Source organism: Pseudomonas sp. RIT-562, from assembly GCF_026241895.1.
GTDB lineage: Bacteria > Pseudomonadota > Gammaproteobacteria > Pseudomonadales > Pseudomonadaceae > Aquipseudomonas > Aquipseudomonas mandelii_F.
Genome location: NZ_JAPJIV010000007.1, coordinates 111126 through 225902, shown reverse-complemented (window position 1 = coordinate 225902; position 114777 = coordinate 111126). Strand labels below are relative to the sequence as shown.

General features: G+C 60.8%; 100 protein-coding genes and 1 pseudogene (2 of these 101 running past the window's edge). 53 read left to right on the top strand and 48 right to left on the bottom strand.

Annotation, left to right across the window (positions count from 1 at the left end; translation table 11 throughout):
- The 4 genes from flgH to ORL50_RS11965 all read right to left on the bottom strand — a co-directional run.
- Positions 1-214 carry the 5' end (the start) of a flagellar basal body L-ring protein FlgH gene (flgH, locus tag ORL50_RS11980; RefSeq protein WP_266014659.1) on the bottom strand. The gene continues 482 nt to the left of window position 1, outside the view, so 214 of the gene's 696 nt are visible here — the first part of the coding sequence; its start codon is at positions 212-214; its stop codon lies beyond the left edge, outside the window.
- 52 nt (positions 215-266) lie between these two features.
- A complete protein-coding gene (flgG, locus tag ORL50_RS11975; RefSeq protein WP_045058874.1) occupies positions 267-1052 on the bottom strand; it encodes a flagellar basal-body rod protein FlgG in 786 nt (261 codons plus the stop codon).
- A 45-nt stretch (positions 1053-1097) separates the two neighbouring features.
- The gene (locus tag ORL50_RS11970; RefSeq protein WP_266014655.1) at positions 1098-1838 is read right to left on the bottom strand and encodes a flagellar basal body rod protein FlgF; all 741 of its coding nucleotides are present in this window, start codon (positions 1836-1838) and stop codon (positions 1098-1100) included.
- A 246-nt stretch (positions 1839-2084) separates the two neighbouring features.
- Positions 2085-3650, bottom strand: a complete 1566-nt coding sequence (locus ORL50_RS11965; protein ID WP_266014652.1) for a sigma-54-dependent transcriptional regulator — start codon at positions 3648-3650, stop codon at positions 2085-2087.
- Between the two features lie 381 nt (positions 3651-4031).
- Between ORL50_RS11965 and phhA the strand changes: the two genes are divergently transcribed.
- The 6 genes from phhA (at position 4032) to ORL50_RS11935 (ending at position 8415) form a co-directional block, all read left to right on the top strand.
- The gene (gene phhA / locus ORL50_RS11960; protein ID WP_122837927.1) at positions 4032-4823 is read left to right on the top strand and encodes a phenylalanine 4-monooxygenase; all 792 of its coding nucleotides are present in this window, start codon (positions 4032-4034) and stop codon (positions 4821-4823) included.
- Between the two features lie 69 nt (positions 4824-4892).
- On the top strand, positions 4893-5249 hold the full coding sequence (locus ORL50_RS11955) for a 4a-hydroxytetrahydrobiopterin dehydratase (RefSeq protein ID WP_045058870.1): 357 nt from the start codon (positions 4893-4895) through the stop codon (positions 5247-5249).
- Entirely contained in the window at positions 5249-6442 is a 1194-nt protein-coding gene (locus ORL50_RS11950; protein WP_416236020.1) for an amino acid aminotransferase, read from the top strand. The genes ORL50_RS11955 and ORL50_RS11950 overlap by 1 nt, the downstream gene beginning before the upstream one ends.
- A gap of 282 nt (positions 6443-6724) precedes the next feature.
- Positions 6725-6856 (top strand): hypothetical protein, encoded by a 132-nt coding sequence (locus tag ORL50_RS11945; protein WP_266014646.1) that lies wholly within the window; start codon positions 6725-6727, stop codon positions 6854-6856.
- Positions 6857-6930: 74 nt separating this feature from the next.
- On the top strand, positions 6931-7116 hold the full coding sequence (locus ORL50_RS11940; protein ID WP_266014643.1) for a hypothetical protein: 186 nt from the start codon (positions 6931-6933) through the stop codon (positions 7114-7116).
- Positions 7117-7215: 99 nt separating this feature from the next.
- Positions 7216-8415, top strand: a complete 1200-nt coding sequence (locus ORL50_RS11935) for an MFS transporter (RefSeq protein WP_266014640.1) — start codon at positions 7216-7218, stop codon at positions 8413-8415.
- Here the strand turns inward: ORL50_RS11935 and arfB are convergent.
- From arfB to ORL50_RS11895, 8 genes are all read right to left on the bottom strand, one after another.
- The gene (gene arfB / locus ORL50_RS11930) at positions 8412-8825 is read right to left on the bottom strand and encodes an alternative ribosome rescue aminoacyl-tRNA hydrolase ArfB (protein ID WP_266014637.1); all 414 of its coding nucleotides are present in this window, start codon (positions 8823-8825) and stop codon (positions 8412-8414) included. The two genes, ORL50_RS11935 and arfB, sit on opposite strands and share 4 nt — an antisense overlap.
- A gap of 256 nt (positions 8826-9081) precedes the next feature.
- Positions 9082-10494 (bottom strand): amino acid permease, encoded by a 1413-nt coding sequence (locus tag ORL50_RS11925; protein WP_266014634.1) that lies wholly within the window; start codon positions 10492-10494, stop codon positions 9082-9084.
- Positions 10495-11364: 870 nt separating this feature from the next.
- Positions 11365-12633, bottom strand: a complete 1269-nt coding sequence (rluB, locus tag ORL50_RS11920; protein ID WP_266014632.1) for a 23S rRNA pseudouridine(2605) synthase RluB — start codon at positions 12631-12633, stop codon at positions 11365-11367.
- 155 nt (positions 12634-12788) lie between these two features.
- A complete protein-coding gene (locus tag ORL50_RS11915; protein ID WP_266014629.1) occupies positions 12789-12980 on the bottom strand; it encodes a DUF1289 domain-containing protein in 192 nt (63 codons plus the stop codon).
- Positions 12981-13103: 123 nt separating this feature from the next.
- A complete protein-coding gene (gene scpB / locus ORL50_RS11910) occupies positions 13104-14063 on the bottom strand; it encodes an SMC-Scp complex subunit ScpB (protein ID WP_266014626.1) in 960 nt (319 codons plus the stop codon).
- Between the two features lie 11 nt (positions 14064-14074).
- Positions 14075-14893 (bottom strand): segregation and condensation protein A, encoded by an 819-nt coding sequence (locus ORL50_RS11905; RefSeq protein WP_490722693.1) that lies wholly within the window; start codon positions 14891-14893, stop codon positions 14075-14077.
- Positions 14894-15523 carry an L-threonylcarbamoyladenylate synthase gene (locus tag ORL50_RS11900; protein WP_247289436.1) on the bottom strand — a complete coding sequence of 210 codons (630 nt, stop codon included), beginning with the start codon at positions 15521-15523 and terminating at the stop codon, positions 14894-14896.
- A gap of 13 nt (positions 15524-15536) precedes the next feature.
- Positions 15537-16400, bottom strand: a complete 864-nt coding sequence (locus ORL50_RS11895; RefSeq protein ID WP_266014621.1) for a PHP domain-containing protein — start codon at positions 16398-16400, stop codon at positions 15537-15539.
- An 87-nt stretch (positions 16401-16487) separates the two neighbouring features.
- Here ORL50_RS11895 and ORL50_RS11890 point away from each other — a divergent pair, with 87 nt between their 5' ends.
- From ORL50_RS11890 to ORL50_RS11865, 6 genes are all read left to right on the top strand, one after another.
- Positions 16488-17084: a septation protein A gene (locus ORL50_RS11890; protein WP_266014618.1), complete on the top strand. Its 597-nt coding sequence runs from the start codon at positions 16488-16490 to the stop codon at positions 17082-17084.
- Position 17085: 1 nt separating this feature from the next.
- Positions 17086-17385 carry a YciI family protein gene (locus tag ORL50_RS11885; RefSeq protein ID WP_266014615.1) on the top strand — a complete coding sequence of 100 codons (300 nt, stop codon included), beginning with the start codon at positions 17086-17088 and terminating at the stop codon, positions 17383-17385.
- A 108-nt stretch (positions 17386-17493) separates the two neighbouring features.
- On the top strand, positions 17494-17874 hold the full coding sequence (locus ORL50_RS11880; protein ID WP_266014612.1) for an SH3 domain-containing protein: 381 nt from the start codon (positions 17494-17496) through the stop codon (positions 17872-17874).
- Positions 17875-17881: 7 nt separating this feature from the next.
- On the top strand, positions 17882-18559 hold the full coding sequence (locus ORL50_RS11875; RefSeq protein WP_266014609.1) for a response regulator transcription factor: 678 nt from the start codon (positions 17882-17884) through the stop codon (positions 18557-18559).
- A 164-nt stretch (positions 18560-18723) separates the two neighbouring features.
- Entirely contained in the window at positions 18724-19173 is a 450-nt protein-coding gene (locus tag ORL50_RS11870; RefSeq protein WP_266014607.1) for a Spy/CpxP family protein refolding chaperone, read from the top strand.
- 173 nt (positions 19174-19346) lie between these two features.
- The gene (locus ORL50_RS11865; protein WP_266014604.1) at positions 19347-20687 is read left to right on the top strand and encodes a sensor histidine kinase; all 1341 of its coding nucleotides are present in this window, start codon (positions 19347-19349) and stop codon (positions 20685-20687) included.
- Positions 20688-20795: 108 nt separating this feature from the next.
- Here the strand turns inward: ORL50_RS11865 and ORL50_RS11860 are convergent, their stop codons facing one another.
- Positions 20796-21362: an NAD(P)H nitroreductase gene (locus tag ORL50_RS11860; protein ID WP_266014601.1), complete on the bottom strand. Its 567-nt coding sequence runs from the start codon at positions 21360-21362 to the stop codon at positions 20796-20798.
- Between the two features lie 122 nt (positions 21363-21484).
- On the opposite strand from ORL50_RS11860, the gene ORL50_RS11855 reads away from it, so the two are divergent.
- Complete coding sequence (locus tag ORL50_RS11855) at positions 21485-22939, top strand: TrkH family potassium uptake protein (RefSeq protein ID WP_266014598.1); 1455 nt, start codon at positions 21485-21487, stop codon at positions 22937-22939.
- Here the strand turns inward: ORL50_RS11855 and ORL50_RS11850 are convergent.
- Entirely contained in the window at positions 22896-23957 is a 1062-nt protein-coding gene (locus ORL50_RS11850; RefSeq protein WP_266014596.1) for an AraC family transcriptional regulator, read from the bottom strand. The two genes, ORL50_RS11855 and ORL50_RS11850, sit on opposite strands and share 44 nt — an antisense overlap.
- A gap of 161 nt (positions 23958-24118) precedes the next feature.
- Between ORL50_RS11850 and ORL50_RS11845 the strand changes: the two genes are divergently transcribed.
- On the top strand, positions 24119-24430 hold the full coding sequence (locus ORL50_RS11845; RefSeq protein ID WP_266014593.1) for an Mpo1-like protein: 312 nt from the start codon (positions 24119-24121) through the stop codon (positions 24428-24430).
- Positions 24431-24457: 27 nt separating this feature from the next.
- Entirely contained in the window at positions 24458-25048 is a 591-nt protein-coding gene (locus ORL50_RS11840; protein WP_266014590.1) for an HD domain-containing protein, read from the top strand.
- 28 nt (positions 25049-25076) lie between these two features.
- On the opposite strand, the gene ORL50_RS11835 is transcribed toward ORL50_RS11840, so the two are convergent.
- The gene (locus ORL50_RS11835) at positions 25077-25886 is read right to left on the bottom strand and encodes a UDP-2,3-diacylglucosamine diphosphatase (RefSeq protein WP_266014588.1); all 810 of its coding nucleotides are present in this window, start codon (positions 25884-25886) and stop codon (positions 25077-25079) included.
- Between the two features lie 135 nt (positions 25887-26021).
- Here ORL50_RS11835 and ORL50_RS11830 point away from each other — a divergent pair, with 135 nt between their 5' ends.
- A complete protein-coding gene (locus ORL50_RS11830; RefSeq protein ID WP_266014586.1) occupies positions 26022-26786 on the top strand; it encodes a helix-turn-helix transcriptional regulator in 765 nt (254 codons plus the stop codon).
- Positions 26787-26893: 107 nt separating this feature from the next.
- Entirely contained in the window at positions 26894-27787 is an 894-nt protein-coding gene (locus ORL50_RS11825) for a DMT family transporter (protein WP_266014583.1), read from the top strand.
- On the opposite strand, the gene ORL50_RS11820 is transcribed toward ORL50_RS11825, so the two are convergent.
- Complete coding sequence (locus ORL50_RS11820; protein ID WP_045058847.1) at positions 27781-28068, bottom strand: Rdx family protein; 288 nt, start codon at positions 28066-28068, stop codon at positions 27781-27783. The genes ORL50_RS11825 and ORL50_RS11820 overlap by 7 nt on opposite strands.
- A 71-nt stretch (positions 28069-28139) precedes the next feature.
- Between ORL50_RS11820 and ORL50_RS11815 the strand changes: the two genes are divergently transcribed.
- Entirely contained in the window at positions 28140-30329 is a 2190-nt protein-coding gene (locus ORL50_RS11815) for a patatin-like phospholipase family protein (protein ID WP_266014579.1), read from the top strand.
- A gap of 139 nt (positions 30330-30468) precedes the next feature.
- Here the strand turns inward: ORL50_RS11815 and ORL50_RS11810 are convergent, their stop codons facing one another.
- The 3 genes from ORL50_RS11810 to recQ form a co-directional block, all read right to left on the bottom strand.
- The gene (locus ORL50_RS11810) at positions 30469-32217 is read right to left on the bottom strand and encodes a motility hub landmark protein FimV (RefSeq protein WP_266014576.1); all 1749 of its coding nucleotides are present in this window, start codon (positions 32215-32217) and stop codon (positions 30469-30471) included.
- Positions 32218-32345: 128 nt separating this feature from the next.
- Positions 32346-32780 (bottom strand): MarR family transcriptional regulator, encoded by a 435-nt coding sequence (locus tag ORL50_RS11805; RefSeq protein ID WP_266014573.1) that lies wholly within the window; start codon positions 32778-32780, stop codon positions 32346-32348.
- 119 nt (positions 32781-32899) lie between these two features.
- Entirely contained in the window at positions 32900-35026 is a 2127-nt protein-coding gene (gene recQ / locus ORL50_RS11800; protein ID WP_266014570.1) for a DNA helicase RecQ, read from the bottom strand.
- 1426 nt (positions 35027-36452) lie between these two features.
- On the opposite strand from recQ, the gene ORL50_RS11795 reads away from it, so the two are divergent.
- The 4 genes from ORL50_RS11795 to lapD all read left to right on the top strand — a co-directional run bounded on the left by ORL50_RS11795 (position 36453) and on the right by lapD (position 40209).
- Entirely contained in the window at positions 36453-37040 is a 588-nt protein-coding gene (locus ORL50_RS11795) for a UPF0149 family protein (RefSeq protein ID WP_266014567.1), read from the top strand.
- Positions 37041-37050: 10 nt separating this feature from the next.
- Positions 37051-37446 (top strand): YbaN family protein, encoded by a 396-nt coding sequence (locus tag ORL50_RS11790; protein ID WP_266014564.1) that lies wholly within the window; start codon positions 37051-37053, stop codon positions 37444-37446.
- A gap of 82 nt (positions 37447-37528) precedes the next feature.
- The gene (gene lapG, locus ORL50_RS11785; RefSeq protein WP_266014561.1) at positions 37529-38236 is read left to right on the top strand and encodes a cysteine protease LapG; all 708 of its coding nucleotides are present in this window, start codon (positions 37529-37531) and stop codon (positions 38234-38236) included.
- A 32-nt stretch (positions 38237-38268) separates the two neighbouring features.
- Positions 38269-40209, top strand: a complete 1941-nt coding sequence (gene lapD / locus ORL50_RS11780; RefSeq protein ID WP_266014558.1) for a cyclic di-GMP receptor LapD — start codon at positions 38269-38271, stop codon at positions 40207-40209.
- Positions 40210-40307: 98 nt separating this feature from the next.
- On the opposite strand, the gene ORL50_RS11775 is transcribed toward lapD, so the two are convergent.
- Positions 40308-48233 carry a retention module-containing protein gene (locus ORL50_RS11775; protein WP_266014555.1) on the bottom strand — a complete coding sequence of 2642 codons (7926 nt, stop codon included), beginning with the start codon at positions 48231-48233 and terminating at the stop codon, positions 40308-40310.
- 604 nt (positions 48234-48837) lie between these two features.
- Between ORL50_RS11775 and ORL50_RS11770 the strand changes: the two genes are divergently transcribed.
- Genes ORL50_RS11770 through ORL50_RS11760 form a run of 3 tightly spaced genes read left to right on the top strand, consistent with a single transcriptional unit; the run spans position 48838 to position 53791 of the window.
- Positions 48838-50196: a TolC family outer membrane protein gene (locus ORL50_RS11770; RefSeq protein WP_266014552.1), complete on the top strand. Its 1359-nt coding sequence runs from the start codon at positions 48838-48840 to the stop codon at positions 50194-50196.
- Between the two features lie 52 nt (positions 50197-50248).
- Positions 50249-52408, top strand: coding sequence for a type I secretion system permease/ATPase (locus tag ORL50_RS11765; protein WP_266014549.1), 2160 nt, complete (start codon positions 50249-50251; stop codon positions 52406-52408).
- Between the two features lie 9 nt (positions 52409-52417).
- Complete coding sequence (locus ORL50_RS11760) at positions 52418-53791, top strand: HlyD family type I secretion periplasmic adaptor subunit (protein WP_266014546.1); 1374 nt, start codon at positions 52418-52420, stop codon at positions 53789-53791.
- A 99-nt stretch (positions 53792-53890) separates the two neighbouring features.
- Here the strand turns inward: ORL50_RS11760 and ORL50_RS11755 are convergent, their stop codons facing one another.
- Entirely contained in the window at positions 53891-54487 is a 597-nt protein-coding gene (locus ORL50_RS11755) for a tRNA-uridine aminocarboxypropyltransferase (protein WP_266014543.1), read from the bottom strand.
- A gap of 4 nt (positions 54488-54491) precedes the next feature.
- Positions 54492-55385, bottom strand: a complete 894-nt coding sequence (locus ORL50_RS11750; protein ID WP_266014540.1) for a LysR family transcriptional regulator — start codon at positions 55383-55385, stop codon at positions 54492-54494.
- A 278-nt stretch (positions 55386-55663) separates the two neighbouring features.
- Between ORL50_RS11750 and speB the strand changes: the two genes are divergently transcribed.
- The 4 genes from speB to ORL50_RS11730 all read left to right on the top strand — a co-directional run bounded on the left by speB (position 55664) and on the right by ORL50_RS11730 (position 60136).
- Complete coding sequence (gene speB, locus ORL50_RS11745) at positions 55664-56614, top strand: agmatinase (RefSeq protein WP_045058686.1); 951 nt, start codon at positions 55664-55666, stop codon at positions 56612-56614.
- A gap of 9 nt (positions 56615-56623) precedes the next feature.
- Positions 56624-57046, top strand: a complete 423-nt coding sequence (locus ORL50_RS11740; protein ID WP_266014537.1) for a YybH family protein — start codon at positions 56624-56626, stop codon at positions 57044-57046.
- A 54-nt stretch (positions 57047-57100) separates the two neighbouring features.
- On the top strand, positions 57101-58603 hold the full coding sequence (locus ORL50_RS11735) for a purine-cytosine permease family protein (RefSeq protein ID WP_266014533.1): 1503 nt from the start codon (positions 57101-57103) through the stop codon (positions 58601-58603).
- 153 nt (positions 58604-58756) lie between these two features.
- Complete coding sequence (locus ORL50_RS11730) at positions 58757-60136, top strand: sodium:solute symporter family protein (protein WP_266014530.1); 1380 nt, start codon at positions 58757-58759, stop codon at positions 60134-60136.
- Between the two features lie 342 nt (positions 60137-60478).
- On the opposite strand, the gene ORL50_RS11725 is transcribed toward ORL50_RS11730, so the two are convergent.
- Positions 60479-60607: a PA1414 family protein gene (locus ORL50_RS11725; RefSeq protein ID WP_003184145.1), complete on the bottom strand. Its 129-nt coding sequence runs from the start codon at positions 60605-60607 to the stop codon at positions 60479-60481.
- A 139-nt stretch (positions 60608-60746) separates the two neighbouring features.
- Positions 60747-61640 (bottom strand): putrescine utilization regulator PtrR, encoded by an 894-nt coding sequence (gene ptrR / locus ORL50_RS11720; protein ID WP_266014500.1) that lies wholly within the window; start codon positions 61638-61640, stop codon positions 60747-60749.
- Between the two features lie 101 nt (positions 61641-61741).
- Here ptrR and ORL50_RS11715 point away from each other — a divergent pair, with 101 nt between their 5' ends.
- Entirely contained in the window at positions 61742-62923 is a 1182-nt protein-coding gene (locus ORL50_RS11715) for an MFS transporter (protein ID WP_266014497.1), read from the top strand.
- A gap of 11 nt (positions 62924-62934) precedes the next feature.
- On the opposite strand, the gene ORL50_RS11710 is transcribed toward ORL50_RS11715, so the two are convergent.
- Positions 62935-63327 (bottom strand): DUF2177 family protein, encoded by a 393-nt coding sequence (locus tag ORL50_RS11710; protein WP_266014494.1) that lies wholly within the window; start codon positions 63325-63327, stop codon positions 62935-62937.
- 43 nt (positions 63328-63370) lie between these two features.
- Positions 63371-64207 (bottom strand): CvfB family protein, encoded by an 837-nt coding sequence (locus tag ORL50_RS11705; RefSeq protein WP_266014491.1) that lies wholly within the window; start codon positions 64205-64207, stop codon positions 63371-63373.
- Between the two features lie 351 nt (positions 64208-64558).
- On the opposite strand from ORL50_RS11705, the gene ORL50_RS11700 reads away from it, so the two are divergent.
- From ORL50_RS11700 to ORL50_RS11690, 3 genes are all read left to right on the top strand, one after another.
- Complete coding sequence (locus ORL50_RS11700) at positions 64559-64747, top strand: PFL_1563 family small protein (protein WP_017337097.1); 189 nt, start codon at positions 64559-64561, stop codon at positions 64745-64747.
- A gap of 219 nt (positions 64748-64966) precedes the next feature.
- Positions 64967-65683 carry a TorF family putative porin gene (locus ORL50_RS11695; protein WP_266014480.1) on the top strand — a complete coding sequence of 239 codons (717 nt, stop codon included), beginning with the start codon at positions 64967-64969 and terminating at the stop codon, positions 65681-65683.
- Between the two features lie 77 nt (positions 65684-65760).
- A complete protein-coding gene (locus ORL50_RS11690; RefSeq protein WP_266014477.1) occupies positions 65761-66624 on the top strand; it encodes a DUF6279 family lipoprotein in 864 nt (287 codons plus the stop codon).
- Between the two features lie 113 nt (positions 66625-66737).
- Here ORL50_RS11690 and ORL50_RS11685 read toward each other — a convergent pair whose 3' ends face one another.
- Positions 66738-67127 (bottom strand): transcriptional regulator, encoded by a 390-nt coding sequence (locus tag ORL50_RS11685; RefSeq protein WP_266014474.1) that lies wholly within the window; start codon positions 67125-67127, stop codon positions 66738-66740.
- A 177-nt stretch (positions 67128-67304) separates the two neighbouring features.
- Here ORL50_RS11685 and ORL50_RS11680 point away from each other — a divergent pair, with 177 nt between their 5' ends.
- Both ORL50_RS11680 and ORL50_RS11675 read left to right on the top strand, forming a co-directional pair.
- Positions 67305-68036, top strand: coding sequence for a DUF899 domain-containing protein (locus tag ORL50_RS11680; protein ID WP_266014471.1), 732 nt, complete (start codon positions 67305-67307; stop codon positions 68034-68036).
- A gap of 85 nt (positions 68037-68121) precedes the next feature.
- Positions 68122-68397, top strand: a complete 276-nt coding sequence (locus ORL50_RS11675; protein ID WP_266014468.1) for a hypothetical protein — start codon at positions 68122-68124, stop codon at positions 68395-68397.
- Positions 68398-68547: 150 nt separating this feature from the next.
- On the opposite strand, the gene ORL50_RS11670 is transcribed toward ORL50_RS11675, so the two are convergent.
- Positions 68548-69894, bottom strand: coding sequence for a DEAD/DEAH box helicase (locus tag ORL50_RS11670; RefSeq protein ID WP_266014465.1), 1347 nt, complete (start codon positions 69892-69894; stop codon positions 68548-68550).
- A gap of 193 nt (positions 69895-70087) precedes the next feature.
- Between ORL50_RS11670 and ORL50_RS11665 the strand changes: the two genes are divergently transcribed.
- Complete coding sequence (locus ORL50_RS11665) at positions 70088-71386, top strand: mechanosensitive ion channel family protein (RefSeq protein ID WP_266014462.1); 1299 nt, start codon at positions 70088-70090, stop codon at positions 71384-71386.
- Between the two features lie 102 nt (positions 71387-71488).
- Here ORL50_RS11665 and ORL50_RS11660 read toward each other — a convergent pair whose 3' ends face one another.
- The 3 genes from ORL50_RS11660 to ORL50_RS11650 form a co-directional block, all read right to left on the bottom strand.
- Positions 71489-72355, bottom strand: a complete 867-nt coding sequence (locus tag ORL50_RS11660; protein ID WP_266014459.1) for a carboxylate/amino acid/amine transporter — start codon at positions 72353-72355, stop codon at positions 71489-71491.
- 1175 nt (positions 72356-73530) lie between these two features.
- Positions 73531-74130, bottom strand: a complete 600-nt coding sequence (locus ORL50_RS11655) for an FMN-dependent NADH-azoreductase (protein ID WP_266014456.1) — start codon at positions 74128-74130, stop codon at positions 73531-73533.
- Positions 74131-74281: 151 nt separating this feature from the next.
- On the bottom strand, positions 74282-74596 hold the full coding sequence (locus tag ORL50_RS11650) for a 3-phosphoglycerate kinase (RefSeq protein WP_266014453.1): 315 nt from the start codon (positions 74594-74596) through the stop codon (positions 74282-74284).
- Positions 74597-74645: 49 nt separating this feature from the next.
- Between ORL50_RS11650 and ORL50_RS11645 the strand changes: the two genes are divergently transcribed.
- The 5 genes and pseudogenes from ORL50_RS11645 to aqpZ all read left to right on the top strand — a co-directional run bounded on the left by ORL50_RS11645 (position 74646) and on the right by aqpZ (position 79835).
- The gene (locus ORL50_RS11645; protein ID WP_266014449.1) at positions 74646-75569 is read left to right on the top strand and encodes a PA3225 family LysR-type transcriptional regulator; all 924 of its coding nucleotides are present in this window, start codon (positions 74646-74648) and stop codon (positions 75567-75569) included.
- Positions 75570-75583: 14 nt separating this feature from the next.
- Positions 75584-76389, top strand: a pseudogene (locus ORL50_RS11640) (alpha/beta fold hydrolase).
- Positions 76390-76392: 3 nt separating this feature from the next.
- Entirely contained in the window at positions 76393-76950 is a 558-nt protein-coding gene (locus ORL50_RS11635) for a peptidylprolyl isomerase (RefSeq protein ID WP_266014443.1), read from the top strand.
- A gap of 82 nt (positions 76951-77032) precedes the next feature.
- The gene (locus ORL50_RS11630) at positions 77033-78865 is read left to right on the top strand and encodes an ABC transporter ATP-binding protein (RefSeq protein WP_266014440.1); all 1833 of its coding nucleotides are present in this window, start codon (positions 77033-77035) and stop codon (positions 78863-78865) included.
- Positions 78866-79139: 274 nt separating this feature from the next.
- Positions 79140-79835 carry an aquaporin Z gene (aqpZ, locus tag ORL50_RS11625; RefSeq protein WP_266014437.1) on the top strand — a complete coding sequence of 232 codons (696 nt, stop codon included), beginning with the start codon at positions 79140-79142 and terminating at the stop codon, positions 79833-79835.
- Positions 79836-79850: 15 nt separating this feature from the next.
- Here the strand turns inward: aqpZ and ORL50_RS11620 are convergent, their stop codons facing one another.
- A complete protein-coding gene (locus ORL50_RS11620) occupies positions 79851-80975 on the bottom strand; it encodes a GNAT family N-acetyltransferase (protein WP_266014435.1) in 1125 nt (374 codons plus the stop codon).
- A 279-nt stretch (positions 80976-81254) separates the two neighbouring features.
- Here ORL50_RS11620 and ORL50_RS11615 point away from each other — a divergent pair, with 279 nt between their 5' ends.
- Positions 81255-82571: a putative porin gene (locus ORL50_RS11615; protein WP_266014432.1), complete on the top strand. Its 1317-nt coding sequence runs from the start codon at positions 81255-81257 to the stop codon at positions 82569-82571.
- Positions 82572-82988: 417 nt separating this feature from the next.
- On the opposite strand, the gene ORL50_RS11610 is transcribed toward ORL50_RS11615, so the two are convergent.
- The 3 genes from ORL50_RS11610 to aceK form a co-directional block, all read right to left on the bottom strand.
- Positions 82989-84110: a beta-ketoacyl-ACP synthase III gene (locus ORL50_RS11610; protein ID WP_266014429.1), complete on the bottom strand. Its 1122-nt coding sequence runs from the start codon at positions 84108-84110 to the stop codon at positions 82989-82991.
- Between the two features lie 369 nt (positions 84111-84479).
- The gene (gene hrpA / locus ORL50_RS11605; RefSeq protein WP_266014426.1) at positions 84480-88391 is read right to left on the bottom strand and encodes an ATP-dependent RNA helicase HrpA; all 3912 of its coding nucleotides are present in this window, start codon (positions 88389-88391) and stop codon (positions 84480-84482) included.
- A gap of 192 nt (positions 88392-88583) precedes the next feature.
- A complete protein-coding gene (gene aceK / locus ORL50_RS11600) occupies positions 88584-90305 on the bottom strand; it encodes a bifunctional isocitrate dehydrogenase kinase/phosphatase (protein WP_266014423.1) in 1722 nt (573 codons plus the stop codon).
- A 129-nt stretch (positions 90306-90434) separates the two neighbouring features.
- Here aceK and ORL50_RS11595 point away from each other — a divergent pair, with 129 nt between their 5' ends.
- The gene (locus ORL50_RS11595) at positions 90435-91331 is read left to right on the top strand and encodes a DMT family transporter (protein ID WP_266014420.1); all 897 of its coding nucleotides are present in this window, start codon (positions 90435-90437) and stop codon (positions 91329-91331) included.
- Positions 91332-91422: 91 nt separating this feature from the next.
- Here the strand turns inward: ORL50_RS11595 and ORL50_RS11590 are convergent, their stop codons facing one another.
- The 4 genes from ORL50_RS11590 to ORL50_RS11575 all read right to left on the bottom strand — a co-directional run bounded on the left by ORL50_RS11590 (position 91423) and on the right by ORL50_RS11575 (position 96701).
- On the bottom strand, positions 91423-93003 hold the full coding sequence (locus ORL50_RS11590) for an aldehyde dehydrogenase (NADP(+)) (protein WP_266014417.1): 1581 nt from the start codon (positions 93001-93003) through the stop codon (positions 91423-91425).
- 42 nt (positions 93004-93045) lie between these two features.
- Positions 93046-94041: an AraD1 family protein gene (gene araD1, locus ORL50_RS11585; protein WP_266014414.1), complete on the bottom strand. Its 996-nt coding sequence runs from the start codon at positions 94039-94041 to the stop codon at positions 93046-93048.
- Between the two features lie 51 nt (positions 94042-94092).
- On the bottom strand, positions 94093-95268 hold the full coding sequence (locus ORL50_RS11580) for an L-rhamnonate dehydratase (RefSeq protein WP_122476260.1): 1176 nt from the start codon (positions 95266-95268) through the stop codon (positions 94093-94095).
- Between the two features lie 428 nt (positions 95269-95696).
- Positions 95697-96701, bottom strand: a complete 1005-nt coding sequence (locus tag ORL50_RS11575; RefSeq protein WP_266014409.1) for a 4-hydroxythreonine-4-phosphate dehydrogenase PdxA — start codon at positions 96699-96701, stop codon at positions 95697-95699.
- A gap of 354 nt (positions 96702-97055) precedes the next feature.
- On the opposite strand from ORL50_RS11575, the gene ORL50_RS11570 reads away from it, so the two are divergent.
- From ORL50_RS11570 to ORL50_RS11555, 4 genes are all read left to right on the top strand, one after another.
- Positions 97056-98072 (top strand): Bug family tripartite tricarboxylate transporter substrate binding protein, encoded by a 1017-nt coding sequence (locus tag ORL50_RS11570; protein WP_266014406.1) that lies wholly within the window; start codon positions 97056-97058, stop codon positions 98070-98072.
- A 52-nt stretch (positions 98073-98124) separates the two neighbouring features.
- Positions 98125-98658, top strand: coding sequence for a tripartite tricarboxylate transporter TctB family protein (locus tag ORL50_RS11565; RefSeq protein WP_266014403.1), 534 nt, complete (start codon positions 98125-98127; stop codon positions 98656-98658).
- Entirely contained in the window at positions 98655-100184 is a 1530-nt protein-coding gene (locus ORL50_RS11560) for a tripartite tricarboxylate transporter permease (protein WP_266014401.1), read from the top strand. Before ORL50_RS11565 ends, ORL50_RS11560 begins: the two co-directional genes overlap by 4 nt.
- A 69-nt stretch (positions 100185-100253) precedes the next feature.
- Positions 100254-101195 (top strand): LysR family transcriptional regulator, encoded by a 942-nt coding sequence (locus ORL50_RS11555; RefSeq protein ID WP_266014398.1) that lies wholly within the window; start codon positions 100254-100256, stop codon positions 101193-101195.
- A gap of 40 nt (positions 101196-101235) precedes the next feature.
- Here the strand turns inward: ORL50_RS11555 and ORL50_RS11550 are convergent, their stop codons facing one another.
- Positions 101236-102174 (bottom strand): aspartyl/asparaginyl beta-hydroxylase domain-containing protein, encoded by a 939-nt coding sequence (locus ORL50_RS11550; RefSeq protein WP_266014395.1) that lies wholly within the window; start codon positions 102172-102174, stop codon positions 101236-101238.
- Between the two features lie 265 nt (positions 102175-102439).
- Complete coding sequence (gene cysK, locus ORL50_RS11545) at positions 102440-103414, bottom strand: cysteine synthase A (RefSeq protein WP_266014392.1); 975 nt, start codon at positions 103412-103414, stop codon at positions 102440-102442.
- 127 nt (positions 103415-103541) lie between these two features.
- Between cysK and ORL50_RS11540 the strand changes: the two genes are divergently transcribed.
- From ORL50_RS11540 to ORL50_RS11530, 3 genes are all read left to right on the top strand, one after another.
- A complete protein-coding gene (locus tag ORL50_RS11540) occupies positions 103542-104618 on the top strand; it encodes a DUF748 domain-containing protein (RefSeq protein ID WP_266014389.1) in 1077 nt (358 codons plus the stop codon).
- Positions 104619-104765: 147 nt separating this feature from the next.
- Complete coding sequence (locus ORL50_RS11535) at positions 104766-105611, top strand: AAA family ATPase (protein WP_045058724.1); 846 nt, start codon at positions 104766-104768, stop codon at positions 105609-105611.
- A gap of 32 nt (positions 105612-105643) precedes the next feature.
- Entirely contained in the window at positions 105644-106822 is a 1179-nt protein-coding gene (locus ORL50_RS11530; protein ID WP_122837858.1) for a vWA domain-containing protein, read from the top strand.
- An 83-nt stretch (positions 106823-106905) separates the two neighbouring features.
- Here ORL50_RS11530 and ORL50_RS11525 read toward each other — a convergent pair whose 3' ends face one another.
- From ORL50_RS11525 to ORL50_RS11500, 6 genes are read right to left on the bottom strand one after another with little or no spacing between them, the layout of a single operon-like run.
- Complete coding sequence (locus tag ORL50_RS11525; RefSeq protein ID WP_266014381.1) at positions 106906-107832, bottom strand: 5-oxoprolinase subunit C family protein; 927 nt, start codon at positions 107830-107832, stop codon at positions 106906-106908.
- The gene (locus ORL50_RS11520) at positions 107829-108533 is read right to left on the bottom strand and encodes a 5-oxoprolinase subunit B family protein (protein WP_266014378.1); all 705 of its coding nucleotides are present in this window, start codon (positions 108531-108533) and stop codon (positions 107829-107831) included. Before ORL50_RS11520 ends, ORL50_RS11525 begins: the two co-directional genes overlap by 4 nt.
- The gene (locus tag ORL50_RS11515; protein ID WP_266014375.1) at positions 108530-109282 is read right to left on the bottom strand and encodes a 5-oxoprolinase subunit PxpA; all 753 of its coding nucleotides are present in this window, start codon (positions 109280-109282) and stop codon (positions 108530-108532) included. The genes ORL50_RS11520 and ORL50_RS11515 overlap by 4 nt, the downstream gene beginning before the upstream one ends.
- 58 nt (positions 109283-109340) lie before the next feature.
- The gene (locus ORL50_RS11510; RefSeq protein WP_266014372.1) at positions 109341-109883 is read right to left on the bottom strand and encodes a DUF2937 family protein; all 543 of its coding nucleotides are present in this window, start codon (positions 109881-109883) and stop codon (positions 109341-109343) included.
- A gap of 11 nt (positions 109884-109894) precedes the next feature.
- On the bottom strand, positions 109895-110671 hold the full coding sequence (locus ORL50_RS11505) for a class II glutamine amidotransferase (RefSeq protein WP_247289309.1): 777 nt from the start codon (positions 110669-110671) through the stop codon (positions 109895-109897).
- A gap of 32 nt (positions 110672-110703) precedes the next feature.
- Positions 110704-111201: an MFS transporter gene (locus ORL50_RS11500; protein WP_266014364.1), complete on the bottom strand. Its 498-nt coding sequence runs from the start codon at positions 111199-111201 to the stop codon at positions 110704-110706.
- A gap of 221 nt (positions 111202-111422) precedes the next feature.
- Between ORL50_RS11500 and ORL50_RS11495 the strand changes: the two genes are divergently transcribed.
- Positions 111423-113477: a S9 family peptidase gene (locus ORL50_RS11495; protein ID WP_266014361.1), complete on the top strand. Its 2055-nt coding sequence runs from the start codon at positions 111423-111425 to the stop codon at positions 113475-113477.
- Positions 113478-113525: 48 nt separating this feature from the next.
- Here the strand turns inward: ORL50_RS11495 and ORL50_RS11490 are convergent, their stop codons facing one another.
- Entirely contained in the window at positions 113526-113816 is a 291-nt protein-coding gene (locus ORL50_RS11490; protein ID WP_266014356.1) for a hypothetical protein, read from the bottom strand.
- A gap of 120 nt (positions 113817-113936) precedes the next feature.
- On the opposite strand from ORL50_RS11490, the gene ORL50_RS11485 reads away from it, so the two are divergent.
- Both ORL50_RS11485 and ORL50_RS11480 read left to right on the top strand, forming a co-directional pair.
- Entirely contained in the window at positions 113937-114623 is a 687-nt protein-coding gene (locus ORL50_RS11485; RefSeq protein WP_266014353.1) for a spermidine synthase, read from the top strand.
- A gap of 50 nt (positions 114624-114673) precedes the next feature.
- Positions 114674-114777: the 5' portion of a YajD family HNH nuclease gene (locus ORL50_RS11480; RefSeq protein ID WP_266014350.1), read on the top strand. It continues 271 nt past the right edge of the window; the window shows 104 of its 375 coding nt (coding positions 1-104); the start codon lies at positions 114674-114676; its stop codon lies beyond the right edge, outside the window.

Sequence of the window (114777 nt, the reverse complement as noted above, 5' to 3'; positions counted from 1 at the left end):
TGATGATGTCACCCACGCGAAACGCCTTGCGGTCGCTGTACAGGTTCTGTTCGAAGCCCGCCTGGTAGATCGAGCCATTGTTGGCGGCAGCCGGCAGCGGCGTGCGCGGCAACACCGGGGCGTAGTACGGGTCGTTGGGCCGGGGCGCGGGCGCGACACAGCCCGCGAGCGCGGTGATCCCACTCAGTGCCAGAACAGATACGAAGCGATTCATGACCCTACCTCACGGTGTTGCCGGCGACCGCGTGGCCGCCCCATAGACTTGATTACAGATTCTGCGTTACGAACGAGAGCATCTGGTCGGCGGTGGAGATCACCTTGGAGTTCATCTCGTAAGCGCGCTGGGTGGTGATCATGTTGACCATCTCCTCAACGGTGCTGACGTTGGAGGTTTCCAGGGTGTTCTGCAGCGTGGTACCAAAACCGGCGAGACCCGGGGTGCCGACTTGCGGCGCGCCGCTGGCGGCGGTTTCCAGGAACAGGTTGTTGCCCACGGCTTGCAGGCCGGCCGGGTTGATGAAGTCGGCCGTCTGCAGGTTGCCGATCACCTGGGAAGCGGCGTTGCCCGGAACGGTAACGGAAACGGTGCCGTCGCGGCCGACCGTGAAGGTCTGGGCGTCGTTCGGGATGACAATGGCCGGTTCCAAAGCGAAGCCACTGGCATTGACGATCTGGCCGTTGGAGTCCAGGTGGAAAGTACCGTCACGGGTATAGGACGTGGTGCCATCCGGCTGCAGGATCTGGAAGAAACCGCGACCATCGATGGCCATGTCCAGCGGCTGCTCGGTGGTTTGCAAGCTGCCGGCGGTGAAGTTTTTCTGCGTGCCGACAATGCGCACACCGGTACCCACCTGCAGACCCGACGGCAGTTCGCTGTCCTGGGTCGACTGGGCGCCAGGCTGACGCTTGATCTGATAGAGCAGGTCCTGGAACTCGGCGCGATCACGTTTGAAACCCGTGGTCGAGACGTTCGCCAGGTTGTTGGAAATGGTGGTCAGGTTGGTGTCCTGGGCGGACAGACCGGTTTTGGCAACCCATAGAGCCGGAAGCATTCGATTCTCCTCGTGCGCCTGTTTTACGGCGCGACGTTCTGGTAATTAGCTGATCTGCAAGACCCGAGCCATGGCCTGGTCGTCTTCTTTGGCGGTGTTCATCATCTTGACGTGCAATTCGAACTGCTTGGCCAGCGCCAGCACCGAGGTCATTTCTTCCACGGCATTGACGTTGCTCGATTCGAGGAAACCCGACACCAGCTTGACGTTGGCATCCGCCTGCGCCGGTTGGCCGTCCTTGGTGTGGATCGAACCGTCGAGGCCTTTGGTCATGTTCTTGAAGTCCGGGTTGACCAGCTTGATGCGGTCGACTTCAGCCATCACGCGCGGGCCTTCGCCCATCGCGCGGATGCTGATGGTGCCGTCCTCGCCCACTTCGATCTGTTGCTCGGGCGGCACGGCAATCGGCCCGCCATTGCCCATTACCGGCATGCCGTTGCCGGCGCGCAATACGCCAAGGGCATCGACGTTGAGGCTGCCGGTGCGCACGTAGCTTTCACCGCCATCGGGGTTCTGCACGGCGATCCAGCCATTGCCCTGCACGGCGACGTCGAGGTCACGCCCGGTTTCCACCAGTGCGCCTGCGGAAAAGTCGGTGGCCGGCCGCTCGGCCATGGCAAACGCCCGCGCCGGAAAGCTGTCACCAAACACCGGCATCGAGCGGGCCTGCTCCAGGTCTTTCTGAAAACCGTTGGTGGAGATGTTCGCGAGGTTGTTCGCATGAGCCTTCTGCGCCAGTGCATTCTGGCTGGCGCCGGTCATAGCTACATAAAGGTACTTATCCACACTCTTTCCTCTGCATGCCGGACGTTTGCCGCCCACCGCTGTACTGCTGAGCCATAAGCAATTTGCAGACCAACTATTTTCTGGCGGCGCGAAGCCGGGCAAACAGGGGACTTGAGGGATTTGGAGGGGATTGGAGGATTGGGGTAAAGACGAAAAACCGGCGGTGTAGTGCCGCTTCGCGGCAAGTGCCAATTACTTCGAATCGACACCGTCTCCGTAGCAGCTGCCGAGCCTGCTACAGGGGATCTAGGCGCTGCCGGGTTCTTTGCCCACCTCATACTCACGCAACTTGTTGGCAATGGTGGTATGCGATACCCCCAAGCGCTTGCCCAACTGCCGGCTGCTCGGGTGCTCGGAATACAGGCGTTCCAGCACCGCCTTTTCGAAGCGCCCGACTATCTCGTCCAGCCCGCCCTCCAGCGAGAAATCGCCAAGCGGCTGACGCACTCCGTAATCCGGCAGGCGAATATGCTCGGCCTTGACGGTGCCGCCTTCGCACAGGGAGACCGCCTGGAACAATACGTTTTCCAGCTGCCGGACATTACCCGGCCAATGGTAGTGACTGAGCCGCTCCATCGCCGCCGGCGCCAGTTTTGGCAGCGGGCAACCGATCTGCCGGCTGGCCTGATCGAGGAAGTGCTCGACCAGCGGCGTCAAGCCATCCAGGCATTCGCGCAGCGGCGGGATGTGCAACGACAACACGTTCAGGCGGTGGTACAGATCCTGGCGGAACTCCCCGCGCGCGCACAGCTCGGACAGATCCACCTGGGTCGCGCAGATCACTCGCACATCGAGGTAAACCTCTTCATCGCTGCCTACCCGACGAAAGCAGCCGTCCTGCAGGAAGCGCAGCAGTTTCACCTGCAACCGCGGGCTCATTTCGCCGACCCCATCCAGAAACAGCGTACCGCCAGCAGTGAGCTCCAGCAGCCCGAGCTTGCCTTCAGCCCGCGCGCCCTCGAAGGCACCTGGGCCGTAGCCGAACAGTTCGGTCTCGGCCATGGACTCCGGCAGCCCCGCACAGTTGAGCGCCATCAATGGCGACTGGCCGCGAGGACTCGCTAGGTGGCAGGCACGCGCCAACAACTCCTTACCGGTGCCGGTTTCGCCTTCGATCAACAGCGGTGCGTCCAGGGGCGCCATGCGCCGGGCTTCGCGGACCACCGCGGCCATTACTTTCGAGCTCTGGAAGATGCTGTCAAACCCGCGCAGTTCCTGTTTGCGCACGTTGTAGATGCGCTCGCCGACCCGATCCGCGCGGTGCAGGGTCAACACCGCGCCGGCCATGGCCTCGCTGTCGTCATGTTCCGATTGCAGCGGCGCGATATCGGCAAGGAACACGTCGCCCTTGACCTTGACCCGCAGCCCGTTGATCCGCGACTTGTTGGCACGCACCAGTTCCGGCAGGTCGAAATCCTCAGCGTAACGGGACAACGGAATCCCCGGCACTTCGTCCACCCGCACTCCGAGCAGCTGTGCCGCCGCCCGGTTGGCCGCGACGATCGAGCCGCCCATGTCGATCGACAGCACCGGAAACTCCAGCGCGCCGAGTAGCGCATTGAGTTCCATATGCCGACGTTCGCTGGGCATTAGTCCTACGCGCTTGACGCCGAACACCCCGGGTATCGACTCGAATTTCGCCCGCAGTGCCTGGAACTGCAGGTTGATCAGGTTAGGACAGTGCAGGTAGATCGCATTGCCGTGCTCGCCCCCGACTTCACCTCGCGCGACGTTGATCCCGTATTCCACCAGCAGGTTGAGGATGTCACGCAGGATGCCGATGCGGTTTTGGCAATGGACTTTGATACGCATAAAAAAGGCCTGAGAAAGCGGTGGATGGGCTTGGCACCTGGTAGGAGTGAGCCTGCTCGCGATGGCGGTGGGTCAGCCAGACTGATGGCAACTGACCCACCGCCATCGCGAGCAGGCTCACTCCTACCGGGGGAAACTCCAGCAATTTCTGCTGAGATGCTGAAATAGCCGTCAAGATTATGTGACACCTAGAGCGCTTTTCAAACCCGAAAAACTCAACGTCCGCGCTACAACCGCCAATCCGTAACGAAAACTTTACGATATTCGGTAACTTTTCCCACTCGTACGTCGCACACGACGCTGCACTCCTCCACTTCCTGGGGTATTTCTAAGTCCATAGCTGGACATAACAAGAACGAATTCCCCTAGCAGGAGAGCAGCATGAAGCAGACGCAATACGTGGCTCGCGAGCCCGATGCGCAAGGTTTTATCGACTACCCCGCCGAAGAACACGCGGTGTGGAACACGCTGATCACTCGCCAACTGAAAGTGATCGAGGGTCGTGCGTGCCAGGAATACCTGGACGGTATCGAAAAACTCGGTCTGCCCCACGACCGCATCCCGCAACTTGGCGAAATCAACAAGGTCCTCGGTGAAACCACCGGCTGGCAAGTGGCCCGGGTTCCGGCGCTGATTCCCTTCCAGACCTTTTTCGAATTGCTCGCCAACAAACAATTCCCGGTGGCCACCTTTATTCGCACCCGCGAAGAACTGGACTACCTGCAAGAGCCGGATATTTTCCACGAGATTTTTGGCCACTGCCCGCTGCTGACCAACCCCTGGTTCGCCGAATTCACCCACACCTACGGCAAGCTTGGCCTGCAGGCGACCAAGGAAGAACGGGTGTACCTGGCGCGCCTTTACTGGATGACCATCGAATTCGGCCTGGTCGACACTCCCCAAGGCCAACGCATCTACGGCGGCGGCATTCTTTCTTCGCCTAAAGAAACTGTCTACTGCCTGTCCGACGAGCCTGAACATCAAGCCTTCGACCCGCTGGAATGCATGCGCACGCCTTATCGCATCGACATCCTGCAGCCGTTGTATTTTGTCCTGCCCAACCTCAAGCGTCTGTTCGACCTGGCCCACGAAGACATCATGGGCATGGTCAAGCAAGGCATGCAGCTGGGCTTGCACGCACCGAAATTTCCGCCCAAGCCAAAAGCGGCCTGAGCAGATCCCGCTCGCGACTTGCGCGCAAAGATAGTAATTTCCAACAAGAATCGAATTCAGGAATACACCATGAACGCTCTGAACCAAGCCCATTGCGAAGCCTGCCAAGCCGGCGCACCTCAGGTCAGCGACGAAGAACTGCCGGTATTGCTCAAGCAGATCCCGGACTGGAACATCGAAGTTCGCGACAGCATCATGCAGCTGGAAAAAGTCTTCCTGTTCAAGAATTTCAAGCACGCCCTGGCGTTCACCAACGCGGTCGGTGAAATCTCCGAGGCCGAGGGTCACCACCCGGGCCTGCTGACCGAGTGGGGCAAAGTCACCGTGACCTGGTGGAGCCATTCCATCAAGGGCCTGCACCGCAACGACTTCATCATGGCCGCGCGCACCGACGAAGTGGCCAAAGACGCCGAGGGCCGCAAATAATGCATTTCGACTCGATCGGCCGAGTACCCGGCGATCCGATCCTGGGGTTGATGGACGCGTATGCGCAGGATCCGAACCCGCGCAAATTCGACCTCGGCGTGGGCGTCTATAAAGACGCTCACGGCCTGACGCCGATTCCGCAAGCGGTAAAACTCGCCGAGGCGCGACTGGTCGACAAGCAATCCACCAAGACTTACATCGGTGGCCATGGCGAGCCGGCGTTCGGCAAGGTGATCAACGAGCTGGTGCTGGGCGCCGACTCCCGGTTGATCGCCGAGCAGCGCGCGGGCGCGACCCAGACTCCAGGCGGCACCGGTGCACTGCGCCTCAGCGCCGACTTCATCGCCCAGTGCCTGCCGGGCCGTGGCGTGTGGTTGAGCAACCCTACCTGGCCGATCCACGAAACGATTTTCGCCGCAGCCGGGGTCAAGGTCAGCCACTACCCTTACGTCGGCAGCGATAACCGTCTCGACGTCGAAGCCATGCTCGCGGTTCTCAGTGAAGTGCCCAACGGCGACGTAGTGCTGCTGCATGCCTGCTGCCACAACCCCACCGGTTTTGACCTGTCCCATGACGACTGGCGTCGGGTGCTGGACATCGTGCGCAGCCGCGATCTGCTGCCGCTGATCGACTTCGCCTACCAGGGTTTTGGTGATGGCCTGGAGCAGGATGCCTGGTCGACCCGGCTGTTCGCCGCCGAGTTGCCGGAAGTGCTGATCACCAGTTCGTGCTCGAAGAATTTCGGCCTGTACCGCGATCGTACGGGCGCGCTGATTGTTTGCGCGAAAAACGCCGAGAAGCTGGTGGATATTCGCAGCCAGCTGGCCAACATTGCCCGCAACCTGTGGTCGACTCCGCCGGATCATGGCGCCGCCGTCGTGGCGACCATCCTGGGCGACCCGGAGCTGAAAAGCCTGTGGGCCGACGAAGTGGAAGCCATGCGCCTGCGCATCGCGCAGTTACGCAGCGGCCTGGTCGAAGCACTCGAACCGCACGGTTTGCGCGAGCGTTTTGCCCACATCGGTGTGCAGCGCGGCATGTTCTCCTACACCGGCCTGTCGCCGGAGCAGGTGAAGAATTTGCGTGATCACCACAGCGTCTACATGGTCGGCACCGGCCGGGCGAACGTGGCGGGCATCGATGCAACACGCCTGGACTTGCTGGCCGAGGCAATCGCCCAGGTCTGTAAGTAATCTCAGCCACTGCCACCACCCCTGTGGGAGCGGGCTTGCTCGCGAAAGCGGTGGGTCAGTCGACATCTCAGTTGCCTGACCTATCGCCTTCGCGAGCAAGCCCGCTCCCACAAGGAATCTCCTTGTGGATTTGATCCCTGGTCAAATCTCGAGGTGCGGCCATCTGTCGCAGAAATCCCAGATAAAACTCTAATTGTCATTTCTCCTGCTGTATCCTGCCCAGGCTTTGTAAAAGCGCGGATCTACCAGATCTATCAACAGACTTTGCGAGGAGCGCGAATCATGCACGAGATCCCTAATCTCCCCTTCCCAAGCCTGCACGAAACTGAGCAGACAACCACGCAGCAAGCCGGCGCCCAACAGCCCGAGCCGAAAGAAGCATCTGACAGTCGCCAGGCTGACAGCGAAGACTGAGACACCCGCAATGCCAGACCGTGTGGAAAGCGCTAACATGCGCTTTCCACACCGCCTGAACCTTGAGCCCCAGCATGAATGACGACTTCACCGATAACCAGGCCAGCGTCCTGATCGGCACCGCCGAGAAGATGATCGATATCTGGAATCGCCTCTCCCCGGAAAAACAAGCTGCCCTGCTCGCCCGTTTCGGTACCCAGGAAAACGCCCTGGCCGCTCTGGTCACGACTCAACTGGTTGCCCCCGCCAAACCGATTTGATCCCACTCGGCAAATAGTTTTACTTTTTCACGACCTGCCTGCCCTCCCACCGCTATCATAAGCAGCCTATCTATCCTGCTTTGCCGTGGACCTTTACTCATGTCTGAAAACCAGCGCCCCTTGGCGGTCACGCTGCAAGTTGTGTCCATCGTCCTCTTCACCTTCATTGGCTACCTGAACATCGGCATTCCCCTGGCGGTGTTGCCGGGCTACGTCCACAGCGACCTGGGTTTCGGCGCGGTGATCGCCGGCCTGGTGATCAGCGTGCAATACCTGGCCACCCTGCTGAGCCGCCCCTACGCCGGCAAGATCATCGACAACAAGGGCAGCAAGCTGGCGGTGATGTACGGCCTCGCGGGTTGCGGCCTGAGTGGTGTTTTCATGCTGATTTCAGCCTGGACCCAGAGCTTGCCCATGTTCAGCCTGATCAGCCTGCTGATCGGCCGCCTGGTGCTCGGCAGCGCGGAAAGCCTGGTCGGCTCCGGTTCGATCGGTTGGGGCATCGGCCGTGTCGGCGCGGCGAACACTGCCAAAGTGATCTCCTGGAACGGTATTGCCAGTTACGGCGCACTGGCCGTCGGCGCGCCGCTGGGTGTGCTGCTGGTGAGGGAGTTGGGCTTATGGAGCATGGGCGTAAGCATCGTGCTGCTGGCGGTGATCGGCCTGGCCCTGGCCTGGCCCAAGACCGCTGCGCCGATCGTGGTCGGCGAGCGCTTGCCGTTCATGCACGTGCTGGGTCGGGTGCTGCCCCACGGCTGCGGCCTCGCGCTGGGTTCCATCGGGTTTGGCACTATCGCCACCTTCATCACCCTGTATTACGCCACGCAAAATTGGGACAACGCCGTACTGTGCCTGAGCCTGTTCGGCGCCAGCTTCATCGGCGCGCGCCTGCTGTTCGGCAACCTGATCAACCGCCTCGGGGGCTTCCGTGTGGCGATCGCCTGCCTGTCGGTGGAGACGCTGGGCTTACTGCTGCTGTGGCTGGCACCCGATGCGCACTGGGCTTTGGCCGGCGCGGCCTTGAGCGGCTTTGGCTTTTCCCTGGTGTTTCCGGCGCTCGGTGTGGAAGCGGTGAACCTGGTGCCGGCTTCCAGCCGCGGGGCGGCAGTCGGGGCCTATTCGCTATTTATCGACCTGTCCCTGGGGATTACCGGACCGCTGGCGGGTGCCATCGCCGCAGGTTTCGGCTTTGCCTCGATCTTCCTGTTCGCCGCTGTCGCCGCCCTCAGCGGCCTGGGCCTGAGTGTCTATCTATACCGCCAGGCGCCGAGATACCGGGAGCAGCGGGACGCCGGCTAGAAATCGACCTTGCCGCGCCCGGCCTTGATGCTGCCGCGCTTGGTCTTGGATTCGAGGCGGCGCTTCTTCGAGCCCAGGGTCGGCTTGGTCGGGCGGCGTTTCTTCTCGACCTTGGTGGCGCTGAGGATCAGCTCGGTCAGGCGCTCCAGGGCGTCGGCGCGATTGGCTTCCTGGGTGCGGTATTGCTGGGCCTTGATGATCAACACGCCGTCGCTGGTAATCCGACTGTCGCGCAGCGCCAGCAGCCGCTCCTTGTAGAACTCGGGCAATGACGAGGCGCGAATGTCAAAGCGCAGGTGCATGGCGCTGGAGACCTTGTTGACGTTCTGCCCACCGGCGCCCTGGGCGCGAATGGCCGTCAACTCGATCTCGGCATCCGGCAGGTGCACGTTGTTGGAAATCACCAGCATGGAAAAAGCGTCCGTATTCAGAGCGTGCAGGATACCGCGAATGCGATCTTCAGAACGCCGAAAATCCCCTGTGGGAGCAAGGCTTGCCCGCGATTGAGGCGCCGCGTTCTACAGGTTAGACCGCGTCATCGTTCATCGCGGGCAAGCCTTGCTCCCACAGGGGATCCCCAACAGGCTTGCTTTCACAGGAGATCTGCGCAGGTCACAAAACAATAAACCCGGCACATGGCCGGGTTTGTTGTTTCCGCGAACTGCGTTACTTCACCGCTGGCTGCAGCCCGTGACGCGCGCTGCGCTTGTTCTTGATGCCGTAGCAGATCCACATGAAGGCCAGCCACACTGGAATCGCATACACCGAGACCTGGATGCCCGGAATCAACAGCATCACGCCAAGGATGAACACCACGAACGCCAGGCAGATGTAGTTGCCGTACGGGTACCACAGCGCCTTGAACAGCGGTGTCTGGTGGGTCTTGTTCATGTGCTGGCGGAACTTGAAGTGCGAGAAGCTGATCATCGCCCAGTTGATCACCAGGGTAGCCACCACCAGCGACATCAGCAGCTCAAGCGCGCTGTGCGGGATCAGGTAATTGAGCAACACCGCGATCAGCGTGACCGCCGCCGAAGCCAGGATCGAACGCACCGGCACGCCGCGCTTGTCGATCTTTGCCAAGGCTTTCGGGGCATCGCCCTGCTCGGCCATGCCCAGCAGCATGCGGCTGTTGCAGTAGGTGCCGCTGTTGTACACCGACAATGCCGCCGTCAACACCACGAAGTTTAGGATGTGCGCAGCGGTGTTGCTGCCCAGCATCGAAAACACTTGCACGAACGGGCTGCCGCTGTAGGAATCGCCCGAGGCGTTCAGAGTTTCCAGCAGGCTGTCCCATGGCGTCAACGAGAGCAGGATCACCAGTGCGCCGATGTAGAAAATCAGGATCCGGTAGATCACCTGGTTGATGGCTTTCGGGATCACGGTTTTCGGCTTGTCTGCTTCCGCTGCGGTGAAGCCGAGCATTTCCAGGCCACCGAAGGAGAACATGATGATCGCCATGGCCATCACCAGGCCGCTGACGCCGTTCGGGAAGAAGCCGCCGTGGGACCACAGGTTGCTCACCGACGCTTGCGGCCCACCATTGCCGCTGACCAGCAGGTAGCTGCCCAGTGCGATCATGCCGACGATCGCTACGACCTTGATGATCGCGAACCAGAACTCGGCCTCGCCGAACACCTTGACGTTCGCCAGGTTGATCAGGTTGATCAGAATGAAGAAGCCGGCAGCCGAGACCCAGGTCGGGATATCCGGCGCCCAATAGTGGATGTACTTGCCGACCGCAGTCAGCTCCGACATGCCCACCAGGATGTACAGAATCCAGCAGTTCCAGCCCGACAGGAACCCAGCGAAACCACCCCAATACTTATGCGCAAAGTGGCTGAAGGATCCAGCGACCGGCTCTTCGACGATCATTTCGCCAAGCTGGCGCATGATCATGAAGGCGATGAAGCCGCAGATGGCGTAGCCGAGGATCATCGACGGGCCGGCGGATTTAAGCACCCCGGCCGAGCCGAGGAACAGTCCGGTACCGATCGCGCCACCGAGGGCGATCAGTTGAATGTGGCGATTTTTCAGGCCGCGTTTCAGCTCGCCTGAATGCGAGTTTTGTCCACTCATGAAAAGGGTCTCACGCAAGGTTTGATGATGTTCAGTAGACGTGCTGCTCGGGTTGCGATTTCAAGCAGCGCCGATCAAACCCCAGCGCAAGCACCAGGAGTTCAGCGTATTTACAACGTTCATGCGTCACCTGTTTGTTTTTATCTGTGACGAAATCGAACCCGACGCGCTTGTGGCGCAACGGAGTGAACAAGGCGGGTAGCCCTGAGGTTTGCGCTGGTGCGCAGGAAGTCACAGTTAAAACGCGGCGCATTGTACACCTGTAACCCCCTGCTGCCAGACCCGCTGGATCAGCGCGTCATTTGCCGGGATTGCCTGTGTCCGCCCCGGGAGTGCCGGGCGGCTGCAAAAATTGAGTCAGACCTTTGCAGGTCTACGACGGGAGCGACGGGAAAATCGCGCCACGCAGAGAGGTGGAGTTGGGTCACGGCGTTCATTGCGCCTCCTTGTTTTTATGCACCTGCACGGCAGGCATGGGGCGCATATGATCCTGCTATGGAGGTTGAAACAAGCGGGATAGAGGGCTGGGAGCGCGGCGCGAAGGAGATTGGCGGAAGGATTTCCTTACACCAGGTGAAAGATCGTTGAAGCAGTGCCTGATTCGTCAGGATTGCTTTACAAGCCGTAACGAGGGATTTCCAGGCCACCTTCAAGGGTGCTCTCATTGGCCCCTTCGCGAGCAAGCCCGCTCCCACAGGTGATATGGGGTATGGCCAGATTTTTCATACCACCGCAAATCCCCGGTGGGAGCGGGCTTGCTCGCGAAGGCTGACTGCCAGGCGCCTGAGCATTTGAGCCAGCCAAAAAAAAACGCCACCCCGAAGGATGGCGCTTTTACTTGCAGCTCAAAGCTCGAAGCTTACAACTGCCTCACTCCGGCTTACGACGCCCAAACCCCGGACGCTGACCGGAACCGGCCGGCGCGCCGCGGCGCTTGCCCGACGGTGCATCCTTGTCGACCAGGACAATCCCAGGACGCTTTTTCGGCGCCGGCTTGGCTGGACGCTTGGTGTCCGCAGGACGATCCGCCACTGGCGTACCGCGACCGGCAGGTGCGCCGCGATCACTGCGACCACCGGCGGGGGCACCACGACCTTCGCCACGCTCGGTACGACCATTGGCCGGACGCGGAGTGCGTGGGCCGCGCTCGCCATCGGCGCGAGGTGCCGCCGGCTTGCGGGCCGGACGTTCGCCTTCGATGTGCGGCTCACGGGCCGGACGCGGTGTGGCGGCTGGGGCACCGGCGGCTGGACGCAGGGTGCGCACACGCTCGGTGGTACCCATTGGACGGGACGACTTGCGCTGCATACGCTCGAGCTTGTCCTTGCTCTTGGCGTTCATCTGCGGCATGGCCACAGGCGTCAGGCCAACTTCGGCACTGAGGATGTCGACTTCGTACTGGCTCATTTCGCGCCAGCGGCCCATCGGCAGGTCGGAGTTGAGGAACACCGGACCAAAACGCACACGCTTCAGGCGGCTGACCACCAGGCCCTGGGATTCCCACAGGCGACGCACTTCACGGTTGCGACCTTCCATCACCACGCAGTGATACCAGTGGTTAAAACCTTCGCCACCGGGCGCCTGCTTGATGTCGGTGAACTTGGCCGGGCCGTCTTCGAGGACAACACCGGCTTTCAAGCGCTCGATCATCTCGTCATCCACTTCGCCACGCACACGTACCGCGTATTCACGGTCCATTTCGTAGGATGGATGCATCAGGCGGTTAGCCAGCTCACCGTCAGTGGTGAACATCAGCAGGCCGGTGGTGTTGATGTCCAGGCGGCCGATGTTGATCCAGCGACCTTCTTTCGGGCGCGGCATCTTGTCGAATACGGTTGGACGGCCTTCCGGGTCGTTGCGCGTGCAGATTTCACCGTCGGGCTTGTTGTACATGATCACACGGCGAACCGACTCGGCGGCTTCTTCGCGCTTGATCACCTTGCCATCAATGGTGATGGCGTCATGCAGGTCGACGCGCTGACCGAGGGTGGCGTCTTTGCCATTGACCTTGATGCGGCCGTGGCTGATCCAGGCTTCCACGTCACGGCGCGAGCCGACGCCGATACGGGCGAGGACTTTCTGCAGTTTTTCGCCTGCTGGGCCGATTTCCTGGTCGTCTTTCTGGTCGTTGATACTCATCTGGGCACCTCCCGGTGTGGTCTGTTCAGGAAGCGCTGAGAAGGCGTCCTGAAGCGTGGTCTATCTGGTTCTTGGGCGAAGGGATCGCCGAAGGGCCGCGAATCATACGCGCATGCGCGGATTTACGCACCAGAGACTAGCGCACGGTGCTCAGGTTATTTGTTTTTGCGCCGAGCGGTAGGGCCGAGCGCGATCAGGCGCAAGGCGGCTTCGGCGAGCACGGCGCGCTTGTCGACCTTGTCGAGCTTCTTCCACGCCTTGATTTCACGCTTGCTGCGGCCGCAGCCGAGGCAGATGTCGTCGGTGAATTTGCAGACGCTGATGCAGGGGTCTTTGGTGGAACTCATGCAGTTCTCCGGTTAGCCCAGCCCTTGTAGGAGTGAGCCTGCTCGCGATGGAGTATCAGACGACACAATATTGCCTGTCATGACGCCATCGCGAGCAGGCTCACTCCTACAGGGGTATCGGGGTCAGTCCTCGAATTCGCGGCGTTCGGCTTCGATCGCTTCCGCCAGGGCGCGGGCTTCGGCTTCTTCATCAGTCAGGTCGGGGGTGAGCGCAGCAACTGCCGCCAACAGTTTCTCGCGAGCCTCGGCCATTCCCAGCACATCGTCTTCCGGCTCTGCTTCAACTGGGGCTTCGACCTCAACTTGGCGTTCAACCGGGATTTCAGGTTCGGGCTGATCCAGACCTTCTTCAGTCTCAGTCACTGCACCATCGCGCAGGATGTCGTCGAAGTCGGTCTTGAGCCCCTCCTCCATCGTGTCCAGTTCCAGCAGCAGCGTATGGAAACTGGTTTCTTCCTTCGGCTCTTCCGGCTCGGCACTGGCGTCCGCCAGCTCCTGCAGGCTGGCGGGTACGGGGGCGTCGTCGAAGTCGAGTACCGGGTCCGGCTCCAGTTCGCGCAGCTCGGCCAGGGGCGGCAGGTCGTCGAGGTTCTTCAGGTTGAAGTGGTCGAGAAACGCCTTGGTGGTGGCAAACATCGCCGGTTTACCGGGCACGTCGCGGTAGCCGACGATGCGGATCCACTCGCGCTCAAGCAAGGTCTTGACGATGTGGCTGTTGACCGCCACTCCTCGCACGTCCTCGATTTCGCCCCGGGTGATCGGCTGGCGATAGGCGATCAGCGCCATGGTTTCGAGCATGGCCCGGGAATAGCGCTGCGGGCGCTCTTCCCACAGGCGGCCAACCCACGGCGAGAATTTTTCGCGGATCTGCAGGCGATAGCCGGAGGCGACTTCCTTCAGCTCGAAGGCGCGCCCGTCACAGGACTTGGCCAGAATCGTCAAAGCCTTCTTGAACACCGGTGGCTCCGGGCGTTCGGCTTCTTCGAAGAGTTCGAACAGGCGCTCAAGCGATTGCGGTTTTCCCGATGCCAACAGAAAGGCTTCAAGCAGCGGTGCCAGCTCGCGGGGTTCAGTCAGGTTCATGATTCAACTCGTTATTCGGCTCGGGCCCGCACGTGGATCGCTGCGAACGGCTCATTCTGCACTAGCTCGACCAAGGATTCCTTGACCAGTTCGAGGATCGCCATGAAGGTCACCACCACCCCCAGGCGCCCCTCCTCGGCCGTGAACAGCTCGACAAAGGGCACGAACCCGCCACCCTTGAGCCGCTCCAGCACATCGCTCATACGCTCGCGAGTGGACAAGGCTTCGCGGCTGACCTGGTGGCTTTCGAACATGTCGCCCCGGCGCAGCACCTCGGCCATGGACATCAGCAATTCCGCCAGGCTGACGTCCGGCACCAACTTGCGCGCCCGGGCTTCAGGGGCGTCGAGCCTGGGCACCACGACATCGCGACCGACTCGGCTCAGGCCATCGATGCCTTCGGCAGCCGCCTTGAAGCGTTCGTACTCCTGCAAACGACGAATCAGTTCGGCACGGGGGTCGTCTTCCTCGGCCTCGATCGATTCCGCCCGGGGCAACAGCATCCGCGATTTGATCTCGGCCAGCATCGCGGCCATCACCAGATATTCGGCCGCCAGCTCCAGGCGCACCGACTGCATCAACTCGACATAGCCCATGTACTGGCGGGTGATTTCCGCCACGGGGATGTCGAGAATGTTGATGTTCTGTTTGCGGATCAGGTACAGCAGCAAATCGAGGGGCCCTTCGAAGGCTTCGAGAAACACTTCGAGGGCATCCGGTGGAATGTACAGGTCCAGCGGCATTTCCATCACCGCCTGGCCGTAGACCATGGCGAATGGCAGCTCCTGCTGGGCCCCGGCCTGACTGTCGACCGGCTCTACTGCAGACATCTAGGCTTCGGCCATGAACGGCGCAGGGTCGCCGCACCCAACGCGGATCACTTCCGGCTCGCCGTCGGCCAGATTGATCACGGTGGACGCCTTGATCCCGCCAAAGCCGCCGTCGATGATCAGGTCGACCTGATGTTCGAGCATCTGGCGCATTTCATACGGATCGGTCAGCGGGTCGGTATCTCCCGGCATGATCAGCGTCACACTCATCAATGGCTCACCGAGCTCTTCCAGCAAGGCCAGGGCAATCGGATGACTTGGCACGCGCAGGCCGATGGTGCGCTTCTTCGGGTGCAGCAACAGCCGCGGGACTTCCCGGGTGGCGTTGAGAATGAAGGTGTAAGGCCCCGGAAGGTGTGCCTTGAGCAAGCGAAATGTGCCGGTATCGATCTTGGCGAACAGGCCCAATTGCGACAGATCGCTGCAGATCAGCGCGAAGTTATGTTTCTCATCCAGCTGGCGCAGACGGCGCACGCGCTCCACCGCATTCTTGTCGCCGATCTGGCAACCAATGGCGTAGGACGAGTCTGTGGGATAAATCACCACCCCGCCTTTGCGGATGATCTCGACAGCCTGTTTGATCAGGCGCGCTTGCGGGTTTTCCGGATGAATCTGGAAAAATTGACTCACATTCTCTACCTGTTCAGACGGCGGCAATAATTGGGTCATGTTTGAATCGACACCAAAGTGGCGGCAGATCCTCCGGAAGCGGGCGATATTCGCCGATCTCGGACCAGCCTCCAGGGCCATGAAAATCACTGCCGGCGCTGACCAGCAGACCGAACTCACGAGCAAGAATCGCCAGGCTGCCGACCTGTTCGGCGGGCTGATGGCCATTGACCACCTCAATCGCGTGGCCTCCTGCTTGAATATAGTCAGAAATCAGCCGGCGACGCTTGCTGCGAGTGAAATCATAGTGCCAGGGGTGCGCCAGGCTAACCCAGGCTTTCGCCGCGCGCAGGGTCTCGACGGTCTCTTCCAGGGTCGGCCAGTGTTGCTTGACGTCCCCCAGCTTGCCGGCGCCGAGCCATTTGCGGAATGCCTCGGCGCGATCCTTGACGAAACCTTCACGCACCATCCAGTCGGCGAAATGCGGACGGGCCGGCGCGTTGCCGCTGTCGCCAAGCTCCTGCTGGATCGCCCGTGCACCTTCCAGCGCACCCGGCATGCCCTTGAGCGCCAGCTTGCGACTTATTTCCTCGGACCGTAACCAGCGGCCATCGTGCAATTGGGCAATCGCCTCGACCAGCGATGGCGCATTGACATCAAAGCCGTAACCCAGCACATGGATGGTCGCGCCGCCCCAGGTGCAGGACAATTCGACGCCATTGACCAGTTGCATGCCCAGCGCCGTAGCTGCCGTGCGAGCTTCTTCCAGCCCTTCAAGGGTGTCGTGATCGGTCAAGGCCAGGACTCGCACGCCTTTCTCGAACGCACGCGCAACCAGAACCGCAGGCGCCAAGGCGCCATCGGAGGCCGTGCTATGGCAGTGCAAATCAACATTCACGGGGAAGTGTTACCTCAAATCAGCTGGCGCTATCGCGCGCCCATATGTTTGTTATTATGCCGCCACATCCTGCTTCTGGCTGCCACTGTGAAACAATTCATCGATTTCATCCCGCTTCTCCTGTTTTTCATCGTCTACAAACTGGATCCACGGGTCGTCGACATCGCCGGCCATGAGTTGACTGTAGGCGGTATCTACAGCGCCACCGCAATGCTGATCATCAGCTCCCTGGTGGTCTATGGCGCGCTGTTCATCAGTCAGCGCAAGCTGGAGAAGAGCCAGTGGCTAACGCTGATCGCCTGCCTGGTCTTCGGCGGCATGACCCTCGCGTTCCATAGCGAGACTTTCCTGAAGTGGAAGGCTCCGGTGGTCAACTGGTTGTTCGCCCTGGCGTTCATCGGCAGTCATTTCATCGGCGACCGCCTGCTGATCAAGCGCATCATGGGTCATGCGCTGACCCTGCCAGATCCGGTCTGGACTCGCCTGAATATCGCCTGGATCGGCTTTTTCCTGTTCTGCGGAGCCGCCAACCTGTTTGTTGCGTTCACGTTCCAGAGCTACTGGGTCGACTTCAAGGTCTTCGGCAGCCTGGGCATGACTTTGCTGTTCCTGGTCGCGCAGGGCATCTACCTGTCGCGCCACTTGCACGACGCCGATACCACAACGCCAAAAACCGAGGACTGACATGCTTTACGCAATCATTGCCACAGACGTCGCCAACTCCCTGGAAGCCCGCCTGGCCGCGCGCCCTGCGCACCTTGAGCGCCTGCAACAGCTCAAGGGCGAAGGCCGAATCGTACTGGCCGGGCCACACCCGGCGGTCGACAGCAATGATCCGGGCGCTGCAGGGTTCACCGGCAGCCTGATCGTTGCCGAGTTCGACTCCCTGAGCGCCGCCCAGTCCTGGGCCGACGCCGATCCTTACATCGCAGCGGGCGTCTACGCCAACGTTTCGGTGAAGCCGTTCAAGCAAGTCCTGCCTTAGTTTGCCCCCCACGATGAACCTTCCCGGGTTCATCGTGTTCTCAATCGCTCATCCTTCCCGTTTGCCTGCCGACAACCTGCCCAATACCGATTGGAATCAGGAGTCGCGATGCGCAAGGGTCCGCTGTGTCTGATGTTGCTGACGTTGTCGATCGGGGCCACGGCCCACGGTGAGGAAACCCCCGCAGGTATAAGCGAGGCCAGCCAGGTCATTGATCTGCAGCAGCGCCTGACGGCCAGCGAGCAACAACGCGAAGCGCTGCAGAGCGCCGCTGGCGAGCGCGAAAGCGTCCAGCTGAGCCGGTTGCGCCAGGAGAACCAGCGTTTGAAGCTGCAACTCAAGGAAGCACAGGCCAGCAACCAGGGGCCGCGCCTGTTGACCGAACAGCAGCAATGGTTCGTCACCGGAGCAGGAGTTGCACTGTTGGCCCTGCTCTGCGGTATCTTCGCCAGTGGGGCAAGTCGAAAACGTCGGCAATGGCTAAATTGAGTGATTCATGAGCGAGCTGTTATTAATTGATGATGACCAGGAACTGTGTGAGCTCCTGGTCAGTTGGCTGAGCCAGGAAGGCTTTCAGGTCCGTGCCTGTCACGATGGCCAGAGTGCCCGCAGGGCCCTGGCTGAAACGTCGCCCGCAGCAGTGGTGCTCGACGTGATGTTGCCGGACGGCAGCGGACTGGAGCTGCTCAAGCAATTGCGCGGCGATCATCCGGACCTTCCGGTGCTGATGTTGTCAGCCCGTGGCGAACCCCTGGACCGGATTCTCGGCCTGGAACTGGGTGCCGACGACTACCTGGCCAAACCCTGCGACCCACGGGAGCTGACCGCCCGCCTGCGTGCGGTGCTGCGCCGCAGTCACCCGGCGGCAGTCTCCAGCCACGTGGAACTGGGTGACCTGTGCTTCAGCCCGGTGCGAGGCGTGGTCAGCATCGACGAGCAGGAGTTCACCCTCACGGTTTCCGAAAGCCGCCTGCTTGAAGCATTGCTCAAGCAACCGGGCGAGCCGCTGGACAAACAGGAACTGGCGCAGATCGCTCTCGGCCGCAAACTGACGCTATACGACCGCAGCCTCGACATGCACGTGAGCAACCTGCGCAAAAAGATCGGCCCCCACCCGGACGGCCGCCCGCGCATTATTGCGTTGCGTAGCCGCGGGTACTATTACAGCCTCTGAAATCCAACGCGCCGTAGCGGTTCGCGGTTCGCGGGAAATAAAGTGTCAGTGCGCTGCAAAATGCTCTTTACACAGCCTTTACGCTCCACTGACCGCCGCTTACCTTGATCTCGATAATCTGTACTCATCCGGAACGTACCGGGAACGAGACAAGGAGATTCACCATGCGCAAGACTCTTATCGCTCTGATGTTCGCCGCTGCCCTGCCAACCGTTGCCATGGCGATGCCTGAAGGCGCCGGCCCAATGGGTGGTCCGATGGACGGCCCGCGCCACGGCGGTCAGATGCACGGCATGCACGGCAAAGGTCCGTACGGTCAGCTCGACCTCAGCCGCGAACAGCGCGAGCAGATCCGCAAGATCATGGGCGAGCAGATGCACGAGCGTAAGCAAGTGGTCGACAAGTACCTGGAGAAACTCTCCCCGGCCGACCAGAAAGCCATGAAAGATGAAATGGCCGCCAACCACAAAAAAGCCGAAGCGGACGTACGCGCCTTGCTGAAACCGGATCAACAGAAGCAATTCGACGAGATCCAGAAGAAAAAGGCTGAACGTCGCGCCGAATGGGCCGAGTTCAAGGCGTGGAAAGCGCAGCAACCGCAAAAAGCGCAATAATGCGCTGATCACAGACCCAACGGCCCCCACCGTTGGGTCTGACTTTATACAAACTCTGTAGGAGTGAGCCTGCTCGCGATGGCGGTGTGTCAAAACAAACTGCTTTGACTGACACACCGCCATCGCGAGCAGGCTCACTCCTACAAGGGTCTATGGCACCTTGAGGAAATCCTGTGCGTTCACTGTTCTGGCGTATCCTGGCCAGCTTCTGGCTGGCCATCGCCCTGGTTGCAGGGCTTTCCATACTGCTGGGGCATATGCTCAACCAGGACGCCTGGATTCTCAGCCGCCATCCGGGCCTCAACACCCTGGCCGAACAGTGGACGCAGACTTTCGAAGCCCAAGGCGAAGAAGCCGCGCAAGACATCCTCGAACAGCGCAAACGCCAATACCACATCGACGTCCAGGTGCTGAACGAGAGCGGTGACCCCGTGGTTCGCGGTACCTTTCCGCGCCGCGCCGCAGCCTTCGAAGCTCGCCAGAACGACGGTGATCGCCGCCTGCCCTGGCGTCGGCTGACCGACGAGTACACCAGCGAAAAAACCGGCAACACCTACCTGCTGATCTACCGCATCCCGCACCCGGAACTCGACTCCTGGCATCGCGAGAGCCTGCTGTGGCCTTTAAGTGCCCTGGGCATTGCGCTGGTGGTGCTGACCCTGTTCAGCCTGTTCGTGACCCTGTCGATCACCCGCCCGCTCAACCGTTTGCGCGGTGCGGTGCATGACCTGGGGCAAACCACCTATCAACAGAACAGCCTGGTCAAACTGGCCAATCGTCGCGACGAATTTGGCGTGCTGGCTAATGATTTCAACCGTATGGGTGCGCGCCTGCAAAGCCTGATCGGCAGTCAGCGGCAATTGCTGCGTGACGTCTCCCACGAACTGCGTTCGCCCCTTGCCAGACTGCGCATCGCCCTGGCCCTGGCCGAGCGGGCCAGCCCGGAAGAACGGCAGAAACTCTGGCCGCGCCTGACCCGCGAGTGCGATCGCCTGGAAGCGCTGATCAGCGAAATCCTCGTGCTGGCGCGGGTCGATGCCGACAACGCCAGTGCCGAAGACGTTGACCTCCCCGCGCTGCTGCAAACCCTGCAGAAAGATGCCCAGCTGAGTTCACCGGAACAAAGCGTGCGGCTCGAAGCCGACTCGCAGCTCAGCCTCAAAGGCTGGCCAACGATGATTGAACGGGCGGTGGATAACCTGCTGCGCAATGCGCAACGGTTCAACCCGCCTGGGCAACCGATTGAAATGCAGGCAACCCGGCAGGGCGAGCGAATTGTGATCAGCGTGCGCGATCACGGCCCTGGTGTGGAGGCCGAGCATTTGAGTCAGCTGGGTGAGCCGTTCTATCGAGCTCCGGGGCAGACAGCCGCAGGGCATGGCCTGGGCCTGGCGATTGCGCGCCGCGCGGCGGAGCGCCATGGCGGGAGCCTGGTGTTGGCGAATCATCCGCAAGGCGGGTTCATTGCCAGCCTGGAATTGCCGTTGGTGCCAGGGGCCGTCGTCCAACCCTGAGCCCCTGTAGGAGTGAGCCTGCTCGCGATGGCGGCTCCCCTTGCAACAGAGATGTTGAATGACCTGCCCCATCGCGAGCACGCTCACTCCTACAGGTGATCGGTGGTGTCAGGACTTGCCTGGCCAGGCGCTGACAAACTCCGCCAGATCAACCTTCTCCGCCACCCGCGGTTCTTTCTGCGGAGTACCCAGGTACAGAAACGCAATCACCTCCTCCCCCTCCGCCAAACCCAAGCCCTCGGCCACGTGGGGCGAATACGCCAGCTCGCCGGTGCGCCACACCGCGCCAATCCCCTGGGCATAAGCGGCCAGCAGGATGCCATGGGCGGCGCATCCGGCAGCCAGCATTTGCTCGGACTTCGGATACTTCACGTGATCCTGCAATCGCGCGATCACCACGACCACCAGCGGAGCGCGCAGCGGCCCGTTGCGCGCCTTGTCCAGGGCTGCGTCAGACACTTCGCTGTCCTGCAGCTTCGCCGCTTCAGCCAGCAACTCGCCCATCTGCTCCCGCGCTGCGCCTTCGACCGTCAGAAACCGCCAAGGCTGCAAATGGCCGTGGTCCGGCGCCCGCATGGCAGCGGCAAACAGTACTTCACGTTGCTCGGCGGTGGGTGCCGGTTCGAGCAGTCGTGGGACAGAAACACGGTTGAGCAAAGCGTCGAGAGCCTGCATCGGCCACCTCCAAGGAAAAATGTTTGGCTATTCTAGCGGGAACTGCTGCAGGGATGCCGGTTTACATGCCCTGCCCCGCAGGTAGAATGGCGCCCTTCCCTACTTCAGCCCGAGCGGACTTCATGGCGTTGCCGACCTTACGGACTATTGGTTTCATCATCGGCATCTTCCTGATCACGCTGGCCATCGCCATGGTCGTGCCCATGGCCACCCTGGTGATCTTCGACCGCACGGGCGACCTGCCGTCGTTCCTCTGGGCGAGCATGATCACCTTTGTCGCCGGCCTGGCCCTGGTGATCCCCGGCCGCCCCGAGCACGTGCACCTGCGACCGCGGGACATGTACCTGCTGACGGTCAGCAGCTGGCTGGTGGTGTGCATCTTTGCCGCGCTGCCGTTCCTGCTGACCCAGCACATCAGCTACACCGACTCGTTCTTTGAAAGCATGTCCGGCATCACCGCTACCGGTGCGACGGTACTCAATGGCCTGGACAAGATGTCCCCGGGCATCCTGATGTGGCGCTCGCTGCTGCACTGGATCGGCGGCATCGGCTTTATCGGCATGGCGGTCGCGATCCTGCCACTGCTGCGCATTGGTGGCATGCGCCTGTTCCAGACCGAATCGTCGGACCGCTCCGAAAAAGTCATGCCGCGCTCGCACATGGTGGCGCGCCTTATTGTTGCAGCCTATGTCGGCATCACCATTCTCGGCAGCCTGGCGTTCTGGTGGGCCGGGATGAGCCCGTTTGACGCCATCAACCACGCGATGTCGGCCATTTCCACCGGCGGTTTCTCGACCTCCGACCAGTCCCTGGCCAAGTGGACACAGCCAGCGGTGCACTGGGTGGCGATCGTCATCATGATCCTCGGGAGCCTGCCGTTCACCTTGTACGTGGCCACCTTGCGGGGCAACCGTCGGGCCTTGATCAAGGATCAGCAGGTCCAGGGATTGCTCGGGATGTTGCTGGTGACCTGGCTGGTGCTTGGCACCTGGTACTGGTGGACCACGCAATTACATTGGCTGGACGCGTTGCGGCATGTCGCGCTGAACGTCACTTCCGTAGTCACCACCACCGGTTTCGCGTTGGGCGATTACAGCCTGTGGGGCAATTTCTCGCTGATGCTGTTCTTCTATCTGGGCTTTGTCGGTGGTTGCTCGGGCTCGACGGCGGGCGGAATCAAGATATTTCGCTTCCAGGTTGCCTACATCCTGCTCAAGGCCAACCTTAATCAGCTGATTCACCCTCGTGCGGTAATCAAGCAGAAGTACAACGGGCACCGGCTCGACGAAGAGATCGTGCGCTCGATCCTGACTTTCTCGTTCTTTTTTGCCATCACCATCTGCGTCATCGCCCTGCTGCTGTCGCTGCTGGGTGTGGACTGGATGACCGCGCTGACGGGCGCGGCAAGTACCGTGTCCGGCGTCGGCCCGGGGCTGGGCGAGACCATCGGCCCGGCGGGTAACTTCGCGACGTTACCGGACGCCGCCAAATGGATCCTGTCGTTCGGCATGCTGCTGGGCCGACTCGAGATCATCACGGTGTTTGTGTTGTGTATTCCGGCGTTTTGGCGTCACTGACCGGCGCCGGCGTCCCCGTCAACCGCGCCCGGTATTCGCCCGGCGTGGCGTCAAACCAGCGGCGGAACGCGCGGAAGAAATTGCTGGGGTCGGCAAAACCCAGCAAGTAGGCGATTTCCAACAGCGTCATGTTGGGCTGCGCCAGGTACTGCTCGGCCATCTCGCGTCGGGTATCGTCGAGTAAAGCCTGGAAACTGGTGCCCTCTTCCTGTAATCGGCGCTGCAAGGTGCGTTGCGACAGGTGCAGCGTTTGCGCCACGGTGTCGCGCTTGGGTTCGCCCTGGGGCAGCAAGCGGCACAACACCTGTCGCGCCTTGTGGGTGACCCGGCTTTCGGAAAACCGCGCCAGGTATTCACCGGCGAAGCGGTCATGCAACAGCGCCATCGCTTCATTGGCTGTCGGCAGCGGCGCCTCCATGTCGGAGCGCTCGAAGATCAGCGCGTCATAGGGCGCGCTGAACACCAGCGGGGCATGGAATGTCTGGGTATAGGGCTCAAGGTTGACGGGGTGCTCGCCCTGGAACATGACCTTGCGTGGTTGCAGGGTGCGCCCGGTCAGCCAGTTGCACAGCCCGAGGGCACAGGCCAGCGAGGCCTCGGCACTTTGTCGGGTCGGCGGCAGATGGTCGCCATGCACCGTCAGGATCAGTGCGTACCCCTCGTCCAGCAGGCGGAAACTCAGGTCGGCACTTTCGGCGATGATTCGCTGATAACGCACCAGCCGCTGGAAACCTTCGACCAGGGTCTGGCTCGACATCAAGGCGTAGCCGGCCACATGGAAGGACGCCGGGCGCACCACCTTGCCCATGTTCAGGCCGATCGCCGGGTTGCCCGACAGCTCGACCGCACGCTGCCACAGGCGTGTCATGGAGTCCTGGGTAAAGCGCGCATCCGGATCATTCAGGGCCGCGTAGTCCAGCCCCAGCTGCCTGAACAGAACCCGACAATCCAGGCCGTCCATTTCCAGTGCCTTGACAATCCCCATTGCCCAGCTTGCAGAAGTCGTTCGTTCGCTCATGGCGTTTACTGTCTTGGTGAGCCGTCTACGGCGGCAGGTTAACCGAAGGATACTAAAGTGGCGCCTATTGTCACTGGCTGATGCCAATGATCACTCTAGACTCAAATAAGCTACCCGCAGAACAACTTGGCGGCAGAACAATAACCACAGAGATCGCGGTCGTGGAAAACATCAAGCGTTTCAACAGTTTCGCTGAGTTCTACCCGTATTACCTCAGCGAACACAGTGACAGTACTTGCCGACGATTGCACTTCATTGGCACCACCCTGGTTATTTTTATCCTGGCCATGACCATCGGCAAAGGCGCCTGGCTGTTATTGCTGTGCCTGCCGCTGGCCGGTTACAGCTTCGCCTGGGCCGGCCATTTCTTTTTCGAAAAGAACCGCCCGGCGACCTTCCAGCATCCGTTCTACAGCCTGCTCGGCGACTTCGTCATGTACCGCGACATGATCCTGGGTCGCGTGCCGTTCTAGCTATCGCCCGTTACTCGAGGAAAGCCGATGAATGCCAATGCCCGTTTCACCCACATGCAGGACGGCACCCAGGAAGACTGGGCGATCATCGCTGCCGATTTCAGCGCCTACGCCCGGCAGTTGCCGAACCGGATCGTCGCGCACCTGAAGTTGCTGGAGGGTGACTTTGGCGGCTTTCCCGTGGACCGTCTGACCCACTCCCTGCAAACCGCTACCCGCGCCTGGCGCGATGGTCGCGACGAGGAATATGTGGTGTGCGCGCTGTTGCATGACATCGGCGACACCCTGGGTTCCTACAACCATCCGGACATTGCTGCGGCGATTCTCAAGCCGTTCGTCAGCGCCGCGAATTTGTGGATGGTGGAGAAGCACGGGATCTTCCAGGGTTACTATTTTTTTCATCATCTGGGCATGGATCGGCATTTGCGCGAGCAATTCAGCGCTCACGCGCAGTACCAGGCGACCATTGAATTCTGCGCCAAGTATGATGCGGCGGCGTTTGATCCCGCCTACGAGACACTGCCGCTGAGTTTTTTTGAGCCGATGATGGAGCGCCTGTTTGCGCAGCCAAAGAATTCGATTTACAAGGCGGCGATGCAGGAGCATGCGCCAGCTTGAAGTCAATGATCGCAGCCTTCGGCAGCGCCTACAGGGGTACGCATTGCGCACTCATCTGCGCCTCCCGAGCCTGCGCATCCGCCAACCGATACAACTCGATCGAGCCGTCCCAGTGCTCGATCAGCGCCGTGCACGACTCCACCCAATCGCCGCAATTAAGGTAATCCACTCCGCCAACCCGACGAATTTCGGCATGGTGAATATGCCCGCACACCACTCCGTGCAACTCGCGCTTCACGCACTCGTGAGCGATGGCCTCCTCGAAGTCGCTGATAAAACTGACCGCGGTTTTCACCTTGTGCTTGAGGTAGGCCGACAACGACCAATACCCATAGCCGTAGCGGGCACGCCAGTGATTTAGCCAGCGGTTGAGCGTCAGGGTGAATTCATAGGCTGAGTCCCCAAGGAACGCCAGCCAGCGGTGGTAACGGGTGATCACATCGAACTGGTCGCCATGAATCACCAGCAGATGCCGACCGTCCGCAGTGACGTGCACCGCCTCGTCGACCAACTGGATATTGCCCAGGATCAACTTCGAGTAACGGCGCAGGAATTCATCGTGGTTGCCCGTCACGTAGATCACCTCGGTGCCGCGTTTGCTCATGGTCAGCAGGCGGCGGATAACGTTGGTGTGAGCCTGGGGCCAATACATGCCGCTGCGCAGCTTCCAGCCATCGATGATGTCGCCGACCAGGTAGACCTTGTCCGCGTGGTAGCCCTTGAGAAATTTGCTCAGGTGCTCGGCCTGGCAGTCCCGGGTGCCCAGATGCACGTCGGAAATCCACAAGGTCCGCACCCGTTGCTTGCGACCGGGTCTGGCGAGCTCGGCACTGGTCATTGGCAACCCTCCACGATGGTTTGTGCAACTGTGCGCCGGGCGAGTGAATCGCCCATGACAGTGACACGTCAGTCCTGTGACAGCGCCTGGTCGCCGGCGCGGTGTAGAATGCCCACCTTGCCCGGGAGACCTGCGATGAGACCGATCCTCACGCTTCGCCAATACACCAAGGACCTGATCATCCACAGCCATGACCATGCGCAGCTGGTGTTCGGCTTGTCGGGTGCGCTGGATTTCGAGGTGGGTGGGCATGGCAGCCAGGTGATCCAGCAGAGTTTTGTCGTGGTGCCTTGCGGTTTTCATCATGCCTGCAACAGTGCCAATGGCAGCCGCTGCCTGGTGCTGGATATCCCCAGCGATCAATGGGTGGCCCAGTCCCTGGGCGAGCATGCCGACGCCAGCCGACGCCTGCTCGACAGCGCCGGTCGCCTGCCACTCGATGCCGGGCAGAGCCAGCTGGTGAGCTGGCTGGCGGGCAGCCAGGTCAACGACCCGCTGATCGCACAACAGGGCGCCGTGCTGTTGCTGGCCAGCTTGAACAACGTCAAACCCGAAGTCATGGGCGGGCGGCGCCTGCCCTATGCAGCGCTGAATGCGCACATCGACCAGCACGCAGCCTATCCCCTGCAGGTTGCCGACCTCGCCCGCATCGCCGACTTGTCCAGCGCCCGCCTGCATGCGCGCTTCGTTGCCGAATGTGGGCAGACTCCAATGGATTACATCCGCAGCCGGCGTCTGCACCGGGCTGTCGAGCTGTTGCGCAACACGGTGCTGCCCATCGGCGAAATCGCCAGCCAGGTCGGCTACAGCTCGCAAAGCGCGTTCGCCGCGGCGGTGCTGCGCGAGTTTGGCGCCTCTCCGGGGAAACTGCGGCGCGAGGCTGGCGACAAAAGACGATAGTCTGGCGACAGACGCAGTCTGATGAGCGCGGTTAAATGGAATCCGAAAAACGTCGCTGAGATCACAAGGTGGGGGCGCCGTTTGTATTCATCTATCAAGGAATTGTAATGACTCCCCGTACCGCCCTTGGCGCCCTGCACGTGGGTGCATTGATGTTCGGCCTGACCGGCGTGTTCGGCAAACTCGCGGCAGCCTCCCCGGCCGTGATCGTGTTTGGTCGCGCCGCCTTCGCCGTGCTGGCCCTGGCGGTGTTCGCGCGGTTCGCCAGTGCCACTCCCTGGCAGCGACTCGAAGCCGTGGACTGGCGCCGGTTGTTACTCAGCGGCGTGCTGCTGGCCGGGCATTGGGTGAGTTTTTTCATTGCGGTGAAAGTCGCCGGCGTAGCGATTGCGACGCTGGGGTTCGCCAGTTTCCCGGCCTTTACCGTGATCCTCGAAGGCCTGATCTTCCGCGAGCGAATTCGCGCCAACGAAATACTCCTGGTGGTGCTGGTGAGCATCGGTCTGGTGCTGGTCACGCCGGAGTTCGACCTCGCCAGCGGCGCCACAACCGGGCTGCTGTGGGCAGTCGGTTCAGGTTTGCTGTTCGCCTTGTTGTCGCTGACCAACCGCGCCAGCTCGACACGGATTCCGCCGGTGCAGGCCGCGCTGTGCCAGAACGTGGTGGTTGCCCTGTGCTTGCTGCCGGTGGCTGCTCCGCAACTGAGCGAAGTGCGGGCTCTGGACTGGTTGTGGATCAGCCTGCTCGGCATCTTCTGCACCGGCGTCGCTCACAGCCTGTTTGTCGCCAGCCTGGCGGTGATCAAGGCGCGAACCGCCGCCGTGGTGTTCGCCATGGAACCGGTATACGGCATCACCATGGCCTGGCTGTTGTTCAACGAAAATCCGACGCTGCGTATGCTGCTCGGCGGCGCGCTGATTATCGTCGCGATTGTAGTGTCCAGTCGTCTTGCCGGTGGGTCAGCCGGCAAAGGGGTTGGCGCAGAGGCGGCGTCTCACTGAGTGCGATCGTTGTGACCCAGGTCGCGGTCGGGATCAATCTGATCCCGAACCCGCTGCTTGAGCACCTTGGCCTCGGGAAAGCCGCCGTCGCTCTTGCGCTCCCACAACTGCACCCCGTCACAAAAAATATGAAATACCCCGCCCGTGCCGGGCACCAGCGACACTTTCCCCAGGTCGTCACCAAAGGTGCTCAGCAGTTCCTGGGCCAGCCAGGCTGCGCGCAGCAACCACTGGCACTGGGTGCAATAGGTGATGACAATTTCCGGTTTGCTGGCAGGCATGATTGAGGAGACTCCAGAGGCTAGGGGCGCCGCTATAATAGCGACCTTTTTCGCTGGTCCCGAGATTCATGATGCGCCATCTACTGTCCTGCCTGTTGCTGTGCTTGTTGCCCATGGTCGTCCAGGCCGCCGAAGCCCCTCGACCGAAAGTCGGCCTGGTGCTGTCTGGTGGCGCGGCTCGGGGCCTGGCGCACATCGGCGTACTCAAGGCCCTGGAGGAACAAGGGGTGCAAATCGACGCTATCGCCGGCACCAGCATGGGCGCGGTGGTGGGTGGGCTGTACGCATCCGGGTACAAGATCGATGAGCTGGAAAAGCTCGCCATCAACATCGACTGGCAGCAGGCCCTGTCGGATGCGCCGCCCAGGGCCGACGTACCGTTCCGACGCAAGCAGGATGATCGCGACTTTCTGGTGAAACAGAAACTGAGCTTTCGCGACGACGGCAGCCTCGGCTTGCCGCTGGGGGTGATTCAGGGCCAGAACCTCGCCCTGATGCTGGAAAGCCTGCTGGCCCACGCCAGTGACACCCGGGACTTTGACAAGCTGCCCATCCCCTTCCGTGCAGTCGCCACCGACATCGCCAGCGGGGAAAAGGTGGTGTTCCGCAAAGGCCACTTGCCGCAGGTGATTCGCGCCAGCATGTCGATCCCGGCCGTGTTCGCCCCGGTCGAACTGAATGGGCGCTTGCTGGTGGACGGCGGCATGACCGACAACATCCCGCTGGATGTGGCCAGGGAAATGGGGGTCGATGTGGCCATCGTGGTGGACATCGGCACGCCCCTGCGCGGTAGCAAGGAGCTGACCACTGTGGTCGATGTGCTCAACCAGTCGATCACCCTGATGACCCGGCGCAACTCCGAAGAGCAGCTTGCCGCCTTGCACCAGGACGACATTCTGATCCAGCCGTCGCTGGCGAGTTTCGGCGTGACCGACTTTGGTCGTGCTCAAGAGATGATCGACGCCGGCTATCGCGCCACCAGGATTCTCGATGGACGTCTGGCCCACCTCAAACCAGCGCAGCCTCTGGACGCCGAATTGAGCGCCGCCCGGGCGCCGAGTGAACGCACGCCGGTCATCACGGCGATCAAGGTGGAGAATGACTCGAAAGTCGGCGACGACGTGATTCGCTACTACATTCGCCAGCACATCGGCCAACCCCTGGACCTGGGTCGCCTGCAGACCGATATGGGTACCTTGTACGGGCTGGATTACTTTGAGCAGGTGCAGTACCGGGTGGCCCACAAGGGCAACGACCACACCCTGATCATCACTGCCCGGGGCAAACGCAGCGGCACGGATTACCTGCGATTGGGCTTGAATCTCTCGGACGATATGCGTGGCGACAGTGCGTTCAACCTGGGTGCCAGTTACCGCGTCAACGGCATCAACCGCCTGGGTGCCGAATGGCTGACCCGCGCGCAAATCGGCGACCGCCAGGAACTCTATAGCGAGTTTTACCAGCCACTGGATGTCGGTTCACGTTACTTCATCGCGCCCTACGCCGCGTTCGACGCGCAAAATGTCGAAGCGACCCTGGACAATGATCCGATCGCCCAGTACCGGGTGGAACGCTACGGGTTTGGCTTGAACGTCGGCCGCCAGATCGGCAACAGCGGCGAAGTGCGCCTGGGCGTTGGCGAAGCCTGGGGCAAGGCCGACGTGCGCATTGGCGATCAGGACCTGCCCAGCGAGAGCTTCAATGAGGGCTTTTATGAAATGAAGTATTCGTTCGACTCACTGGATAACGTCTACTTCCCCCATAAAGGTGAAGACTTCGGCCTGGCCTTGCGGCAGTACGAACCGGGCCTGGGTTCGGACAATCGCTACCGACAATGGGAGGTCTCGCTGGACAAGGCGCTCAGCCACGGCCCGGACACTTTCATTCTCGGCGGTCGTTATGGCCGTACGTTGAACGACGCCAATGTGGTGACATCCAGTTTCCTGCTCGGCGGCGCGCGGCAGTTGTCAGGCTTTCGGGAGGACGCGATCGCCGGGCAGAACATCAGCCTGATGCGCGGCGTCTACTATCGGCGCCTGACGCCCCGCTCGTACCTGCCACTGGATTTTCCGCTGTATGCCGGCGGCTCGCTGGAACGAGGTCGGGCGTGGAACAACGACAATGAATTCGACAGTGGTTATATCAATGCGGCCAGCGTGTTCATTGGCTTTGACACCCCGCTGGGACCGCTGAATTTCAGTTACGGGTTCAACGATGCGGATGAGCAGGCGGTGTACCTGAACCTGGGGCAAACCTTCTAACGAATGCGCAATCCTGTAGGAGTGAGCCTGCTCGCGATTGCAATTGATCAGTCACCATTCATCTCGACTGACTAACCGCTATCGCGAGCAGGCTCACTCCTACAGGCGTGGCAGCACATTCATGTATGAACATTGAAAATCAGCGAATGCCCGCCAACAGACTCCGGGCGGTCTGCTTGAGCGGCTCATCGGCGTCCCTGAGCAGTTCGTTGAGCAACTCGATCGCGCTGTCCAGGTCGCCGTCATCGATGCAGGTCTGAGCCTGTTCGAGCTTGCCGGCGTTGTCTGGCTCCAGGTTCAATGGCTCAAGTTCCAGTGACGAATCCAGGTCGCCGAATTCTGCGAGAAAATCGTCGTCCAGCGCCTGGGAATCCGCTTGCGCATCCCACTCCAGCTCGGGTGCCCCAAATGTCGACTCCTCGGGCATCTCGAACACGTCCGGCAACACGTGGAGGTTGGAGTGAAAGGCAGGCTCTTCCGGGATAGCTGGAGCTGGGGCTTTGTCGAAGGGGCTGATCAAATCCCAGCTGGCGTCCATCGACAGGTCATCAAGATTCAACTGAAACTCATCGCCCAGTGCAACAACCGGTGCTGCGGTGATCGCAGCAGCGACTATCGGCGCAGCAGTCATCGGCGTCGCGCTGTGCATTTTCGGGTGCCTGCTGCGGATTTCCTGGAGTGCTTGCGGGTCGAATCCGGCCTCGCGCAGCAGGCTTTCCTGAGCGTCATACGCCGCCACGTCGCCTTGTTTACCGCATACCTCCAGCAGCTGCACAGCCAGATCAGTGCGCTGCGGCTCCTTGGCCAGCGCCTCGCGCAGCAAACCGGCGGCCTCGGAGAACCGGCCGTATGCCATATAGATGCCCACGCCCTCAAGCACGTCGCCGGGCGGAGTTTCTTCATGCTGATCAGCCACCGATCTGGATAACGGCGCCGGCGTTGCGCCGTGATCGTCGAGCACCGACTCGTGCCGCGAAGCGGGCGCTAAAACCTGCTGCGCACCCTCACCGGCCTGCTGGCGTTGGCGCTGGCGTCGAATGAACAGCCCGAGAAGCATCAGGACGGCCAAGCCCAGCACGCCGAGAATTGTTGCCCACTGGCTGTCCTCAGGCTGTCCCACTACGACCGCAGGCGGCGCTACGGCAACGGGTGCCGCCGGAGGTGCCTGTTGCTCTTCAGCCAACCGGGTTTGCAGGTCGATCACTTGTTTTTTGTGAGCGGCGATCTGTTCATCCTGCGCCTGCAGCCGCGCATTCAAATCAGTGATGGTGGCCTGCAGTTGCTGGTTTTGCAGCACGCTGGCGGCCAACTGCTCAGCAACCGGATCGATTTCAGCTACCGGGGCGACGGGCTCGGCCTTAGGCGCCGGGGCTTTTTTCTGCGCAGGCGTGGCCGCAGCGGGCTTGACGCTGGGAAATGGAGAATTCTGCGCAACTGCTTCGGGTTCTTCGACGACCGGAACAATCCCGGGCGTGCCCGGCGGATCGATCAATACCGTGTATTCGCGCAACACCCGCCCATTGGGCTGATTGAGTTGCACCAAAAAATTCAGGAAGGGTTCGTTGACCGGCTTATTGGAGCTCACGCGGATCAGGGTGCGATTGCCCTTGAGGATCGGCGTGAACTTCAGGTCGTTAAGAAAAAACACCCGTTCGACACCCGCGCGGCTGAACTCATCCGCTGTCGCCAGGTTGACCGACAGGTCGCCCTCTTCAAGGCCTGCGGCATCCACCAGGGCGATATCCGCCCGCAACGGCTGATTCAGCGCGGAATGCAGGGTGATTTCACCCAATCCCAGCGCGGGGGCCAATGCCGAGTAGCACACGGCACTACCTACCAGCAACAGCCTGGCACCACACCGCAAGACAACGTGCAAACTCTCAAGCATGAGCATCCCTTAGATAACCGGAACCAACCTGTACGCGTTCGCACATCCGGTACGAACACGTTAACGCATAGTAGTTCTTTATAGTCCGCCCAACGGGGTATCTCAAAAGTCCTGCACGATGCAATGAGTCAGGATTTTTCCAGGTTGGCCAGGATGTGTCCGTGAACCCGCATGCAAGTCTTCAAGTCCGCCTCGTCGACTCCCTCAAAGAGTTCCAGGCGCAATTGGTTGGCAATGGTTTCAATCTGTTCGATCAACGGACGGGCCGGGGCGCAGAGCACGATCTTCTTCGCACGGCGGTCTTCAACCACCGCTTGGCGCTGGACCAGCCCCTGACTTTCGAGGCTGTCGAGCAATCGGGCAAGGGTCGGACCTTCTACTGCAACGCTTTGCGCCAACTCCCTCTGGGTTGGCGGCTCTTCGAAACGTGCGAGGTGCAACAGCACCAGCCAACGGGCCTGGGACAATCCGAGGCCGGCCAGGCGGCGGTCCAGTTCGGCCCGCCAGCCCCGGGACATCTGCGCCAACTGCATGCCAAAGCGGTGTTGATCGGTTAACGGCATAAAAAACTCATGGTTAGACTGAAATAGAGAAAACCTAATTATTAGTCAGCTAAGCATGGCCGATGACTTGAAGCAAGGCTCGCTTTGTACTGAATCGTTACATCAGAGCAAGGGTTGTTTCAAATTTCAAATTCCGACTGCAGCGCGGCCCTCACGCAGTACAACACGCCCTCTGGAACCCGGCCGGCAAACATCGCGGCGATCTCGGCGACCGGCGGCAGTTCGCCTTCCCCGTCGAGGAACGCATCCTGGATTTCGCCCATCAACTCCTCCGGCAGATCCAACGCCTGCTCCAGGGACAACTGCTGCTTGCCAATCGCCTCGGCGAGCAGGGTGTACACATTCTTTTCCGAACACTGCAACTGACCGGCGATCTGCAGCGGCGTCATGCCTGCGCGGGCCAGGGTGATCAGTTCGTGACGCAGATCGGCGACCACCTTTGGCGCCTCGGCCTGGCCGCCCAGCACTTCGAGGAACGCCTCGCCGTAACGCTCCAGCTTGCGCGCACCGACTCCGCTGACCCGCGCCATTTCGGCCATCGAGCCAGGCTGGCTGCGGAGCATTTCGAGCAGGGTCGAATCCGGGAAGATGACGTACGGCGGCACCCCATGTTCTTCGGCGAGCTTGCGGCGCAATGCGCGCAAGGCTTCCCACTGCTCGCGCTCTTCGCCGCGAACCAGCTGGCTTGCCTGGCTCTTGCTGCTCTTCGCAGTGGTTTGAGGCTTGAGGTCGCGGCGCAGTTCCAGGGTCACTTCGCCCTTGAGTAACGGACGGCAGGTGGCGCTCAGCCGCAGGCCGCCATAGCCCTCAAGATCGATGTCCGCCAGCCCGCGAGCAACCAGCTGGCGAAACAGCGAGCGCCATTCGCTCTCGCCCAGCGCCTTGCCCACACCATAGACCGACAGGTGCTGGTGGCCGAAACTGCGGATTTTTTCGTTGTCCTTACCCAGCAACACGTCCACCAGATGCCCGACGCCATAGCGCTGGCCGGTGCGAAAAATCGCCGAGAGCGCCTGGCGCGCAGGCTCAGTGGCGTCCCACGTTTGCACGCCGTCGACACAGTTGTCGCAATGGCCACATGGCTGCGGCATGTCTTCATCGAAGTAGGCCAGCAGGGTCTGCCGACGGCAGCGGGTTTCTTCGCAGAGCGAAAGCATGGCGTCGAGCTTGTGCTGCTCCAGGCGCTTGTGCCGCTCGTCGCCTTCGGAGTTCTGCAGCATCTGCTTGAGCATCACCACGTCTTGCAGGCCGTAAGCCATCCAGGCATCTGCCGGCAGGCCGTCGCGCCCACCGCGCCCGGTTTCCTGATAGTAGGCTTCCAGGGATTTGGGCAAGTCCAGGTGTGCGACGAAACGCACGTTGGGTTTGTCGATGCCCATGCCGAACGCCACGGTGGCGACCATGATCAGGCCTTCTTCATTGAGAAAGCGCTTCTGGTGATAGGCGCGGGTCTCGTTGGGCAGCCCGGCGTGATACGGCAGTGCCGGGAAGCCCTGTTCACTGAGGAACACCGCGACTTCGTCGACTTTCTTGCGTGACAGGCAGTACACGATGCCGGCATCGCTGCGCCGCTCGGCGAGGAACGCGAGCAATTGCTTGCGCGGCTGTTCCTTGGGGACGATGCGATAGAAGATGTTCGGTCGGTCGAAACTCGACAGGAAGCGCTCGGCGTCTTGCAAATGCAGGCGATCGACGATTTCTTCGCGGGTGCGCTTGTCGGCGGTGGCCGTCAGTGCGATGCGCGGGACATTGGGGAACAGCTCGGCCAATTGCCCCAGTTGCAGGTATTCACGGCGGAAGTCGTGACCCCATTGCGATACGCAGTGCGCTTCGTCGATGGCGAACAGGGCAATTTCCAGGCTTTGCAGGAACGCCAGCATCCGCGGCTGCACCAGGCGCTCGGGCGCGAGATACAGCATCTTTACTTCACCGCGCTTGATGCGGTTGGCCAAGTCCCGTTGCTGTTCCGCACTGAGCGTGGAGTTCAGCGCAGCGGCGGCGACACCCAGTTCTTCGAGCGTGGCGACCTGGTCGTCCATCAACGCGATCAACGGCGAGACCACGACGGCGAGCCCTTCGCGCAGCAATGCCGGCACCTGGAAGCACAGGGACTTGCCGCCACCCGTAGGCATCAGTACCAGGGCGTCGCCACCACTGGCCACGCGCTCAATGATTGCACCCTGGCGGCCACGAAAGCTGTCGTAGCCGAAGATGTCCTTGAGGACGCGTTGAGCCTGTTCGAGCATAAAAACTCCAAAAATCACCGAAACATCCCTGCAAGGCTGGTCCAGAATCGCGCAGGCTGCACCGACGAATCGTAAGTGCGGATTGCATGACGCTGGCCATCTCAGCCATGACGCCGGCAGGGCATCGCAAAACGCGGGAGTATACCCGACGTGTCCTCTTCGAAGGGTGCCGCTTAGAAGACACATTAGGGCAAACATTGCATTCCCTATGAGCTTTGGGAGCTTTGGGAGTAAAGCTTGCTCGCGGTGGCGGCTTTGGGTGGACATATCCGTTTTTGCGGTTACGGCTGATATTGGTTCCGCTCTTACAGCGGGTTACTTTGAAAAAGCGCAAAGTAACCAAACGCTTTTTGCCCCACCACTTGGCACCTCGCCTAGGCTCGGTGTGCCCTCACTCCGGCATTACGCAGCGGGTCGCCGCGATGGGCCCTCCCTGGCCCAGCGCGGCTAAACCGGCATCCTTGCCGGTTTACCCGCTGCGCAACGCCTGCGTTCGGCCAGCGTGGTTAATGGGGCGTCCGTGATCACAAACCGGGCCGTGGCGGCCTACGGGCCGACCAAGGCATCAAGCCGGCGCGCTGCGCTTGTCTGGTTGTGCACAGACTTTGGAATGAGGCGGTTTTTGGAGCCTGCTTGCTGGCGATGGCGGTGGGTCAGGAGACATTGATATTGGATGACTCGCCGCCATCGCCGGCAAGCCGGGCTCCTACAGGGATGTGTGCCAGGCAGGGAGTGCCGGTTATCGTTCACGTCCATCGCGAGCAAGCTTTGCTCCCACAGGTATCACCATCTACAGGTACCACCATCCACAGGTATCGCCATCTACAGGTACCACCATCCACAGACACCACCATCTACAGGTACCACCATCCACAGACACCACCATCTACAGGTACCACCATCCACAAATCTCACAATCCACAAGTGTTCATTTCAAAATTGAGGGGATGTACACGCAAACGAGCGCAGCGAGCCGGCTTGATGCCTTGGTCGGCCCGAAGGCCGCCACGGCCCGGCTCTTAATCACGGACGCCCCATTAACCACGCTGGCCGAACGCAGGTATTGCGCAGCGGGTAAACCGGCAAGGATGCCGGTTTAGCTGCGCTGGGCCAGGGATGGCCCATCGCAGCGACCCGCGAAGCAATGCCGGAGCGAGGGCACACCGAGCCTAAGCGAGGTGCCAAGTGGTGGGGCAAGAAGCGTTTGGTTACTTTGCGCTTTTCAAAGTAACCCGCCGTAAGGGCGGAACCATAAGTAGCCGTGACCGCAGAAACGGATATGTACCCGTGACCAGATCAAAGACCACCCCACAAGGAATGTGCCGTTTCGCAAGGCCCCAAGGGCCAAATATGAGGCGCGGCTGGCCTGACTGCTCAAGAAGGCCTAGAATTCCCGCATATGTTTAATTCCCAAGGTAGCCCTTTAATGTCCTTCGCTGAGCAACTAACCCGCCTGCAAGTCTTCCTCGACGCCGATGAACTGCATGACGAGGCGCTGGACTACGTGGCCGCCCACGGCTACCTCACGGCCCTGTCGATCTGCTCCGAAACCGTTCCGGACCGTGAATGGATCGACGCACTGTTCGCCGAAGAACCGCATTACGCCGACGACACCGAGCGTGAAGCCATCGAATCCACCCTGCTCGCACTCAAGGCCCACATCGCTCGCCAACTGGCTTCCGATGAAGAATTCGAGCTGCCGTGCGAACTCGACCTTGGCGATGACCCGGACGATTCCGACCTGCGCGGCTGGTGCATCGGCTTCATGGAAGGCGTGTTCCTGCGTGAAGCAGCCTGGTTCGAGACCGCTGAAGACGAAGTCAGCGAAATGCTGCTGCCGATCATGGTCGGTTCGGGCCTGTTCGACGAGCAACCGGAGTTCTCCGACATCGCCGCCGATGCCAACCTGATGGACGACATGATCGTGCAAATTCCGGAGGCCCTGACCGCGCTGTACCTACTGTGCAACGCGCCTGACGAAAAGCCGGCCATTCTCAAGCCTCGTCATCACTAAGGTCCCGCCTATGGACAATCCCATAGGCAACCGCTCCCCGATGTTGCGCTACGTGCTGCTGGCCATTGGTTGGCTCAGCGTAGCGTTGGGAGTGATCGGGATCTTCCTGCCAGTACTGCCCACGACCCCTTTCCTGCTGTTGGCGGCCGCCTGTTTTGCCCGCAGTTCACCGCGCTTTTACCATTGGCTGGTGGAGCATCCGCGCCTCGGGCCGTGGATCCGCGATTATCTCGACGGCAACGGCATTCCGCTCAAGGGCAAGGTCTACGCCATCGGGCTGATGTGGGTGAGCATTCTGTTCTCCTGCTACCTGGTGCCGATGCCATGGGCACGCGCGTTCATGTTGACCAGCGCGGTGCTGGTGAGCGTTTACATCCTCAGGCAGAAAACCCTGCGCAAACGCTGATCGCCGAGTCAGCCGACGATATGCGCACCCCCACTGCAAACTCCGCCTAGACTCCATCCATCTGCACCCCGAGCAGCCCGACATGCCTCGTCGCCGGCGTAGTCCAGGATGGTCAACGCTCCGACTTCGGTTCGGCGGATGGCTGCTGCTGGCCAGTTTGCTGGTGCCTGGCCTGGGTTCGGTGTTTGCCAACTGGGATTATGCGCAGATCCTGCAAAACGCCCAGGCTCGCTACGGCGCGCTCGGCCCGGCACAAAGGCGGATAGAGGCCTGGAGCCAATTGCTGCAGGGTCAACAGGATCAGCCAGAGCGCGAGCAGCTCAATGCGGTCAACCGCTTCTTCAACCAGCAACTGACCTTTCAGGACGATACGCGCATCTGGCGCCAGATCGATTACTGGGCCACACCCGTGGAATCCCTGGTCAAGGGCGCGGGGGATTGCGAAGACTACGCCCTGGCCAAGTATTTCAGCCTGCGCCATCTCGGCGTTCCCAGCGACAAACTGCGCATCACCTACGTCAAGGCCCTGACCCAGAATCAGGCGCACATGGTGCTGACTTTCTACAGCAGCCCAACGGCCGATCCGCTGGTGCTGGACAACCTGGTGGCCGAGATTTCCCCCGCTTCACGGCGCAAGGACCTGCTGCCGGTGTATGCCTTCAATGCCGAAGGCCTGTACCTGCCGGGCGCCAACGGCGGCAAGCGGTCCAGCGACTCGAAAAAACTCTCGCGCTGGCAGGATGTGTTGAAAAAAATGCAGGTCGAAGGTTTCGCCGTGGGCGACGGCTAGTCTCCCTCGCAAGGTCTCGCAAGGAGCGTTTTATGTCACTGCGCAAACAATTGTTTCTCGCCATTTGCCTGTTCCTGCTGGTGGCGTTCAGCGGCAGCTTTTTTGTCAGCCTGGAAAGCTCCCGCGACCAGATGCTCGGCCAGTTGCGCTCGCACGCCCAGGACGCAGCGACGGCACTGGGATTGTCATTGACTGCGCAAGTCGACGATCCGGCCATGATCGAGTTGATGGTCAGCTCGATTTTCGACAGTGGCTACTTCACCAGCATTCGTGTGGTTGCGATCGCCGATGAGCAGGTGCTGGTGGAGCGCAGCGCCACGGTCCATGGCGAACGAGTGCCGCACTGGTTCGTCAGCCTGGTCGATCTGCGGCCCCAGGGTGGCGAGGCGTTGATCATGCGCGGTTGGGAGCAATTCGCCCGGGTCGAAGTGCTGAGCAACCCGCGATTTGCCCTCGCCAAACTGTGGGACAGCACCCTTGGCAGCCTGATCTGGCTGCTCATCTGCGGCCTGCTCAGCGCAGTGTTTGGCGGCTGGTTGCTGCGCCGGCAATTGCGCCCGCTGGACAAAATGGTCAAGCAGGCTGAAGCCATCAGCAAACGCGAATTTCGCAGCTTGCCGAAATTGCCTCGCACCCCGGAATTGAAACGCGTGGTGCTGGCGATGAACCAGATGGTCGAAAAGCTCAAGGCGCTATTCGCCGAAGAAGCCGCCCGCAGCGAAATACTGCGCGCCGAATCCTATCAGGACAGCCTCACCGGCTTGGCCAACCGCCGGTTGCTGGATGAGCAACTGGCCGATCACCTGCTGCTCGCCGAGCAGAGCAGTGACGGTCATCTGCTGATGCTGCGAATCAACGACCTGGCCGGCCTCAACCAACGCATGGGCGGACAACGCACCGATGCGTTGATCGGAGTAGTCGCGCAGTTGCTCAAGCGCTTGAGTGCTCTGCCCGAGCGTCGTACCTGGCTGGCAGCGCGCAACCGCGGTGGCGAGTTCAGCTTGCTGACGCCTGGATTGGGCCAGGAAGACGCGGTCCGCCTGGCCGCGGAGCTCAGTGCCACCCTGGAAAACCTGCGCCTGACCGGTGCCAGTGACAGTATGCCGGTGGCGCACCTGGGCATCGTCCGGTACCACCCGGGGGAATCCGCCAGTGCGGTGTTGCTGCGCGTCGATCAAGCCCTGATCCAGGCCCGGCAACACCCCGAGCGGCCGTGGATGTACCAGGACGGTGGTGACGACCTCCCAAACCAGTCCCACCACGACTGGCGCACCTGGATCGATGCAGCCCTGACCGAGGGCAATATGCAGCTGTATTTCCAGCCGGTGGTGCAATGCGCCGACACCAGCCAGGTGCTGCATCACAAAGTTCTGGCACGCCTGCTCGACCCGCAAGGCGAGGCGATTGCCGCCGGACACTTCCTGCCCTGGATCGAGCGTTTCGGCTGGTCGGCGCGCATGGACCTGGCGATGCTCGAAGCGACCCTGGACTACCTGATCGTCAACCGCTGGCCGCTGGCCTTAAGCTTGTCCGGCAGTACCCTGCGCGATCCGCTGCAGTTGGGGAAGGTCCTCGACATGCTCGAATCGCTACCCGATCTCGCGCCGCTGCTGACCCTGGAGATCGACGAACGCCAGTTGCCGCCGCCGCTGGAGTTGCAGCGCTTGTGTCATAGCCTACTCGACACCGGTTATCGCATCGGGCTGCAGCATTTTGGCGGCAGCTTCAGCCAGATCGGCAACCTGACTCAGCTGGGGTTGGCTTACTTGAAGATTGATGGGGCGTATATCCGCGGCATTGATCAGCAAAGTGACAAGCGCCTGTTTATCGATGCGATATTCCGTGCGACCAACAGTATCGATTTGCCGTTGATTGCGGAGATGGTGGAGACGCAGGGAGAGTTCGAGACGATCAGGGAGTTGGGGGTGTATGGGGTGATGGGCAGGCTGATCGGGCCGCCTGAGCCAATGTGAAGCCTTGCTCCCACAGTGCAATATTCAAAATTTCCGTCGGTTGATAGACCGCCATCCCCTTCCAGGGAATGGCGGTTTTCGTTCCTTCAACCCTCAGATCAAACCGTATCAACCTTCAACGAGTGGTCGTTCAACATTCCGTTGATGATGGTCGCCGTGTCATGCCCACCGGCCACCACACCACCTGCCCCCGGCGTGACGCCGTAATGACTGGCGAGGTTGACGCCGGCCAGGTCGATGGTCTGGTTCGGCGTGGCGCCGGCCATGGCGCTGACGTCGATGCTGGTGAGTACCGAAGCGCCGCTGCCGATGACCTTGAAGTGCAGGTAATCATCCAGCGAGGCTGCCGTGCCGTTTTCACCTTGCAGCAGTTGCGACAGGTCGAGCTTGTCGGTACCCGGGGTGAAGTCGGTGACCAGGTCATGCCCGGAATTGCCTTTGAGCCACTGGAAGGTATCCGCGCCGGCACCGCCCGTGAGGGTGTTGTTGCCCAGGCCGCCGATCAGGAAGTCATCGCCGCCTCCGCCGTTGAGGACGTCGTTGCCCAAGCCGCCGGTGATGACGTTGCTGTTGTTGTTGCCCGTCAGGCTGTCATTGAAGTTGGAGCCGGTGAGGTTCTCGAGCCCGGTAAGGGTGTCAGTGCCAGCGCCTCCGGTGTTTTGCGCGGTGAGCAGGCTGAGGTCGACCGTGACACCGCTGGTGGCATGGGCGTAGCTGACGGTATCGATGCCGGTGCCGCCGTCCAGCAGGTCGTTGCCCACCCCGCTGAACAGCAGGTCATTGCCGGCATCGCCGTGCAGTTCGTTGTTACCGGTGCCCGCCGTCAGCACGTCATTGCCATCGCCGGCATTGAGTATGTTGTTGCCCGTGCCGGCCACCAGTACGTCGTCGCCCGCCGTGCCGGTGAGCGTATGGCCGTCCTGATAGCTGATGGTCACATTCGCGCCGTCGCTGCCACCATGGGTGTCATTGGCGCTGTAGGCGCCATTGAAGTCCGGGGTGATGTCATGGGCGCCGGCGTAGTTGACCGTCATGGTCAGCTGGTAGTTTTCGGCATTGTTGGCGCTGACGCCGCCCCCGGAATTGCTGAGGTTGGTGACATGGATCTGATAGGTGCCATCGGCATCTGCGGTGATGGTCGCGCCATCGGCAATGGACACGAACGCACCGCCATTGAGCGAGTACTCCATGGCGATGCGACCGCCCGCCAGGTTGTGATCCAGATTAAGGGTCTCACCTTCTTTGAGTTTGACGGTGATGAGGTCTTCATCATTGGCATTGGCGTTGGTCACGGAGCCCAGGTAACCGGTGATGACCAGCACTGCGGTCATCGCTGCGGTGTTGGCGGCGAAGGACCCGCGCACATCCGCCAGGTTCTGGTTGGCCGCAGTGTTGGTGGTGCCCTTGAAGTTGATCGCGCCGCTGCCGACGAAGTCCGCGCCCTTGGCCACCCATCCGGTGTTGAAGGTCGTGGGTGTGGCGGTGAGTGTGTCGCCCTCGGGATCAGTGTCGTTGGCCAGCAGCAACTCGCCCGGTACCACGACGCTGCCCGACAACACGTTAGTGATGATGTGATCGTCGACAGCCACCGGCGCGGCGTTCGGCACGACCTTGACCACCAGGGTCGAGCTCGCCAGGTCGCCGTCGTTGTCGCTGACGGTGAAGCCGATGTTCTCGGTGATCACCACGTTCGTGGCTTTCTGCGAGGTGTAGTTGTATTCACCGGTATCAAGATTGATGACCAGCGTGCCGCCGTTATTGGTGGCGATGCTCAGGGAGTTGTTCGCCGTGTTGAATGTGCCGTGGTTGGCGCCGCCGCTGGCAATCAGTGAACCCTGGTTGCCCAGTGCCTTGGGGTCATAGGTATAGGTGGTGCCATCGACCACGATGGTCTTGATGAAACCGCCATCGGCACCAAAGTTTCCGCCCTCCAGCAAGGTGCCCGTGACTGGTGCGCCCTGCACGGTGCCCGAGAGTACCGAGTTGAGCTGGTTGAGATCGGTCACCACCACCGCATTGGTATTGGTGTGGGTGCTGCCGTCATAGGCCACCGGATCGAGGTAGGCATTGCTGACGCCGTTGCCCAGGCCGATTGCGTAGTTCTTGATGTTGTTGGCGTCGAGGAAGGCTTTGAGCGAGGCTTCGTCGGCCGCGTTGATGTCGCCTTCGTTGGGTTTACCGTCCGAGAAGAAGTAGCCGACGTTCTGCGCACCGGTCAGTTTGCCGGCGGTATTGAACGCGGTTTTCATGGTCGCCACGGCGGCGTCGTAGTTGGTACCGCCGCCCGCCGTCAGGCCGGAAATGATCGACTTGGCGGTGGCCACATCGACCCAGATCGCGGTCTTGTCGGTGGCGTTGCTGCTGAAGGTAACGATCTGCACCTTCACGTCGCCGAGGTCGTCGTACTTGTCGAGCAAGGCACTGATCGCCTGCTTGGCCAACGCCAGGCGCGACAGGCCCGGCACGCCGGAGGCATCAGCCATACTGCCGGACACGTCGATTACCAGCAGCAGGTTGGAATCGATTTCCACCGCCGCCACCGAGCGCTCGGACGCCACGGCCTTGGGCACGTCGTCGACGATGTTCACCACGATGGTGCTGGTGGTGGTGTTACCCAGGGCATCGGTCGCCTTATAGGTGAAGCTTTCGCTCAGGCTGTTGGGGCCGTCGTTGGCGTTCGGCGCGGTTTTCGGTGCCGAGGTCAACGTGTAGGTGTAGGTGCCGTTGGGGTTGAGGAGCAGTTGCCCATAGGCGCCGGTACCACTGCTGACCAAGGTGTAAGTGATTGCACCGGTCGCCCCGGTGACCGACCCGACCAGTGTCCCCGTGGAAGTTTCGCCCGTGTTGCCCGGATCGCTGCCGACCACGGTGCCCGCTGCCAGGTCGAGGCCGTCCTTGCTCAGGTCCAGGGCTTTTTCGTAGACCGTGACGTCGCTGTCGGACACCGCCTTGATGCAGCTGTTGGACACATCGATGGTGAGGGTGGTGGTGCTTTCATCGCCATCGGCATCGCGCACGGTGTAAGTGAACACGTCAGTCGCGCCCGGCACGCCTACCGAGTCTGGCCGGCTGTGATAAGTCGCGTTGCCGTTGGCATCCAGCGTCAGGTAACCGTAGGCACCATTGATGTTGGTGTTGAGACCGCCGCTGGCCGAGGTCGAAGTATCGCTGCCGGCGCGCACGCCCACCACTGCTCCGGTAGCGGCCGGGCCGTCCGAACCGCCGATGTCATTGACCAGCACGTTGGTGCCGACTGTCCCGCCCTCTTGCACATGCTTGAAGTCCGGATTGGCGCTGGGCAGGTCATCGATAATGTTGACGTTGATCTGCGCCGACGCAGTGCTGCCGTCGACGTCGTGCGCCACCACGTCGAAGTTCTCGACGATAGCGTTGGCGCCATCGGCCGTCGGATGAGTCTCGCTGCCCACCAGGGTGTAGCTGTAGCTGAGCACGCCAGTGGCGGCATCGAAGCCATTGATGGTGAGGAAGTTACCCAGCGGAGTGACCACGGTGTGCGGCAGGCCGACTACCGCGCCATTGGCGACCACCGCGAAGCCACCCACCACCAGGGAATTCAGGCCGTCGAGCGATGTGACGGTGAAGGTACCGGATTGGGTCAGCGCCGGCTGGTCGGGACTCGTGCCCCAGTCGAGGTTCTTCTCGTGGACCGTGAGTTCGCCGCCGTTGACGTCCAGGCCGCCGATGATCACCGGATCATCGTTGTTGTGGATCTGCAGTACCAGGTTCGCGGTACTGGTATCGCCGTCGGCATCGGTGATGGTGTAGGCGAAGGTTTCCGTGCCGTTGCCGCGACCTTCCAGGGCCTTGAAGTCTGCGTCATTGGTGTCCAGCGTGTAGGTGTAGGTGCCGTTGGCATTGAGCACCAGGGTGCCGTAGAGGCCGGTGAACGTACCCGGCGTGACGGGGCCGGCGTTCGGGCCAGTCGCGACAACGTCTGCGCCTTGCACGTCGTTGGTCAGGACATTGCCATCCAGGGTCAGGCGAGTTTCCGATGCAGTGTTGGCATTGCTGTCATTCACCGCCTGCGGCACGTCGTCGACGATGTTCACCACGATGGTGCTGGTGGTGATGTTCCCCAGGGAATCGGTCGCCTGGTAGGTGAAGGTTTCGCTCAGGGTGTTCGCGCCATCGTTGGCCTGCGGGGTAGTGCTCGCCGGCGAAGTCAGGGTGTAGGTGTAGGTGCCGTCGGCATTCAGTTGAATCTGTCCATGGTTGCCGGTGGCGCTGCCGACCAGGGCATAGGTGATCGCCCCCACCGCGCCGGTGACCGAGCCCACCAGCGTGCCGGAAGCGGTTTCACCGGTATTGCCCGGATCGCTGCCTGCGACGGTGCCCGCCGCCAGGTCCTGGCCATCTTTGCTCAGGTCCAGGGCTTTTTCGTAGACCGTCACGTCGCTGTCGGACACAGCCTTGATGCAGCTGTTGTAGACGTCGATGGTGATAGTGGTGGTGCTTTCATCGCCATCGACATCGCGCACGGTGTAAGTGAACACGTCAATCGCGCCGGGGCCGCTGACGGTGTTCGGGTTGCTGTGATAAGTCGCGTTGCCGTTGGCATCCAGCGTCAGGTAACCGTAGGCACCATTGATGTTGGTGTTGAGGCCGCCGCTGGCCGAGGTCGAAGCGTCGCTGCCGGCGCGCACGCCCACCACTGCACCGGTAGCGGCCGGACCGTCGGAGCCGCCGATGTCATTGACCAGCACGTTGGTGCCGACTGTCCCGCCCTCTTGCACATGCTTGAAGTCCGGATTGGCGCTGGGCAGGTCATCGATGATGTTGACGTTGATCTGCGCCGACGCAGTGCTGCCGTCGACGTCGTGCGCCACCACGTCGAAGTTCTCGACGATGGCGTTGGCGCCATCGGCCGTCGGATGAGTCTCGCTGCCCACCAGGGTGTAGCTGTAGCTGAGCACGCCAGTGGCGGCATCGAAGCCATTGATGGTGAGGAAGTTCCCCAGCGGAGTGACCACGGTGTGCGGCAGGCCGACTACCGCGCCGTTGGCGACCACCGCGAAGCCACCCACCACCAGGGAATTGAGGCCGTCGAGCGATGTGACGGTGAAGGTGCCGGACTGGGTCAGCGCCGGCTGATCGGGGTTGGTGCCCCAGTCTAGGTTCTTCTCGTGAACCGTGAGTTCGCCGCCGTTGACGTCCAGGCCGCCGATGATCACCGGATCATCGTTGTTGTGGATCTGCAGCACCAGGTTGGCGGTACTGGTATCACCGTCGGCATCGGTGATGGTGTAGGCGAAGGTTTCCGTGCCGTTGCCGCGACCTTCCAGGGCCTTGAAGTCCGCGTCATTGGTGTCCAGCGTGTAGGTGTAGGTGCCGTTGGCATTCAGCACCAGGGTGCCGTAGGTGCCCACGAATGTGCCGGCAGTGATCGGCCCGGCACTTGGCCCGGTCGGGACCCGGTCAGCACCCTGCACATCGTTGGTCAGCACATTGCCGCTAAGGGTTAGCTGGGATTCCGAGGCGGTGCCGGCGTTGCTGTCGTTCACGGCGCTGGGCAGGTCATCGACGATGTTGACGTCGAGGCTGGCATTGGCCGTGGTGCCGTTGTCATCAACCACGGTGACTGCAAATTGCTCGGACAGATTATTCGCGCCGTTGGCATTCGCGTGGGTTTCGTTATCGACCAGGGTGTAGCTGTAGCTGACCACGCCGGTGGCGCTGTCAAAGCCGGTGATGGTCAGGGTGCTGCCCAGCGGAGTGACCACAGACTGCGGGAAGCCGGCGCTCACGCCGCCCACCACCACGTTGATGCCGCCAACGCTGAGGGACTGCACGCCATCAAGCGCGGTGATGGTGAAGGTGCCGGTCTGGGTCAATGCAGTGGAATCCGCCGCACTGCCATCGCCGAGGTTTTTCTCGTAGACCGTCAGTTCGCCGCCGTTGACGTTCAGGCCATCGATGGTTACTGGATCGTCGTTGTTATGGATCTGCAGCACCAGGTTCGCGGTACTGGTATCACCATCGGCATCGGTGATGGTGTAGCTGAAGGTTTCGGTGCCATTGCCTCCGCCGTGCAGGGCCTTGAAGTCGGCATCGGTGGTGTTCAGCGTATAGGTGTAAGTGCCGTTGGCATTCAGCACCAGCGTGCCATAGACCCCGTTGAAGGTGCCGGGCGTGATCGGGCCGGCGTTCTCCCCGGTCACGACCCGGTCAGCGCCTTGCACGTCGTTGCTCAGCACATTGCCGTTAAGGGTCAGCAGGGTTTCCGAGGCGGTGTTGGCGTTGCTGTCATCCACGGCTTTGGGCACATCATCGACGATGTTGACGTCGAGACTGGCGTTGGCCGTGGTGCCGTTGTCGTCGACCACGGTGACCGCAAACTGCTCGGTCAGATTATTCACGCCATTGGCATTCGCATGGGCTTCGTTATCGCCCAGGGTGTAGCTGTAGCTGACCACGCCGGTTGTACTGTCGTAACCGGTGATGGTCAGCGTACTGCCTAGCGGGGTGGTGATCGATTGCGGGAAGCCGGCGCTCACGCCACCGCTGACCACGTTGATCCCGCCAATGCTCAGGCTCTGCACGCCGTCGAGTGCGGTGATGGTCAGCGTGCCGCTCTGGGTCAGTGCCGCAGAGTCCGGCGCGCTGCCGTCACCGAGGTTTTTCTCGTAGACGGTCACCTCGCCACCGAAGACGCCGAGCCCACCGATATCGATCGGATCATCGTTGTTGTGAATGTTCAGCACCAGGGTAGCAGTGCTGGTATCGCCATCCGAATCGGTCAGGGTGTAGACGAAGCTTTCCGTGCCGCTGCCACCGCCATGCAAGGCTTTGAAATCCGCGTCGTTGGGGTTCAGCGTGTAGGTGTAGGTGCCGTTCGGATTGAGCACCAGGGTGCCGTAGGTGCCGGTGAAGGTACCGCCAATGACCGGTCCGCTATTGGGTCCGGTGGGAATGCGGTCAGCCCCCTGGATATCGTTGGGCAGCACACTGCCGGTCAGGGTCACCAGGGTTTCCGAGGCCGTATTGGCGTTGCTGTCGTCGATCGCTTTTGGCGCATCGTCGGTGATGTTGATGTCCAGGGAACCCGTAGCAGTGTCGCCATTGGTGTCACCCGCCACCACGGTGAACTGTTCGCTGAGCGAGTTCGCCCCCTCGCCCGCCGAATGGGTGTCGTTGCCATTGAGGGTGTAGCCGTAACTCACCACGCCAGTGGCCGGGTTGTAGCCGGTGATGGTCAGGGTGTTACCCAGCTGCGTGGTGATCGACTGCGGCAAGCCTGACGCCACGCCACCGCTCATTACGTTGATGCCGCCAACATTGAGGTTCAGCAGGCCATCGGGCGCGGTCACGGTGAAGGTGCCGTTCTGGGTCAGCGCCGACGGATTGCTGGCCGTGCCCTCCGGAAGGTTGGCTTCGTTGAGCGTTAGCTCGCCGCCGGTGGTGTTGAGGCCGCCGAGCGTGACGGGGTTGTTGACCACGGGCGGAACCACGACCGGCGGTATGACGTCGTCGATGCCGTCATCAAGGTTATCGTTGGGATCGTTGAAAATCCGCTCCAGCGGGAATTCAGGAATACCGTTGAAGCCTGCCGTCGGGAAACCAATGTTCGGGTCGACCCGGCCACCCACTTCCTCCAGCAGGACAAAACTGTGACCACCACCCAACCCGCCTGATGGATTGCCACCGGTCGGGCCGGCCGCAGTGGCTTCACCGGTTTGGGTCGGGTCTTCACCCGCGGCGATGGCTCTTTGCAGGCGTTCGACGTCGGTCAGCTGCGCTTCACTCGGCGCCACGGCTTCCGGTGTCTGCACATGGGGCACCTGATGCGCGAGCAGCTGGGAGGTCATTTGCAGGCTGCTGTCTCGCCCAAGGGTCAACTCCTGGCCGTTCTGCAGCTTCACCGCCACCGCCCCTTCGGCCCCGGTGACCAATTGATCGCCGGCAAACAGCCGATCGCCCTCGACCAGCGCGCGTCGGGTGCCATCACCCGCTACAGCAACTACCTGACCAATGACTTTAGTGACGATACCGATGAGCGTAGCCATGTGCATTTCCTCCGCTGCCAACCGTTGCCGGCAACCTGTTTTTGCGAAGAGCGTGCTCACGGGTAAAGCCAGAAACCAGGCGGATCGACTACCAGGCCAGGATTTTTTCCGGGTTATTCCCGGGTAAATCATGGCCCTGGCGACATTCTCGCCAAGCCTGTCGCTTGCCGGTGATACGCGCCCGATTTAAATAAACCCAATGCATTCAATGGCTTTGGGCTACTAATCGGCAAAAATGATCACCTGACAGCGATGCGTAACAGTCCTGAACCAGCAAAGTGACAAAAAAACGTCACCCCCAAACTGCCCCGCCTCCTTCCCCTCCAGCACTTCATCGTCCTTTGTAGATAAATGGATGGAACTTTCGATTTGCCCTTGCAAGCTCCCTAGAGCTCGTAATACAAGGGTTCCACGAGTGAACAATGTGCTGGATTTTTCAGAGCGCATAAGTTTTTTTTGGCATAAGAGTTATGAGAAAAATTTCTTAGCTTTGCTCTAGAATGTTCTTAGCTCTGTTGTTACAAGCTTGAAACGGTTTTCACTATAAATGCCGTCAAATATTTGGCGACTGATAAGCATCATTAGGAATCAGGGAGATGTACCCATGCGCGTTTTAACCCCCCTCTGCAGCGCGATTTTGCTGGCCATGGCCTGCACGTCTCAGGCCCAGGCTATGTCCTTGACCGAGGCAATCCAAAGCACCATTGCAACTCACCCGGAACTTGCCTCACGCGTGGACGCGCGGCTGTCCGCGGACGAAGAAGTCAAAATCGCCAAAGGGGGCTTCTATCCATCTGTCGATCTGAACGCTGCTTACGGTCGCGGCTACAGCGATAACACCAGCACCCGCGCCCAGGGCAATCACCACACGGAGATCCTGACTTACACCCAGTCGGAGCTGCGCCTGCGGCAGATGCTGTTTGACGGCTTCAACACCGCCAACGAAGTGGAACGCACCAAAGGCGTGGTCAATTCCCGGGCCTATTACGCCCAAGGCACCGCACAGGACCTGGCCCTGCGCACCATCGAGGTCTACCTCGAAGTGCTCAAGCGCCGCGAACTGGTGACCCTGGCCAAGAACAACCTGCAAGCTCACCTGCGCGTCAACGACCAGATCGGCCTGCGCACCGAGCGCGGGATCGGCAGCACCGCCGACGCCGACCAGTCCACCGCTCGTCGTGCACTGGCGCAAAACAACCTGGACACCGCCGAAGTCGACCTGGCCGATGCCGAATCGAACTTCTACGCCGTGGTAGGTCGCCTGCCGGATGAACTGGAAACCCTGCCTTCGACTCGCGGCGAAGTGCCGGCCTCCCTGCAGGAAGCCCAGCAGAGCATGGTGGAGAACAACCCGTACCTGAAATCCGCCCAGGCTGACGTGCAGTCCGCCGAGAGCCAGTACGAAGTCGCCAAGTCGCCGTTCTTCCCACGCTTCGACGCTGAAGCGGCAGTGGGTGCGAACAACAACGTGCAAGGCGATGAAGGTCACGACAACGAGTGGCGGGTTGGTGTGGTGATGAACTACAACCTGTTCCGCGGCGGCAGCGACAAGGCTCGCCTGCAGTCCAACGCGCACCAGATCAACCAGGCGATGGACATCCGCAACAATGCCCTGCGCCAGCTCAACGAAAATATCCACCTGGCCTGGAACGCCATGCTCAACGCGAAGAAGCAGACGCCGACCGCTCGCGAGTACGCCGAAACCACCAAACGCGTACGTGCGGCCTACCAGGATCAATTCGGCCTCGGCCAGCGCACCTTGCTGGACGTGCTCGACAGTGAAAACGAACTCTACAACGCCAACCGTCGCTACACCGAAGTTCGCTACACCGAGGAATACTCGATGTACCGCATCCTCTCGAACATGGGTCTGTTGCTGAGCAAACAACGCGTGGTGCTGCCTGCCGATGCGATCGCCCAGAGCGAAGTGAAGAACGAAGCCCGCTTGCCTGAATTGAGGTAATCCGCGCAGGGCGTTGTGTTGATGGGGCGGCAGTTCAACTGGAGCGATCAATTTGACCAGCATGGAAACCGGCAACACTGGTGTCGATCCGCGTCTTGGCTTCGACGACCCGCTTCTTGACGGGCTATTGATCCTCTGCAAACTCCACGGCGCGACGGTCAGTCGCGCCAGCCTGAGTGCCGGGCTGCCCCTGAACAAACAACGCCTGAGCCTGGACCTGCTGCCCCGCGCAGCAGCCCGGGCCGGTTTGCAGGCGCGTGTCCTGCGCCGCGAATTGGCGGACATCTCCGCTCTCAACCTGCCGGTCATGCTGATTCTCGGCAATGGCCGCACGGCGATTCTGCGACGTCTCGGCGACGATGGCCGGTTGCTGATTTTGCCCAGTGAAGCCGACGGCGGCGAACAATGGGTCAGCCGTGAAGAGCTGACTGAAAATTACAGTGGCCAGGCCTTGTTCGCCCGGCCACGCCATGAACTTGAAGACCTGCGCTCGCCCTTGGTGCCGCGGGTTGAAGCGTGGTTTCGCGACACGCTCAAGCTGTCGAAATGGCTGTACAGCGATGCCATCCTGGCGAGTTTCCTGATCAACCTGCTGGGCCTTATGGTGCCGCTGTTCGTCATGCAGACCTACGACCGGGTCGTGCCGAACCAGGCCACATCAACCCTGTGGGTGCTGTCCATCGGCTTGCTCATCGGTACCGGCTTCGAACTGGTGCTGCGGGTGGTACGCGCGCACTTGCTGGACACCGCTGGAAAGAAAACCGACGTGATTCTCTCGGCCACTTTGTTCGAGCGCATCACCGGCATGTCGATGAAAGCGCGGCCGGCCACCATCGGCGGGTTTGCCCAGAGCATTCATGACTTCCAGGGCCTGCGGGAATTTCTCACTGCAGTGACCCTTACCAGCCTGATCGACCTGCCTTTCGCCGTGCTGATGCTAGTGGTGATCGGTCTGCTGGGCGGCTGGCTGGTGGTGATCCCGCTGCTCGCCTTCCCGATCACCATCATCTTCGCGATGATCATCCAGGCGCGCCTGCGCGACACCGTGCAAAAAAGCCTGACCCTGGGTGCGGAACGCCAGGCCCTGCTGATCGAAACCCTGGGCGGCCTGGAAACCCTCAAGGCCTGCAGCGCCGAAAGCGAACGTCAGCACAAATGGGAAACCACCCACGGCGCCCTGACCCGCCTCGACAGCCACGCACGCAACCTGTCAGCCCTGGCCACCAACGGCACCCTGTTCATCCAGCAATTTTCCGGCATGGCGACCATCGTCGCCGGGGTGTACAGCATCATCGCCGGCAACCTCAGCGTCGGTGCGCTGGTGGCCACCTACATGCTCGGCAGCCGGGTACTGGCGCCGCTCGGGCAGATCGCCGGCCTGATCACGCGTTACCAGCAAGCGCAGCTGACCATGAAAAGTACCGATGCGTTGATGGGCCTGCCCCAGGAGCGCGACGCCCGGCAACGTCCGTTGGAGCGCACGCAACTGCAGGGCGCCCTCGACGTCAGCGGCGTGACCTTCCACTACAACGGCCAAAGCACCCCGGCGCTGCACAACGTCAGTTTCAGCATGAAGCCCGGTGAGCGCATCGGCATCATCGGCCGCAGCGGCTCGGGCAAAAGTACCCTCGCCCGCCTGGTGATGGGGTTTTACACCCCGGAAGAAGGCCAGTTGCTGCTCGACGGCCTGGACCTGCGACAACTCGACGTCGCCGACTTGCGCCAGCAAATCGGCTACGTCGCCCACGACCTGCCGCTACTGGCCGGCAGCCTGCGCGACAACTTGACCCTGGGTGCGCGCTATATCAGCGACTCGCGGATGCTCGAAGTGGCCGAACTCACCGGCGTCACCGAGCTCGCTCGCCAGCATCCGCAAGGCTTCGATCGCCCGGTGGGTGAACGCGGGCAACTGCTTTCCGGTGGCCAGCGCCAGGCCGTGTTGCTGGCCCGGGCCTTGTTGCTCGACCCACCGATCATGCTGCTCGACGAGCCCACCAGCGCCATGGACAACAGCAGCGAGGACGTCCTGCGGCAAAAACTCCACGATTGGGTCCAGGGCAAGACCTTGCTACTGGTCACTCACCGCACCTCCATGCTCAGCCTGGTGGACCGGCTGGTGGTGCTGGACAACGGCCGGATCGTCGCCGACGGTCCGAAGGAAGCGGTCATCGATGCACTGCGCAAGGGCCGCGTCGGCTCTGCGGCGGTCTAGGAGTTGCCCATGGCCCGATCATCATCCGACTTGCCTGATTCAAAGCCGCGCGGTTACTTCGGCAGTTTTCGCAAAAGCGCCGAGAGCGAGTTCATGCCGGAAACCGCAGGCGCGACGTTGCAGGATTCCCCTCGCTGGTCGCGAATCACCGTGTGGCTGGCGGCCGGGCTGATCGTCAGCGCGGTGGTCTGGGCCAAATTTGCCGTGCTCCAGGAAGTCACCATGGGCGAAGGCAAGGCGATTCCGTCGAGCAAGGTCCAGGTGATTCAAAACCTCGAGGGCGGCATCGTCACCGAAATTTTTGTCCGCGAGGGGCAAATGGTGAACAAGGGCGACACCCTGCTGCGTCTGGATGACACGCGTTTCCTGTCGAACAAGGGCGAGAGCGAGGCGGATCGATATGCTTTGACCGCCCAGGTCGAACGCCTGTCCGCCGAGGCGGAAGGCCGGCCTTTCAAGTTGTCGGAAGAGGTGATTGCCAAGGCGCCGCAAGTGGCCGAGGACGAACGCTCGTTGTATGAACAACGGCAACGCCGACTGGCGAGTGAACAACGCACCCTGAGCGAGCAACTTCGGCAAAAAACCCAGGAACTGGCGGAATTTCGCTCGAAACAAGGCCAATTCAGTTCCAGCCTGGCATTGCTGCAGCAAGAGATGAACATGTCCGCTCCACTGGTCGGTACCGGGGCGGTATCGCCGGTGGAGATCCTCCGACTCAAGCGCAGCGCGGTAGAAATCCGCGGTTCGCTGAATGCCACCACCCTGGCAATTCCCCGGGCGGAATCGGCGATCGCTGAAATCAAGAGCAAGATCGACGAGTCGGAACAATCGTTCCGCTCAGACGCCGCCAAGGAGCTCAACGAGAAACGCACCGACCTGTCGAAAATAACCGCTTCGAGCATTGCCATCGATGACCGCGTAACCCGCACCACGGTGGTCTCACCGGTTCACGGGATCATCAAGGTATTAAAGGTCAACACCATCGGCGGCGTGGTCCAGCCCGGCAGCGACATGGTGGAAATCGTGCCGCTGGAAGACAACCTGCTGATCGAGGCCAAGGTCCGCCCGCAAGACGTGGCATTCCTGCATCCGGGGCAACGGGCGATGGTCAAGTTCAGCGCCTACGACTACACGATCTATGGCGGGTTGAAGGCGAAACTGGAGTTGATTGGCGCGGACACTATTACCGACGACAAGGGCAACAGCTTTTATCTGATCCAGGTGCGCACCGACAAGAACCACCTGGGCGGAGATGCCAAGCCGTTGCTGATCATTCCGGGGATGGTGGCGACGGTGGATATCATTACCGGGGAGAAGAGTGTGCTGGATTATCTGCTCAAGCCGGTGTTGAAGGCGCGGACCGAGGCGATGCGCGAGCGGTAGGTCTGGCCGGAGTTTGTGGTGCTTGGGCTACCGCTATCGCGAGCAGGCTCGCTCCTACAGGAGTGAGCCTGCTCGCGAAGAGGCCGGCACCGGCAACACCTAATTCGGCCCATGGTTGCGCAAATACACCGCCTCCCCCATCGCCGCAATCTGCCCCTCGATCAACGCCTCGAATGGCTTCAGCAGTGGTTCGAAAGAGCTGGGCGCTTCCAGCACCTGCAACGCCTGCACAATCGCCTCCACCGTCGACAAAGCCCCCGGCCCGGGTGCCTTGCGCAGGCGATACCGGGACACCCCGCCCGCCGCCAGCGTCACCCGCGGCAACGCCGCCAGCAACGGATTGAGGTACAGCATCTTGCGCGCCTTGCGCCAAGTGCCGTCCGGGACCACCAGCAACAGTGGCTGATCATCCCCAGCATAACCCTGCAACGTCTGCGCATCCTCGGCTGGAAACAGCAGCCGCGCGCGATAACCCGGCTGATTCAACAGCGTCGGCAAATCCTCGAACACCTCGCCGACGATCAGCTCGGCATTGCGCAGGCCAAGCGCGGCCAACCGTGCGGTATTCAACGCGTGGTTCACTTCGCTTGGATGCTGCAACAGCAGCACCCGGGTGCGGCTATCGAGGCTCGGGATCAAGCGGCACAGGCAATGGGTTTCTGGACGCAGACAGCGCGGGCAATGGATTCTGGACATTATTTCAAGCCTGGTTGAGTTGCGCTTTCAGCAGGTCGCGGAAGGTCTGGATCAGCGGTTCGCGGCTGCGGCCACGGCGCACGATCATGGAAAACGGCGCTTGATAACCGAAGGTCGCCGGCAGCAACACCCGCAGGTCACCCTTGTCGGCCCAGGCCTGGGCGTAGTGTTCGGGCAAATAACCGATGTAGGCGCCGGACAGCACCAGGATCAACTGCGCCTCCATGCTCTCCACCGTCGCGGCGCTGTGTTTGAAACCGTGGCGCGCCAGCTCCGCCTGGCTCCAGTAACCGCGACCGACCATGCGCTGCTGGGTGATGACCTGCTCGGGGATGCGGCGCTCGGCGAACAGCGGATGCCGACTGCTGCAGTACAACCAGTGCTGCTCGCGATACAGCGGCATGTAGACCAACCCGCTCATGCGCGTTGAGAACGCGCCGATGGCCAGGTCCAGGCGATTGTCTTGCACGCCGAGTTGCAGCTCGTAGGGACTCATGACCGACAGGTGCAGGTGCACGGCCGGGTGCTCCTGGCTGTAGGCGCCGATGGCTTCGGCGAACGGCAGGGCCTTGTCGCTGACGGTGGAGTCGATGACTCCCAGGTTCAGTGTGCCGCGCAACTCGCCCTTGAGCGCTGCGGCGTATTGCTCGAACCCTTCGAGCTCAGCCAGCAGCCGCAGGGTTTCCTGATGGAACAGCTCGCCCTTGCTGGTCAAGCTGAAACCACCACGCCCGCGATGGCAAAGCACCAGGCCGAGGGCGGCTTCGAGCTGGCTCATGTAAGTGCTGATGGCCGAGGTCGAGAGGTTGAGTTCCTGTTGGGCAGTGGCAAACCCCTGATGGCGAACCACGCTGACGAAGATGCGCAGCAGTTTCAGGTCGGGTAAAGCGTTGGCCATGAGGGCACTCCAAAACACCGGCAAAATCATTTCTCCGCGTAGGAGCTGTCGAGTGAAACGAGGCTGCGATCTTTTGATCTTAAAAAAGCAACGTCAAAAGATCGCAGCCTCGTTCCACGAGACAGCTCCTACGGTGAATAAGTCTATCGCCAGCGCGGCCATTAGTTTAGAAAAATCTGAACTAAGTATTTGTTCGTAGCGATTCTTCCCCGCCACTACATTTCGCAGAATCGGCGCCTAATGCAGCTCCTAATATAAAAAAGATGAGGCCTGAACCCGTGGACAAGATTCTTCACCAACCACTGGGCGGCAACGAAATGCCGCGCTTCGGCGGCATCGCCACCATGATGCGACTTCCCCATGTGCCTACCGCTGCCGGTCTGGACGCTGCCTTCGTTGGCGTGCCCCTGGACATCGGCACCTCCCTGCGTCCTGGCACCCGTTTCGGGCCTCGCGAAATCCGCGCCGAATCAGTGATGATCCGCCCCTACAACATGGCAACCGGTGCAGCTCCGTTTGATTCGCTGTCGGTGGCCGACATCGGTGACGTGGCGATCAACACCTTCAACCTGCTGGACGCCGTGCGGATCATCGAAGAGTCCTACGACAACATCCTCGAACACGACGTGATCCCCCTGACGCTTGGCGGCGACCACACCATCACCCTGCCGATCCTGCGTGCCATCCACAAAAAGCACGGCAAGGTTGGCCTGGTGCACATCGACGCCCACGCTGACGTCAACGATCACATGTTCGGCGAGAAAATCGCCCACGGCACCACTTTCCGTCGCGCTGTCGAGGAAGGCCTGCTGGATCCGGACCGCGTGGTGCAAATCGGTTTGCGCGCCCAGGGCTACACCGCCGATGACTTCAACTGGAGCCGCAACCAGGGCTTTCGCGTAGTGCAGGCCGAAGAGTGCTGGCACAAGTCCCTTGCACCGCTGATGGCTGAAGTTCGCGAGAAAGTCGGTGGCGGTCCGGTGTACCTGAGTTTCGACATCGACGGTATCGATCCAGCCTGGGCCCCAGGCACCGGCACCCCGGAAATCGGCGGCCTGACCACCATCCAGGCGATCGAGATCGTGCGCGGCTGCCAGGGGCTCGACCTGGTCGGTTGCGATCTGGTAGAAGTCTCGCCCGCCTACGACACCACCGGCAATACCTCGCTGCTGGCCGCCAACCTGCTGTACGAAATGCTCTGCGTACTGCCTGGCGTGGTTCATCGCTGAGGGTTGGTCATGAACGATCGCGATCAAGTATTGCAAGCCGCCGCCGATCTGGTGTCGGCCTTTGCCCGTAACGATCGCGAAGCTTACTTCGGTGCCTTCAGTGCCGATGCCAGCTTCGTTTTCTACACCCTCGAACAGCCGTTGCTGTCGCGCGATGCCTATCAGGCGTTGTGGGACAGCTGGCGCTGCGAGGATGGCTTCGAGGTGCTCTCGTGCACCTCGAGCAACGCTTTCGTCAGCCTCCAGGGTGACGTGGCGATTTTCATCCATGACGTGGCCACCGAGCTGCGCATGCAAGGGGAGCAACACTTCAGCCAGGAGCGCGAGACGATTGTTTTCAAGAAACAGTCATCTGGCCAAGAACAACAAGGCCATTGGCTGGCCTGCCACGAACATTTATCCGCGATGCCGGAAGGGCTGCCACCCCCTTAGCCAAACAGGTGACGCTCACACACGATGAGCGCGCCTTTATGATCGGAGCAGATCATGAATAACAACAACAAAGAAAAAAGCCTTAGCAGCATTGAAACAAACGGGGTCGAACAGATCCCCGATCACGAACGCGACGCCCGACCCGGCGACCTGTTTCGCCTGATCTTCGGCGGCGCCAATACCTTTGCAACCGCCGTGCTCGGCAGTTTCCCGGTGTTGTTCGGCCTGTCTTTCCAGGCTGGTGTCTGGGCGATCGTGCTGGGCGTTGTGCTCGGCGCGCTGATCCTGGCGCCAATGGGCCTGTTCGGCCCGATCAACGGCACCAACAATGCCGTGTCTTCCGGTGCGCACTTCGGCGTGCACGGGCGGATCGTCGGTTCGTTCCTGTCGTTGCTGACCGCCATCGCCTTCTTCTCACTGTCGGTGTGGAGCTCTGGCGATGCATTGATCGGTGGCGCCAAGCGCCTGATCGGCTTGCCGGAAACCGACCTGAGCCTGGGCCTGGCCTTCGGCCTGTTCGCGATCCTGGTGCTGACCGTCTGCATTTACGGCTTCCGCTTCATGCTGTGGGTCAATCGCATCGCCGTGTGGGCAGCCAGCGCGCTGTTCCTGCTGGGCATCTTCGCCTTCGCCCCGACCTTCGACAGTCAGTTCGCCGGCACCGTCGCCATGGGCCAGGCTGGCTTTTGGGCAGCGTTCATCGGCGCGGCGCTGGTGGCCATGAGCAACCCGATTTCCTTCGGCGCGTTCCTCGGCGACTGGTCGCGGTACATTCCGCGCGAAACCCCGAAAGGCCGCATCATGTTCGCGGTGATCGCGGCACAACTCGCCACCCTGATCCCGTTCCTGTTCGGCCTCGCGACTGCAACCATCGTGGCTATCAAGGCACCTGACTACATCGCCGCGAACAACTATGTCGGCGGGCTGCTGGCGGTTTCGCCGAGCTGGTTCTTCCTGCCGGTGTGCCTGATCGCGGTGATCGGCGGCATGTCCACGGGCACCACTTCCCTTTATGGCACCGGGCTGGACATGTCCAGCGTGTTCCCGCGGGTGCTGTCCAGGGTCAAGGCCACGCTGCTGATCGGGGTGATGTCGATCGCCTTCATCTTCATCGGCCGCTTCGCAGCCAATCTGGTGCAAAGCGTTTCGACTTTCGCCGTACTGATCATCACCTGCACCACGCCATGGATGGTGATCATGATCATCGGCCTGGTGGTGCGCCGTGGTTTTTATTGCCCGGATGACTTGCAGGTATTCACCCGAGGCGAAAAAGGTGGCCGCTACTGGTTCACCCACGGCTGGAACTGGCGCGGCCTGGGAGCATGGATCCCGAGCGCGCTGGTGGGTTTGTGCTTTGTGAACCTGCCGGGCCAGTTCGTCGGACCACTGGGCAACCTGGCCGATGGCATCGACATCAGCCTGCCGGTCACCCTGGGCCTGGCTTCGGTGGTGTACCTGGTACTGCTGAGCCTGTTCCCGGAGCCCAAGGCGGTGTTTGGGCCGAATGATGTACGCAGCAAAGAGGCGAGCATCCCGGGACTACGTCAGCCCGCTTGACGCAGATCCACCTGTGGGAGCGGGCTTGCTCGCGAATACGGTCGCACATTCAACATTGATGTGATTGACAAACCGCCTTCGCGAGCAAGCCCGCTCCCACCCACAGCAGCACTTTTGTTTCACCATAAAAAAGACAATCGGAGACACGCCATCATGGCTTTGGATTTATTCGTCGTTCTCATATATGCCGCCGCGATGCTGGTCCTCGGCTACTTCGGCATGCGCAAGGCCAAGACCAACGAAGACTACCTGGTTGCCGGTCGCAACCTTGGTCCGACCCTGTACATGGGCACCATGGCCGCGACGGTGCTGGGTGGTGCGTCCACCGTCGGCACCGTGCGCCTTGGCTATGTCCATGGTATTTCCGGGTTCTGGTTGTGCGCGGCACTGGGCTGCGGGATCGTGGCGTTGAACCTGTTCCTCGCCAAGCCGTTGCTCAAGCTGAAGATCTACACCGTTACCCAGGTGCTGGAAAAACGCTACAACCCGATGGCCCGCTCCGCGAGCGCAGCCATCATGCTGGCGTACGCACTGATGATCGGCGTGACCTCGATCCTGGCGATCGGCACCGTTCTGCAGGTGCTGTTCGGCCTGCCTTTCTGGGTCTCGGTACTGCTCGGCGGCGGCGTGGTGGTGGTCTACTCGGCGATTGGCGGCATGTGGTCGCTGACCCTGACCGACATCGTCCAGTTCGTGATCAAGACCGTCGGCCTGATGTTCATCCTGTTGCCTATCTGCCTGTACCGCGTCGGCGGCTGGGATGAACTGGTGCTGAAACTGCCGGCGACCGCCTTCAGCTTCACCACTATCGGCTGGGACACCATCATCACCTACTTCATGATCTACTTCTTCGGGATCCTGATCGGCCAGGACATCTGGCAGCGCGTGTTCACCGTCAAGACCGCGAAGATTGCCCAGTACGCCGGTACTTTCGCGGGTTTCTACTGCATCCTCTACGGATTGGCCTGCGCCTTGATCGGCATGGCCGCCCACGTGCTGATCCCGGACCTGGACAACGTCAACAACGCTTTCGCCGCCATCGTCAAACTGTCCTTGCCGGACGGCATCCGTGGCCTGGTCATCGCTGCCGCACTGGCCGCCATGATGTCCACCGCCAGCGCCGGCCTCCTCGCGGCGTCCACCACCTTGACTGAAGACCTGCTGCCGAAGCTGCGTGGCGGCAAACAGTCGAGCCTGGGCATCAACCGCCTGTTCACCCTGCTGACCGGCATCGCCGTGCTGGGTATTGCACTGGTGGTCAACGACGTGATCAGTGCCCTGACCCTGGCCTATAACCTGCTGGTGGGCGGCATGCTGATCCCGCTGATCGGCGCGATTTTCTGGAAACGCGCAACGACCGCAGGCGCTATTGCCAGCATGGGCCTGGGTTTTGCCACCGCGCTGATATTCATGTTCAAGGATGGCCTGGACGCCAACACACCGATCTACTACAGCCTGGCAGTCGGTCTGGTGAGCTTTGTAGTGGTCAGCCTGATGTCCCGTCGCCCATCGGTGGTGGCGAGCGCGATCTGATAGCGCAAAAATGAGGTAAGACTTTCTTCGACGGGTGTGGCGTCGGTTGCCACACCCGTTTTTTTTCGCCCGCAGAAAATCACCGACAAGACGAGCGGTAGCAGTGCACTGGGCTAGGTTGGGTTGGGTTGGAAGAAGAGCTGCTAAGAAACGCGAAAACGGCCGATGATGTCAGCCGTTTTTTTATTGAAACGAGGAGGTATTAACCTTCCAGGCTTGAGCTACCCGCCTCGGCTGGCGTTAAACCTGTAGGAGCGAGCTTGCTCGCGAAAAACGTGATGGCATCGCGTCCATCCAGCATGGACGCGTCATCGTTAACGACCGTCGCGAGCAAGCTTGCTCCTACCTGCGGCGCGGCTGGCGTCGGCGTTGTTCGTCGTCTGTACGGATAGGCACAGGTTGCAGAGGCGGTTCGATCAAACCGAGTGCGACACCCAGGTCGTGCAGCCAGTTTTGGATTTTCTCTTTCATGGTGCCCCCTTCAGGGTAGTGCCGAGCGACCGGAATTCTGAAGTCGCTTCGCACTGATAATAGTCCGAAGTACTACGCAATGCTCGGCAAATGAAGCAATGATCTGTTACTGAATTGATCCAAATCCCAATCCGATAGTTCACACAATCGCCTGGACCGGTGTCGCCAGCGACGGATAGACCGCCTGCTGCTGCTCGATCCAAGCATTCAAATTGGCCCCGACCATGCCCTTGCGCCACATCAGCCAGGTGGTCGCACTGGCAAACGGCTCGGCCAACGGATGCACTGCCACGCTTTCCCGGCCTGGCAGGCTGGCGAGCATCGACTCAGACATCAGCGCCACGCCCGAGCCGGCGATCACACAGGCGAGCATTCCCGGATAGGATTCGATCTCCATGGCTCGGCCCATGGCGGCATGATCATGAGCAAACCAGGCTTCCAGGCGCATTCGATAGGAACAACCCTGGCGAAAGGTAAATACCGAACGCCCCTGCACATCCAATGCGCTGCGCACTGGCGGGTGATCGGCCTCGCTGATCAGCACCAGCCGTTCGTCGCACAGGGGCAAGCCGTCGAGCCCAGCCAGTTCCAGCGGGCCGTCGACCAGGGCCGCATCCAGGCGACCGGTGAGCAGTCCTTCCAGCAGTTCGCCACTGGGCCCCGATTGCACTTGCAGGTTCACCGCCGGATAACTGCGGTGATAACGCGCCAGCAGCGCGGGTAGGTGGATGGCGGCCGTGCTGTACATGGTCCCGAGCACGAAGTCCCCCGCCGGCTGCCCGCCTTGCACGGCCGCCTGGGCTTCGTCGTGCAGGCTGAACAGTTTGGCGGTGTAGTCCAGCAGGACTTTCCCTGCGGGCGACAGCTGCAAGCGCTGACGCTCGCGCAGGAACAGCTCTACACCAAGCTGCTCCTCCAACTGCTTGAGCCGGGTCGACAGGTTGGATGGCACTCGATGCATACGCTCGGCGGCGCGGGTGATCGAGCCCTCCTCGGCCACCGCCTGGAAGATGCGCAATTGACTGAATTCCACACCATTCTCCAAAAATGAACAAGTTACTCACTATTATTCATTTTTAAAGAAAGTCAATCAGTCCTAGCCTGACGGTCATTGATCTTCAGCAGGACTTCACCATGAGCCCCTTGATTCGTTTGTCTGCCAGTTTTATCGCTTTGATGATGGCCATGGGCATCGGCCGCTTTGCCCTCACTCCTCAACTGCCGCACCTGCTCAGCGAAGGCCAGATCGACCTGACCGCTGCAGGATTGATCGCTGCCGCCAACTACTTGGGTTACTTCGTCGGCGCCGTGGACTCGATGTTCTCCCGAAAGCCCGCACAGGTGCGGTGGCGCCTGCTCGGTGGTCTGTGGTTATGCGTGCTGCTGACCCTGGCTTCATTCTGGGCGCACGATTTCTGGTCGCACCTACTGTTGCGCTTCGGTACCGGCGTGGCCAGCGCCTGGGTCCTGGTGATGATTACCGCCCTCAGTCAGCCCCTAGCCGTCGCAGCCGGTCGCCCGCGTCTGGGCGCCCTGGTATTTGCCGGCCCCGGTCTGGGGATTTTCCTCACCGGGTTGCTGGCGCTGGGCTCGAACCTGCTGGGCCAGACTTCCGCCACTTTGTGGCTGGTGTACGCGGCAGTCGGGCTGGTGATGTTGCTGGGCATCCTGGCGTTTCTACCACGGCCAACTGCGGCAGTCGCTACCACGCCCGTGGCTATTGGCTCCAGCCCCAGAGGCATCGGCCGCCTGGGACTGGTCTACGGGTTGTACGGTTTGGGCTACATCATTCCAGCCACCTTTCTCTCGCAAATGGCCAGCGCGCAATTCCATGGGCAGTGGCAGGCGGATCTGTTCTGGCCATGTTTTGGCCTGGCGGCTGCGTCGGGCGTAGTGGTGGTGAGCTTGCGCCGGCACAATGCGAATGCCACCCGACACTGGCTGATGGCAACGTTGTGGCTGCAGGCGACGGGTGTGTTTGCCTGTCTGCTGGGCAGCGGCACAGGCCTGGCGTTGGGTGTGCTGATGTGCGGTGGGCCATTCCTGGCCTGCATGCAACTGGTGATGCAACGGTCTCGGGAACTCGCGCCCCATGCCACCCAGCGCAACGCGGGGTTATTGACCGCATGTTTTGCCGTTGGGCAGCTTGCCGGCCCGCTGCTGGCGGCGTTAAGCAGCCATTACAGCGGCAGCCTGCAACCTGGGTTGATCGTTGCCGGCAGCGGTCTGCTGGTCGCGGGAATCCTGGCAGTCAGTCACCCCGGTGCAGACAGGGAAGTTTGCGCGAGTGATCGCGCAACCATCGCTCGCCGTTAAGGCATCGGCAATCACATTGCCTTGCGGGCAGCCCAGTAACCGACGGTGCAGGCAATCCCCGTGGCGAAGGCGCCCCAGGCCATGTCCATGAATGCCAGCTGGGCCGACCAGCCTTTCAGCGTCGCCCAGTTGCTCAGGTCATACGTGCCATACGCCACCAGGCCGAGCAACACACCCATGCACGCCGCACGTTGCCAACTGGTCGCCGGCAACACCACGAACACCACGCAACCTAGGACATAAAGCAGATAAAAAGCCGCTGCCGGACCCAGCAGCGGTTTATCGAGCATCAGCGAGCCAAGCAACGACTTGTACTTCGCCGCCATCAGTACGCCGAGCCACAGGCCATCCAGTACCAGAAACGCCAGCAAGGTGCCGGCGTAGGCAAACAACTCTTTTTTCATGGCAATCCAACCCCTTGTTGATAAGCATGGGGCTGGTGAGCCATCAGCTTAGTTCAATACGATCTGCATGAATAACGATCTGGCCGTTCTTGTACAACGCGCCGATGGCCTTCTTGAAGTTGCCTTTGCTGACCCCGAACAAGCTGCTGATCACGGTTGGATCGCTCTTGTCGCTGACCGGCAGGCTGCCATTGTTTTCACGCAACTTGGCGAGGATCTTCGAGTTGAGGCTGGTGGCAGCTTCTTCGCCAACCGGCTGCAGGCTCAAGCTGATCTTGCCGTCGGCACGGACTTCCTTGATGAAGCCCTTTTCTTCCTTGCCAGCTCGCATGAACTTGAAGATTTCGTTCTTGTGGATCAGGCCCCAGTGCTTGTTGTTGATGATCGCCTTGAAACCCATGTCGGTCGCTTCGGCCACCAGCAGGTCCACTTCCTGGCCTGCAGTGTAATTGGCGGGGGTTTTGTCCAGGTAGCGATCCAGCCGCGCCGTAGCGGTGATGCGACGGGTGTGCTTGTCGAGATAAACATGCACCACGACATACTCGCCGGCAGTCATCTGACGTTTTTCTTCGGAATACGGCAGCAGCAGGTCCTTTGGCAACCCCCAATCCAGGAATACGCCGATACTGTTGACTTCAACAACTTTTAAACTGGCGAATTCACCGACTTGAACTTTCGGCTTTTCGGTAGTTGCGATAAGTTTGTCATCGCTGTCCAGATAAACGAAAACGTTGAGCCAATCTTCATCTTCACTGGGAATATCTTTAGGAATATAACGATTGGGCAGGAGGATTTCGCCATCCGCGCCACCGTCCAGATATAAACCGAAGCTGGTATGTTTAACCACTTGCAAACTGTTGTAACGCCCGACTAAAGCCATGTCCAATACCCTCATTGCGTGGGCGGCATTCTACCCGGTTTTGTCGCAGGCGTTCTGCGCCCCAGCCCGATGGCGCTGCAAAATCTGCGCAAAAGCTTGTTTTTCATGGGTTTGGTGCGCTGACCCGAGCCGCTCGTCCGACGAAACCGCGCTGCTCCAGCCGCCATCGGCTGCGGCAATATCTCTCTGTCATTGATATGTTTTTAGTTAAAACAGCAGCTTAGGACTACCGAGGAATATTTATCGGGGATAAATCACGCCGCTGGCAACAACAAATCGGGGGGATATTTACCAAGCAATTGTCAAGTATTTCCTGTACTATGCCTGGCCAAGTTAATTTTCTATAGGTTAATGGCCGCCATGCGTGTAAAAGCATCCAACAGCAAAGCAAAGCCAGCTCCAGCCGTTGAAACCAGCGAATCGATCAACAACCAGATCGCTGCGTTCCTTAAGTCCGGCGGCGAGATCCAGCAAATTGCCAAAGGCGTCAGCGGCCAGACGTTCGGCCCGTCCAAGCAGATCACGCTGGGCAAGAAGTAACACCCGCTTCACCTGGTCCATGGGCGCTTTGAGCTTCGAAGCGCTTGGACTGGAACCTCTCGAAATACCCGCGCAAACTGCAGACCCTCACCCCTGTTTTTTTAGAAATCGACGAACGGCCTTCAATGCCGAACATTCGCCGGTATCCTTGCACACGTCTAGATCAAGCGTTTCAGCAGGTTTTCCGTTCCCTGCTCCGCGCTGTTCATGGAGTGACGCATGTTCAAGCCCCCACTCATATTGCTCGGCACCCTGCTGTCGTGTTCGCTCGCCCAAGCGCAGATCTTCCAGCGCGAACTGGGCGACTTCGACCTGAAACTCGGCACCACCCCCAGCCGCAGCATGGCCCAGGGCCTGGTAAAACCAGCGACTGTAGGCTCATTTCATGGCGGGCTCGACCTCAGCCACGACAGTGGTTTTTATGTCGGCCAATGGGCGCCCAGCATGGGTTTGAGTCCTGGAAAAAATCTTGAAGTCGACTCGTACATGGGCTTCAAGCAACCCTTCGACCAGACGCTCGGTTATGAAGTGGGCATGATCCACTACAGCTATCCGAAAGTGGACACCCTCGACAGCCAAGAGCTGTTCGGTGGCCTGACCCTGCTCGGCAGCCGTTTCGGCGCAGCCTTCAGCAGCGATCCGGATAAACAGAACAGCGCCGTATTCGCCGATCTCGGCGGCAACAAGCCGTTTGGCATCGGCGTGAGCATGAAGTACACCACCCACCAACTGAACTCGCCGGTTTCGGTCGATGGCGGCTATATCGGCAGTTTTACCGATTGGTCCGTGCAGCTGTCCCGGCCGTTCATGGGCATTGACCTCGACCTGATCTACAGCGATTCCAACCTCAGTGGCAGCGACTGCTCCGCCTATTCCGGGCACAACAGCCAATGCGACGGGCTGGTGACACTCAAGGCCGAGCGCAGCTTTTACTGATCAGCTGAACTGCAAGGCGCTTCCTGCGTTCACATAAGAATCCCCTTCAGTCGCCAGGCTTTCGCAAGGACTCGACCATGTCGCGCTGGTTTAAATGTCTCGCCGTCATCCTTACCTTCAGCCTTGCCCTCGGCGCCTGCAGCCGCGTGGGCCTGGCCTACCGCAACCTCGACGTGATCATCCCCTGGACGCTCAGCGACTACCTGGACATGAACGGCGAGCAAAAGAGCTGGTTCAACGAACGCCTCAAGGAGCATCTGAGCTGGCACTGCACCACCCAACTGCCGGGTTACCTGGATTGGCTGGATCGCATGCAGGGCATGGTGGAAAGCAACCAGGTGACCGAAGCGGCGCTGCAAGCCCGGACCCAGGAAGCCAAGGCGGCCATCGCCCAGACCGCCAAGGAAATCACCCCGTCGGCCATCGAACTCTTGCAGGGACTGGACGACAAGCAGGTGGCAGAAATGAATGAAGCGTTTGCCAAGGATCAGCGCAAGCGCCAGGACGAATACCTCAAGCCATCTCTGGATCAGCAGATCAAGGATCGCGCTCAACGCATGGAGAAGCGCCTGGACGACTGGCTCGGCCCATTGAGCGCGACCCAGAAGCAACGAGTCGCCGCCTGGTCCACGGCCTTGGGTGACCAGAACACCCAATGGATAGCCAACCGGGTGCATTGGCAGAAGCAGTTCAGCGCGGCAGTCGCCCAGCGTCAGAGTCCGGAATTCCCGCAGCGGATCGAAACGCTTCTGGTGAACAGGGAAAGTCTATGGACTCCGGCGTATCGCCAGGCTTTCGCAAGTACCGAAGCTCAGGCGCGATCGCTGTTTGTGGACCTGATGGCCGAAAGCACGCCGAAGCAGCGCCAGCAATTGCTGAAAAAGATCGAGGGAGTAAGGAAGGATTTCAATGACCTGAAATGCCTGAAGGCCCAAGGCTAATCACATATCCCAATGTAGGAGTGAGCCTGCTCGCGATAGCGTCATTTCATCCAACATCTATATCGAATGTAAGACCCAACCGCGAGCAAGCTCGCTCCTACAGAGTCTAAAGGTCAGGCAATCTGCGCTTTCGACGCTACCGTATCGAACGTCACTTCATCCAGCGCATCTTCCTGCTCATCCAGAACCTGACGCGGATGGTCATTACCCGGAATGCTGCTGTCGATCAGGCTCAATAAACTCGAGCCTCGGGGCGTCAAGATGTAGTTGGACCCCGAACCACCCTGCTCTTCTGGGCGAGGTTCGATATAACCGCGTTCCAACAGTAACTTTTCATATTCCCCGGCCAACGCTTTAAGGTGATCCAGGTTCTCGGTTTGCTCGCCTTCAGTCGCCTTGGCCGCTGCGTACTCTTCGGCATAGGCCCGCGGCGCGTAACTTGAGTCTTCGCCCTGCACTTTATGCAGCAAGAGTTCAATCAAATCCCATTTATAAGTCGTCATCCTGATTCAACCTCCAAGCCAGAGAGTTAGATGGCCTTCATAGGTTGTGACCTGCGCCATTCCCAGCCGTTCAGCCTGGATTTTCAGCGGCACCGACCGGCGGTATGTCGAATTGGCTGCCGGCTGCACGACTAGTGGGTGTCAGCTACCTCCCCGCTATCCGCAGGAGAACCCATCATGACCATTCACAAACATCCTGTCGTGAGCCGTGAAGAATGGCTCGCCGCTCGCCGACAGCACCTGGCCCATGAAAAAGCCTTCACCCGGGAACGCGACAAACTCAGCGCTGAACGCCGCGCCTTGCCATGGGTAAAGATCGACAAGGACTATCACTTTCAGGGCCCGGACGGCGAGCTGAAACTGGCCGACCTGTTCGGCGACCATAGCCAACTAGTCATCTACCACTTCATGTTTGCCGAGGGCTGGACCGAAGGTTGCCCTGGCTGCTCGTTCCTTAGTGACCACATCGACGGCGCCAATCAGCACCTGGCTCATCACGATGTCGCCGTGGTTGCGGTTTCTCACGCGCCTTATGCCCAGTTCCAGGCTTTCAGGCGCCGCATGGGCTGGAAGTTTGACTGGGTGTCATCTGAAGGGTGCGATTTCAACTACGACTTCGGCGTCTCGGCGCGGGAAGAAGATATCGCCGCCGGAAAAGCCACCTACAACTACGAAAAAACCGACGGCGCTGAAGAAGAACTCCCAGGCCTCAGCGTCTTCTACCGCAACGAAGCCGGGGAACTATTTCACACCTATTCCACCTATGCCCGTGGCCTCGACATGCTGGTCGGCGCTTACAACTACCTGGACCTGACGCCCAAAGGGCGCAATGAAGAGGAAATCATGGAGTGGGTGCGGCACCACGACCGCTATGAGGAGCAAGCGTCAGCCAGCTGCTGCCATCATTGATTGGATGTGGCCGGGTTTCTGAACTTTTTGCGCCTCAGGACGCTCAACCCGTTATACCGCCTTCACCGGAAACGAGGCCGCCCCCATGAAGTTACTGCTGAAAATCACCGTTGCCGCCACGCTGGCTTGCGCCCTGCCCGTCTGGGCCTGCACGCCCGAAGAAGCGACCGCCAAACGCGAGCAATTGGCCAAGGAAGTTACGCGGCTGACCGAGCAGAACCCGACGAAAGCCAAGGAGATCAACGCCGAATTGCAGAAGATGGACCTGGGGACTGCCAGTGCCGATCTGCCGGACAAATGTCAGTTGATTGATCAGCGGCTCAAGGAGCTGGGTGCGGCAGAGAAAAAGGCTGAGAGCTAGAAATAGCCTTCGTAGGAGCCGGCTTGCCGGCGATTGCTTAAAAAGCCCTGCTTGAAGACCGCGTTATCGTTCATCGCCGGCAAGCCAGCTCCTACAGAAATAAAAAACCCGGACATTGGTCCGGGTTTTTTGTGGGAGCGGCTGGGCGGCTTATTCAGCGGCCGGCGCTTCCGGCTTGCGGCGCTTGAGCGGCGCCATGCCGTCCTTGCTGACCAGCGACAGAGCGTCGGTCTTCGGGCGGTTGGCGATCTTGCGCTTGGTTGGCGCCTTGGCACCGGTTTTTTTCTTGTCGCCCTTGGCGTCGACCTTTTTCTTCTTCACGCCAACAGCCTTGCCCGACGCCTTGACCTTTTTCGGTCCGCCGTAGGTGCCTTTGACTTCCTTGATGGTACGGCGCTCGAAGCTCTGCTTGAGGTAGCGCTCGACGCTCGACATCAGGTTCCAGTCGCCGTGGCAGATCAGCGAGATCGCCAGGCCGTCGTTACCTGCACGGCCGGTACGACCGATGCGGTGCACGTATTCGTCGCCGCTGCGTGGCATGTCGAAGTTGATCACCAGGTCCAGGCCATCAACGTCCAGGCCGCGAGCTGCAACGTCGGTGGCAACCAGGATCTTCACGCCGCCCTGCTTCAGGCGGTCGATGGCCAGCTTGCGATCCTTCTGGTCCTTGTCACCGTGCAACACGAACGCTTTGTAGTCCTGAGCCACCAGGCGACCGTAGATACGGTCAGCCATGGCGCGGGTGTTGGTGAACACGATGGCCTTCTGATAGGTCTCGTTGGCCAACAGCCAGTTGACGATCTGCTCTTTATGCTGGTTGTGGTCAGCGGTGATGATCTGCTGACGAGTAGTCGCGTTCAGGTCGCTGACGTTGTTGAGCTGCAGGTGCTCAGGGTTGTTCAGCACCTTGGCGACCATCTCGCGCAAGCCCGAACCACCGGTGGTGGCCGAGAACAGCATGGTTTGCTGGCGGTTGCTGCACTCTTCCACCAGACGCTGCACGTCTTCGGCAAAGCCCATGTCGAGCATGCGGTCGGCTTCGTCGAGCACCAGCACTTCGACTTCTTTCAAATCGAGGTTGCCGGCGTTCAATTGCTCGATCATCCGCCCCGGCGTACCGATCAGGATGTCCGGCACCTTGCGCAGCATGGCAGCCTGGACCTTGAAGTCTTCACCGCCGGTGATCAGGCCGGACTTGATGAAGGTGAATTGGGCGAAGCGCTCAACTTCCTTGATGGTCTGCTGGGCCAGCTCGCGGGTCGGCAGCAGGATCAAGGTCTTGATGCTGACGCGCACTTTAGCCGGGCCGATCAGGCGATTGAGGATCGGCAGTACAAAAGCAGCGGTTTTGCCGCTACCGGTTTGCGCAGTCACCCGCAGGTCACGCCCTTGGATCGCGAGCGGAATAGCCGCTGCTTGCACAGGCGTTGGCTCGACAAATTTAAGCTCGGCCACGGCTTTGAGCAGGCGTTCGTGCAGGGCGAATTGGGAAAACACGGGTGCTACCTCGAAGAAATACAAAAAAACAGCTGCATAGGTTACCGGTTTCGGGCGCCGAGGCCGAGTCTCTTTGCACAAACGGCGTTAATCAGTGGCTTTTTTGTTGCCTTATTTGTCTCCAGACGTAATACAAAGCGTCTTAGATGCTCTAATCGTCCCGTCGCGTCCAACAGAAGAACCGTTTTAGCTTATGGATATCAAACAGCTCTGGCTCAACGCCCAAGACCTCTGGGGCGCTCTCGATCAGCACCCGCTCCTGCATTCCAGCCTGGCGCTGATGATATTGCTGGTGGTGGCTCTGGTCCTCGGACGAGTGGCGCGCTACCTGATCCTGCACGCCGCCAAACTCCTCGGGCGCCAGCCAGCCATGCACTGGATGAACGATCTGCGGCACAACAAAGTCTTTCACCGCCTGGCCCAGATGACCCCGTCGCTGGTGATCCAGTTCGGCCTGCATCTGGTTCCGGAGCTGAGCAAGACCAGCCTGGTGTTCCTCGGCAACGTCGCGCTGGCCTTCACCATCCTCTTCCTGCTACTGGCCTTCAGCGCCCTGCTCAGCGCCTTGCTGGACATCTACGCGCGCACCGAACACGCCCGCACCCGCTCGATCAAGGGCTACATCCAGCTGACGAAAATGGTCCTGTACGTATTTGGCGCCATCATCATCGTCGCCACCCTGATCGATCGATCGCCGTTGCTGCTGCTATCTGGCCTGGGCGCCATGTCGGCGGTGATCCTGTTGGTCTACAAGGACACCCTGCTGTCGTTTGTTGCCAGCGTACAGCTGACCAGCAACGACATGCTGCGGGTCGGCGACTGGATCGAAATGCCCCAGGTCGGTGCCGATGGCGATGTGGTCGATATCACGCTGCACACGGTGAAGGTGCAGAATTTCGACAAGACCATCGTATCGATCCCCACCTGGCGCCTGATGTCCGAGTCCTTCAAGAACTGGCGCGGCATGCAGCAGTCCGGTGGTCGTCGGATCAAGCGCAGCCTGTACATCGACGCCAGCGGCGTGCGCTTTTTGCGCGATGACGAGGAGCTGAAGCTGTCCCAGGTGCATCTGCTGACCGACTACATCAGTCGCAAGCAGGCTGAACTCAAGGCGTGGAACGAAGCCCAGGGCAACGTCGCGGTGATGTCGGCGAACCGCCGGCGGATGACCAATATCGGCACCTTCCGCGCCTATGCACTGGCGTATCTGAAGAGCCATCCCGAGGTCCAGCCGAACATGACCTGCATGGTGCGCCAGATGCAAACCACTGCCCAGGGCATTCCGCTGGAGATCTACTGCTTCACCCGCACCACGGCATGGGCCGACTACGAGCGGATTCAGGGGGATATCTTCGATTACCTGCTGGCGGTGCTGCCGGAGTTTGGCTTGAGTCTTTATCAGCAGCCCAGTGGCGGGGATTTGCGGGCGGGGTTACTCCCGGCAGTGCTCGGCGCGAGCCACATCCCCGAGCCGGAAAAACACGTCATGTGACACCCCCCTGTAGGAGTGAGCCTGCCCGCGATAGCGGCTAGTCAGACGATATCGATATCAACTGACACACCGCCATCGCGAGCAGGCTCACTCCTACAGCGTCTAGTGTGCGATTGCCGGTTTTCGTATACCCAACCGGCTGATCCACACCGCCGCCAGAATCACCATCCCGCCAAAGAACAGCCGCCCCAGCTCTTCATGCTGATTCCAGATCAGCAGATTGAGCAGCAACCCCACGGGCACATGCAGGTTGTTCATCACCGCCAGGGTGCCGCCATTGACCATGCACGCGCCCTTGTTCCACCAGTACAACCCGAGCGCGGTGGAGACCAGGCCGAGGAATACCAGCACGCCCCATTGCAGCGGCGCCTCGGGCAGGAAGTCGGCTTTGCCGAACAGCAGGAACGCGGGCAGTGCCACGGCGAATCCGCCGAGGTAGAAGTAGCCGAAACGCCGATAGTGCGGCAGATCGCTTGGGTGTTTTGCTACCAGGTGTTTGTAGAGCACTTGCCCGGCGGCGTAGGTGAAGTTGGCCAGCTGCAGCAACAGGAAGCCCATGAAGAAGTCCGGATTGATCCGGTCGTATCGAATCACTGCAGCGCCGAGCACCGCAACCAGTGCCGCGACCAGTGCCCATGGGTTGAAGCGGCGGTTCAGCGCGTCTTCGATCAGGGTTACGTGCAGCGGCGTGAGGATGGTGAACAGCAGCACTTCGGGCACGGTCAGGACCCGGAAGCTGAGGTACAGGCAGACGTAGGTGACGCCGAACTGCAAGGCGCCGATCAGCAGCATGCCGCGCATGAATGCGGGTTCAACCGAGCGCCAGCGGGTCAGGGGGATGAAGACCAGGCCGGCGAGCATGACGCGTAACAGTACGGCGAAGTAGCTGTCGACGTGTCCAGCGAGGTATTCGCCGATCAGGCTGAAGGAAAACGCCTGGATCAGGGTGACGAAAAGTAGATAGCCCATGGGTCGCCTCGTTTTGAATGGCGGCGACGATAGCGGGTTTTTTGGGTTATCGCAGTTTGAATTTTGTACATATCCGTGATTTTTGTTACGGCTGATATGGGTTCCGCCCTTACGGCGGGTTACTTTGAAAAAGCGCAAAGTAACCAAACGCTTTTTGCCCCACCACTTGGCACCTCGCCTAGGCTCGGTGTGCCCTCACTCCGGCATTACGCAGCGGGTCGCTGCGATGGGCCATCCCTGGCCCAGCGCAGCTAAACCGGCATCCTTGCCGGTTTACCCGCTGCGTAATGCCTGCGTTCGGCCAGCGTGGTTAACGGGCGCCTGCAATCCACAGCCCGCCGTGGCGGCCTTCGGGCCGACCAAGGCATCAAGCCGGCGCGCTGCGCTTATCTGGTCGTGCCGGGCCTCTTGCATTGCGCTACCCCTCTGTAGGAGCGAGCCTGCTCGCGATGGACGCAAACGAATACACGTACTTCCTGGATAAACACGACTCATGTAGGAGTCCAGCTTGCCGGCGATGGCGTCCTCGAGATCGCCATCGCCGGCAAGCCGGGCTCCTACAGGGGATTTTGGTTGTGCCAAATATGTGCGTATACGTAACTCCGCCAATGCAAAGCCGAACTACCCGTCAGGTCGGCTTTCAGGCCGCCTCGGCCCGGTGTTTGATCGCGGACGCCCCGTTAACCACGATGGCCGAACGCAGGTATTGCGTAGCGGGTAAACCGGCAAGGATGCCGGTTTAGCCGCGCTGGGCCAGGGACGGCCCATTGCGGCGACCCGCTGCGCAATGCCGGAGTGAGGGCACACCGAGCCTAGGCGAGGTGCCGAGTGGTGGGGCAAAGACCTTTTGGTTACTTTTGGGGCGTTTGCCAAAAGTGACCCGCCGTAAGGGCGGAACCATTAGAAGCCGTTAAAGCAAGAATGGATATGTACCCAAAACAAGATCAAAAGATCGCAGCCTCGTTTCTCTCGACAGCTCCTACAGGGAAATCCAACACTAACGCCCATCCCATAACAAATCAGCAGGCAAAAAAAAGCCCGATCTCGCTAAAGCGTTCAATCGGGCGGCAGCACTCAGGAGCAAAAGTGCAAAGGGAGGTTCGATGCGCGTCAAAGCCTTGAAGAGGTGACGCCAGGTCACTAGAACATCCAGCGATTATCTGGCGATTAACATATCAAGCAACCTGAGCCAACTTGGCGTTCGCCTGATTCAGGCCCTTCTCCTGGAAATCACCACCCAGGTTCATCCCCTCGGCATGGATAAAGGTCACATCGTTGATACCGATGAACCCCATCACCTGACGCAGGTACGGTTCCTGGTGATCCGCCGGGCCACCGGCATAAATCCCGCCGCGTGCGGTCAGCACATAGGCGCGCTTGCCGCTGAGCAGGCCCTGTGGGCCGGTCTCGGTGTATTTGAAGGTCACGCCGGCACGCAGCACATGGTCCAGCCAGGCTTTCAGGGTGCTCGGAATCGCAAAGTTGTACATCGGCGCAGCCATCACCAGAACATCGGCCGCCAGCAACTCGTCGGTCAGTTGGTTGGAGCGCTCCAGGGAAGCCTGTTCGCTGTCACTGCGCTGATCTACTGGCTTCATCCAGCCACCCAGCAGGTTACTGTCCAGATGCGGCACCGGGTTCACGGCGAGGTCACGAACAGTGATCTGGTCGGCGGGGTGCGCGGCTTTCCACTGGCTGATGAAGGTCTGGGTCAGTTGGCGGGAAACCGAATCTTGCTGACGGGCGCTGCTTTCGATGATCAGGACGCGTGACATGGTTTGTAGGCTCCATCTGAGAATGCTGTAAGGCGATGGAGTGAAGATTAAACAGAACCAAATCGATGAAAAAGCGCAAATAACTGCTATAACCCATCAATAAATTCGTTTATAACTTCTGAACACGCATCCTACAAGGCTTACACAGAGGCTACTTCGGCGAGCAAGTCAGCTCGATGCGCATCTTGATGATGGTTCGGGTGAACTTGGCCGTGGCGTTTTTATGCTTGCCAGCTGGCACCTCGATCTTGCGGGTGCGCGGAGCTTCCGGGCCATTGTTGAAGACCACCGTGCAGTTGGCATCGACAGTGCCGTAGTTGTTGACCTGAATGGAGGCGATGTCGTTATCCGTGTCGTAGGCGTTGTAGTCGATGCTCAAGCCATTGAGCTGCTTGGTGACATCGATCGGATACGCAAACGCAGTCAGCGGCAACATCGCCAACACCAGGCAACATAATTTTTTCATTCGGCAGTCTCCAATAAGAGCTGCCAGCTTAGGACAAGAGGAGCTCAACATGAAAGCGCCCCGCGTGACCCTTGATCAATGGCGAACGTTGCAGGCCGTGGTCGATCACGGCGGTTTCGCCCAGGCCGCCGAAGCGCTGCATCGCTCGCAATCGTCAGTCAGCTACACCGTGGCGCGTATGCAGGACCAGCTCGGCGTTCCTCTACTGCGGATCGATGGTCGCAAGGCCGTGCTGACGGAAGCCGGCGGCGTGCTGTTGCGCCGCTCCCGGCAGCTGGTGAAACAGGCCAGTCAGCTGGAAGACCTGGCCCATCACATGGAACAGGGCTGGGAAGCGGAAGTGCGACTGGTGGTCGATGCCGCCTACCCGAGCGCCCGCCTGGTGCGCGCCCTGACCGCGTTCATGCCGCAAAGTCGCGGCTGTCGGGTGCGGCTGCGCGAAGAAGTGTTGTCCGGGGTCGAGGAAGTGCTGCTCGAAGGGGTTGCCGACCTGGCCATCACCGGCTTCAGCATTCCCGGCTACCTCGGTGCGGAATTGAGCGACGTCGAATTTGTCGCCGTGGCCCATCCCGATCATGCGTTGCACCGGCTGAACCGTGAACTGAGCTTCCAGGATCTGGAAAGCCAGATGCAGGTAGTGATTCGCGACTCCGGTCGCCAGCAGCCCCGGGATGTCGGCTGGCTGGGTGCCGAGCAGCGCTGGACTGTCGGCAGCCTGGCCACCGCGGCCACATTTGTCAGCAGCGGCCTGGGTTTTGCCTGGTTGCCACGGCACATGATCGAACGGGAATTGAAGGAAGGTTCGCTCAAGCTGCTACCGTTGGATCAGGGCGGCAGTCGTAATCCGAGTTTCTACCTGTACTCGAACAAGGACAAACCCCTGGGCCCGGCGACGCAGATCCTCATCGACCTGCTGCGCACCTTCGACACCGCGCCGCTGGATGCACCGTTTGCCGCCCCTGAACAAGCCTGACATGGAGTGCCTGCATGGCCTATTTCGAACACGAAGGTTGCAATCTGCACTATGAGGAATATGGCCTCGGCACCCCGTTGCTGCTGGTCCACGGCCTGGGCTCCAGCACCCTGGACTGGGAGATGCAGATTCCGGCACTGTCCGCCCGCTACCGGGTGATAGTCCCGGACATCCGCGGCCACGGGCGCTCCGATAAACCCCGCGAGCGCTACAGCATCGCCGGGTTCAGCGCCGATCTGGTCGCGCTGATCGAGCATCTGCATCTTGGCCCTGTGCACTACGTCGGCCTGTCGATGGGCGGCATGATTGGTTTCCAGCTCGCCGTAGACCAGCCGCAGTTGCTCAAAAGCCTGTGCATCGTCAACAGCGCGCCCGAAGTCAAACTGCGCAGCCGTGACGATTACTGGCAGTGGTTCAAACGCTGGAGCCTGATGCGCGTTCTCAGCCTCGGCACCATCGGCAAAGCCTTGGGCGCCAAGCTCTTCCCCAAGCCGGAACAGGCTGACCTGCGGGAAAAAATGGCCTTGCGCTGGGCAAAAAACGACAAACATGCTTATCTCGCCAGCTTCGATGCCATCGTCGGCTGGGGGGTTCAGGAACGACTTTCCAGGGTCGCCTGTCCAACCCTGATCCTCACCGCCGACCGCGACTACACACCGGTCGCGCTGAAAGAGAACTATGTAAAACTGCTGCCCGATGCGCGGCTGGTAGTGATCGCCGATTCGCGCCACGCCACCCCGCTTGATCAGCCCGAACATTTCAATCAAACCCTGCTCGAGTTTCTCACCGCAGTCGACACCACCACACTCAGGATCACTGACCCATGCTGAAAAAAATCGCCCTCGCCGCCGGTACCGTTCTGTTCGCCGCCAACCTGATGGCCGCCACGCCCGCCAAGGCGCCGCACGTGCTGCTGGAAACCACCAATGGCCAGATCGAAATCGAACTGGACCCGGTCAAGGCGCCGATCAGTACCAAGAACTTTCTTGAGTACGTGGACAGCGGCTTCTACAACAACACGATCTTCCACCGTGTAATCCCCGGCTTCATGGTCCAGGGCGGCGGCTTCACCCAACCGATGCAGCAGAAAGAAACCAAGGCGCCGATCAAGAACGAACACAAGAACGGCCTGGTCAACGTCCGTGGCACCTTGTCCATGGCTCGTACTTCGAACCCGGATTCGGCCACCAGCCAGTTCTTCATCAACGTCAAGGACAACGATTTCCTCGACCAGGGCGACGGCTATGCGGTGTTCGGTAAAGTGGTCAAGGGCATGGACGTGGTCGACATCATCGTCAACTCGCCGACTACCTCGCGCGGCGGCATGAAAGACGTACCAGCCGACCCGGTGTTCATCAAGTCGGCCAAGCGCATCGACTAAGCGGCGCGGGAAGTACCGGGCCGCGCTCGTCAGGGCGCCGCCCGCACTGTCAAAGGAGAGCCCGTGCGCGGGCGGAGAACCAATGCTTTATCGCCGTTTTGAACAACTGATCGACATTTTTCGTGATGCTCCGACGGCCGCTCCGCCGGATCGGGTTCTCCCCTTCTATACCTATTACCTCAAGCAGGTGTGGCCGAGTTTCGCCGCCCTGCTGATTGTCGGCTTGATCGGTGCGCTGATCGAAGTGGCGTTGTTCAGCTACCTGAGCCGCATCATCGACCTGACCCAGGGCACCCCCAACGTCAATTTCTTCCAGGAGCATGGCATCGAGTTGGCCTGGATGGCGGTGGTCGCCCTGGTTTTTCGGCCGATTTTCGTCGGCTTGCATGACTTGCTGGTGCACCAGACGCTCAGCCCCGGCATGACCAGCCTGATTCGCTGGCAAAACCACAGCTACGTGCTCAAGCAGAGCCTGAATTTCTTCCAGAACGACTTCGCCGGCCGCATCGCCCAACGCATCATGCAGACCGGCAACTCCCTGCGCGATTCCGCCGTGCAAGCGGTGGACGCGCTATGGCATGTGCTGATCTATGCAATCAGTTCGCTGGTGCTGTTTGCCGAAGCCGACTGGCGCCTGATGATTCCCCTGCTGACCTGGATCGCCGCGTACATTGGCGCGCTTTGCTACTTCGTGCCGCGGGTCAAGGAACGCTCGGTGGTGTCCTCCGATGCGCGCTCAAAACTCATGGGGCGCATCGTTGACGGCTACACCAACATCACCACCCTGAAACTGTTTGCCCACACCAACTTCGAGCAGCAATACGCCAAGGAAGCCATCCAGGAGCAGACGGTCAAAGCCCAGCTCGCCGGCCGCGTCGTCACCAGCATGGACGTGGTGATCACCAGCATGAACGGCCTGCTGATCGTCGGAACCACTGGCCTGGCGCTGTGGCTGTGGACCCAGTCGCTGATCTCGGTGGGCGCCATCGCCCTCGCGACCGGCCTGGTGATCCGCATCGTCAACATGTCCGGCTGGATCATGTGGGTGGTCAACGGCATCTTTGAAAACATCGGCATGGTCCAGGACGGTTTGCAGACCATCGCGCAACCGGTCAGCGTCACCGACCGCGATCAGGCCAAACCGCTGACTGTACCGCGCGGCGAGGTGCGTTTCGAGCACGTCGATTTCCACTACGGCAAGAAGAGCGGGATCATCGGCGACCTCAACCTGACGATCAAACCGGGAGAAAAAATCGGCCTGATCGGGCCCTCCGGTGCCGGCAAGTCGACCCTGGTCAACCTGCTGTTGCGCCTGTACGACGTGCAAGGCGGGCGCATCCTCATCGACGGCCAGAACATTGCCGAAGTCGGCCAGGAAAGCTTGCGCGAGCGCATTGGCATGATCACCCAGGACACTTCGCTGCTGCACCGCTCGATTCGCGACAACCTGCTCTACGGCAAACCCGACGCCACCGACGCCGAACTCTGGGAAGCGGTGCACAAGGCCCGCGCGGATGAGTTCATCCCGCTGCTGTCGGACTCCGAAGGGCGTACCGGGTTTGATGCGCACGTGGGCGAGCGCGGGGTGAAACTCTCCGGCGGCCAACGCCAGCGGATCGCCATTGCCCGGGTGCTGCTCAAGGACGCGCCGATCCTGATCATGGACGAAGCCACCTCGGCACTGGACTCGGAGGTCGAGGCCGCGATCCAGGAAAGCCTGGAAACCCTGATGCAGGGCAAGACCGTGATCGCCATCGCCCACCGCCTTTCCACCATCGCGCGGATGGACCGCCTGGTGGTGCTGGAAAACGGCAAGATCGCCGAAACCGGCAGCCACTCCGAACTGCTCGCCCATGGCGGACTGTATGCACGGCTGTGGCAGCACCAGACGGGTGGGTTCGTCGGGATCGACTGAATGCGGTTCATGTGACGCGATCCCTGTAGCAGCTGCCGAAGGCTGCGTCCGACTGCGAAGCGGTCGCCAACCAGGCACTGAGCAGGGTCGCTTCGCAACCCAACGCAGGCTTCGCGAGCTGCTACAGGGAGCTCCTCGCTCATCAAAACTCGCTGCTGGAAATCCGCAAAAACCCTGCTGTACTCAGCCAAGGTTCTGGAGACGAGCCTGTCGTAAAGCTGCAGGATGCATAACTCGATACAGTCTCGATAGGAAACCTATCAAGGACGCTCTCATGTCTCTGTTCAAACGTTCAGTTACTGAGTTGTTCGGCACGTTCTGGCTGGTGTTGGGGGGTTGCGGCAGTGCGGTCCTGGCCGCGTCTTCTCCGCTTGGAATCGGGGTACTGGGTGTGGCCCTGGCATTTGGCCTCACGGTACTGACCATGGCCTTCGCCATCGGCCATATCTCCGGTTGTCATCTGAACCCGGCAGTTTCGGTCGGCTTGTACGTCGGCGGTCGATTCCCGGCCCGGGAACTGCCTGCCTACATCATCGCCCAGGTGATCGGCGGGATCATCGCGGCGGGCCTGATCTACTACATCGCCAGCGGCAAGGAAGGCTTTGATCTGTCGGCGGGCCTGGCCTCCAACGGCTATGGCGAACACTCTCCCGGCAAGTACTCGATGGCCGCCGGCTTTGTCTGCGAACTGGTGCTGACGGCGATGTTCGTGCTGATCATCCTCGGCGCCACCGACAAGCGCGCGCCAGCGGGACTGGCACCGATCGCCATTGGCCTGGCCCTGACGCTGATCCACCTGATCTCGATCCCGGTGACCAACACCTCGGTCAACCCGGCGCGCAGTACCGGCCCGGCATTGATCGTCGGCGGCTGGGCGATCGCACAGTTGTGGATGTTCTGGGTCGCGCCATTGCTCGGCGCGGTGCTCGGCGGGGTGACCTATCGCTGGCTGGGCAAGGAAGATACCTGAGGCGAGGTGCGAGGATCACTCCTGCCGATATGGCAGGGCGCTCCTCGCCTCCTCCGCGTAAGCCAGCACACCCAGCCGCTCCTGCTTCAGGAAGTCTTTCACTGCGGCCTTGAGCCCTGGATGGCGCAAGTAGTGCCAGGAATGGGTAATCACCGGCTCGAAGCCGCGGATCAACTTGTGCTCGCCCTGAGCGCCGGCGTCGAACCGCTGAAAGCCATTGGCGATGGCGTAATCCATGCCCTGGTAGAAGCAGGTCTCGAAGTGCAGGCGGTCGAACTCCGCGAGGCAGCCCCAGTAACGCCCGTAAAAACTGCCGCCACCCACCAGGCTGAAGGCCATGGCTACCGGGCGCGTGCCCTGTTTCGCCAGGACCACCCGAATTGACTCGGGCATACGCTCGGCCAGCAGGCTGAAAAACGCCCGCGTCAGGTAAGGAGACTGCCGGCGCACCGCATAGGTGTTGGCGTAGCAGGCGTAGACAAAATCCCACTGAGCCTCGCTCAGTTGCTGCCCTTCCAGCCACTCGAACTCGATGCCTTGCCCCGCTACCTGCTCGCGTTCCTTGCGCATCTGCTTGCGCTTGCGTGAACTGAGGGCGTCGAGGAAATCCTGGAAATCGCGATAGCCGCGGTTCTGCCAGTGGTACTGGCAGCCGATTCGCTGCAGCCAGCCCGGTTGCTGCGCCAGCGCGGCATCGGTAAAGGGGTCGGTGAAATTAATGTGCGCGCTGGAAAGCCCTTCGATCTCCAGGTAACCCGGCAGGCTTTGCAGCAGTTCAAAGCCCTCCTCCACGCTGGCAGCCAGCAGGCGCGGCCCGCTGACCGGACTGAACGGCACTGCCGTCAACAACTTGGGGTAATAGTCGATGCCCGCCCGCGCGCAGGCATCCGCCCAGGCGTGATCGAACACGTACTCACCATAGGAGTGCCACTTGCGGTAAGTGGGGAGCGCGGCGATCAGCCGATCGCCCTCCACGTGCAACAAATGCTCGGGCTGCCAGCCGGAATGCGGGCCGATGCTGGCGCTGTCCTCCAAGGCACTGAGAAAGGCATGGCGCAGAAACGGCTGGTCCTGGGGTACCAGGGCATCCCAGGTGCGCGGGGCAATTTCAGACAGATTTTCCAGTCGCTGCAGCGGCATACATTCCTCATCAGCTGATGCGTGAAAGCTCCGCGAGTATCGCTTATCGCAGCGCAACCTACACGACCTATCCGACCGCAGCGCTCTGGAAAGGGCTTTTGCGCCAAATTCGTATCGTCATCGCAACGCCATCACTTTGCCACTGCTCTGTCATAAACGATCGCGATACTGGCGCCTGTTTTTAGAGCGTCGGGTTCTACCCGGCCACTGTTTTCCGTCCATCAAAGGTCGGTTGTGTCCTGGATGGCTCAGTCATCCACTTCATCTTCGGAGATTGATATGCGTCTTGCTTCCACGAAAACTGCGGCAGCCCTGTGTGGCGGTCTGTTGCTGGCCATGAGCGTTCCGGCCAGTGCCGCAGTCGACGCCAAACTGCTCGACATGCTCAAGGCAAACGGCTCGATTACCAACGCGCAATACAGCGAGCTGCAAGCCGAACTGGCCAGGGATCAGAAAGACCAGCAAATCGCCCGTCAGGCTCAGCAAGAGACCAATGAGCAGATCGCCGCCACTGCGAAGAAAACAGACGCACTGAGCACCTTCGACCAGAAACTGGCCTGGGCGGCCAAGACCCAGTTCAAGGGTGACGTGCGCTTCCGCCAGGAAACCATCAAGAACGACGGTGTGCCTAACAACCGCGATTCCGATCGCCAGCGAGTGCGTGCCCGCCTGGGTGCGTACACCGAGATCAACCCGCAGGTCGACACTGGCATCCGTATCGCGACCGGTAACAACGACGACGCTCGCTCCACCAACCAGAGCCTGGACAACTACTTCGACAAGAAGTCGATCTGGCTGGACCAGGGCTACGTCGACTACCACCCCGACGCGGTCAAGAACCTGCACATCGTTGGCGGCAAGATGCCGCAGCAATGGGTCAGCATGGGCGACATCATCTGGGATAGCGATATCAGCCCGGAAGGCCTGGCCGTCACTTACAAATACCCGTTGGGCGCCAGCACCGAGCTGTTCGGCAGCGCCGGTCACTACACCCTCAAGGATAACGTCGACGGTGAAGGCGTGCAGTTCAAGCATGACCTGCGCCTGTACGCCGGTCAGCTCGGCGCGCGTTTTGCGCTCACCGACAACCTGAAACTGACCGTGGGTGGCAGCGTCTACGGCTACGACAACGACGACGATATCACTGCCGGCGGCACCAGCATCCCGTCGGTACTGGCCACTAACGGCAACACCCCGAACGAGCAGTTCAAACTGTACGAAGGCTTCGGCCAGCTGGACATCGGCGGCCTGCCAATGCCGCTGTCGTTGTACGGCCAGGTGGTCAATAACAAGGATGCCAGCAACGACCAGGACATGGGCTGGCTGGCGGGTGTGAAGACCAAGGTCTACGGCTTCGGCCTGGACTACAACTACCGCGACGTACAGCGAAACGCAGTGGTTGGCGCCTTCACCGACTCGGACTTCGCCAACGGCTTTACCGGTTCACGCGGCAGCAAGTTGAAAGTGAGCTACGAGCTGGACAAGAACTTTGCCCTCGGCGCGACTTACCTGATGGCAAAATCGGACTACACCAACGCCACCTTGCGCGACTCGAAGATCAACACCCTGCAACTGGATGCTGAAGCCAAGTTCTGATAACCCGCTGTTCGGCTCGGGCAGGGATGCCTGAGTCGCGTTTACAAACCCGCGTTGCGCTATCGGTCCCCATCATCCGTCCGATAGCGCATTGCGGGTTTTTTGTTTGTGCAGGATTGCCCTGACTCAAACCAGCTGCATGGCTGCATTGCTGCATGGCTGCATAGTTGGAGAACAAACCTGTGGGAGCAAAGCTTGCTCGCGATGGCGATTTCAGGAATGTCATCGCGAGCAAGCTTTGCTCCCACAGGTTTATGCCTTCCCAGCTGTAACAACTGCTTCATGCCTTCCCAGCTGTAACAACTGCTTCATGCCTTCCCAGCTGTAACAGCTGCTTCATGCCTTCCCAGCTGTAACAGCTGCTTCATGCTCACAGCTGTAACAGCTGCCACATGACCCAGAGGTGTTACCTATCGATCAGCGCTTACGCAGGATCACACTACCAATCGAGTACCCCGCGCCAAACGAGCTGAGCACTGCCAGCGAGCCCGCCGCCAGGTCATCCTGATTCTTGTGAAACGCAATCACCGAACCGGCCGAGCTGGTGTTGGCATAGGTATCCAGAATCACCGGTGCCTCTTCTTCCGTCGCTTCACGGCCCAGCAGCTTCTTGACGATCAGGTGGTTCATGCTGAGGTTGGCCTGGTGCAGCCAGAAGCGCTTCACGTCAGCCACATTCAGCTGATTTTCTTCCAGGTGAGTGGCGATCAGCTCGGCCACCATCGGGCATACATCGCGGAACACCTTGCGACCTTCCTGCACGAACAGTTTGTCCTTGGCACCGATGCCCTCTTCCGCCGCGCGGTTGAGGAAACCGAAGTTGTTGCGGATGTTGTTGGAGAACTTGGTCAGCAGCTTGGTGCTGACGATGTCGAACTGATACTTGGAGGTCGCGGTATCGGCACGCTCGATGATCACCGCCGTGGCCGCGTCGCCGAAGATGAAGTGGCTGTCACGGTCACGGAAATTCAGGTGGCCGGTGCAGACTTCCGGGTTGACCATCAGAATCGCCCGGGCCTGGCCCAGTTGCACGCTGTTGGCGGCTTGCTGGATGCCGAAGGTTGCCGAAGAACAGGCCACGTTCATGTCGAAGCCGAAACCCTGGATGCCCAACGCTTCCTGGACTTCGATGGCAATGGCCGGGTAGGCGCGTTGCAGGTTGGAGCAGGCGACGATCACTCCGTCGATGTCGGCGGCGGTCTTGCCGGCGCGTTGCAGCGCCTGCTCGGCGGCGCCGATCGCCATCTGGCACAGCACCGACCACTCGTCATTGGAACGTTCCGGCAGGCGCGGCGCCATGCGCTGCGGATCGAGAATGCCGTCCTTGTCCATGACAAAGCGGCTCTTGATGCCGGAGGCTTTTTCAATAAACGCGGCACTGGATTCGGTCAAGGCTTCGACTTCGCCGCGAGCGATGGCGTCGGCGTTGTCGGCGTTGAACAGCGCGACATAAGCGTTGAAAGACTGCACCAGCTCTTCGTTGGAAATGCTGTTGGCCGGGGTGTACAGGCCGGTGCCACTGATGACGACATTATGCATGGTCGTTTCTCTAATCTGTTCAGGCAGAAAGCATTGGCACCGACGTACCAACACACAAAGGGTCTATTCCCATCCGGGGGACGCAAACCTGGCATCGCTTTATTCCGGTGCGCCTGCAACCGCGAAGGCTCAAAACCGCAGGGCCGGCGTTTATAGGCGCGAAGTTTGCCATAAACACTAGCTTTCGGCGCCTTTTTGCTAGGTGACGCGACTGCTGATGGGAAATATAGAGGTATGGGATAGCAGACTGCCTGTGGGAGCAAAGCTTGCTCGCGATGGCGTATTCGAGATCGCCATCGCGAGCAAGCTTTGCTCCCACAGTCCTGTTTTCACAGGAGGTGTTCCCCGCAGTGCCCTCCTGCAAGATGCTCAGGGCTCGACCTGGCTCCATTGCTTGCTCAAGCGCTTGTCCGAGATCGGCACCTTGGTCCCCAACTGCTGGGCAAACAGCGAAACCCGGTACTCCTCCAGCCACCAGCGATACAACTCCAGCTGCGGATCGCGCTTGCCTTCCTGGGCATGCTTGTTCGCGCGGGTCTGGTACTGCGCCCACAGGCCGGACAGTTCACCACTCCAGACCCGATCCTTCTGCACCTGCGCGCCGAGTTTCTCGAAGCGTTGCTCGATGGCTTTCAGGTAACGCGGCAATTCCTTGAGCCACTGCATCGGCGTCTCACGCACAAAGCCCGGGTACACCAAATTGCCCAGCTGCTGCTTGATGTCGTTCAAGGCCACGGCTTGCGCCAGGTCGATCTTGCCCTTGAAGCGCTTTTGCAGGCCATGCCACAGCTTGAGAATTTCCAGGGTCAGACGGGCCACGCGCTCGGCGTGCTCGGTCCAGCCCCCACGCTTGCGCTCGGCCAATGCGGCAAGTCCGGCGCCATCGCGGGGGAGCGGGTCTTCACCGTCGAGGATGCAACTGTCGAGGCTGGCCAACAGAATGTCTTCCACCAGGCTGTCGATGCGCCCCATGTCGCGGTACATCAATCCCAGCTCGGTCAATCCCGGCAACTTGCTCCGAAGAAATTTCGCCGGTTCCGCCAGTTGCTGCATCAGCAGCCGCTGCAAGGCGCGACGGTGCTGGAATTCGGCTTCGGCCGGGGTCGAGAAACGCCCCTCCTTGACCGTGCCGGCCTCCTCCACTAACGCCGGATAGACCGTCATCGACAGCCCGGCGATCTTCTGCTGGGTTTTCTCCGCCACCGCGGCAAAAACCTTCGCCTCCACCGGCTGCTGGCTTTTGGCAGTTTGGGGCACGGCCAGTGCGGCCTGACTGGCCTCGGCAAAACGCGCAGTGAGCTCAGCCAGATCGCGCCCCTCGCCAAGGAACTTGCCCTGGCCATCGACGATTTCCAGGTTCATCCGCAAGTGACTGTCGACCTGCTGCGCCGCTTCGGCCCAGGCTTCGTCACTGACTCGCGCGCCGGTCATGCGCAGCAACTCGCGACCGAGTGCCTGGGGCAGCGAGCCCTCGGCAAACGTCATGCGCTGCAGCGCGGCCTTGACGAAGTCCGGCACCGGCACGAAGTTCTTGCGCAACGCCTTGGGCAGGTTGCGTACCAGCGCAATGCACTTGGCCTCGATCACGCCAGGCACCAGCCATTCCAGGCGTTCAGGTGGCAGCATCGGCAGCAAGGGCGCCGGCACACGCAACGTCACGCCGTCCCGTGGATGGTTGGGCTCGAAGTGATAACTCAGGGCCAACTCCAGATCGCCGATGTGCAGGGTGTCCGGGTAATGCAGCGCGGTGACCTCACTGGCCTCCCTCGCGAGCACATCTTCCTCGCGCATGATCAGCAACTGCGGGTCTTTCTGGCTGTTGACGCGATACCAGCTGTCGAAAGTCGCAGTCTGGTGGATCTCCGCCGGCAACCGCGCATCGTAGAAGGCGAACAGGGTTTCTTCGTCGGCCAGAATGTCGCGACGCCGAGCCTTGGCTTCCAGTTCGTCGAGCTGCTCGAGCAACCGTGCATTGGCCGACAGGCATTTGGCCTTGGATTGAATCTCGCCGCGCACCAGGCCTTCGCGGATGAACAGCTCGCGCGACACCACAGGATCGATCGGCCCGTAATGCACCGGCCGGCGACCGACCACGATCAACCCGAACAACGTGATCTGCTCGAACGCCACCACCTGCCCGCGCTTCTTCTCCCAATGCGGTTCGAAGTGGTTTTTCTTGATCAGGTGCCCAGCCAGCGGCTCGATCCAGTCGGAGTCGATCTTGGCGACCATGCGCGCATAGAGCTTGGTGGTTTCCACCAACTCGGCAGTCATCAGCCATTGCGGGCGTTTCTTGCCCAGGCCCGACGATGGATGAATCCAGAAGCGCCGCTGCCGGGCTCCGAGGTAATCGCCTTCATCGGTCTTCTGGCCAATCTGGCTGAGCAGGCCCGAGAGCACGGCTTTGTGCAGCTTCGGATAATCCGCCGGCTCTTTATTGAGGCTCAGTTGCATGTCGCGGCAGATCAGGCTCAGTTGGCGATGGGAGTCGCGCCATTCACGCAGACGCAGGTAATTCAGGAAATTCTTGCGGCACCAGTTGCGCAGCGGGCTCGCGGTCAGCGCCTGGCGCTGCTCCTCAAAACCACGCCACAGATTGACCAGCCCGGCGAAATCCGAGTCCACGTCTTTCCACTGGGCGTGGGCCTGATCTGCCGCCTGCTGGCGCTCCGGCGGCCGCTCGCGCGGATCCTGAATCGACATGGCGCTGGCGACGATCAGCACTTCCTGCAGGCTGCCGAGCTTGGCCGCTTCCAGCAGCATGCGGCCCATGCGCGGGTCTACCGGTAGTCGCGCCAACTGACGGCCGAGCGGGGTCAGCTGGCTGTTGCGGTCGACCGCCGAGAGCTCTTGCAGCAGGTTGAAACCATCGCTGATCGCCTTGCCATCGGGCGGTTCGATAAACGGAAAATCAGTGATCTCACCGAGGCGCAGGTGCAGCATCTGCAGGATCACGGCGGCGAGGTTGGTACGCAGGATTTCCGGGTCGGTAAACTCCGGGCGCCCGAGGAAATCCTCTTCGCTGTACAGACGCACGCAAATGCCCGGTTCGACCCGGCCGCAGCGACCTTTACGCTGGTTGGCGCTGGCCTGGGAAATTGCTTCGATGGGCAGGCGCTGGACCTTGGCGCGATAGCTGTAGCGGCTGATGCGCGCGGTGCCACTGTCGATCACATAGCGGATGCCGGGCACGGTCAGCGAAGTTTCCGCGACGTTGGTAGCGAGCACCACCCGCCGGCCCGGGTGCGACTGGAAAATCCGCTGCTGTTCGGCCGGTGACAGCCGTGCGTACAGCGGCAGGATTTCCGTGTGCTTGAGCTGGGCCTTGCGCAGCATGTCGGCGGCATCGCGAATCTCGCGCTCGCCGGGCAGGAACACCAGCACATCACCAGGGCTCTTGCGCTCGCTGCGTTCGAAATCGGCGATTTCGTCGAGGGTGGCGAGAATGGCCTGATCCACCGTCAGGTCATCCTCGACCCGGTTGCCCTCTTCGTCCTGCTCCAGGGTCAGCGGGCGATACCAGGTTTCCACCGGGAAAGTGCGGCCCGAGACTTCGACGATCGGCGCATCATCGAAATGCTTGGAGAAGCGCTCCAGGTCGATGGTCGCCGAGGTGATGATGACTTTCAGGTCTGGACGACGAGGCAGCAGGGTTTTCAGGTAACCGAGCAGGAAGTCGATGTTCAGGCTGCGCTCGTGGGCTTCGTCGACGATGATCGTGTCGTAGCGTTCGAGGTAGCGATCGTTCTGGGTTTCCGCCAGCAGGATGCCGTCGGTCATCAGCTTGATCAGGGTGTTGGAATCGCTCTGGTCTTCGAACCGCACCTGATAACCGACCAGCGCGCCCAGCGGCGTGCCCAGTTCTTCGGCAACCCTGCTCGCCACGCTGCGCGCCGCGATCCGACGCGGCTGGGTGTGGCCGATCAGGCCATACTGGCCGCGGCCGATTTCCAGGCAGATCTTCGGCAACTGGGTGGTTTTACCCGAGCCGGTCTCGCCGGCGATGATCAACACCTGGTGCTTGAGCAGCGCAGCCTTGATTTCATCGCGCTTGGCGGCGATCGGCAGGCTGTCGTCATAACGCACCACCGGCAGGCTGGCACGGCGCGCCAGCACCTGGTCGCAGGACGCTTGCATGCGAGTCACCCACTGGGCCAACTTGGCTTCGTCCGGCTTCTTGCGCAGCTCAAGCAGCTGCCGACGCAGCCGGTGGCGGTCGGCAAGCATGGCGTGATCGAGGTTTTTCAGCAGTTTGTCGATGGAGGGCGATTCGTCGGTCATCGGGTACGCAATTCAGTCGTCTAGTGGCGCAGGGGGACGATTGTCGCAGATTTAGGACGATAAATGAGCCTCGGCACATTTCTTACCAAACCACGCTCTTGTGGGAGCAAGGCTTGCCCGCGATGACAATCTTACGGACGCCATCGCGGGCAAGCCTTGCTCCCACAGAGCGAGTGTGGGCTTCAAGCCGGATTACTCGTTATCTAGACCCTTGCGCCGATAGGGGAACACATCGATGACTTTGCCGGCGCGGATGGCCTCTTGCAGGCTTTTCCAGTAATCGGCGTTGTACAACTCGCCGTGCAACTGATCGAACAACTTGCGCTGGCCGGAATCGGCAAACAAAAACGGTGGAAATTCTTCAGGGAACACATCCAGCGGCCCGATCGAATACCACGGCTCGGAGGCCATTTCGTCTTCGGGCGTGCGCGGTTGCGGGATATGGCGGAAGTTGGCTTCGGTCAGGAAGCAGATCTCGTCGTAGTCATAAAACACCACGCGACCATGCCGGGTGACGCCGAAATTCTTCAGCAGCATGTCGCCTGGAAAGATATTCGCCGCCGCCAGTTGCTTGATCGCCAGGCCGTAATCCTCCAGCGCCTCACGGACCTGGTCGTCATTGGCGTTTTCCAGGTACAGATTGAGCGGGGTCATCCGGCGTTCGGTCCAGCAGTGGCGGATCAACACCGTGTCGCCTTCCACCGAGACCGTGGACGCTGCGACTTCAAGCAGCTCCTCCAGGCACGCCGGATCGAACTTGCTCAGCGGAAAACGGAAGTCGGCGAACTCCTGGGTATCAGCCATGCGGCCGACCCGGTCGACGCTCTTTACCAGGCGATACTTCTCGATCACTGTGGCCCGGTCGACGTTTTTCGACGGCGAGAAGCGGTCCTTGATGATCTTGAACACGGTATTGAAGCCCGGCAGGGTGAACACGCTCATCACCATGCCACGCACGCCGGGGGCCATGATGAACTGGTCGTCGGTGTTGGCCAGGTGGTTGATCAACGCCCGGTAGAATTCGGACTTGCCATGTTTGTAAAAGCCGATCGAGGTGTACAGCTCGGCGATGTGCTTGCCCGGCAGGATGCGCTTGAGAAAGCCGATGAACTCCGCCGGCACCGGTACATCCACCATGAAATACGAACGGGTGAACGAGAAAATGATCGACACATCGGCTTCGTCAGTGATCAGCGCATCGATCTGGATCCCGCGACCTTCGCGGTGCAGCAACGGAATCACCAGGGGCCACTGCTCGTCCTGGGTGTAGATGCGCCCGACCAGGTACGCGCCTTTGTTGCGGTACAGCACCGAGGAAAACAGTTCGACGCTCAGCTCCGGGTCCTTGCACACCCAGTCCGGCAGGTTCTCGCGCAGCTGCGTCTCGAGGCGGCGCAGGTCGCCAGGCAGGTCGGCGTAGTCTTCGCTGAAACTGTAGTCGGCAAAGATGCTCGCGAGCATGCCGGACAGCTGGCCCTGTGGCTTGTAGGTGCGGGTTTGCGCCGCTCGGGCCCGACGCAGGCTCGGCCGGGTGGTGTGGATAAACATGCAGCCGTCGCTGATCAGGTCATGGCTGAACAGCCCGCAGAAGATCGAGTTGTACCAGGTTTCGGACAGCTCATCGTCGAAGCGCAGGTCGATCAGGGTGATGTAGGCGCTCTTGACCAGTGGCCAGCAGCTCACATCCATCAACACATCGGTCTGGAAAGCTGCGCCGAGGCGCTCCACCGTCTCCGCGACTTTTTCTTCGTAGAGATTGATCCGCGCCGCCGATGCCGACTGCGTCTCCTGCCATTGCGCCTGTTCGAATCGCGCTCGTGCGCCGTCAGTGATCTGGCGGAAATGCTCGCGGTAATCGTCAAAGCCATCGAGGATCATTCGGGCGATGTCGGCGGCTGGCCATTGCTGCGGCATAGGTAAAACCTCGGCGGCTGTTCTTGTCTTTGGAGCCTGAGCTTAGTGGCCCTTTGTTACGCAACGCAACCATTGCCTTGTGCCCCGACTGGCGCGACACTTGCGCGCCCATCAAGGAAGGAACGTGCCGTGAACCCCGTCGATATTTTTCGCATGCTGTCGCTGGCGGCCATCTGGGGTGCGAGCTTTCTGTTCATGCGCATCATCGCTCCGGTCATCGGCACCGTTCCCACCGGGTTCTTCCGGGTGTCGATCGCTGCTGCCGGGCTATTGGTGATCCTGGGGCTGATGCGCATCAGCTGGGATTTCAAAGGCAAACTGAAGACGGTGATGCTGCTCGGGGTGATCAACTCGGGCATCCCGGCCACCTTGTATTCCGTGGCGGCCCAAGTGCTGCCGGCCGGTTACTCGGCGATTTTTAATGCCACCACGCCACTGATGGGCGTGCTGATCGGCGGGCTGTTCTTCAGCGAAAAACTGACCTCGGCGAAAGTGGGTGGGGTGTTCCTCGGATTGTTCGGCGTCGGCATCCTGACCCGTGCCGGGCCGATGGCATTCGATCTGCAGCTGCTGATGGGCGCCCTCGCCTGCCTGCTAGCCACGACCTGCTACGGTTTCGCCGGGTTTCTTGCGCGGCGCTGGCTGGACCAGGCCGGCGGCCTCGACAGCCGCCTGTCGGCGCTGGGCAGCATGCTCGGGGCGACCTTGTTCCTGCTGCCGCTGTTCGGCTACAGCGTCATCACCCAGCCGCCGGTGAGCTGGGGTGGCTGGAATGTCTGGTTGTCGCTGCTGGGATTGGGCCTGGGGTGCACGGCCTTCGCCTACATCATTTACTTCCGCCTGCTGAGTTCGGTCGGGCCGGTGAAGTCGATGACGGTGACGTTCATGATTCCGCCATTCGGGGTGTTGTGGGGGGCGTTGTTTCTCGATGAGCCGTTGTCGATGGCGCATATCTACGGCGGGGTGTTGATTGCCGTGGCGTTGTGGTTGGTGTTGAAGCCGGCCAGGGTGGTTGGCCGGAAGTGATGCGGGGTTGTTGATGACGCCATCGCGAGCAGGCTCACTCCTACCTGTCATGTAGGAGTGAGCCTGCTCGCGATAACGTTCTCAGAGACACCTACAAAGCAGCCAGACTCACCTCCCCATCCACCAACCGCCGAATCCCCAGCGGATTGGCGTTCTGCAGCGCCTCAGGCAGCAACGCATCCGGGTAATTCTGAAAGCACACCGGCCGCAGGAAGCGGTCGATGGCCAAGGTGCCCACCGACGTTCCGCGGGCATCCGAAGTGGCCGGATACGGCCCGCCATGCACCATCGCTTCGCACACCTCGACCCCTGTAGGATAGCCATTGAGCAAAATTCGCCCGACCTTCTCCTGCAACTGTTCGGCCAGCCAGCGATACTCCAGCAACTCCCCGGCCTCGCCAATCAGCGTCGCGGTCAATTGTCCGCGCAAGCCATTCAGCGCCGCCGCCAACTGCGCCTGATCCTCGACCTCAATGACGATGGTGGTCGGCCCGAACACTTCTTCCTGAAGCAATTCATCGCCTTCCAGCAACAGGCTGACGTCCGCCTGGAACACCTGCGGTTGCGCCTGATTGCCGTCCTGCGGCTGACCCGCCAAGTGCGTCAGCCCGGGATGCTCGTGCAATTCACCGAGCCCGCGACTGTAGCTGGCCAAAGCTGCGGCGTTGAGCATGGTCTGCGCCGGCTGCTGGTTCATGCTCGCGCAGAAGGTCTGCAGGAACTGGCTGAACTGCGGCGAACGCAGACCAATGACCAGGCCCGGATTAGTGCAGAACTGACCACAACCCAGGGTCACCGAGCCGGCAAGCTGCGCGGCGATCTGCTCGCCCCGGACCTTGAGTGCCTGGGGCAACAGGAACACCGGGTTGATGCTCGACATCTCGGCGAACACCGGGATCGGTTGCGCACGGCTGGCGGCCATCTGGCTCAGGGCATTGCCGCCCTTGAGTGAACCGGTGAACCCCACGGCCTGAATCGCCGGGTGCTTGACCAGCCACTCGCCCACTCCACCGCCATAGATCATGTTGAACACGCCCGCCGGCATCTGCGTGCGTTCGGCGGCACGCAGGACAGCGTTCGCCACCCATTCAGCCGTGGCCATGTGCCCGCTGTGCGCCTTGAACACCACCGGGCAACCCGCTGCCAGGGCTGAAGCGGTATCGCCACCGGCGGTGGAAAATGCCAGCGGAAAATTACTCGCACCGAACACCGCCACCGGCCCCAGCGCGATGCGGTACTGGCGCAGGTCGGGACGTGGCAGGGGTTGGCGATCCGGCAATGCCTGATCAATCCGCGCGCCATAGAAATCGCCGCGACGCAGCACCTTGGCGAACAAGCGCATCTGCCCACTGGTACGCCCGCGCTCGCCCTGGATACGCCCGGCCGGCAGGGCAGTTTCACGACAGACAACGGCGACAAACTCATCACCCAGCGCGTCGATTTCATCGGCAATTGCATCGAGGAACTGCGCGCGCTTGGCAGCGCTAAGGTTGCGGTAGATCGGGTAAGCAGCAGCGGCGGCTTTGGCAGCGGCGTCCACCTCGCTTTCAGTTGCCTGGTAAAAGGTGCCCGGCAACGGCTCGCCGGTGCTCGCATCCAGGCTCTGCAGTTGCACAGTACCGTTGGCACTGCGGCGCCCGCCGATGTAGTTATGTCCGGTTAGCGTGGTCATCAGAGTTTCCTTGGCCGGCCGACAGCGCCGGGGATTGAAGGCTTAAAGCGCACGGACCTGGCCAATCTCGAGCGGCTGGGTACTCTCGCCGATGCCGTTCTCCAGGGGCGCGCCGAACGCGTCGAGGCTGACCTGGAAACGATCGCCCGGCTGGGTTTTTATCCCGTCGGCAAACGACAATGTGGCGGTGCCGAAGTAATGCACGTGAACGTCACCAGGGCGCAAAAACTGTGCGTACTTGAAGTGGTGGAATTCCAGATTGGCCAGGCTGTGGCACATGTTGTCCTCGCCGCTGAGAAACTCTTTTTCCCAGATCGTCTCGCCATTGCGCGTGATGCGACTGGTGCCGGCCAGGTGCCGGGGCAACTCGCCGACCCGCAGCTCCGGGCCGTAGGCGCAGAAACGCAGCTTCGAGTGGGCGAGGTACAGGTAATTGCGCCGCTCCATCACATGGTCGGAGAACTCGTTGCCCAGGGCGTAGCCGACCCGGTACGGCAGGCCGTCGTCGCCGATCACGTAGAGGCCAGTGAGTTCAGGCTCCTCGCCGGCATCCTCGGCGAAGGGTGGGACCGGGAAATCCGCACCAGGGCGCACGACGATGCTGCCGTCACCCTTGTAGAACCACTCCGGTTGCGCGCCGACCTGCCCCGCCGCAGGCTTGCCGCCCTCCAGCCCCCATTTGAAGATGCGCATGGTGTCGGTCATGCCGGCTTCCACCGCGCCCTCCTGCTGATGCATCTTGTCCCGCGCCGAAGCGCTGCCCAGGTGGGTCAGGCCGGTGCCGCTGATCAGGCAATGGGCCGGATCTTCGTGGTCCAACGGCGCCAGGACGTGTCCCTGCGCCAGCAGTTGCGCGTAGTCCGGGCCAGGCTCGGTGCCGCGCAGCTCAACCTCTTCCTGCAGGCTGCGCCGGGCACGGATGGCCGCGAGTGCCAGTTCACGGGTGCTGCGAGTGTCGCGCAGGACCTGGACCTGGGCGCCGTCGACGAGACCAACCTGGCGTTCACCGCCAGTGTTTTCAAATTGAATCAGGCGCATATCGGCCCTCCAGACAGTCGGGGATGGCGCCGCCGTGGCGGCGCTCCAGGGTCACTCGATGATGTTGAAGTCGCTCAGGTATTCATCGGAGATTTCCAGGCCCAGGCCCGGTGTGTTGTCGTCGAGCTGGATGTAACCGTTGACCGGTTGCGGCTCGCCCTTGAACACGTAGTAGAAAAGTTCGTTGCCGACCTCGACGTCGAACACCGGGAAAAATTCGGCCATCGGCGAAGCGGTGGTGGACATGGTCAGGTGGTAGTTGTGCATCTGCCCGGCGTGAGGAATCACCGGCACCGACCAGGCCTCGGCCATGGCGTTGATCTTGCGTGCAGCGGTAATGCCGCCAACGCGGTTGGTGTCGTACTGGATCACGTCGATGGCGCGGCGCTCGAGCAGGTCTTTGAAACCGTAGGAAGTGAACTCATGCTCGCCGCCGGAAATTGGCATGATGCCCATCTTCTTCAGCTCGATGTAGCCTTCGATGTCGTCGGCAATGACCGGTTCTTCGAGCCAGCGCGGTTCGAATTCCGCCAGTTTCGGCAACATGCGGCGGGCGTATTCCAGAGTCCAGCCCATGTAGCATTCAAGCATGATGTCGACGTCAGGGCCGGCCAGTTCACGCAGCGCGCGCACTTGCTCGATGTTTTTGCGCATGCCCGCCGGACCGTCTTTCGGGCCATAGCCGAAGCGCATTTTCAGCGCGGTGAAACCCTGGTTCAGGTAGCCCTGGGCCTCTTCGAGGAACAGGTCGAGGTTGTCGTTGGCGTAAAGCTTGGACGCGTAGGTCCAGATCTTTTCCTTGGTGCGCCCGCCGAGCAACTTGAACACCGGCTTGTTCACCGCCTTGCCCATGATGTCCCAGATGGCAATGTCGATCGCCGAGATCGCTGCCATGCCGATGCCTTTGCGGCCCCAGGCGTGGCTCTGGCGATACATCTTCTGCCAGATGTATTCGTTGTCGAACGGGTCTTCGCCAATGGCGATCGGCGCCAGGTAAGTGTCGATGATTTCCTTGGCCACGCGCGGCGCCAGGGCGCAGTTACCGATGCCGACCAGACCGGTGTCGGTCTCGACTTCCACCACCAGCCAGCCGTGGAAACGGAACGAGCCCATGGCATCGCCACGCTCGAACAGGATGTCGCTGGCGTTGGTGCAGAAGTGTGCTTGAGGCGGAACGACTTTGCCTTTCCACTCAAAAACTCGGGTTCGGATTGCTTTGATTTTCATGGGTACTGTTCCTTGCGCTGCCGGCTTCTTGTTGTTGAGTCGCTTTCGATGGGGCGACTTTAGCCAGCGTGCAGGGACGGCGGATAATCACTTATGCGTATCCGGCGATAACCTGGGGTGATCGGTTTGACCGTCAATTGCCCGAGTCGGGTTATCGGCCAATCCACAATACCGCTATCGCTGGCAAGCCAGGCTCCTACGGGGGATTGGGGTGTATGCGGGATTGGGTTCGGCGCAAATCCGTGGGCGCCCGGCTTGGCGGCGATGGCGTTTTCGAGGACGTCATCGCTGGCAAGCCAGGCTCCTACAGGGATTGGGGTGTATGCGGGATTGGGGCTTGGCGCAAATCCGTAGGAGCCCGGCTTGCCGGCGATGGCGATTTTGCGGTCGTCATCGCAGGCAAGCGAGGCTCCAGATACTGCGGAGTGTCAGTAGGTATTCGCACCCATCCGGCAAGCGATTTCGAAGGCCTGGCGGATCGCGCCGACGTTGGCCTTGCCCTGCCCTGCGATATCAAATGCAGTGCCATGGGCCGGTGTGGTGATCGGGATCGGCAAGCCGCCCTGCACCGTCACTCCGCGGGAGAATCCCATGAGCTTGATCGCGATTTGTCCTTGGTCGTGATACATCGTCACCACTGCGTCGAAGGCACTGGCATCGCCCTGGACCTTGAGGAAAATCGTGTCTCCCGGATACGGCCCTTCCGCCGCGATTCCCAACGCCTGGGCCGAGCGCACCGCCGGCCCGATGATGTCCAGTTCCTCGCGGCCAAATGAACCGTTGTCACCGTTGTGCGGATTTAACCCGCACACGCCAATGCGCGGTTTTTCCAGGCCATTGCGCTTGAGTGCGGTATCGATCAGCTGAATCGCTTCCACCACCCGCGCCTGGGTCAGCATGCCAGGTACCTCGGCCAACGCCACATGGGAGGTGACCCGCGAAGTCCAAAGATTATCGAGCACGTTGAATTCGCAGAACGGCCCGTGGAAATCCAGGAGTTCGGCGAACCAGTGCAGCTCGTCGTTATGAGCCATGCCGGCCATGTGCAACGAGGTCTTGTTCAACGGGCCGAACAGAATGGCATCGGTAGCGCCGGCCTCGGTCAGCCGCAAAGCTTTTTCCAGGGTGTCGAGGCTGTAGCGACCGCCGCTGACACTGGCTTCACTGCGGGCGAATTCACCGACGGTGTCGCCGCGATAGTCGAAGAACAGCGGAATGTCATCGACGAACGACAATTGCTCCAGGGACTCGACTCGCCGGTAGGGAAATTCCACCCCGGCGATGTGCATGCCGCGACGCATCTCCGCCTCATCGGCAATCAGGATCACGTTGGCCTGGCTGCGCACCGCAGGCTCGGCAAGCAGCCGTGCAATCAGTTCTGGGCCGATGCCCGCAGGGTCGCCGAGGACCATGGCGATGGATGTCTTGTTCATGCTTCACTCCTCAAAGTTCAGGCCGTGTCTTCTTATGCCGCCACTATCGAAGGTCCGGCGATAACCGTCCAATCAAAACTCGGGATACGCCGATAGCCTCGGGTTATGTCACACCCTCGTTTCAGCTCGACGCAAGCATATTGCGCTGTCAGCAACTTTCCACTCAAATGGCTCTGGCACAACGGTCTTGGCGGTTGACGCAGTTTTCGCTGCGGCGAGCTATAACCCCAGGCTATCGGTGTATGTATTGTTTTGACTAGACGCGGGGCTTGCTCCTTCCCACACTCACTCCAGGCTTGCGGCTCAAGCGCCCAGACAAGCCACTCATAACAACTACAAAAACGAGGCCCTTCCATGCGAAATGCATTCGTCCGTCGCACGTCCCGTCTGTTCCTCGGCTGCTCGCTGGTCGCCGCCGGCGTCCTCCCGGCCCTCGCCAACGCAGCCTGGCAACCCGATAAGAACGTCGAAATCGTCGTCGCGGGTGGTCCCGGTGGCGGCACTGACCAGCTCGGTCGACTGATCCAGTCGATCATCTCCACGCACAAGCTGCTCGACGTCAACACCATCGTCCTCAACAAGGGCGGCGGCAACGGTGCCGAAGCCTTTCTCGACCTGAAGATGAACAAGGGCGATCCGGAAAAGCTGGTGATCGGCACCAACAACATCTACCTGTTGCCGCTGGTTTCCAAGCTCGGTTATCAATGGCAGGAACTGACCCCCGTCGCGGCCGTGGCCGAGGATGACTTCATTCTCTGGAGCTATAAAGGCGCGCCGTGGAAAGACGCCAAGGAATTCTATGAAGCGGCCAAGGCGGACCCGGCGAAAATGCGCATGGGTGGCAGCCAGTCCAAGGATGTCGACCAGACCCTGACCCTGCTGCTCAACCAGACCAACAACAGCAAACTGGTGTACATCCCATTCAAGAGCGGCAGTGAAGCCGCGACCCAGTTGGCCGGCAAACACATCGCCGCTAACGTCAACAATCCCAGCGAAAGCATCAGCCAATGGCGCGGCGACCAGATCGAACCGCTCTGCGTGTTCAGTAAAGAGCGCATGACCTACACCGAGAAAGTCGCCGGCGACAAATCCTGGGCCGACGTTCCAACGTGCCACGAACAAGGCCTGGGCATCGATCAATACCGCTTCCCGCGCACCGTCTTCATGCCCGGCGAAGTCACCGCCGAGCAACGGGCGTTCTACGTCGAACTGCTGCGCAAGGTCACCGAGACACCGGAATTCAAGGCCTACGTGAAACAGAACGCCTTGGTGCCAACGTTCCTCGAAGGCGAGCCATTGACCGCCTACATTGAAAAAGACACCGCTCGCGTCACGCCGGTGTTCAAGGAAGCCGGCTGGCTGAAAAACTGAGTCGCCTGCGGCCGTTCAACTGAGTACGGCCGTCACCTGCTGGAGGTGTTTGATGTCCCATTCTTCGGATTCACCGGCGCTGGTCGGCACCCGCTGGGTCGAGCTTGGCCTGACAGTCTTCACCACACTGATCGGTGTGGTGGTGATGTTCGGCAGCGTCGAACAGGGTATCGGCTGGGGCGATTCCGGCCCTGAGCCGGGTTACTTCCCCTTCTACATCGGCCTGCTATTGAGCGCCGCCAGCCTGGGTAACGGTGTGCTGACACTGGTGCGCTGGCAAGCATTGAGTGTGGCGTTCGTCAGCCGCGGTGCGTTTCGCCAGGTGCTGTCGGTGTTCATTCCGATTGCACTGTTCGTTGCGGCGATGCCGCTGGTGGGTATCTACGTGGCTTCGGCCTGCTTCATCGCGTGGTTCATGTGGAGCGATAAAGCGCGCGCCACGCCCTACAGCAAGTGGAAAATCGCGGCGATTTCCCTCGGCGCGGTGCTTGCCAGCTACCTGATTTTTGCGCTGTGGTTCAAGGTCCCGCTGGATGCCGGTCCGTTGGGCGACTGGATTGCCCTGGCCGGGAGACACTTCAAATGAGCGAATTCGATTCCCTGCTGCAAGGCATGAACCTGATTCTTACCCCGGGGCACATCGGCCTGATGGTGGTTGGCGTTCTGCTGGGCATCCTGGTCGGCGTGTTGCCTGGCCTTGGCGCCCCCAACGGCGTGGCGCTGCTGTTGCCGCTGACGTTCACCATGTCGCCGGTGTCGGCGATCATCCTCCTCTCTTGCATGTATTGGGGCGCTTTGTTTGGCGGCTCGATCACTTCGATTCTGTTCAACATACCCGGCGAGCCCTCATCGGTGGCGACCACTTTCGACGGCTACCCGATGGCCCGAGAAGGTCGTGCGGCCGAAGCCCTGACTGCGGCGTTCAGCTCCGCATTGATCGGCGCATTGGCCGGTGTGTTGCTGCTGACTTTCCTGTCGACACGTATTGCCGAGTTCGCCATGTCGTTCAGCTCACCGGAGTTCTTCGCGGTGTACCTGCTGGCGTTCTGTACCTTCATCGGCATGAGCAAGAACCCGCCACTGAAAACCGTGGTCGCCATGATGATCGGCTTCGCCATGGCGGCAGTCGGCATGGATACGGTTTCTGGCAACCTGCGCCTGACCTTCGACCAGCCCATCCTGATGACCGGGATCAGTTTCGAAGTCGCGGTGATCGGCCTGTTCGGTATTGGTGAAATCCTCTGCACCGTCGAAGAAGGCTTGGTGTTCCGCGGCGAACATGCGCGAATCACGCCGATGGTGATCCTGCGCACCTGGGCCAAGCTTCCACGTTACTGGTGGACGATTGTGCGCAGCACTTTGGTGGGTTGCTGGATGGGTATTACCCCCGGTGGCCCGACGGCGGCATCGTTCATGAGCTACAGCCTGGCACGCCGCTTTTCGAAGAATCGCGAGAACTTTGGCAAGGGCGAGCTCGAAGGCGTGATCGCCCCGGAAACCGCCGACCATGCGGCCGGCACCAGCGCCCTGCTGCCGATGCTCACGCTGGGCATCCCCGGTTCGGCGACCGCTGCAGTGATGCTCGGTGGCCTGATGATCTGGGGCCTGCACCCGGGGCCAACCTTGTTCGTCGAGCAACATGACTTCGTCTGGGGCCTGATCGCAAGCATGTACCTGGGCAACGTGGTAAGCCTGATCGTGGTGCTGGCCACTGTGCCGTTGTTCGCCTCGATCCTGCGCATTCCGTTCTCGATCATTGCCCCGATCATCATCATGGTGTGCGCCATCGGCGCCTACTCCGTGCACAACTCGTTCTTCGACGTGGTGCTGATGCTGGGCTTCGGCGCACTGGGTTACCTGTTCAAGAAACTCGGCTACCCGATTGCACCATTGGTGCTGGCGGCGGTGCTGGGTGACAAGGCAGAAGATGCGTTCCGCCAGTCGATGCTGTTCTCCGACGGCCACATCGGTATCTTCTGGTCCAACCCGCTGGTCGGCGGTTTGACCACGGCAGCGCTGCTGATGCTGTTCTGGCCGCTGATTTCCAAAGTGCTGCAAACCCTGCTGGGCCTGCGCAAGCCAGCGGTCGCCAAACCAAAATCGGTGTTGTGACACAGCAATGCTGGCAACGCCTGACATTTGTTGTCAGGCTTGCCGCAGTCTTTCTTGCGAGTGCGGCCCATGACCCGAATTCCTGATGCCAATCTGATCCACAGCCGCCTGCGTCTGCGCCAGTTGCGCCTGATGCTGGCGCTGCAGGAGTTCGGCTCGCTGCGCCGCGCCGCCGACCATATCGGCATGACCCAACCCGCCGCCACCAAGATGCTCCACGAGGCCGAAGACCTGCTCGGCGTCGAGCTGTTCGAGCGCTTGCCTCGGGGTATGCGTTCAACCCCCTTCGGCGAGACGGTCATCTATTACGCGCGCATGGTATTTGCCGAACTCAGCGGCATGCGTGAAGAACTGGTCGCCCTGGAATCCGGCAACCTTGGCCGAGTTGCAGTCGGTGCCATCCCGGCCCTGGCCTCGGGGCTGCTGACCCGCACCATCGCCACCCTGAAACAAAGCCACCCGCGGCTGTCCATGAGTATTCAAGTCGACACCAGCGACGTGCTGGTCCAGGCCTTGCTGCAAGATCAACTGGACATCGTGCTGGGCCGGATTCCCGCAGGCGCCCGAGCCGAAGAACTGTTATTCGACAGCCTGGGCGAAGAAGCCCTGTGCGTGATCGCCGGCGCGCAGAATCCCCTGGCAAAAGCGCAGAAGCTGAGCTGGGCAGAACTGCAGAACATGACCTGGGTGCTGCAACAACACCCAAGCCCCATGCGCGCGATCATCAACCAGGTGTTCCACAACGCACGGGTCGATATCCCCAGCAGCATCGTCGAGACCACGTCGATCATGACCCTGCTGTCTTTGATCCAGCAGACCGACATGCTCGGCGTGACGCCCGTTTCGGTAGTGGAAGATTATCCAGGACGCGATCTGCTGGCGGTGTTGCCGATCAAGTTCGAGGCGCGGCTACCACCGTTTGGGTTGATCACCCGCAGGCACCGGATTCAGTCGTCTGCGATGCAGGCGTTTATGAATTCGGTGCGGGCAGAGCATGGGGTGGGTCAATAATTCAGGGAGGATGTGGCTTCATGCCCTGGTCAGTCGGGCGTTAGCCGAACAACCAATACGACAACAATCCCAACACAACCACCGCCAACACAGGCCTAAGCACTCGATAAGCCTTGGGATTGCGTCGTTTCCACTGCTTGATCACCCCACTGAACCGGTCACTGGAATTCTTGCTCCAGGCATACGCCTGATTGATCCCACCCACCCGCTCATCATCAAGATTCTGCGGCGCAGTGGCACGGCCCAACAACCCGCTGATCCAGCGATTCACCCGAGTCATGAAACGGTTGCTCAGCGGCCGCTCAATGTCACAGAACAGAATCACCCGAGTCTGCTCAGTCTCATTCTTGACCCAGTGCACGTAGGTCTCATCGAACATCACGTCCTCGCCATCGCGCCACGCATACTCCTGGCCATCGACGAAAATCCGGCAAGCATCGGAATTGGGGGTCGACAACCCCAGGTGATAACGCAAGGAACCAGCGAACGGATCACGGTGCGGGTTCAAATGGCTACCGCCAGGCAGCAAGGCAAACATCGCCCCTTTGACATTGGGGATGCTGCTCACCAGCGCTACAGTCTGCGGGCACAGGGCCTCGGCGGAGGGCAGTGGTTTGTCGTACCACTTGAGGTAAAACCGCTTCCAGCCCTTCTTGAAAAACGAGCCAAAACCGGCATCGTTGTTCTTCTCGGCGGCGCGTATGTAGCCCTCGTCGAACAAGTGCATCGCCTCGTCGCGTATGACTTGCCAGTTATCCTTGAGCACGTTCAGTTCCGGGAACTTGCTTCGGTCCAGGTACGGTTTGGAAGGCACTCCGGAGAACAGGTACATCAAGGCGTTATAGGGGGCGAACAAAGCCGAATGGTTGACGAATTGACGCAAGACCGGCAGCCGCGCCTTGCCGCGCAAATGCACATAGAGGGTGCTGCCCAGGAACAGCAGTAACAAAGATGCCTTCGCGGCAAAGGAAAAGGTCATCAACAACTCCTTGAGAATGGGCAACTCTGCCAACGTCATTTACCCGACGTGGCAGCCGGCCATGATAATCACTACCGGCCTCGGGAAAAACCCGTGAAATTCGACATGCAGTTTTATGGATTCAGTAACAAATTGCTTATTAACACAGATTTGCTGAACGGGAGCTGACTTGGGTCAGGCCAGCCACCTGTAGGAGCGAGCCTGCTCGCGATAGCGGTGGATCAGTCAGTAATCGCGAGCAGGCTCACTCCTACAGAGTGTTCTTTTAAGCCTGGTTCTCCTGATCGGTAAACAGATCACTGAACAACATGCTCGACAGATAACGCTCACCGGAGTCGGGCAGGATTACCACGATGGTCTTGCCCTGCATCTCTGGCGTTTCAGCCAGCCGCACTGCCACGGCCATCGCCGCGCCGCAGGAAATCCCGCACAAAATTCCTTCTTCCTGCATCAGGCGCAAGGCCATGGCCTTGGACTCATCATCAGTCACCAGCTCGACCCGGTCGACCATCGACAGATCCAGGTTCTTCGGCACAAAACCTGCGCCAATCCCCTGGATCTTGTGCGGGCTCGGCTTGATCTCCTGCCCGGCCAACGCCTGGGTAATCACCGGCGACACCACCGGTTCAACGGCGACCGAGAGAATCGGTTTGCCCTGGGTGTTCTTGATATACCGCGAGACCCCGGTAATAGTTCCGCCGGTCCCCACCCCGGCTACCAGCACATCGACCGCACCGTCGGTGTCATTCCAGATTTCCGGACCGGTTGTCTTCTCATGAATCGCCGGGTTCGCCGGGTTTTCGAACTGCGCGGGCATGAAATGCGTGGATGGATTGCTGGCGACAATTTCAGCAGCTTTTTCAATCGCGCCCTTCATGCCCTTGGCCGGTTCGGTGAGCACCAGTTCAGCGCCGAGGGCCTTGAGCACCTTGCGCCGCTCAATGCTCATGGAGGCGGGCATCGTCAGCAGCAGCTTGTAGCCCCGGGCAGCGGCAACAAACGCCAGGCCAATACCGGTGTTACCGGAAGTAGGCTCGACGATGGTCATCCCAGGCTTGAGTTTTCCGGAGCTTTCGGCATCCCAGATCATGTTGGCGCCAATCCGGCACTTGACCGAATAACCGGGGTTGCGCCCTTCGATCTTGGCCAGGATGGTCACGCCACGCGGGGCGATGCGGTTGATCTGCACCAGGGGCGTATTGCCGATGGAATGGGCGTTGTCAGCGAAGATACGGCTCATGGCTGGGTCCTTATACAGCATTGAAATAGCGCTCCAAGGTAAGCCTGTTGTTCGTGGTCGTCCAGTCAGGTCGAACGTCCTGTTACAACAACAGTCAATGGCTTTACATCGCCGGAGAATTGTCATCATGAAACGTCGCTACAGTTGGCCGCTATGGATCATTGCCGGGGTCGTCGTGCTGCTGGTTGCACTGCACATCGCCCTGCCCTACATGGTGCGCGACTACCTGAACGAGAAACTCGCCGACATGGGCGACTACCGTGGCCAGATCACCGACGTCGACCTGGCGCTGTGGCGCGGCGCCTACAAGATCAACGGGCTGAAGATCGTCAAGGTCGACGGCAAGGTGCCGGTGCCCTTCGTCGATGCGCCGTTGATCGACCTGTCCGTCAGCTGGCACTCGCTGTGGTCCGATCACGCGGTCGTGGCCGAGGTGCAGTTCTTCAACCCTGAAGTGAACTTCGTCGACGGTGGCGCCAACAAGCAGAACTCCCAGACCGGTAAAGGCACCGACTGGCGTGCCCAGCTGAGCAAACTGGCGCCCTTTACCTTCAACGAAATTCGCATCATCGACGGCAAGATCACCTTCCGTAATTTCAATTCCAAACCACCGGTGAACATGAACGCCACCAAGGTCAACGCCAGCCTCTATAACCTGACCAACGTGGTGGATACCGAAGGCAAGCGTGACGCGCGCTTCGAAGGCAAGGCGCTGTTGCTCGGCCATGCACCGTTGGAAACCACGGCGACCTTCGATCCGCTGAGCAACTTCGAGGACTTCGACTTCCGCCTGCGCGCCCGTGACATCGAATTAAAACGCATGAATGATTTCGCCTCGGCCTATGGCAAGTTCGACTTCAATGCCGGCCACGGCGACGTGGTCATCGAGGCCGAAGCCAACAAGGGCAAACTCACCGGTTACATCAAGCCGCTGCTCAAGGACGTCGACGTGTTCAACTGGCAGCAGGACGTGGAAAACAAGGACAAAGGCCTGTTCCGCTCGGTCTGGGAAGCCATCGTTGGCGGCTCGGAAACTGTGCTGAAAAACCAGGGCAAAAACCAGTTCGCCACCCGAGTAGAACTCAGTGGCAACGTGCATCGGCAAGATATCAACGCGTTCCAGGCGTTTTTGCAGATTTTGCGCAACGGATTTGTCCAGGCATTCAATGCCCGTTATGAACGGCCGAAGCCGGACGCGGGCTGAGTCACCATGTGACGCGCCATTCAGAGACTGAATAAGCCGTCTGCGTTCACAGTCGACCGGCCTGCGCGTTATAGTCGGGCACTACCATTAATTCGCCCGTCCCGCCCTGCTTCGCTCAGGTCGGCGTCACCGTTCGAGGATTAGCAGATGAAGTTCGAAGGCACCCAGGCCTACGTCGCCACCGATGACCTGAAGCTGGCGGTCAACGCCGCCATCACCCTGGAGCGGCCGCTGCTGGTCAAGGGTGAGCCGGGTACCGGCAAGACCATGCTCGCCGAGCAGCTGGCCGAATCCTTTGGCGCCAAGCTGATCACCTGGCACATCAAGTCCACCACCAAGGCCCATCAGGGCTTGTACGAATACGATGCGGTCAGTCGTCTGCGGGATTCGCAGCTGGGCACCGACAAGGTCCACGACGTGCGCAACTACCTCAAGAAAGGCAAGTTGTGGGAGGCTTTCGAGTCTGATGAGCGGGTGATCCTGCTGATCGACGAGATCGACAAGGCCGACATCGAGTTCCCCAATGACCTGCTGCAGGAACTCGACAAGATGGAGTTCTACGTCTACGAAATCGACGAGACCATCAAGGCGAAGAAGCGGCCGATCATCATCATTACTTCCAACAACGAGAAAGAGCTGCCGGACGCCTTCCTGCGCCGCTGCTTCTTCCATTACATCGCCTTCCCGGATCGCACCACCCTGCAGAAAATCGTCGACGTGCACTACCCGGACATCAAGAAGGACCTGGTCAGTGAAGCGCTGGACGTGTTTTTCGATGTGCGCAAGGTGCCGGGCCTGAAGAAGAAGCCTTCGACTTCGGAACTGGTCGACTGGCTGAAGCTGCTGATGGCCGACAACATTGGCGAAGCGGTGCTGCGCGAACGCGACCCGACCAAGGCCATTCCACCCCTGGCCGGCGCCCTGGTGAAGAACGAACAGGACGTGCAGCTGCTGGAGCGCCTGGCGTTCATGAGCCGTCGCGGCTCCCGCTGATCCCTCTTTTAACAAGATAGAGGGCGATAGCCATGCTGCTCAACCTGTTCAATGAAATGCGCGCAGCCAAGGTGCCGGTCTCGGTCCGTGAGCTGCTGGACCTGATCAACGCGCTGAAACAGCGGGTGACTTTCGCCGATATGGACGAGTTTTATTACTTGTCCCGGGCGATCCTGGTGAAGGATGAAAAGCATTTCGACAAGTTTGACCGAGCCTTCGGTGCGTACTTCAACGGCCTGGAAAAACTCGATGACCACCTGCAGGCATTGATTCCCGAGGATTGGCTGCGCAAGGAGTTCGAACGCTCGCTGACGGATGAAGAGCGCGCCGCGATCCAGTCCCTCGGCGGCCTGGACAAGCTGATCGAGGAGTTCAAGAAGCGTCTCGAAGAACAGAAGGAACGTCACGCCGGTGGTAACAAGTGGATCGGCACTGGCGGCACCAGCCCGTTCGGCTCCGGTGGCTTCAATCCGGAAGGTATTCGCGTCGGTGATGCGGGTAAGCGCCAGGGCAAGGCGGTAAAGGTGTGGGACCAGCGCGAGTACAAGAACCTCGACGATTCGGTTGAGCTGGGTACCCGCAACATCAAGGTCGCGCTGCGCCGGCTGCGCAAATTCGCCCGCCAGGGTGCAGCCGAAGAACTGGACATCGACGGCACCATTGACCACACCGCGCGCGATGCCGGGCTGTTGAATATCCAGATGCGACCGGAGCGGCGCAACACGGTCAAGCTCTTGCTGCTGTTCGACATCGGCGGCTCGATGGACGCCCACGTGAAGATCTGCGAAGAACTGTTCTCGGCCTGCAAGACCGAGTTCAAGCACCTGGAGTACTTCTATTTCCACAACTTCATTTATGAATCGGTGTGGAAAAACAATATGCGTCGCACGTCCGAGCGCACTTCGACCCAGGACCTGCTCCACAAGTACGGCGCCGACTACAAGGTGATCTTTATTGGAGATGCCGCCATGGCGCCCTACGAAATCACCCAGGCCGGGGGCAGCGTCGAGCACTGGAACGAAGAAGCCGGTTATGTGTGGATGCAGCGGTTCATGGAGAAGTACAAGAAGGTCATCTGGATCAATCCTTATCCGAAGGACACTTGGGGTTATACGTCCTCGACCAATATTGTTCGGGACCTGATAGACGACCAGATGTACCCGTTGACGTTGCGGGGGTTGGAGGAAGGGATGCGGTATTTGTCCAAGTAAGTTGAATTAACGGGAAGGCTTCATCGCGAGCAGGCTCACTCCTACAAGACATCCTGTAGGATGTGAGCCTGCTCGCGAAGCTTTTAGCTATTTCGAAACCGCTGCAAATATCCAACCTGCTCACGATGCGCCACATCCTGCACCACCGGCCGCAACCGCACCTGTGCACCTGGCAGGCATTGCGCCAACCGGGCCAACGCCAGCGGCGTCAACGCCCCAAGCCGCGGATAGCCGCCAATCGTCTGCCGGTCATTGAGCAACACGATCGGTTGCCCATCCGGCGGCACCTGCACCGCGCCCAGCGGTATCCCTTCGGAAATCATCGGCTTGCCCTGGTACTCCAGGGGCGTTCCGAGCAGCCGGATGCCCATGCGGTCCGCGCGACTGTCGAGTGTCCAGGCGCAGTTGAACGCATCGAATGAGCTCTGCCCGCTGAACTGCCCGATCTGTGCGCCGAGCACCAGGTCCAGCGGCCTGCTGTCGCTAAAGTCCGGTCGTTGTCTGGCAGGCAGCTCACGCAGCAACATCAAGGAACTGCCCTGGCAGCTCAGCGAATCGCCTTGGGCCAGCGCCCTGCCCAACCCATCCACCCCGCCGAGCGCCTCACGGACCACCGTGGAACAACTGCCCAGGACCTTCGGCGCAGCAAAACCGCCAGGGGCCGCGAGGTAGGCGCGCGCGCCCAGCACTGGCTGGGTCAACTGCAAGCGCTGGCCCTTGTGCAAACGGAAACTGCGCCACGGCGACAGGGGCTGGCCGTCGACCTGTGCCCCCAGATCCGCCCCCGCCAGCGCGAGCACGCAATCAGCCTCGGCCACCAGGGCAAACCCGCCCAGGGTGACTTCAACCACTGGCGCATCCAGATCGTTGCCCAGCAACCAGTTGGCCCAGGACATCGAACACCAATCCAGGCCGCCGCCCTGGGTGACACCCAGATGCCGCACGCCGAACCTGCCGGCATCCTGCAACAGACACAGCGGAGTGCTCGCGTCGATCATCAAACGGCTCATGCCTGGACCTCCAGGGGCGTGTCATCGCCGCCCAGGTTGATGAACTCGGCATGCGCCACCGCTTCGAAGCGCACCGTATCACCCGGTTGCATCAGGCTGTAGCCGTCGCGATCGCGGTCGAACAGCCTGGCCGGCGTACGCCCGATGAGGTTCCAGCCTCCCGGTGACACCACCGGGTACGCTGCGGTCTGCCGCTCGGCAATGCCGACGCTACCAGCCGCGACTTTTTTGCGCGGAGTGTTCAGGCGTGGTGCCGCCAGCACTTCATCCACCAGGCCCATGAAGGCAAACCCCGGAGCAAAGCCCAGGGCAAACACTTGATACGTGTGCTCGCTGTGGCGGCGGATCACCTCCTGCACCGACAAACCGCTGCGCCGGGACAACAGGCTCAATTCCGGGCCCACGCTTGGGTCATACCAGACCGGCAGCACATGACAGACGCCGGTGTCGCGAGCGTTCGGCGACAGATCGATCAAGGCAGCGCCGATCAGTTCCCGGGCCTGCGCCGGGCTCATAGTGGTCAGGTCGTAATGCACCATCAGGGTGGTGTAGGAAGGCACCAGGTCGATAAGCTGCCCGGCGAACGCCGAGCGCAGGCTTTCACTGGCCGCGAGCATCCACGGCATGTTGGCCTCGGCGATCTCGTCGAACAACCGCACCATCAGGCAGTCCAGCGCCACCACTTCGACTCGCAGTTTCACGACGCACTCTGCTGATCGAGGGCCTCACGAATGCGTCGCACGGCGGCCACCGAACTGCTGTTGTCGCCATGTACGCACAGGGTATTGGCCTGCAAGTGCAGGGCGCTGCCATCGCTGGCGGTGAGCGGTGCGCCGCGGGCGATGGTCAGGGCCTGCTCGATGATTGTTTGCGGATCATGGTGCACGGCGCCAGGCAGTTGTCGCGAAACCAGCCTGCCAGCGCTGTCGTAGGCGCGGTCGGCGAACGCTTCGAACCACAGCGTGATGCCGTATTCATCACCCAGTTGCTGGGCGGCGCTGTTGTCGCGGGTGGCCATCAGCATCAGGGGCAAGGTGCGGTCATAGGCGGCCACTGCCTGCAGCACTGCGCGCAGTTGCGCGGGGTTGGCCATCATGTCGTTGTACATCGCGCCGTGGGGTTTGACGTAACTTACCCGCCCACCCTGGGCGCGGCACACGCCATCCAGTGCGCCGATCTGGTAATGCAGGATGTCCTGCAGTTCCTGGGCGCTGTAGGTCATGGATCGGCGACCGAAACCCACCAGGTCCTGATAGGCCGGATGGGCACCGATCTGCACGCCATGACTCAAGGCCAGGCTGACCGTCTTGCGCATGATGCTGGGGTCACCGGCATGGAAACCACAGGCGATGTTGGCGCAGTCGATCACGGGCATGACCTCGGCATCCAGGCCCATGGTCCAGTTGCCGAAGCTTTCGCCGATGTCGCAATTCAATAGCAGGCGGGTCATGGGGAACACTCCTGATTGTTTATTGAGTTTGGCCCGAAAAAATCAAAATCAAAAGATCTCAGAGCCCGCGCACATCCCGGTCTTCAATCGGCCGGCTCTGGCGCAGGCGCTTGCCGCCCAGCACCACCCAATCGATCAACCGGAACAGGCACTCGATGCCGAACGACAGCAGCAAGGCGCCACTCATGCCCCAGATCATCGCTTCCGGGGTCAACAGAATCTGGTAGCTGTAGCCGTTCCAGGTTTCCTTGCGAATGTCCGGATCAGCGGCCAGGGCGACTTGCAGCACACGGATGTACCACGGGCCCTGCATGGCCTGGAATTGTTTATCGAGCGCCAGTTGGCGGGTGAGCAGTGTGCTCAGGCTGTCGGCATCGCTGCGGAAAATCGGGTCTTCGCTGGCGCGGTAATGTGCCACCAGGGCCTGCATGTCGCCCTTGAAGAACTGATTGGCGGTGCCTTGGAAGCCGCTGAGGCTGGTCTGGGCTTCAATCAGATGCGCCTCGACCCGCTTGGCATAATCATTGATGAACCCTGGCACCTGCACCCCGATCAACAGGCCCGCCGCGAACAACACCAGCCTTAGATAACTGAGCAACATCGGGAAGATCCTTATGCGGTCTTGCCCTGGCTGACGCATTCACCGCGTCGCCACAGGCTCCACTGGCCCGGTTCGTAGCGGGTCCAGGTTTCGTTTTCGGTGAGCGGTTCGGTAGCGATCACCGTGACCACGTCATTGGGCGTGGTTTCGGCCTGGAAGTCGACTATCACATCGACATCTTTCAGCCGCGCCGGTCCGAATGGGGCTCGGCGGGTAATCTGGGCCAGTTTGGTCGAGCAATAGCAGAACAGCCAGTCGCCGTCGCTGAGCAGGCAGTTGAATACGCCCTTGCTGCGGTATTCAGCGCAGGCGGCGACCAGGTCGGGCAGCAGTTCTTCAACCTCAACCGGCTCCGGAAATGCCGCGCGCACCCGGTTGAGCAGGTCGCAGAATGCCGCTTCGCTGTCAGTATCGCCCACCGGGCGATAGAAACTGGTGATTGGCTGGAAATCCGCCAGTTGGCCGTTGTGCGCGAAACACCAGTTGCGCCCCCACAATTCACGGACGAACGGATGAGTATTGGACAGGCAGACCTTGCCGACGTTGGCCTGGCGGATGTGCCCGATCACGACTTCGCTCTTGATCGGATAACGCTGCACCAGGTTGGCGACCTCGGACTCACAGCTGGCGGCCGGGTCCTGGAACAGGCGCAATCCACGCCCTTCATAAAAGGCGATGCCCCAGCCGTCACGGTGCGGGCCGGTACGCCCGCCGCGCTGCATCAGCCCGGTAAAGCTGAACACGATATCGGTCGGGACATTGGCGCTCATGCCCAATAACTCACACATGCTCGGACTCTCGATGAAAGGCTGGGGCAAGCTTACAGACGGGGTTCGACCCGCAGACGCTGAGGGTTGCTCGGCACAGGTGGGCGGCCATAACGATCATCGCCGGCTCCACCGAACAGTTGATCTTCTTCAGGCTCGTCGGCCCGCAGGGCAGCCTGGGCTGCATCAGCCTGCGCCTTGCGGGCCTTGGCGGAGCGTTCCCTGGCAAAACGGATGGCGACAAAGACCAGATAGGCGCCAAAGACGAACATTCCGTACATCAACAGTTCGGAAATCGCTCGAAAGGCGTTGTTGCCCACTTTGAACAGCAGGTCGAGGGCAGTAATGGCGATAGCCGGGGCGACTTTTTCCTTTACAGGGTCAACCATGGTCGGGGCGAACAGCAACACGGCCACCAGTAGACGCAGCGGCTCGCGCAACCAGCGCCACATCCAGGAAGTCAGGCGCAACCACACCAGCAGGCAGCCCAAAGCGGCAAAGGCGTAGAGGCCCCAGGCGATCAGATAGTCGTTCTCGGTCATGGTGTCCATGGCAAGGCAGGCAAATAGACGCTTATAGTAACGACTTTTCGCACGCCAGGCTTGTCCCAATACCATCGGGCAGGCACTGACCCTGTAGGAGCGAGCCTGCTCGCGATGGCGTATGACCAGACAACACCGATGTTGAATGTGCCGACGTCATCGCGAGCAGGCTCACTCCTACAGAGCGTTTAGCGCTAATCCCTTTTTCGTACATCGTTCGAGAGCCCTTCATGCCCCCATCCGCCAACATTCACGCCGCACCCATTGCCCACAGGGCTGAAGGTCCAGACCCGTATGCCTGGCTGCAGGAGCGCGATACTGGCCCGGTGCTCGACTATCTGAAGGCTGAAAACCATTATCAGGAAACTCAGACCGCCGATCAGGCCGGCCTGCGTGAAGCCCTGTTCGAGGAGATCAAGGGCCGGATTCTCGAGACCGACTTGTCCCTGCCCTCCCCCTGGGGGCCATACCTGTACTACACCCGCACCACCGCCGGTGATGAGTATGCGCGTCACTACCGTTGCCCGCGCCCGGCCGATGACAGCCTGGAGCTCGACGAGAGCCAGGAACAGTTGCTGCTGGACCCTAACGCACTGGCCAAGGGCGGCTTCTTTTCCCTGGGTGCGTTCAGCATCAGCCCGGACCATCAGCGCCTGGCCTACAGCATCGATTCCACCGGCGACGAGATCTACACGCTGTTCGTCAAGGAATTGTCCAACGGCCGCGTCAGCGAACTGGAGTTCGAGGACTGCGACGGCAGCATGACCTGGGCCAACGACAGCCTGACGCTGTTCTTCGGCGAGCTCGACGACACCCATCGCCCGCACAAGCTGTACCGCTATCGTCTGGATGGAACGGCGGCCGAAGAAGTGTTTCATGAACCGGACGGACGTTTCTTCCTGCATTGCTACCGCTCCAGTTCCGAGCTGCAACTGCTGCTCGCGCTGGGCAGCAAGACCACCAGCGAAGTCTGGGTACTCGATGCCGCGCAGCCTCAACAAAGCTTTACCTGCGTTGCGCCGCGCCGGGAAGGCCATGAATATGACGTCGACCACGGCGCGCTGGATGGCCAGTGGAGCTGGTTTATCCGCACCAACCGCGACGGCATCAACTTCGCCCTGTACCACGCTGACGATACGGGTGTGGCCCCGACCGAGGAACAGTGGCAGAACCTGATCCCCCATAGCCACCTGACCATGCTCGATGGCATGAGCCTCAATGCCGGGGCCTTGACCCTGAGCCTGCGAGTCGGCGGCCTGCCGGTGATTGAAGTGCATCCGCAGGACCTGCCCAGCTACCGCGTGCAGTTGCCCGATGCGGCCTACAGCCTTCACGTGCAGAACAGCCTGGAGTTCGCCAGCGAGCGCATCCGCCTGCGCTACGAAGCGTTGAACCGGCCGGCGCAGATCCGCCAGCTCGACCTCGCCACGGGCGAACAGAAGGTGCTCAAGCAAACCCCGGTGCTCGGCCCGTTCGACGCCGATGCCTACGTCAGCCAGCGCCTGTGGGCAACGGCACCTGACGGTACGCAGGTGCCGATCAGCCTGGTGGTCAAGCGCGAGGCCCTGGGTCAGCCGACCCCGCTGTATCTGTACGGCTACGGTGCCTACGGCGAAAGCCTCGATCCGTGGTTCTCCCACGCGCGCCTGAGCCTGCTGGATCGCGGGGTCGCGTTCGCCATTGCCCACGTGCGTGGCGGCGGCGAACTCGGCGAAGCCTGGTACCGCGCCGGCAAGCAGGAGCACAAGCACAACACCTTCAGCGACTTCATCGCCTGCGCCGAGCACCTGATCGCCAACGGCTACACCACCGCCCCGCAGCTGGCAATTAGCGGCGGCAGTGCCGGCGGCCTGTTGATCGGCGCGGTGCTCAACCAGCGGCCCGAGCTGTTCGGCGCGGCCATTGCTGAAGTGCCGTTCGTCGACGTGCTCAACACCATGCTCGATCCGGACCTGCCATTGACCGTCACCGAGTACGACGAGTGGGGCAATCCCGAGGATCCAGAGGTGTATGAGCGCATCAAGGCTTACGCTCCTTACGAAAACGTCAGCGCCCAGGCTTATCCGGCAACCCTGGTGATTGCCGGCTACAACGACAGCCGCGTGCAGTATTGGGAGGCGGCGAAGTGGGTCGCCAAGTTGCGCGCAACCAAGACCGACACCAATCCGTTACTGCTCAAGACCGAACTGGGTGCCGGGCATGGCGGGATGAGCGGGCGTTACCAGGGCTTGCGTGACGTGGCGCTGGAGTACGCGTTCGTGTTCAAGGTACTGGGCATCGTCTGATACCCACGAAGCTTTGCTCCCACAGTTTGCCAGCGGCTTAATCGCTGGTTATCCGCCGGGGGGTTTGATTTTGCTGCTGTTTTGCTCAAGGCCCGGCAACGGCTGGTCCTTGGGCGGGTTGGGCATTTCGATCGGCGGCAGCAACGGCGGGCCGCCACTGCCAGGGCCCGCCTTGGGCACGGCGGTCGGAGTGATCTGAGGGTAAGGTGTCGGTGTTGCGGTTCCCGGCGAACCAGGCATCGGCGCCGGGCTGGTGGGAATGGTTTGCAGCTCCTGGGCCTGCACTGCAGTTATCGAGAGCGCGGCCAAGGCAATGACCGTTAGAATGGTGCGCTTCATCAATGGCTCCGTTAGCCTTGTTGTCTGTTCTCAGGCTACTCCCAACTGCGCGTGATTGCCCTCCCCGTGCCAATTCTTCTCAAGCCCATTTTTTAAGCCCCTTCTTCTTAAGAGAGCCACATGAAACGTTTCGTACTACTCGACACCACCCCCATACCAGATAATGGCGGTGCCCTGTGCCTGTTCGAGTACGGCGAGGATTTTGTCATCAAGATCCAGGGCGGTGACGGCGGTCAGTTGATGAACACCCGCATGCACGGCTCCGAAGATGCGCTGGCTGAGATTCCCTGCCGCAAGGTCGCCGGGCGGCCGAATTCGCGGGTATTGATCGGTGGCCTGGGCATGGGCTTTACCCTCGCCTCGGCGCTCAAGCACCTAGGCAAGACTGCCGAAGTGGTAGTGGCCGAACTGGTGCCAGGCGTTGTCGAGTGGAACCGCGGGCCGCTGGGCGAAAAATCCGGCAACCCCCTACTCGACCCGCGCACGGTGATCCGCATGGAAGACGTGGCCAAGGTGCTGCAGGCCGAACCCCAAGGCTTCGACGCGATCATGCTCGACGTCGATAACGGCCCCGAAGGCTTGACCCAGAAAGCCAACAGCTGGCTGTATTCCGCCGGCGGCCTGAGCGCCTGCGCCAAGGCCCTGCGGCCCAAAGGCGTGTTGGCGGTGTGGTCGGCGAGTGCCGACCGGCAGTTTTCCGACAAGCTGAAAAAGGCCGGTTTCAAGGCCGAGGAAGTCCAGGTCTTTGCCCACGGCAACAAAGGCACCCGCCATACCATCTGGATTGCCGAAAAGCTCAAGGGCTGAGCTAAACTCTGTGCATAACCGTCATCAGTCATTTTTACCAAGGTGAACCCATGAGTTCGTCAACAACCCCGACCAACACCTCGAAGCTGGACCGCATCCTCGCCGATAACCAGCGCGACAAGGAAATGGGTTACCGCGACAAGGCACTGAAGAT

Excerpts from the sequence above, each read along its gene's own strand:
- ORL50_RS11965 (WP_266014652.1), bottom strand. The coding sequence starts at position 3,650 with ATGCGTATCAAAGTCCATTGCCAAAACCGCATCGGCATCCTGCGTGAC.
- ORL50_RS11680 (WP_266014471.1), top strand. The coding sequence starts at position 67,305 with ATGACCATTCACAAACATCCTGTCGTGAGCCGTGAAGAATGGCTCGCC.
- ORL50_RS11880 (WP_266014612.1), top strand. The coding sequence starts at position 17,494 with ATGCGCAAGGGTCCGCTGTGTCTGATGTTGCTGACGTTGTCGATCGGG.
- aceK (WP_266014423.1), bottom strand. The coding sequence starts at position 90,305 with ATGCCGCAGCAATGGCCAGCCGCCGACATCGCCCGAATGATCCTCGAT.
- ORL50_RS11675 (WP_266014468.1), top strand. The coding sequence starts at position 68,122 with ATGAAGTTACTGCTGAAAATCACCGTTGCCGCCACGCTGGCTTGCGCC.
- lapD (WP_266014558.1), top strand. The coding sequence starts at position 38,269 with ATGTCACTGCGCAAACAATTGTTTCTCGCCATTTGCCTGTTCCTGCTG.
- ORL50_RS11570 (WP_266014406.1), top strand. The coding sequence starts at position 97,056 with ATGCGAAATGCATTCGTCCGTCGCACGTCCCGTCTGTTCCTCGGCTGC.
- ORL50_RS11820 (WP_045058847.1), bottom strand. The coding sequence starts at position 28,068 with ATGCCTGCCAGCAAACCGGAAATTGTCATCACCTATTGCACCCAGTGC.
- ORL50_RS11705 (WP_266014491.1), bottom strand. The coding sequence starts at position 64,207 with ATGGCTTTAGTCGGGCGTTACAACAGTTTGCAAGTGGTTAAACATACC.
- ORL50_RS11580 (WP_122476260.1), bottom strand. The coding sequence starts at position 95,268 with ATGAAAATCAAAGCAATCCGAACCCGAGTTTTTGAGTGGAAAGGCAAA.
- ORL50_RS11575 (WP_266014409.1), bottom strand. The coding sequence starts at position 96,701 with ATGAACAAGACATCCATCGCCATGGTCCTCGGCGACCCTGCGGGCATC.
- ORL50_RS11635 (WP_266014443.1), top strand. The coding sequence starts at position 76,393 with ATGCTGAAAAAAATCGCCCTCGCCGCCGGTACCGTTCTGTTCGCCGCC.
- rluB (WP_266014632.1), bottom strand. The coding sequence starts at position 12,633 with ATGAGTATCAACGACCAGAAAGACGACCAGGAAATCGGCCCAGCAGGC.
- ORL50_RS11560 (WP_266014401.1), top strand. The coding sequence starts at position 98,655 with ATGAGCGAATTCGATTCCCTGCTGCAAGGCATGAACCTGATTCTTACC.
- ORL50_RS11810 (WP_266014576.1), bottom strand. The coding sequence starts at position 32,217 with ATGCTTGAGAGTTTGCACGTTGTCTTGCGGTGTGGTGCCAGGCTGTTG.
- ORL50_RS11835 (WP_266014588.1), bottom strand. The coding sequence starts at position 25,886 with ATGACCAGTGCCGAGCTCGCCAGACCCGGTCGCAAGCAACGGGTGCGG.
- ORL50_RS11555 (WP_266014398.1), top strand. The coding sequence starts at position 100,254 with ATGACCCGAATTCCTGATGCCAATCTGATCCACAGCCGCCTGCGTCTG.
- ORL50_RS11505 (WP_247289309.1), bottom strand. The coding sequence starts at position 110,671 with ATGTGTGAGTTATTGGGCATGAGCGCCAATGTCCCGACCGATATCGTG.
- ORL50_RS11540 (WP_266014389.1), top strand. The coding sequence starts at position 103,542 with ATGAAACGTCGCTACAGTTGGCCGCTATGGATCATTGCCGGGGTCGTC.
- ORL50_RS11855 (WP_266014598.1), top strand. The coding sequence starts at position 21,485 with ATGGCGTTGCCGACCTTACGGACTATTGGTTTCATCATCGGCATCTTC.
- ORL50_RS11790 (WP_266014564.1), top strand. The coding sequence starts at position 37,051 with ATGGACAATCCCATAGGCAACCGCTCCCCGATGTTGCGCTACGTGCTG.
- ORL50_RS11815 (WP_266014579.1), top strand. The coding sequence starts at position 28,140 with ATGCGCCATCTACTGTCCTGCCTGTTGCTGTGCTTGTTGCCCATGGTC.
- ORL50_RS11825 (WP_266014583.1), top strand. The coding sequence starts at position 26,894 with ATGACTCCCCGTACCGCCCTTGGCGCCCTGCACGTGGGTGCATTGATG.
- ORL50_RS11565 (WP_266014403.1), top strand. The coding sequence starts at position 98,125 with ATGTCCCATTCTTCGGATTCACCGGCGCTGGTCGGCACCCGCTGGGTC.
- aqpZ (WP_266014437.1), top strand. The coding sequence starts at position 79,140 with ATGTCTCTGTTCAAACGTTCAGTTACTGAGTTGTTCGGCACGTTCTGG.
- ORL50_RS11950 (WP_416236020.1), top strand. The coding sequence starts at position 5,249 with ATGCATTTCGACTCGATCGGCCGAGTACCCGGCGATCCGATCCTGGGG.
- ORL50_RS11590 (WP_266014417.1), bottom strand. The coding sequence starts at position 93,003 with ATGACCACGCTAACCGGACATAACTACATCGGCGGGCGCCGCAGTGCC.
- hrpA (WP_266014426.1), bottom strand. The coding sequence starts at position 88,391 with ATGACCGACGAATCGCCCTCCATCGACAAACTGCTGAAAAACCTCGAT.
- ORL50_RS11500 (WP_266014364.1), bottom strand. The coding sequence starts at position 111,201 with ATGGACACCATGACCGAGAACGACTATCTGATCGCCTGGGGCCTCTAC.
- ORL50_RS11735 (WP_266014533.1), top strand. The coding sequence starts at position 57,101 with ATGAATAACAACAACAAAGAAAAAAGCCTTAGCAGCATTGAAACAAAC.
- ORL50_RS11760 (WP_266014546.1), top strand. The coding sequence starts at position 52,418 with ATGGCCCGATCATCATCCGACTTGCCTGATTCAAAGCCGCGCGGTTAC.
- ORL50_RS11955 (WP_045058870.1), top strand. The coding sequence starts at position 4,893 with ATGAACGCTCTGAACCAAGCCCATTGCGAAGCCTGCCAAGCCGGCGCA.
- ORL50_RS11530 (WP_122837858.1), top strand. The coding sequence starts at position 105,644 with ATGCTGCTCAACCTGTTCAATGAAATGCGCGCAGCCAAGGTGCCGGTC.
- ORL50_RS11695 (WP_266014480.1), top strand. The coding sequence starts at position 64,967 with ATGTTCAAGCCCCCACTCATATTGCTCGGCACCCTGCTGTCGTGTTCG.
- cysK (WP_266014392.1), bottom strand. The coding sequence starts at position 103,414 with ATGAGCCGTATCTTCGCTGACAACGCCCATTCCATCGGCAATACGCCC.
- ORL50_RS11770 (WP_266014552.1), top strand. The coding sequence starts at position 48,838 with ATGCGCGTTTTAACCCCCCTCTGCAGCGCGATTTTGCTGGCCATGGCC.
- ORL50_RS11860 (WP_266014601.1), bottom strand. The coding sequence starts at position 21,362 with ATGCAGGCTCTCGACGCTTTGCTCAACCGTGTTTCTGTCCCACGACTG.
- ORL50_RS11805 (WP_266014573.1), bottom strand. The coding sequence starts at position 32,780 with ATGCCGTTAACCGATCAACACCGCTTTGGCATGCAGTTGGCGCAGATG.
- ORL50_RS11945 (WP_266014646.1), top strand. The coding sequence starts at position 6,725 with ATGCACGAGATCCCTAATCTCCCCTTCCCAAGCCTGCACGAAACTGAG.
- ORL50_RS11535 (WP_045058724.1), top strand. The coding sequence starts at position 104,766 with ATGAAGTTCGAAGGCACCCAGGCCTACGTCGCCACCGATGACCTGAAG.
- ORL50_RS11740 (WP_266014537.1), top strand. The coding sequence starts at position 56,624 with ATGAACGATCGCGATCAAGTATTGCAAGCCGCCGCCGATCTGGTGTCG.
- ORL50_RS11495 (WP_266014361.1), top strand. The coding sequence starts at position 111,423 with ATGCCCCCATCCGCCAACATTCACGCCGCACCCATTGCCCACAGGGCT.
- ORL50_RS11655 (WP_266014456.1), bottom strand. The coding sequence starts at position 74,130 with ATGTCACGCGTCCTGATCATCGAAAGCAGCGCCCGTCAGCAAGATTCG.
- ORL50_RS11935 (WP_266014640.1), top strand. The coding sequence starts at position 7,216 with ATGTCTGAAAACCAGCGCCCCTTGGCGGTCACGCTGCAAGTTGTGTCC.
- ORL50_RS11510 (WP_266014372.1), bottom strand. The coding sequence starts at position 109,883 with ATGTTGCTCAGTTATCTAAGGCTGGTGTTGTTCGCGGCGGGCCTGTTG.
- scpB (WP_266014626.1), bottom strand. The coding sequence starts at position 14,063 with ATGAACCTGACTGAACCCCGCGAGCTGGCACCGCTGCTTGAAGCCTTT.
- ORL50_RS11870 (WP_266014607.1), top strand. The coding sequence starts at position 18,724 with ATGCGCAAGACTCTTATCGCTCTGATGTTCGCCGCTGCCCTGCCAACC.
- ORL50_RS11755 (WP_266014543.1), bottom strand. The coding sequence starts at position 54,487 with ATGTCCAGAATCCATTGCCCGCGCTGTCTGCGTCCAGAAACCCATTGC.
- arfB (WP_266014637.1), bottom strand. The coding sequence starts at position 8,825 with ATGCTGGTGATTTCCAACAACGTGCACCTGCCGGATGCCGAGATCGAG.
- ORL50_RS11840 (WP_266014590.1), top strand. The coding sequence starts at position 24,458 with ATGAATGCCAATGCCCGTTTCACCCACATGCAGGACGGCACCCAGGAA.
- ORL50_RS11925 (WP_266014634.1), bottom strand. The coding sequence starts at position 10,494 with ATGAGTGGACAAAACTCGCATTCAGGCGAGCTGAAACGCGGCCTGAAA.
- ORL50_RS11850 (WP_266014596.1), bottom strand. The coding sequence starts at position 23,957 with ATGAGCGAACGAACGACTTCTGCAAGCTGGGCAATGGGGATTGTCAAG.
- ORL50_RS11730 (WP_266014530.1), top strand. The coding sequence starts at position 58,757 with ATGGCTTTGGATTTATTCGTCGTTCTCATATATGCCGCCGCGATGCTG.
- ORL50_RS11650 (WP_266014453.1), bottom strand. The coding sequence starts at position 74,596 with ATGAAAAAATTATGTTGCCTGGTGTTGGCGATGTTGCCGCTGACTGCG.
- ORL50_RS11940 (WP_266014643.1), top strand. The coding sequence starts at position 6,931 with ATGAATGACGACTTCACCGATAACCAGGCCAGCGTCCTGATCGGCACC.
- ORL50_RS11485 (WP_266014353.1), top strand. The coding sequence starts at position 113,937 with ATGAAACGTTTCGTACTACTCGACACCACCCCCATACCAGATAATGGC.
- ORL50_RS11615 (WP_266014432.1), top strand. The coding sequence starts at position 81,255 with ATGCGTCTTGCTTCCACGAAAACTGCGGCAGCCCTGTGTGGCGGTCTG.
- ORL50_RS11630 (WP_266014440.1), top strand. The coding sequence starts at position 77,033 with ATGCTTTATCGCCGTTTTGAACAACTGATCGACATTTTTCGTGATGCT.
- ORL50_RS11490 (WP_266014356.1), bottom strand. The coding sequence starts at position 113,816 with ATGAAGCGCACCATTCTAACGGTCATTGCCTTGGCCGCGCTCTCGATA.
- lapG (WP_266014561.1), top strand. The coding sequence starts at position 37,529 with ATGCCTCGTCGCCGGCGTAGTCCAGGATGGTCAACGCTCCGACTTCGG.
- ORL50_RS11620 (WP_266014435.1), bottom strand. The coding sequence starts at position 80,975 with ATGCCGCTGCAGCGACTGGAAAATCTGTCTGAAATTGCCCCGCGCACC.
- ORL50_RS11700 (WP_017337097.1), top strand. The coding sequence starts at position 64,559 with ATGGCCGCCATGCGTGTAAAAGCATCCAACAGCAAAGCAAAGCCAGCT.
- ORL50_RS11690 (WP_266014477.1), top strand. The coding sequence starts at position 65,761 with ATGTCGCGCTGGTTTAAATGTCTCGCCGTCATCCTTACCTTCAGCCTT.
- ORL50_RS11515 (WP_266014375.1), bottom strand. The coding sequence starts at position 109,282 with ATGACCCGCCTGCTATTGAATTGCGACATCGGCGAAAGCTTCGGCAAC.
- ORL50_RS11830 (WP_266014586.1), top strand. The coding sequence starts at position 26,022 with ATGAGACCGATCCTCACGCTTCGCCAATACACCAAGGACCTGATCATC.
- ORL50_RS11610 (WP_266014429.1), bottom strand. The coding sequence starts at position 84,110 with ATGCATAATGTCGTCATCAGTGGCACCGGCCTGTACACCCCGGCCAAC.
- ORL50_RS11715 (WP_266014497.1), top strand. The coding sequence starts at position 61,742 with ATGAGCCCCTTGATTCGTTTGTCTGCCAGTTTTATCGCTTTGATGATG.
- ORL50_RS11885 (WP_266014615.1), top strand. The coding sequence starts at position 17,086 with ATGCTTTACGCAATCATTGCCACAGACGTCGCCAACTCCCTGGAAGCC.
- phhA (WP_122837927.1), top strand. The coding sequence starts at position 4,032 with ATGAAGCAGACGCAATACGTGGCTCGCGAGCCCGATGCGCAAGGTTTT.
- ORL50_RS11905 (WP_490722693.1), bottom strand. The coding sequence starts at position 14,893 with ATGTCTGCAGTAGAGCCGGTCGACAGTCAGGCCGGGGCCCAGCAGGAG.
- ORL50_RS11550 (WP_266014395.1), bottom strand. The coding sequence starts at position 102,174 with ATGACCTTTTCCTTTGCCGCGAAGGCATCTTTGTTACTGCTGTTCCTG.
- ORL50_RS11775 (WP_266014555.1), bottom strand. The coding sequence starts at position 48,233 with ATGGCTACGCTCATCGGTATCGTCACTAAAGTCATTGGTCAGGTAGTT.
- ORL50_RS11725 (WP_003184145.1), bottom strand. The coding sequence starts at position 60,607 with ATGAAAGAGAAAATCCAAAACTGGCTGCACGACCTGGGTGTCGCACTC.
- araD1 (WP_266014414.1), bottom strand. The coding sequence starts at position 94,041 with ATGCGCCTGATTCAATTTGAAAACACTGGCGGTGAACGCCAGGTTGGT.
- recQ (WP_266014570.1), bottom strand. The coding sequence starts at position 35,026 with ATGCTCGAACAGGCTCAACGCGTCCTCAAGGACATCTTCGGCTACGAC.
- ORL50_RS11665 (WP_266014462.1), top strand. The coding sequence starts at position 70,088 with ATGGATATCAAACAGCTCTGGCTCAACGCCCAAGACCTCTGGGGCGCT.
- ORL50_RS11685 (WP_266014474.1), bottom strand. The coding sequence starts at position 67,127 with ATGACGACTTATAAATGGGATTTGATTGAACTCTTGCTGCATAAAGTG.
- ORL50_RS11915 (WP_266014629.1), bottom strand. The coding sequence starts at position 12,980 with ATGAGTTCCACCAAAGACCCCTGCATCAGCGTCTGCAAATTCACCGAC.
- ORL50_RS11750 (WP_266014540.1), bottom strand. The coding sequence starts at position 55,385 with ATGGCCAACGCTTTACCCGACCTGAAACTGCTGCGCATCTTCGTCAGC.
- flgG (WP_045058874.1), bottom strand. The coding sequence starts at position 1,052 with ATGCTTCCGGCTCTATGGGTTGCCAAAACCGGTCTGTCCGCCCAGGAC.
- ORL50_RS11525 (WP_266014381.1), bottom strand. The coding sequence starts at position 107,832 with ATGAGCCGTTTGATGATCGACGCGAGCACTCCGCTGTGTCTGTTGCAG.
- ORL50_RS11645 (WP_266014449.1), top strand. The coding sequence starts at position 74,646 with ATGAAAGCGCCCCGCGTGACCCTTGATCAATGGCGAACGTTGCAGGCC.
- ORL50_RS11710 (WP_266014494.1), bottom strand. The coding sequence starts at position 63,327 with ATGAAAAAAGAGTTGTTTGCCTACGCCGGCACCTTGCTGGCGTTTCTG.
- ORL50_RS11795 (WP_266014567.1), top strand. The coding sequence starts at position 36,453 with ATGTCCTTCGCTGAGCAACTAACCCGCCTGCAAGTCTTCCTCGACGCC.
- ORL50_RS11660 (WP_266014459.1), bottom strand. The coding sequence starts at position 72,355 with ATGGGCTATCTACTTTTCGTCACCCTGATCCAGGCGTTTTCCTTCAGC.
- ORL50_RS11875 (WP_266014609.1), top strand. The coding sequence starts at position 17,882 with ATGAGCGAGCTGTTATTAATTGATGATGACCAGGAACTGTGTGAGCTC.